The sequence below is a fragment of the Actinomycetospora aeridis genome (assembly GCF_037400275.1).
Lineage (GTDB): Bacteria > Actinomycetota > Actinomycetes > Mycobacteriales > Pseudonocardiaceae > Actinomycetospora > Actinomycetospora aeridis.
This window is the reverse complement of record NZ_JBBEGL010000002.1, coordinates 1-115343: the sequence shown is the minus strand read 5'-3', so window position 1 is coordinate 115343 and position 115343 is coordinate 1. Positions and strand designations below refer to the sequence as shown.

General features: G+C 74.7%; 104 protein-coding genes and 1 pseudogene (1 of these 105 running past the window's edge). 70 read left to right on the top strand and 35 right to left on the bottom strand.

Annotation, left to right across the window (positions count from 1 at the left end; genetic code table 11):
• Positions 1-1284: the 5' portion of an ATP-dependent Clp protease ATP-binding subunit gene (locus tag WCD41_RS05790; RefSeq protein WP_337712445.1), read on the bottom strand. Its footprint begins 1281 nt before the window's first position; only the first 1284 of its 2565 coding nucleotides appear in the window; it begins with the start codon at positions 1282-1284; its stop codon lies off the left edge, out of view.
• Positions 1285-1470: 186 nt separating this feature from the next.
• On the opposite strand from WCD41_RS05790, the gene WCD41_RS05785 reads away from it, so the two are divergent.
• Positions 1471-2487 carry an NADP-dependent oxidoreductase gene (locus WCD41_RS05785; protein ID WP_337712444.1) on the top strand — a complete coding sequence of 339 codons (1017 nt, stop codon included), beginning with the start codon at positions 1471-1473 and terminating at the stop codon, positions 2485-2487.
• A gap of 55 nt (positions 2488-2542) precedes the next feature.
• Here the strand turns inward: WCD41_RS05785 and WCD41_RS05780 are convergent, their stop codons facing one another.
• Complete coding sequence (locus WCD41_RS05780) at positions 2543-4573, bottom strand: PhoX family protein (protein ID WP_337712443.1); 2031 nt, start codon at positions 4571-4573, stop codon at positions 2543-2545.
• Between the two features lie 162 nt (positions 4574-4735).
• Here WCD41_RS05780 and WCD41_RS05775 point away from each other — a divergent pair, with 162 nt between their 5' ends.
• Together WCD41_RS05775 and WCD41_RS05770 are read left to right on the top strand one after the other, a co-directional pair.
• Complete coding sequence (locus WCD41_RS05775; protein WP_337712442.1) at positions 4736-5917, top strand: zinc-dependent alcohol dehydrogenase; 1182 nt, start codon at positions 4736-4738, stop codon at positions 5915-5917.
• Positions 5914-6708 carry an MBL fold metallo-hydrolase gene (locus WCD41_RS05770; protein ID WP_337712441.1) on the top strand — a complete coding sequence of 265 codons (795 nt, stop codon included), beginning with the start codon at positions 5914-5916 and terminating at the stop codon, positions 6706-6708. Before WCD41_RS05775 ends, WCD41_RS05770 begins: the two co-directional genes overlap by 4 nt.
• Positions 6709-6841: 133 nt before the next feature.
• Here the strand turns inward: WCD41_RS05770 and WCD41_RS05765 are convergent, their stop codons facing one another.
• The 3 genes from WCD41_RS05765 to WCD41_RS05755 are packed head-to-tail and all read right to left on the bottom strand — an operon-like array spanning position 6842 to position 10420.
• A complete protein-coding gene (locus WCD41_RS05765; protein WP_337712440.1) occupies positions 6842-7705 on the bottom strand; it encodes a MaoC family dehydratase in 864 nt (287 codons plus the stop codon).
• 34 nt (positions 7706-7739) lie between these two features.
• Entirely contained in the window at positions 7740-9113 is a 1374-nt protein-coding gene (locus WCD41_RS05760) for a 3-oxoacyl-ACP reductase (protein WP_337712439.1), read from the bottom strand.
• Between the two features lie 5 nt (positions 9114-9118).
• Positions 9119-10420: an acetyl-CoA C-acetyltransferase gene (locus WCD41_RS05755; RefSeq protein WP_337712438.1), complete on the bottom strand. Its 1302-nt coding sequence runs from the start codon at positions 10418-10420 to the stop codon at positions 9119-9121.
• A gap of 120 nt (positions 10421-10540) precedes the next feature.
• On the opposite strand from WCD41_RS05755, the gene WCD41_RS05750 reads away from it, so the two are divergent.
• The 3 genes from WCD41_RS05750 (at position 10541) to WCD41_RS05740 (ending at position 14038) form a co-directional block, all read left to right on the top strand.
• Complete coding sequence (locus WCD41_RS05750; protein ID WP_337712437.1) at positions 10541-11257, top strand: TetR family transcriptional regulator; 717 nt, start codon at positions 10541-10543, stop codon at positions 11255-11257.
• Positions 11258-11299: 42 nt separating this feature from the next.
• A complete protein-coding gene (locus WCD41_RS05745; RefSeq protein ID WP_373695081.1) occupies positions 11300-13312 on the top strand; it encodes an acyl-CoA dehydrogenase family protein in 2013 nt (670 codons plus the stop codon).
• A 171-nt stretch (positions 13313-13483) separates the two neighbouring features.
• A complete protein-coding gene (locus WCD41_RS05740) occupies positions 13484-14038 on the top strand; it encodes a DUF4190 domain-containing protein (protein WP_337712436.1) in 555 nt (184 codons plus the stop codon).
• 337 nt (positions 14039-14375) lie between these two features.
• Here WCD41_RS05740 and WCD41_RS05735 read toward each other — a convergent pair whose 3' ends face one another.
• Positions 14376-15590: a phosphodiester glycosidase family protein gene (locus WCD41_RS05735; RefSeq protein ID WP_337712435.1), complete on the bottom strand. Its 1215-nt coding sequence runs from the start codon at positions 15588-15590 to the stop codon at positions 14376-14378.
• Between the two features lie 237 nt (positions 15591-15827).
• Between WCD41_RS05735 and WCD41_RS05730 the strand changes: the two genes are divergently transcribed.
• The 6 genes from WCD41_RS05730 (at position 15828) to WCD41_RS05705 (ending at position 20522) form a co-directional block, all read left to right on the top strand.
• Positions 15828-16928 (top strand): TerC family protein, encoded by a 1101-nt coding sequence (locus WCD41_RS05730; RefSeq protein ID WP_337712434.1) that lies wholly within the window; start codon positions 15828-15830, stop codon positions 16926-16928.
• 22 nt (positions 16929-16950) lie between these two features.
• Positions 16951-17415, top strand: a complete 465-nt coding sequence (locus tag WCD41_RS05725; RefSeq protein ID WP_337712433.1) for a DUF309 domain-containing protein — start codon at positions 16951-16953, stop codon at positions 17413-17415.
• Between the two features lie 70 nt (positions 17416-17485).
• Entirely contained in the window at positions 17486-18070 is a 585-nt protein-coding gene (locus WCD41_RS05720) for a type 1 glutamine amidotransferase domain-containing protein (RefSeq protein WP_337712432.1), read from the top strand.
• Positions 18071-18077: 7 nt separating this feature from the next.
• Positions 18078-19397, top strand: a complete 1320-nt coding sequence (locus WCD41_RS05715; protein ID WP_337712431.1) for a lyase family protein — start codon at positions 18078-18080, stop codon at positions 19395-19397.
• Positions 19394-19804 (top strand): 4-carboxymuconolactone decarboxylase, encoded by a 411-nt coding sequence (gene pcaC, locus WCD41_RS05710; RefSeq protein WP_337712430.1) that lies wholly within the window; start codon positions 19394-19396, stop codon positions 19802-19804. Before WCD41_RS05715 ends, pcaC begins: the two co-directional genes overlap by 4 nt.
• Before the next feature lie 55 nt (positions 19805-19859).
• Complete coding sequence (locus WCD41_RS05705; RefSeq protein ID WP_337712429.1) at positions 19860-20522, top strand: hypothetical protein; 663 nt, start codon at positions 19860-19862, stop codon at positions 20520-20522.
• A gap of 5 nt (positions 20523-20527) precedes the next feature.
• Here WCD41_RS05705 and WCD41_RS05700 read toward each other — a convergent pair whose 3' ends face one another.
• Entirely contained in the window at positions 20528-20905 is a 378-nt protein-coding gene (locus WCD41_RS05700) for an FBP domain-containing protein (protein WP_337712428.1), read from the bottom strand.
• Between the two features lie 100 nt (positions 20906-21005).
• Here WCD41_RS05700 and WCD41_RS05695 point away from each other — a divergent pair, with 100 nt between their 5' ends.
• Positions 21006-23078, top strand: a complete 2073-nt coding sequence (locus WCD41_RS05695) for an MFS transporter (protein WP_337712427.1) — start codon at positions 21006-21008, stop codon at positions 23076-23078.
• A gap of 129 nt (positions 23079-23207) precedes the next feature.
• Positions 23208-24251: a DUF1275 family protein gene (locus tag WCD41_RS05690; protein ID WP_337712426.1), complete on the top strand. Its 1044-nt coding sequence runs from the start codon at positions 23208-23210 to the stop codon at positions 24249-24251.
• Between the two features lie 30 nt (positions 24252-24281).
• Here the strand turns inward: WCD41_RS05690 and WCD41_RS05685 are convergent, their stop codons facing one another.
• Positions 24282-25121, bottom strand: a complete 840-nt coding sequence (locus WCD41_RS05685; RefSeq protein WP_337712425.1) for a YceI family protein — start codon at positions 25119-25121, stop codon at positions 24282-24284.
• Positions 25118-26080 (bottom strand): MSCRAMM family protein, encoded by a 963-nt coding sequence (locus WCD41_RS05680; protein ID WP_337712424.1) that lies wholly within the window; start codon positions 26078-26080, stop codon positions 25118-25120. Before WCD41_RS05680 ends, WCD41_RS05685 begins: the two co-directional genes overlap by 4 nt.
• Before the next feature lie 185 nt (positions 26081-26265).
• Between WCD41_RS05680 and WCD41_RS05675 the strand changes: the two genes are divergently transcribed.
• Together WCD41_RS05675 and WCD41_RS05670 are read left to right on the top strand one after the other, a co-directional pair.
• A complete protein-coding gene (locus WCD41_RS05675) occupies positions 26266-27510 on the top strand; it encodes an acyl-CoA dehydrogenase family protein (RefSeq protein ID WP_337712423.1) in 1245 nt (414 codons plus the stop codon).
• A 34-nt stretch (positions 27511-27544) separates the two neighbouring features.
• Positions 27545-28453 carry a DMT family transporter gene (locus WCD41_RS05670; protein ID WP_337712422.1) on the top strand — a complete coding sequence of 303 codons (909 nt, stop codon included), beginning with the start codon at positions 27545-27547 and terminating at the stop codon, positions 28451-28453.
• Here the strand turns inward: WCD41_RS05670 and WCD41_RS05665 are convergent.
• The 4 genes from WCD41_RS05665 to WCD41_RS05650 all read right to left on the bottom strand — a co-directional run bounded on the left by WCD41_RS05665 (position 28425) and on the right by WCD41_RS05650 (position 30494).
• Positions 28425-28748 carry a DUF202 domain-containing protein gene (locus WCD41_RS05665; RefSeq protein ID WP_337712421.1) on the bottom strand — a complete coding sequence of 108 codons (324 nt, stop codon included), beginning with the start codon at positions 28746-28748 and terminating at the stop codon, positions 28425-28427. The two genes, WCD41_RS05670 and WCD41_RS05665, sit on opposite strands and share 29 nt — an antisense overlap.
• Positions 28745-29104 (bottom strand): YidH family protein, encoded by a 360-nt coding sequence (locus WCD41_RS05660; RefSeq protein ID WP_337712420.1) that lies wholly within the window; start codon positions 29102-29104, stop codon positions 28745-28747. The genes WCD41_RS05665 and WCD41_RS05660 overlap by 4 nt, the downstream gene beginning before the upstream one ends.
• A gap of 66 nt (positions 29105-29170) precedes the next feature.
• Complete coding sequence (locus WCD41_RS05655) at positions 29171-29332, bottom strand: hypothetical protein (protein ID WP_337712419.1); 162 nt, start codon at positions 29330-29332, stop codon at positions 29171-29173.
• Positions 29333-29408: 76 nt separating this feature from the next.
• Positions 29409-30494: a sulfite oxidase gene (locus WCD41_RS05650; RefSeq protein WP_337712418.1), complete on the bottom strand. Its 1086-nt coding sequence runs from the start codon at positions 30492-30494 to the stop codon at positions 29409-29411.
• 239 nt (positions 30495-30733) lie between these two features.
• Between WCD41_RS05650 and WCD41_RS05645 the strand changes: the two genes are divergently transcribed.
• The 3 genes from WCD41_RS05645 to WCD41_RS05635 all read left to right on the top strand — a co-directional run bounded on the left by WCD41_RS05645 (position 30734) and on the right by WCD41_RS05635 (position 33143).
• Entirely contained in the window at positions 30734-30904 is a 171-nt protein-coding gene (locus WCD41_RS05645; RefSeq protein ID WP_337712417.1) for a hypothetical protein, read from the top strand.
• 131 nt (positions 30905-31035) lie between these two features.
• Positions 31036-32514, top strand: coding sequence for a hypothetical protein (locus WCD41_RS05640; protein ID WP_337712416.1), 1479 nt, complete (start codon positions 31036-31038; stop codon positions 32512-32514).
• Positions 32514-33143 (top strand): flavin reductase family protein, encoded by a 630-nt coding sequence (locus tag WCD41_RS05635; protein ID WP_337712415.1) that lies wholly within the window; start codon positions 32514-32516, stop codon positions 33141-33143. The genes WCD41_RS05640 and WCD41_RS05635 overlap by 1 nt, the downstream gene beginning before the upstream one ends.
• Here WCD41_RS05635 and WCD41_RS05630 read toward each other — a convergent pair.
• Positions 33116-33541, bottom strand: a complete 426-nt coding sequence (locus WCD41_RS05630) for an acyl-CoA thioesterase (protein WP_337712414.1) — start codon at positions 33539-33541, stop codon at positions 33116-33118. The genes WCD41_RS05635 and WCD41_RS05630 overlap by 28 nt on opposite strands.
• Positions 33542-33597: 56 nt before the next feature.
• Here WCD41_RS05630 and WCD41_RS05625 point away from each other — a divergent pair, with 56 nt between their 5' ends.
• From WCD41_RS05625 to WCD41_RS05615, 3 genes are read left to right on the top strand one after another with little or no spacing between them, the layout of a single operon-like run.
• Positions 33598-34653: an LLM class F420-dependent oxidoreductase gene (locus WCD41_RS05625; RefSeq protein ID WP_337712413.1), complete on the top strand. Its 1056-nt coding sequence runs from the start codon at positions 33598-33600 to the stop codon at positions 34651-34653.
• A gap of 30 nt (positions 34654-34683) precedes the next feature.
• Complete coding sequence (locus WCD41_RS05620) at positions 34684-35136, top strand: MaoC family dehydratase (protein WP_337712412.1); 453 nt, start codon at positions 34684-34686, stop codon at positions 35134-35136.
• 14 nt (positions 35137-35150) lie between these two features.
• Positions 35151-36362, top strand: coding sequence for an acetyl-CoA C-acetyltransferase (locus WCD41_RS05615; RefSeq protein ID WP_337712411.1), 1212 nt, complete (start codon positions 35151-35153; stop codon positions 36360-36362).
• Between the two features lie 43 nt (positions 36363-36405).
• Here WCD41_RS05615 and WCD41_RS05610 read toward each other — a convergent pair whose 3' ends face one another.
• The gene (locus WCD41_RS05610) at positions 36406-37353 is read right to left on the bottom strand and encodes a hypothetical protein (RefSeq protein ID WP_337712410.1); all 948 of its coding nucleotides are present in this window, start codon (positions 37351-37353) and stop codon (positions 36406-36408) included.
• 108 nt (positions 37354-37461) lie between these two features.
• The gene (locus tag WCD41_RS05605; RefSeq protein WP_337712409.1) at positions 37462-38241 is read right to left on the bottom strand and encodes an enoyl-CoA hydratase/isomerase family protein; all 780 of its coding nucleotides are present in this window, start codon (positions 38239-38241) and stop codon (positions 37462-37464) included.
• Positions 38242-38534: 293 nt separating this feature from the next.
• On the opposite strand from WCD41_RS05605, the gene WCD41_RS05600 reads away from it, so the two are divergent.
• Positions 38535-39056 (top strand): MarR family winged helix-turn-helix transcriptional regulator, encoded by a 522-nt coding sequence (locus WCD41_RS05600; RefSeq protein ID WP_337712408.1) that lies wholly within the window; start codon positions 38535-38537, stop codon positions 39054-39056.
• Positions 39053-41710, top strand: a complete 2658-nt coding sequence (locus WCD41_RS05595) for a DHA2 family efflux MFS transporter permease subunit (RefSeq protein ID WP_337712407.1) — start codon at positions 39053-39055, stop codon at positions 41708-41710. The genes WCD41_RS05600 and WCD41_RS05595 overlap by 4 nt, the downstream gene beginning before the upstream one ends.
• Positions 41711-41776: 66 nt before the next feature.
• Here the strand turns inward: WCD41_RS05595 and WCD41_RS05590 are convergent, their stop codons facing one another.
• A complete protein-coding gene (locus WCD41_RS05590; protein WP_337713328.1) occupies positions 41777-42274 on the bottom strand; it encodes an inorganic diphosphatase in 498 nt (165 codons plus the stop codon).
• A 188-nt stretch (positions 42275-42462) separates the two neighbouring features.
• Here WCD41_RS05590 and dacB point away from each other — a divergent pair, with 188 nt between their 5' ends.
• The 22 genes and pseudogenes from dacB to WCD41_RS05480 all read left to right on the top strand — a co-directional run bounded on the left by dacB (position 42463) and on the right by WCD41_RS05480 (position 66080).
• Entirely contained in the window at positions 42463-43929 is a 1467-nt protein-coding gene (dacB, locus tag WCD41_RS05585) for a D-alanyl-D-alanine carboxypeptidase/D-alanyl-D-alanine endopeptidase (RefSeq protein WP_337712406.1), read from the top strand.
• A gap of 36 nt (positions 43930-43965) precedes the next feature.
• On the top strand, positions 43966-45042 hold the full coding sequence (locus WCD41_RS05580; protein ID WP_337712405.1) for an Rv3626c family coenzyme F420 biosynthesis-associated protein: 1077 nt from the start codon (positions 43966-43968) through the stop codon (positions 45040-45042).
• Between the two features lie 102 nt (positions 45043-45144).
• Positions 45145-46173, top strand: a complete 1029-nt coding sequence (tilS, locus tag WCD41_RS05575; protein WP_373695102.1) for a tRNA lysidine(34) synthetase TilS — start codon at positions 45145-45147, stop codon at positions 46171-46173.
• Positions 46174-46187: 14 nt separating this feature from the next.
• On the top strand, positions 46188-46733 hold the full coding sequence (gene hpt / locus WCD41_RS05570) for a hypoxanthine phosphoribosyltransferase (RefSeq protein WP_337712404.1): 546 nt from the start codon (positions 46188-46190) through the stop codon (positions 46731-46733).
• A 74-nt stretch (positions 46734-46807) separates the two neighbouring features.
• Complete coding sequence (locus WCD41_RS05565; RefSeq protein ID WP_337712403.1) at positions 46808-48541, top strand: efflux RND transporter periplasmic adaptor subunit; 1734 nt, start codon at positions 46808-46810, stop codon at positions 48539-48541.
• On the top strand, positions 48538-49251 hold the full coding sequence (locus tag WCD41_RS05560) for an ABC transporter ATP-binding protein (protein ID WP_337712402.1): 714 nt from the start codon (positions 48538-48540) through the stop codon (positions 49249-49251). Before WCD41_RS05565 ends, WCD41_RS05560 begins: the two co-directional genes overlap by 4 nt.
• 7 nt (positions 49252-49258) lie before the next feature.
• A complete protein-coding gene (locus WCD41_RS05555; protein ID WP_337712401.1) occupies positions 49259-50467 on the top strand; it encodes an ABC transporter permease in 1209 nt (402 codons plus the stop codon).
• Between the two features lie 22 nt (positions 50468-50489).
• Positions 50490-51098, top strand: a complete 609-nt coding sequence (locus tag WCD41_RS05550; protein WP_337712400.1) for a hypothetical protein — start codon at positions 50490-50492, stop codon at positions 51096-51098.
• A gap of 193 nt (positions 51099-51291) precedes the next feature.
• Positions 51292-52866 (top strand): helicase HerA-like domain-containing protein, encoded by a 1575-nt coding sequence (locus WCD41_RS05545; RefSeq protein ID WP_337712399.1) that lies wholly within the window; start codon positions 51292-51294, stop codon positions 52864-52866.
• 164 nt (positions 52867-53030) lie between these two features.
• Positions 53031-55652, top strand: a complete 2622-nt coding sequence (ftsH, locus tag WCD41_RS05540) for an ATP-dependent zinc metalloprotease FtsH (RefSeq protein ID WP_337712398.1) — start codon at positions 53031-53033, stop codon at positions 55650-55652.
• Positions 55653-55803: 151 nt separating this feature from the next.
• The gene (gene folE / locus WCD41_RS05535; RefSeq protein WP_337713326.1) at positions 55804-56388 is read left to right on the top strand and encodes a GTP cyclohydrolase I FolE; all 585 of its coding nucleotides are present in this window, start codon (positions 55804-55806) and stop codon (positions 56386-56388) included.
• A 79-nt stretch (positions 56389-56467) separates the two neighbouring features.
• Complete coding sequence (gene folP, locus WCD41_RS05530) at positions 56468-57286, top strand: dihydropteroate synthase (protein WP_337713325.1); 819 nt, start codon at positions 56468-56470, stop codon at positions 57284-57286.
• Positions 57283-57657, top strand: coding sequence for a dihydroneopterin aldolase (gene folB, locus WCD41_RS05525; protein ID WP_337712397.1), 375 nt, complete (start codon positions 57283-57285; stop codon positions 57655-57657). Before folP ends, folB begins: the two co-directional genes overlap by 4 nt.
• Entirely contained in the window at positions 57654-58163 is a 510-nt protein-coding gene (folK, locus tag WCD41_RS05520) for a 2-amino-4-hydroxy-6-hydroxymethyldihydropteridine diphosphokinase (protein WP_337712396.1), read from the top strand. Before folB ends, folK begins: the two co-directional genes overlap by 4 nt.
• Positions 58160-58669: a DUF3180 domain-containing protein gene (locus WCD41_RS05515; RefSeq protein WP_337712395.1), complete on the top strand. Its 510-nt coding sequence runs from the start codon at positions 58160-58162 to the stop codon at positions 58667-58669. The genes folK and WCD41_RS05515 overlap by 4 nt, the downstream gene beginning before the upstream one ends.
• A gap of 86 nt (positions 58670-58755) precedes the next feature.
• Entirely contained in the window at positions 58756-59637 is an 882-nt protein-coding gene (locus WCD41_RS05510; RefSeq protein WP_337712394.1) for a hypothetical protein, read from the top strand.
• A 146-nt stretch (positions 59638-59783) separates the two neighbouring features.
• Complete coding sequence (locus WCD41_RS05505) at positions 59784-61028, top strand: PrsW family intramembrane metalloprotease (RefSeq protein ID WP_337712393.1); 1245 nt, start codon at positions 59784-59786, stop codon at positions 61026-61028.
• 170 nt (positions 61029-61198) lie between these two features.
• Positions 61199-62338 carry a helix-turn-helix domain-containing protein gene (locus WCD41_RS05500; protein WP_337712392.1) on the top strand — a complete coding sequence of 380 codons (1140 nt, stop codon included), beginning with the start codon at positions 61199-61201 and terminating at the stop codon, positions 62336-62338.
• A 471-nt stretch (positions 62339-62809) separates the two neighbouring features.
• Positions 62810-63724, top strand: a complete 915-nt coding sequence (locus WCD41_RS05495; RefSeq protein WP_337713324.1) for a Rossmann-like and DUF2520 domain-containing protein — start codon at positions 62810-62812, stop codon at positions 63722-63724.
• Positions 63725-63738: 14 nt separating this feature from the next.
• Positions 63739-64638, top strand: a complete 900-nt coding sequence (gene panC / locus WCD41_RS05490; protein ID WP_337713323.1) for a pantoate--beta-alanine ligase — start codon at positions 63739-63741, stop codon at positions 64636-64638.
• A 1-nt stretch (position 64639) separates the two neighbouring features.
• Positions 64640-65014: pseudogene (gene panD, locus WCD41_RS05485) on the top strand (aspartate 1-decarboxylase); the annotation flags it as partial.
• Positions 65015-65255: 241 nt separating this feature from the next.
• Complete coding sequence (locus WCD41_RS05480) at positions 65256-66080, top strand: type III pantothenate kinase (RefSeq protein ID WP_337712391.1); 825 nt, start codon at positions 65256-65258, stop codon at positions 66078-66080.
• Positions 66081-66098: 18 nt separating this feature from the next.
• Here the strand turns inward: WCD41_RS05480 and WCD41_RS05475 are convergent, their stop codons facing one another.
• Together WCD41_RS05475 and WCD41_RS05470 are read right to left on the bottom strand one after the other, a co-directional pair.
• Entirely contained in the window at positions 66099-70031 is a 3933-nt protein-coding gene (locus WCD41_RS05475; RefSeq protein WP_337712390.1) for a Pls/PosA family non-ribosomal peptide synthetase, read from the bottom strand.
• Positions 70032-70415: 384 nt separating this feature from the next.
• Positions 70416-71927 (bottom strand): GAF domain-containing protein, encoded by a 1512-nt coding sequence (locus tag WCD41_RS05470; protein ID WP_337712389.1) that lies wholly within the window; start codon positions 71925-71927, stop codon positions 70416-70418.
• Positions 71928-72190: 263 nt separating this feature from the next.
• Here WCD41_RS05470 and exaC point away from each other — a divergent pair, with 263 nt between their 5' ends.
• The 4 genes from exaC (at position 72191) to WCD41_RS05450 (ending at position 75378) form a co-directional block, all read left to right on the top strand.
• A complete protein-coding gene (gene exaC / locus WCD41_RS05465) occupies positions 72191-73714 on the top strand; it encodes an acetaldehyde dehydrogenase ExaC (protein ID WP_337712388.1) in 1524 nt (507 codons plus the stop codon).
• The gene (locus WCD41_RS05460) at positions 73714-74151 is read left to right on the top strand and encodes a DUF779 domain-containing protein (protein ID WP_337712387.1); all 438 of its coding nucleotides are present in this window, start codon (positions 73714-73716) and stop codon (positions 74149-74151) included. Before exaC ends, WCD41_RS05460 begins: the two co-directional genes overlap by 1 nt.
• 133 nt (positions 74152-74284) lie before the next feature.
• Complete coding sequence (locus WCD41_RS05455) at positions 74285-74896, top strand: cysteine hydrolase family protein (RefSeq protein ID WP_337712386.1); 612 nt, start codon at positions 74285-74287, stop codon at positions 74894-74896.
• Positions 74897-75009: 113 nt separating this feature from the next.
• Positions 75010-75378 carry a histone-like nucleoid-structuring protein Lsr2 gene (locus tag WCD41_RS05450; protein WP_337712385.1) on the top strand — a complete coding sequence of 123 codons (369 nt, stop codon included), beginning with the start codon at positions 75010-75012 and terminating at the stop codon, positions 75376-75378.
• A gap of 30 nt (positions 75379-75408) precedes the next feature.
• On the opposite strand, the gene WCD41_RS05445 is transcribed toward WCD41_RS05450, so the two are convergent.
• Positions 75409-76035: a Crp/Fnr family transcriptional regulator gene (locus WCD41_RS05445; RefSeq protein ID WP_337712384.1), complete on the bottom strand. Its 627-nt coding sequence runs from the start codon at positions 76033-76035 to the stop codon at positions 75409-75411.
• A 243-nt stretch (positions 76036-76278) separates the two neighbouring features.
• Here WCD41_RS05445 and WCD41_RS05440 point away from each other — a divergent pair, with 243 nt between their 5' ends.
• Together WCD41_RS05440 and WCD41_RS05435 are read left to right on the top strand one after the other, a co-directional pair.
• Complete coding sequence (locus WCD41_RS05440; protein WP_337712383.1) at positions 76279-77577, top strand: M23 family metallopeptidase; 1299 nt, start codon at positions 76279-76281, stop codon at positions 77575-77577.
• Between the two features lie 307 nt (positions 77578-77884).
• Positions 77885-80422 carry an ATP-dependent Clp protease ATP-binding subunit gene (locus WCD41_RS05435; protein WP_337712382.1) on the top strand — a complete coding sequence of 846 codons (2538 nt, stop codon included), beginning with the start codon at positions 77885-77887 and terminating at the stop codon, positions 80420-80422.
• Between the two features lie 149 nt (positions 80423-80571).
• Here WCD41_RS05435 and WCD41_RS05430 read toward each other — a convergent pair whose 3' ends face one another.
• A complete protein-coding gene (locus WCD41_RS05430) occupies positions 80572-81519 on the bottom strand; it encodes a hypothetical protein (protein ID WP_337712381.1) in 948 nt (315 codons plus the stop codon).
• Positions 81520-81732: 213 nt separating this feature from the next.
• Between WCD41_RS05430 and WCD41_RS05425 the strand changes: the two genes are divergently transcribed.
• From WCD41_RS05425 to WCD41_RS05395, 7 genes are all read left to right on the top strand, one after another.
• Positions 81733-82536, top strand: coding sequence for a PIG-L deacetylase family protein (locus WCD41_RS05425; RefSeq protein WP_337712380.1), 804 nt, complete (start codon positions 81733-81735; stop codon positions 82534-82536).
• On the top strand, positions 82533-83615 hold the full coding sequence (locus WCD41_RS05420; RefSeq protein WP_337712379.1) for a GNAT family N-acetyltransferase: 1083 nt from the start codon (positions 82533-82535) through the stop codon (positions 83613-83615). Before WCD41_RS05425 ends, WCD41_RS05420 begins: the two co-directional genes overlap by 4 nt.
• Before the next feature lie 329 nt (positions 83616-83944).
• The gene (locus WCD41_RS05415; RefSeq protein WP_337712378.1) at positions 83945-84676 is read left to right on the top strand and encodes a glycosyltransferase; all 732 of its coding nucleotides are present in this window, start codon (positions 83945-83947) and stop codon (positions 84674-84676) included.
• Positions 84677-84795: 119 nt separating this feature from the next.
• Positions 84796-86262: a glycosyltransferase gene (locus WCD41_RS05410; RefSeq protein WP_337712377.1), complete on the top strand. Its 1467-nt coding sequence runs from the start codon at positions 84796-84798 to the stop codon at positions 86260-86262.
• Between the two features lie 107 nt (positions 86263-86369).
• A complete protein-coding gene (locus WCD41_RS05405; protein WP_337712376.1) occupies positions 86370-87653 on the top strand; it encodes a glycosyltransferase family 4 protein in 1284 nt (427 codons plus the stop codon).
• On the top strand, positions 87653-89101 hold the full coding sequence (locus WCD41_RS05400; RefSeq protein ID WP_337712375.1) for an oligosaccharide flippase family protein: 1449 nt from the start codon (positions 87653-87655) through the stop codon (positions 89099-89101). Before WCD41_RS05405 ends, WCD41_RS05400 begins: the two co-directional genes overlap by 1 nt.
• Positions 89098-90180 (top strand): GNAT family N-acetyltransferase, encoded by a 1083-nt coding sequence (locus tag WCD41_RS05395; protein ID WP_337712374.1) that lies wholly within the window; start codon positions 89098-89100, stop codon positions 90178-90180. The genes WCD41_RS05400 and WCD41_RS05395 overlap by 4 nt, the downstream gene beginning before the upstream one ends.
• Here the strand turns inward: WCD41_RS05395 and WCD41_RS05390 are convergent.
• Together WCD41_RS05390 and WCD41_RS05385 are read right to left on the bottom strand one after the other, a co-directional pair.
• A complete protein-coding gene (locus WCD41_RS05390) occupies positions 90168-91163 on the bottom strand; it encodes a helix-turn-helix transcriptional regulator (RefSeq protein WP_337712373.1) in 996 nt (331 codons plus the stop codon). The genes WCD41_RS05395 and WCD41_RS05390 overlap by 13 nt on opposite strands.
• 33 nt (positions 91164-91196) lie before the next feature.
• Complete coding sequence (locus tag WCD41_RS05385; RefSeq protein ID WP_337712372.1) at positions 91197-92282, bottom strand: YihY/virulence factor BrkB family protein; 1086 nt, start codon at positions 92280-92282, stop codon at positions 91197-91199.
• 63 nt (positions 92283-92345) lie between these two features.
• On the opposite strand from WCD41_RS05385, the gene WCD41_RS05380 reads away from it, so the two are divergent.
• Positions 92346-93461, top strand: coding sequence for a DNA glycosylase AlkZ-like family protein (locus tag WCD41_RS05380; protein WP_337712371.1), 1116 nt, complete (start codon positions 92346-92348; stop codon positions 93459-93461).
• Positions 93462-93547: 86 nt separating this feature from the next.
• On the opposite strand, the gene WCD41_RS05375 is transcribed toward WCD41_RS05380, so the two are convergent.
• From WCD41_RS05375 to WCD41_RS05365, 3 genes are all read right to left on the bottom strand, one after another.
• Positions 93548-94297: an SIR2 family NAD-dependent protein deacylase gene (locus tag WCD41_RS05375; RefSeq protein ID WP_337712370.1), complete on the bottom strand. Its 750-nt coding sequence runs from the start codon at positions 94295-94297 to the stop codon at positions 93548-93550.
• Between the two features lie 101 nt (positions 94298-94398).
• Complete coding sequence (locus tag WCD41_RS05370) at positions 94399-94713, bottom strand: antibiotic biosynthesis monooxygenase family protein (protein ID WP_337712369.1); 315 nt, start codon at positions 94711-94713, stop codon at positions 94399-94401.
• Between the two features lie 5 nt (positions 94714-94718).
• On the bottom strand, positions 94719-95648 hold the full coding sequence (locus WCD41_RS05365) for an HhH-GPD family protein (protein ID WP_337712368.1): 930 nt from the start codon (positions 95646-95648) through the stop codon (positions 94719-94721).
• Positions 95649-95759: 111 nt separating this feature from the next.
• Between WCD41_RS05365 and WCD41_RS05360 the strand changes: the two genes are divergently transcribed.
• Positions 95760-96692 carry a DUF4232 domain-containing protein gene (locus tag WCD41_RS05360; protein WP_337712367.1) on the top strand — a complete coding sequence of 311 codons (933 nt, stop codon included), beginning with the start codon at positions 95760-95762 and terminating at the stop codon, positions 96690-96692.
• Here WCD41_RS05360 and radA read toward each other — a convergent pair.
• Positions 96676-98091, bottom strand: a complete 1416-nt coding sequence (gene radA / locus WCD41_RS05355; protein ID WP_337712366.1) for a DNA repair protein RadA — start codon at positions 98089-98091, stop codon at positions 96676-96678. The two genes, WCD41_RS05360 and radA, sit on opposite strands and share 17 nt — an antisense overlap.
• A 49-nt stretch (positions 98092-98140) precedes the next feature.
• Positions 98141-98686, bottom strand: coding sequence for a copper chaperone PCu(A)C domain-containing protein (locus WCD41_RS05350; protein WP_337712365.1), 546 nt, complete (start codon positions 98684-98686; stop codon positions 98141-98143).
• Between the two features lie 216 nt (positions 98687-98902).
• Here WCD41_RS05350 and WCD41_RS05345 point away from each other — a divergent pair, with 216 nt between their 5' ends.
• The 5 genes from WCD41_RS05345 (at position 98903) to WCD41_RS05325 (ending at position 103093) form a co-directional block, all read left to right on the top strand.
• Positions 98903-99385, top strand: a complete 483-nt coding sequence (locus tag WCD41_RS05345) for a CarD family transcriptional regulator (RefSeq protein ID WP_116707106.1) — start codon at positions 98903-98905, stop codon at positions 99383-99385.
• Between the two features lie 39 nt (positions 99386-99424).
• Positions 99425-100117 carry a 2-C-methyl-D-erythritol 4-phosphate cytidylyltransferase gene (gene ispD, locus WCD41_RS05340; RefSeq protein WP_337712364.1) on the top strand — a complete coding sequence of 231 codons (693 nt, stop codon included), beginning with the start codon at positions 99425-99427 and terminating at the stop codon, positions 100115-100117.
• The gene (ispF, locus tag WCD41_RS05335; RefSeq protein WP_337712363.1) at positions 100114-100584 is read left to right on the top strand and encodes a 2-C-methyl-D-erythritol 2,4-cyclodiphosphate synthase; all 471 of its coding nucleotides are present in this window, start codon (positions 100114-100116) and stop codon (positions 100582-100584) included. Before ispD ends, ispF begins: the two co-directional genes overlap by 4 nt.
• 65 nt (positions 100585-100649) lie before the next feature.
• The gene (locus WCD41_RS05330) at positions 100650-102275 is read left to right on the top strand and encodes a hypothetical protein (RefSeq protein WP_337712362.1); all 1626 of its coding nucleotides are present in this window, start codon (positions 100650-100652) and stop codon (positions 102273-102275) included.
• A 14-nt stretch (positions 102276-102289) separates the two neighbouring features.
• On the top strand, positions 102290-103093 hold the full coding sequence (locus WCD41_RS05325) for an ESX secretion-associated protein EspG (protein ID WP_337712361.1): 804 nt from the start codon (positions 102290-102292) through the stop codon (positions 103091-103093).
• Between the two features lie 244 nt (positions 103094-103337).
• Here WCD41_RS05325 and WCD41_RS05320 read toward each other — a convergent pair whose 3' ends face one another.
• From WCD41_RS05320 to WCD41_RS05310, 3 genes are all read right to left on the bottom strand, one after another.
• Positions 103338-104264 carry a VWA domain-containing protein gene (locus WCD41_RS05320; RefSeq protein WP_337712360.1) on the bottom strand — a complete coding sequence of 309 codons (927 nt, stop codon included), beginning with the start codon at positions 104262-104264 and terminating at the stop codon, positions 103338-103340.
• A 59-nt stretch (positions 104265-104323) separates the two neighbouring features.
• Positions 104324-105223, bottom strand: coding sequence for an AAA family ATPase (locus WCD41_RS05315; RefSeq protein ID WP_337712359.1), 900 nt, complete (start codon positions 105221-105223; stop codon positions 104324-104326).
• A gap of 116 nt (positions 105224-105339) precedes the next feature.
• A complete protein-coding gene (locus WCD41_RS05310) occupies positions 105340-106464 on the bottom strand; it encodes an NDMA-dependent alcohol dehydrogenase (protein WP_337712358.1) in 1125 nt (374 codons plus the stop codon).
• Positions 106465-106627: 163 nt separating this feature from the next.
• On the opposite strand from WCD41_RS05310, the gene cysS reads away from it, so the two are divergent.
• The 3 genes from cysS (at position 106628) to WCD41_RS05295 (ending at position 109663) form a co-directional block, all read left to right on the top strand.
• Positions 106628-108028 (top strand): cysteine--tRNA ligase, encoded by a 1401-nt coding sequence (gene cysS / locus WCD41_RS05305; RefSeq protein WP_337712357.1) that lies wholly within the window; start codon positions 106628-106630, stop codon positions 108026-108028.
• 5 nt (positions 108029-108033) lie between these two features.
• Positions 108034-109053 (top strand): 23S rRNA (guanosine(2251)-2'-O)-methyltransferase RlmB, encoded by a 1020-nt coding sequence (rlmB, locus tag WCD41_RS05300; protein ID WP_337712356.1) that lies wholly within the window; start codon positions 108034-108036, stop codon positions 109051-109053.
• Between the two features lie 118 nt (positions 109054-109171).
• A complete protein-coding gene (locus WCD41_RS05295; RefSeq protein WP_337712355.1) occupies positions 109172-109663 on the top strand; it encodes a hypothetical protein in 492 nt (163 codons plus the stop codon).
• A 66-nt stretch (positions 109664-109729) separates the two neighbouring features.
• On the opposite strand, the gene WCD41_RS05290 is transcribed toward WCD41_RS05295, so the two are convergent.
• The 4 genes from WCD41_RS05290 to WCD41_RS05275 are packed head-to-tail and all read right to left on the bottom strand — an operon-like array spanning position 109730 to position 114050.
• Positions 109730-111382 (bottom strand): adenylate/guanylate cyclase domain-containing protein, encoded by a 1653-nt coding sequence (locus WCD41_RS05290; protein WP_337712354.1) that lies wholly within the window; start codon positions 111380-111382, stop codon positions 109730-109732.
• Between the two features lie 42 nt (positions 111383-111424).
• A complete protein-coding gene (locus WCD41_RS05285) occupies positions 111425-112279 on the bottom strand; it encodes a metal ABC transporter permease (RefSeq protein ID WP_337712353.1) in 855 nt (284 codons plus the stop codon).
• Entirely contained in the window at positions 112276-113091 is an 816-nt protein-coding gene (locus WCD41_RS05280) for a metal ABC transporter ATP-binding protein (protein ID WP_337712352.1), read from the bottom strand. The genes WCD41_RS05285 and WCD41_RS05280 overlap by 4 nt, the downstream gene beginning before the upstream one ends.
• A 2-nt stretch (positions 113092-113093) precedes the next feature.
• On the bottom strand, positions 113094-114050 hold the full coding sequence (locus WCD41_RS05275; protein WP_337712351.1) for a metal ABC transporter solute-binding protein, Zn/Mn family: 957 nt from the start codon (positions 114048-114050) through the stop codon (positions 113094-113096).
• A gap of 208 nt (positions 114051-114258) precedes the next feature.
• Between WCD41_RS05275 and WCD41_RS05270 the strand changes: the two genes are divergently transcribed.
• Positions 114259-115343: LacI family DNA-binding transcriptional regulator (locus WCD41_RS05270; protein WP_337712350.1), on the top strand; the 1085-nt coding region annotated here is incomplete at its 3' end.

The following is a 115343-nucleotide window of genomic DNA, read 5'->3' as shown; positions in this document are numbered from 1 at the left end:
GGCCTTGTCGGGCAGGAACCGGTCGGTGACGTAGCGCTCGGACAGCTCGGCGGCCGCCGTGAGCGCCTCGTCGGTGAACCGCACCTGGTGGTGCGCCTCGTACCGGTCGCGCAGCCCGTGCAGGATCGCGACCGTGTCGGCGACCGACGGCTCCGGCACCATGACCGGCTGGAACCGGCGCTCGAGCGCGGCGTCCTTCTCGATCGACTGCCGGTACTCGTCGAGAGTCGTCGCGCCGACGATGTGCAGCTCGCCGCGGGCCAGGGCCGGCTTGAGGATGTTGCCGGCGTCCATGCCGCCCTCGGACGACCCGCCCGCGCCGACCATGGTGTGCAGCTCGTCGATGAAGACAATGAGCTCGTCGGAGTGCTCGCGGACCTCGGCGACCAGCTTGGTCATCCGCTCCTCGAAGTCACCCCGGTAGCGCGTGCCCGCGACCATGCCCGACAGGTCGAGCTGGACGATGCGCTTGCCCTCGAGCTGCTCGGGGACGTCGCCGGAGACGATGCGCTGGGCGATGCCCTCGACCACCGCGGTCTTGCCGACGCCCGCCTCGCCGATGAGCACGGGGTTGTTCTTCGTGCGCCGCGAGAGGACCTCGATGGTCTGGTCGACCTCGTCCTCACGGCCCACCACGGGGTCCAGCTCGCCGGCCCGCGCCTTGGAGGTCAGGTCGACGCCGAACTGGTCGACGGTGGGCGTGTCGGACTCGCCGCCCTGACCCCCGGCGCCGCCCTGGCCGCCACCCGCGCTGGGGCGCTGGCCACCGGACGCGGCGGAGCGCTGGAGGGACTGCGGCGTGACGCCCTGCTGGCCGAGCGCGCGGCCGACGGGGCTGTCGTTGTTCGCGGCCAGCGCGAGCACGATGTGCTCGGGGCCGATGTAGCTCGAGCCGAGGGCTCGGGAGATCTGGTGCGCGTCGAGCAGGGTGCGCTTGGCCGTCGGGGTCAGCGACGGGGCCTGGTCGGTGGCCTCGCCCCGGGGCAGCTGCTCGTCGGCGGTGCGCGCGAGCGCGTCGACGTCGGCGCCCGCCCCGGACAGGAGCTGGCGCAGCGGCGGCACCTGCGTGACGACGAGCAGCAGGTGCCACGCGTCGAGGTCGGTGTTGCCGCGCTCGGCGGCCTGCTGGGCCGCGGCACCGACGAGCTGGCGGGCCGGCTCGGTCATGAGCTGGGTGATGTCGATGCGCTGGACACCTCGCGGGGACGCTCCGCCCAGGAAGCTCGCGAGGAAGTCGTCGAACGGGCCGGACCCGGGACCACCGGGCCCGAAGGCGCTGGTCATGTAGCTCCTCAGGGGGTCCACGCCGGCGGTGATGCCGGCACTGACCTGGTCAGCAACGAGGGCGGATCATTCATTCCTGAGTGGCACGGACTCAAGTCGTGACGCGGGCCATGAGTCGACCTCGCTCAGGAACTGGGCTACCCGCGTCACGGCATGCCCACGCGCCCGCGCGGGCACGCGGAGGACATGACCACCGTGACCGCCCGAGAGGTCCACCTCGTCCGCCGCCCGCACGGCATGCCGGACCCCGACGACTTCGCCCTCGTCGACCGCGACCTCCCCGAGCCCGGCGACGGCGAGGTGCTCGTCGCCAACCAGTCCTTCTCGGTCGACCCCTACATGCGCGGGCGCATGAACGACGTCCCGTCCTATGTGCCGCCGTTCGCGCTGGACGAGGCGATGGACGGGCGCTCGGTCGGCGAGGTCGTCGCCAGCAACAGCGCCGACCTGGCGGTGGGCGACGTCGTCGTCGGCAACCTCGCGTGGCGCACGCACGGCGTCGCGAAGGCCAAGCACCTGCAGAAGGTCGCCCCGCCCGACGGCGTGTCCCCGTCGGCGTACCTCGGCGTGCTCGGCGTCCCGGGCCTGACCGCGTGGGTGGGCCTGCTCGACAAGGCCGCGTTCCGCGAGGGCGACGCGGTGTTCGTCTCCGGCGCCGCCGGCGCGGTGGGCAGCCTCGTCGGCCAGCTCGCGAAGCTCAAGGGCGCCTCCCGCGTGGTCGGCAGCGCCGGCAGCGCCGAGAAGGTGAAGTGGCTGACCGGTGAGCTCGGCTACGACGCGGCGTTCAACTACAAGGACGGGCCCGTCGCCGACCAGCTCCGCGACGCCATGCCCGACGGCGTGGACGTCTACTTCGACAACGTGGGAGCGGACCACCTCGAGGCCGCCATCGCCTGCGCCAACGACTTCGCCCGCGTCGCCGCCTGCGGGGCCATCGCGCACTACAACGACACGGACGACAACCCGACCCCGGGGCCGTCGAACCTCTTCCAGATCGTCAAGAAGCGCCTGGCGATCCAGGGCTTCATCGTCACCGACTCGCTGGACCGGATGCGCCCGTTCCTCGAGGAGGTCACGCCGTGGGTGGCCGAGGGCAGGGTCACGTTCCGCGAGACGACGGCCGAGGGCATCGACAACGCCGTCGAGGCCTTCCGCGGCATGCTCCGCGGCGAGAACACCGGCAAGCAGGTCGTCACGATCTGACCCGGTACGTGCGCACTTTCCGGGCCGATGGCCCCGGAAAGTGCGCACATGGACGTCAGCGCACCTCGGGAGCGACCAGCGGCCCGCCGTCGGCACGCCAGACCGACACCACGGCGGGGCGGGCGATGCTCGTCCCGCCGTCGGGCCAGTGCGAGACCGGGTTCGCGAGGCTCGCGTCGTCCGCCTCGCCCGGGTGCTGCACCGACACGAGCGCCAGCCGCTCCTCGACCACCGGCCCGCACGTCTCCGCGCCGCGCGGCACGGTGAGGAACTGCTGCACCCGGCCCCGCTGCGGGCCGTCGAGCGGCACCGCGAACAGCCCGTCGTTGCTGCCCAGCGCGTTGCCGTCCGTCGCGATCCAGAGGTTCCCGACGGCGTCGAACGCCACGTTGTCGGGGCACGAGATCGGCGAGACCTGGTCCTTGGGGAAGCCGCCGAAGTAGGTGTCGGCGGCCGCCGGGTCGCCGCAGACCAGCAGCAGCGACCAGGCGAACGTCCGCGCACCCGGGTCGTCGGCGCCCTCGGTGAGCTCGAGGACCTGGCCGTTGGTGTTGCCGTTGCGCGGGTTGACGCCGTCGGCGCCCGGCTTGCCCGGGGTGCCGCGCTCGTCGTTGTTGGTCAGCGCGGCGTAGACGCGGCCGGTGGTCGGGTGTGGCTGCACGTCCTCGGGACGGTCCATCGGCGTCGGGGCGACGGTGTCGGCCGCGATCCGGGTGTGGACGAGCACCTGCGCGGCCGTCATGCCCGGGACGAAGGAGCGCCCCGTGCCGTCGGCGAGCGACTCCACGAGCGGCAGCCACTCGCCGCTGCCGTCGGGGCCACCGCCGGGGGCGTCGGGGGAGAAGCGAGCGACGAACAGCGTGCCCTCGTCGAGCAGCCGCGCGTTCGACTCCCGGTCGGCGGGGGTGTCCCCGGCGCGGTGGGTGCGCGACGAGACGAACTTGTAGAGGTACTCGAACCGCTCGTCGTCACCCATGTACACCGCGACGGTGCCGGTCGGGCCGACGCGCACGTTGGCGCCCTCGTGCTTGAAGCGGCCGAGCGCCGTGTGCTTCCGCGGCGTCGAGGTGGGGTCGAACGGGTCGAGCTCGACGATCCACCCGAAGCGGTTGGCCTCGTTCGGCTCGCGGGTGAGGTCGAAGCGCGGGTCGACGCCCTCCCACTTCCGCTCGGTGGCGCCGCCGTCCATGCCGTAGCGGGCGAGCTTCGGGTCACCCACCGTCTCGCCGTTCGCGAAGTACTGGTCGATGTTCTCCTCGCCCGTGAGCACCGTGCGCCAGGGCGTGACGCCGCCGGCGCAGTTGTTCAGGGTGCCGAGGACGGTGCGCCCCTCGGGGTCGGCGGTGGTGCGCACGAGCGCGTCGCCCGCGACCGGGCCGACCAGCGTCATCGGGGTGCTCGCGGTGATCCGGCGGTTGACGGCGTCCATCACGGGGGTGAGGCGCCCCGAGGCGCCGTCGCGCTGGACCATGACGACCGACATCCCGTGCGCCGCCATGCCGATCGCGACCTGCTCGGGGGTCGGCGCGTCCGGGTTGTAGCCCGGGATCATGAACGGCTCGGTCGTGTACTCGTGGTTGGCGACGAGCAGGGCGCGGCCCGGGCTGCCCGGCACGTCGAGCAGGGCGAGGAAGTCGTTGTTGAACCCGAACTGCTGGGCCTGCGCGGCGGCGCTCTGGGCGTTCGCGTCGAACGCGGGTGCGCCGGGCAGCACCGGGTCGCCCCAGCGGATGACGACCTGCTGGGCGAACCCCTCGGGGATGCGGACGACGTCCTCGGTGTTCGGGGCGACGGCGGTGAAGCCGAACGGCGAGGGCATCGGGGCGCCGGACTGCGCGGCCGGGGTCGCGTCGCCCGCGGCGCCGCCCCCCGTGCCGCACGCGGCGGCGAGCGTGCCGGAGATGCCCGCGACCAGGCCCGCCTGCAGCACGCGCCGCCGGCTCAGGGCGGCGGCCGCGACCTCGCGGAACGGGGTGTGCCCGGTGGGGTTGGGTGCCTCGCGTGAGCAGGCGTCGGCGCACCGGTAGCGGCACGAGACGGCCGGGCGTCCGTGGGGGCGGCGGACGGCGAGCGGCAGCAGGCGCACGGAATCTCCCGTGTGTCCGAAGTGGTGGTCGCCGCGACGCTAGGTCGGCCGGGCGTCGCGGCGGCGTGAGGCGGGTGAACACCAGCCGAACACGCCCAGCTCCGGGGCGTGACCGAACCGACGGTTCGTTTCGGGCCGCGGAGGCGTCGGGCAGCCGGAACGATGCGAGCACTCACGTGGCAGGGCCAGGGCGACGTCCGCGTCGAGACCGTCCCGGACCCCACGATCCAGGCACCCACCGACGCGATCATCAAGGTCACCAGCACCGCGATCTGCGGTTCCGACCTGCACCTCTACGAGGTGCTCGGACCGTTCCTCGACGCGGGCGACATCCTCGGCCACGAGCCGATGGGCATCGTCGAGGAGGTCGGCTCCGAGACCGGTGACCTGGAGGTCGGCGACCGGGTCGTCGTCCCGTTCAACATCTCCTGCGGCCACTGCTGGATGTGCGAGCGGCAGTGGTTCGCGGCCTGTGAGACCACCCAGAACCGCGACCAGGGCATGGGTGCCTCGCTCTTCGGCTTCACGAAGCTCTACGGGCAGGTCGCGGGCGGCCAGGCCGAGTACCTGCGCGTCCCGCAGGCCCAGTTCGGCCCGATCAAGGTCCCCGACGGTCCGGCCGACGAGCGGTTCCTGTACCTCTCCGACGTGCTGCCCACCGCGTGGCAGGCCGTCGAGTACGCCCGCGTCCCCGACGGCGGCAGCGTCGCGGTGTTCGGCCTCGGCCCGATCGGGCAGATGGCGGCGCGGATCGCCCGGTACCGGGGCTACCGGGTCATCGCCGTCGACAGCGTGCCGGAGCGCAACGCGATGGCACGCCGGCACGGGATCGAGATCGTCGACTCCTCCACCGTCGACGACGTCACGACCGCGATCCGCGACCTCACCGACGGCCGCGGCACCGACTCCGCGATCGACGCCGTCGGCATGGAGGCCCACGGCGGCTCGGCGATCCCCGAGCTCGCGCAGAAGGTCGTCAACAAGCTCCCGGACGCGATCTCCGCGCCGATCATGCAGGTGGCCGGCGTCGACCGGACCGCAGCACTCGTCGGGGCCGTCGACGCGGTGCGCCGCGCGGGTGTCGTGTCGCTCTCGGGCGTCTACGGCGGCACCGCCGACCCGATCAACATGCTCAAGATCTTCGACAAGGGCATCTCGCTGCAGATGGGCCAGGCGCACGTGAAGCGCTGGACCCCGGAGATCCTGCCGCTGCTCACCGACGACGACCCGCTCGGCGTGCACGACCTGGAGACCCACCGCCTGCCGCTCGAGTCCGCGGCGCACGGCTACGAGATCTTCCAGAAGAAGCAGGACGAGTGCATCAAGGTCGTCCTCGCGCCGTGACCTCCTCGCTCTACTTCATCGGGACGGCGACGACGCTGCTGCGGTGCGGGGGGTTCACGGTCCTCACCGACCCGAACTTCCTGCACCGCGGGCAGCGGGCCTACCTCGGCAAGGGACTGGTGTCGAAGCGGCTCACCGAGCCCGCGCTGACCCCGGACCAGCTCCCGGCGCTCGACGCCGTCGTCCTCTCGCACCTGCACGGCGACCACTGGGACCGGGTGGCGCGCCGGGGCCTCGACCGCTCCCTGCCGGTGATCACGACGCCGGAGGCCGCGCGGACCCTGCAGTCCCGCCAGCGCTTCCGGCGGGCGCTGGGGCTGCGCACGTGGGAGTCGCACACGCTCGTGCGCGACGACGGCGCGACGCTGCGGGTCACCGCGCTGCCCGGGCGCCACGCGCCCCGTCCGGTGACCCGGCTGCTGCCGCCGGTGATGGGCAGCCTGCTCGAGTTCGCCGACCCGTCCGGCGAGGTGCTGCGCCGGATCTACCTCTCCGGCGACACCCTGCCGTTCGAGGGCATCGCGCAGATCCGCGAGTACGTCGGCGAGGTCGATCGCGCCGTCCTGCACCTCGGCGGCACGACCCTGCCCGGCGGGCTCGTCGTCACCATGGACGGGCAGATGGGCGCCGACGTGCTGGAGACCATCTCCCCCCGCCGCGCGACGCCGATCCACTACGACGACTACGGCGTCTTCCGCTCGCCGCTCTCGGAGTTCCTGGGCGAGGTGCAGCGTCGCGGCTGGGACGACCGCGTCGACGTCGTCCGGCGCGGCGAGACGATCGCCCTGTAGGCGCCCGCCCGCCCGCCCCGAGACCCCGAGACGAACGAACGGCGCTTTCGCTGCTACCGATGCAACGAAAGCGCCGTTCGTTCACGTGGGGTCGGAGCACACGGCGCAGCGCCGTGGTGCCGACGGGCGAGGCTCAGGCCTCGCGCAACGTCAGCAGCAGGTGGTCGCGGCCCTTGGGGCTCACGAGCTTCGCGTCCCAGCCGCCGTCGGCGGCCGCGGTGTGGAAGTAGACCTTCGACGGGGCGCGCACCGGCGCCTTGAACACGACGTCCACGGTGAACGCCGGCCCGTGGCGCCCGGCGAGCGCCGCGAGTGCGCGGGCCTTGGTCCACATCCCGTGCGCGATGATGCCCGGCATCCCGAACGCCCTGGCGGCGAGGCCGTTGACGTGGATGGGGTTCACGTCGCCGGACACCGCGGCGTAGCGCCGGCCGATGTCGCCGGGGACCTTCCAGATCGCGTGCGGCAGCCGTCCGACCTGCGGGTCGGGCTCGGGCGGGGCGGGGGGCAGGTCCTCGGCGCCGGGGGGCGCCGGGGCGCCGCGCACGAAGTAGGTGCTGCGCGAGCCCCAGATCTCGGCGCCGTCGGCGTCGGTCACCGCGGTGACGAGGTCGACCTGGGCGCCCTTGGGGTGCGCAGCCAGCCGGTCGGCGTGCACGGCGACCCGCAGCGGCTCGCCCACCGACGGCGGGCGCACCTGGGTGATGACGTTGCGCAGGTGCACCATGCCCGGCGCGGGCAGGGGGAACTCGCGGTCGGTCATCAGCCGCATCTGCAGCGGGAACGCCAGCATGTGCGGGTAGGTCGGGGGGACGTCGCCGCCGACGGAGAACCCGCAGACGTGGTCGTAGTCGGCGACGAGGGAGTCCTCGATCCGCACCCCGGCGAGCTCGAGGCGGCGGTCGGGCAGCGTCGTGCCGCCCGAGCGGGCCGTGAGCAGCGCCCGCCCGTAGAGCACGCCGAGAGTGGGTGGGGCGTCGAGCGTCTCGATGTTCATGGTCCAGCTCCGCTTCGCTGCGTGTCCCGAACCATCAGGCCCCCAGGTAGTTCTGGCCGTCGACGCGCAGCACCTGCCCGTTGACGGCGTACGACGCGCCCTGGGCGAACCAGGCGATCGTCTCCGCGACGTCGACCGGCAGCCCGCCCTGCGTCATCGACGACAGTCGCCGGCCGGCCTCGCGGGTGCCGACGGGCATCGCCGCGGTCATCGCGGTCTCGATGAAGCCGGGCGCGACGGCGTTGATCGTCGCGTCCTTCTCGACGAGCAGCGGGGCGGTGGCGTCGACCATCCCGATCACGCCCGCCTTCGACGCGCCGTAGGCCGTCTGCCCGCGGTTGCCGGCGATCCCCGCCATCGACGACACGGTGACGATGCGCCCGCCGCGGTGGAACACCTCCGACGCCAGCAGCGCGTCGTTGATCGCGAGCTGGGCGTTGAGGTTCACGTCGATGACCGAGTTCCAGCGGTCGCGGTCCTGGTTGGCCAGCAGCTTGTCGCGCGTGATGCCGGCGTTGTGCACGACGACGTCGAGCCCGCCGTGGCGCTGGGCGTGCTCGAGCAGCGTCGACGGGGCGTGGTCGGCGGTGATGTCGAGCTGCAGCGCGCTGCCCCCGACGTCGTTGGCCGTGCGGGCCAGCGCGTCGCCGGCGGCGGGCACGTCGACGCAGATCACCGTGGCGCCGTCGCGGCGCAGCGTCTTCGCGACCGTCGCCCCGATCCCGCGGGCGGCGCCGGTGACGACGGCGGTGCGCCCGGCCAGCGGCTTGTCCCAGTCGACACCCTGGCTGGAGCCGGAGAACCCCGGCACGGTGCCGACCTCGAGGCGCTGCCCGTCGACGAACGCCGAGCGCGACGACAGGAAGAAGCGCAGCGTCGACTCGAGGTCGTTCTCGGCCCCGTCGGCGACGTGGATCAGGTTGACCGTCGCGCCGTAGCGGGCCTCCTTGGCCGCCGAGCGCACCAGGCCCTCGAGCGAGCGGCGCGCGGCGCGCACGGCCGGAGAGGTGGCCTGGGCGGGGACGTCGCCGATCACGAGGATGCGCCCCGACGGCCCGACGCGGCGCATCACGGGGGTGAGGAAGCCCTGGATCGCCGCGAGGTCGGCGGGCGACGACAGGCCGGTCGCGTCGACGATCCCGGCGGCGACCTTGGACGTCGAGCTGCCGCCGCCGATGGGCGCCTGCGGGTCCTCGTGGACCTCGACGCCGACGTCGCTCAGCAGCGAGCGCACGACCTTGGCGACGCGGCCGTCCGCGGTCGCCGTGCCCAGCAGCGCGGCACCCGACAGCAGCGGCTGGCCGGGCTCGTACCGGCGCAGCCGCGGCACCGGCGGCAGGCCCACCTGGCCGGCGATCGTCTTGCCGACGCCGGAGTTGACGAAGTCGGAGTACCAGTCGTTGCTCATCTGTCTCAGGCCTCCAGGATCGCGACGACGCCCTGGCCGCCGGCCGCGCAGATCGAGATCAGGCCCCTCCCGGAGCCCTTCTCGTGCAGCAGCTTCGCCAGGGTGGGGACGATGCGGGCGCCGGTGGCGGCGAAGGGGTGGCCCGTGGCCAGCGATGACCCGACGACGTTGAGCCTGGACTTGTCGAACGAGCCCAGCGGCCCGTCGAGGCCCAGGCGCTCCTTGCAGAACTTCGGGTCCTCCCACGCGGCGAACGTGGCGAGGATCGTCGAGGCGAACGCCTCGTGGAACTCGTAGAAGTCGAAGTCCTGCAGCGTCAGGCCGTTGCGCTCGAGCAGGCGCGGGACGGCGTAGGTCGGGGCCATGAGCAGGCCCTCGTCGCCGTGCACGTAGTCGACCGCGGCCGTCTCGGCGTCGACGAAGTGGGCGAGCACGGGCAGGTTGCGCTCGGCGGCCCACTCGTCGCTGGCCAGCAGCACCGTGGCGGCGCCGTCGGTGAGCGGCGTGGAGTTGGCGGCCGTCATCGTGGCCTCGGTGTCCGGGTAGCCGGCCGGCTTGAACACCGGCTTGAGCTTCGCCAGGCCCTCGAGGGTCGAGTCGGCGCGCAGGTTGTTGTCCTTGGTGAGCCCCAGGTAGGGGGTCATGAGGTCGTCGAAGAACCCGCGGTCGTAGGCGGCGGCCAGGTGACGGTGGCTCGCGACCGTGATCTCGTCCTGCGCCGTGCGGCTGATGTTCCAGGCGGCGGCGGTCTGCGCGGCGTGCTCGCCCATGGCCATGCCCGTGCGCGGCTCGCGGTTGGCGGGGATCTCCGGGACGACCTGGCCGGGGCGCAGCCCGGCGAGCGCCTTGAGGATCCCGGCGGTCGACTTGGCGCGGTTCGCGGCGAGCAGCACGCGGCGCAGGTCGTCGTTGACCTCGATCGGCGCGTCGCTGGTGGTGTCGACGCCGGAGGCGACGCCGCTCTCGATCTGGCCGAGGGCGATCTTGTTCGCGACCTGCAGCGTCGTCTGCAGGCTGGTGCCGCAGGCCTGCTGGAGGTCGTAGGTCGGGGTGGCGGCCGACAGGCGGCTGCCGAGCACGGCCTCGCGGGTGAGGTTGAAGTCGCGGCTGTGCTTGAGCACGGCACCCGAGACGACCTCGCCGAGGCGTTCGCCGGCGAGCCCGAAGCGGGCGACGAGGCCGTCGAGCGCGGCGGTGAGCATGTCCTGGTTCGAGGCCCGCGCGTACGCGCCGTTGGACCGGGCGAAGGGGATGCGGTTGGCGCCGACGATCGCCGCGCGGCGCGGGGATGATGGAGCGGAGGGCACGATTCCTCCCAGAGTTGCAGGGTCTGCCGCAGGCTGCGGGGGTTCCGCAGGACGGTCTCGGCGGCGTGACGCACGCCGTTCGGCCGTAGTTACCCGAAAGTATCAGGTACCGTCGGTAACGTGAGCCGTCGTTCCCCGCATCACTCCGACACCGGTCCCGGTGGCGAGCGCGACGGTTCGTCGAGCACCACGCGGCCACGGCGCGACCGGCGGTCCAGTCGCTGGGACGAGCATCGCCGGGCCCGGCGCCAGGAGCTCACCGCGGCCACGATCGTGGCCATCCGCGCCCACGGCGCCGAGGTCGGCATGAGCCAGGTCGCGGCCCAGGCCCGCACGAGCAAGACCGTGGTCTACCGGCACTTCGCCGACAAGAACGACCTCTACCTCGCCGTGTGCGACTGGGTGGCCGCCGTCCTCGTCGGCCAGCTCCAGAGCGCGATGCGCGACGCCGTCGAGAACCCCCGCCAGACGCTGGTGTCCGGCATCGACGCCTACCTCGGGCTCATCGAGGCCGATCCCGAGGTCTACCGCTACGTCATGCGCCCGCCCAAGCTCGACCGCCCCGAGGGCGAGGACCCCGTCAGCGATCTCTGCACGGTCATCGGCGACCACATCGCGGAGATCATCTCCACCGAGCTGCGCCGCCAGGACCGCGACCCCGCGCCGGCCCAGACGTGGGGCCACGCCCTCGTCGGCATGGTCCGCGCCGCGGGCGACCAGTGGCTCGCCGCCCGACCGGATCTCGAGCGCGAGGCCCTCGCCGGGCAGCTCGCGGACCTCGCCTGGTCGGGTCTTTCGCGCACCGTCACACCGACGGCCGCGTCGTCGGCCTCCTGACCGGGCACTCGGTGATCACGTACCGCCATCCGGAGGACCCCCGTGAGCACCCGACCCTCGACCGACGACGTCACCGCCGTCACGCCGGCCACGATCGCCGCCGTCCAGAAGACCCTCGACGGGCGCTGGCACGCGCTGCGTGACGAGGTCCGCGCGCGTGACGACTTCGCGCACCTGCGCGTCGACCCCGGCACCGACGTCGAGTCCTACCGCGCAACGATCTGGGAGATGCTCGCGCGGCTCGCCGCCGAGGGCCACGCCGTGCACGGTTTCCCCACCGCCGTCGGCGGGCGCGGCGACATCGGCGGCTCGGTGGTCAGCTTCGAGATGCTGGCCTACGCCGACCTGTCGCTGCAGGTGAAGAGCGGGGTGCAGTGGGGCCTGTTCGGCGGCGCGATCCAGGCGCTGGGCAACGCCGAGCAGCACGCGCGCTGGTTGCCCGGAGTCATGGACCTCTCGGTGCCGGGCTGCTTCGCGATGACCGAGACCGGCCACGGTTCCGACGTGCAGTCGGTGCACACGACGGCGACCTACGACGCCGACACCGGCGAGTTCGTCATCGACACCCCGACCGAGTCCGCGAAGAAGGACTACATCGGCAACGCCGCGCGCGACGGGCGGATGGCGGCGGTGTTCGTGCAGCTCTACAGCCGCGACGAGCGACACGGGGTGCACGCCGTGCTGGTGCCGCTGCGGGGTGACGACGGCGAGGTGCTGCCCGGCGTCGAGATCACCGACGACGGGCACAAGGAGGGCCTCAACGGCGTCGACAACGGACGCCTCGCCTTCCACGGCGTCCGCGTGCCGCGGGAGAACCTGCTCGACCGCTACGGCACGGTCGCCGAGGACGGGACGTACTCGAGCTCCATCGAGAGCGAGAACCGGCGCTTCTTCACGATGCTCGGTGCGCTCGTGCGCGGGCGGGTCAGCGTCTCGGGCAGCGCGGTCGGGGCGGCGGCGCTGGCCCAGACGATCGCGGTGCGCTACGGCGAGGCGCGGCGCCAGTTCGCGGCGCCGGGCAGCGACGAGGAGATCACCGTCCTCGACTACCTCGCCCACCAGCGCAAGCTGCTGCCCGGGCTCGCCCGCACCTACGCGATGCGGTTCGCGCAGAACGAGCTCGTCGAGATGCTCCACGACGTCCAGACCACCCGCGAGGCCGGCGGCGACGTCGACGAGAAGCGCCAGCGCGAGCTCGAGTCGCGCACGGCGGGCACCAAGGCGCTCTCGACGTGGCACGCGACGGCGACGATCCAGGCGTGCCGCGAGGCGTGCGGCGGCCAGGGCTACCTCTCGGAGAACCGGCTGGGTCAGCTGCGCGCCGACACCGACGTCTTCACGACCTTCGAGGGCGACAACACCGTCCTGCTCCAGCTCGTCGCCAAGGGCCTGATCTCCGGGTACGCCGACGACTTCGGCCACCTCGACACCCTGGGCACCGTGCGCTTCGTCGCCGACCAGGTGCTCGACACCGTCGCCGAGCGCACCTCGCTGCGCCAGCTCGCCGAGCGCCTGCGGGCCGTGGCTCCCGGGCGCGACGAGGAGGACGTGCGCGACCGGTCGTGGCAGGTCAAGCTCCTCGACGACCGCGAGGAGCACACCCTCGACGGGCTCGTGCGGCGCCTGCGCCCGGCGCGCGACAAGGGCATCTCGCCCGAGCGCCAGTTCGAGATCTTCAACGGTGCCCAGGACCACCTCCTGCGCGCGGCCCGCAGCCACCTCGACGGCCTCGTGCTCGACGCGTTCGTGCGCGGTATCGACGCGTGCGTCGACCCGTCGGCGCGCGCCCTGCTCGGCAAGGTCTGCGACCTCTACGCGCTGTCGCTGATCGAGGAGGACAAGGGCTGGTTCCTCGAGCACGGCCGCATCTCCGCCGCCCGGTCCAAGGCGATCACGGCGGAGGTCAACCGGCTCTGCCTGGAACTGCGCCCCCACGCCCGGGCCCTCGTCGACGCGTTCGGGATCCCGGAGTCGTGGATCGGGGCGCCGATCGCCACCGGCGCCGAGCAGCGCCGCCAGGACGAGGCCCGCGCCCACGCCACCGCCCTGGCCTGAGCCCGTTCGGCTGCTCGGCGTGTTTCAGCCTGGCGGCCACGCTGACGTTGGACGTCAGGAAATCCACCCGCTCGGTTCGCCCGGTTCGGTGCGGTCCCGACGGGAACGGGTACCGGTGGCACGATGGCCGCCCCGACCGCGGGTCGGACTCCAGGGCGAGAGGACGTCGATGTGAGCACTCCAGGCGACGGCTACGGCCAGCAGGGGCAGCAGGGTGGCTACGGGCAGCAGCCCTACGGCGAGCCGAGCTACGCAGGGCCGGGGGGCCAGACGCCGGGCTGGGGCCAGCCGGCCGTGCCGACCAAGCCGCGCAACGGCATGGGTGTCGCCGCGCTGATCTTCGGCATCCTGGCGCTGCTGACGTGCTGGTGGCTCCCGGTCGTCGGCGGCATCCTCGGCATCGTCGCGATCATCCTCGGCGTCGTCGGCCGGGGCCGGGCCAAGCGGCTCGAGGCGAACAACAAGGGCATGGCGACGACGGGCCTGGTGCTCGGCATCCTGAGCCTGATCGTCAACATCGTCCTGAGCATCGCCCTGTTCTTCCTGGGCTTCGCGTTCCTCAACTTCGGTGGCGGCCAGTCGGTGCAGCAGTTCCAGGACTGCCTCTCGCAGGCCTCCAACCAGCCGAACCCGGCGGCCGTCCAGCAGGCCGCCGAGCAGTGCGGTCAGCAGTTCGGCCAGCAGCTGCCCGGCAGCCAGCCCGAGGGCGCCGAGGACGGCGGCTGAGCCGCTCGGCACGACGAACGGCCCCGCACCCTGGTGGGTGCCGGGGCCGTTCTGCGTCAGGTGTCCGAACCGGGCGATGAGCCGCCTCGCGGCGCGTGGCACACCAGGGCTTCAGCCGAACGATCGTCCCTGGCGGCTCTTATATATGAGACCCGGGGGCACATGGCGCCCGGTCCGGACAGCCCATTGAACCCCATGGCGGCGCCGCGTGTTCCCGGGGATCCGGATGGATTCGTCCGGGCTGTCCGCCACGCGGGGTGACCGTGCCGGGAACGGCGTGCGGCGAGCTGGGGGCTTTCCTGACGTTCAACGCGAGCGTGGCCGCCAGGCTGGCAGGTCAGCGGGGCAGCACGGCGAGGGCGTCGGTCACGGCGCGCAGTGGGTCGGCGGAGGGCGCGTTCACGATCGTGAGGTCCTCGTCACGGCCCCGGCGCACCATCGTCGTCGATCCGCCGCCGTCGAGGCTCGCCGCGATCGGCGCCCCGAGGTCGGTCAGCAGCCGCGCCAGCTCGGCCAGCGTGACGCCGATGCTCGCGTCCTGCCGGCCGTCGACCGTCACCAGCCACAGGCGCCGGCCGTCGGCGGAGAGGCCCACCGCGGTCCGCGGCGCGCGCTCGGTGTCCTGGAGCCCGGCCAGGGCCGCCCCGTCGCGGGCGAGCGGCAGCGCCCCGAGCGCCACGCGCAGCGGCGGGGCGCCGACCGCCTCCAGGGCGGCCTCCACCGTCACGGCCGTCCCGATCGGCAGCCCCCGCAACGCCGCCGCCCCCGTCTCGCGCCCGACGAGCGCGACCGTCCCGCCCGGCAGCCGCCCGGCGCCGGGCGGGCCCGCCCCGACGACCCGCCCGCCGCGGACCCGCAGCTCGTGGACGTCCGCGCTGCACGGGGCGTCGGGGTCGGTGTCCGATCCGCACGTCGCGGGCGCCCGCGGCGCGTCGCCCCAGGCCGGGTCGAACACCCCGATCCCGTCGACGGGCACCGCGTAGCCGTCGAGGCCCGCGAGCGGGACGACCCGGGCGCCGGCCCGCAGCGCGCCCCGGAACCGCGCCCGAGCGAGGTGCGCCCGCCCGTCGGCGTCGAGCCCGACGACGGCGTCCGGCCCCTCGCCGGGTGGTGCCGGCGGCGCGGGGCGGCGCCCCACCGGCACCCCGGACGTGCGCGCCGCACCGTCGACGATCTCGACCCCGACCGGCGCCCCGGTCCCGCCCTCGTCGAAGAAGCCGCCGTTGACGGCGACGACCGCGCCGGCGCGGGCGGCGAGCTCGGGCACGGTGGCGACGGCGGGCACGACCGGCGGGGTCAGGAGGTCGACGCGCACCGCGGGGGAGGTGAGGTCGACCTCGACGACGTCGCCGCGCAGCGGGCCGCCGCGCGGGTCGGGCAGCGTCGTCGTGAACTCCCGGTAGGTGGTCCCGGGGAGGTCCGGCGCGACCCGGGGGACGACGAGCTCGGCGAGCACGCGGCCGGGTGGCGGAGGCGGGGCGGGTGCGGCGCCCGTGACGAGGAGACCGGCGGCGGCGAGGACGACCGCGGCCCGCCACCGTCTCGGGCCCACGCGTTCCTCCGCCGTCCGTCACCCCGCCGTCGGCGACGACACTGGTGGCCCGGCGCCGGCGTCACCGGAGGACACACGGGACCGACGCCCGGTCGGGTGACAGGACTACCGAATACGACATCGGGGAAGGATCCACGCGGCGTCGGTATCGTCACACCGGGGAACCCTCGCCGTGGCAGACACGTTGGCCCCGCGAGCAGTTCGGTAAAGCGACGGCAAAATGGTGGAGGAGCAGGCGTGACGGTCCCCTTCTGGGTCTGGGCGGCCACGGTCGGTGGCATCGCCGTGCTCGTGGCCATCGACATCTGGCACGCGCGGTCGCCCCACGAGGTCAGCTTCCGCGAGGCGACCCTCTGGTCGGTCATCTACATCGTCGTCGCCGTGATCTTCGGCGTGATCCTGCTGTTCGCGATGGGCACGCAGGCCGGCACGGAGTACTTCGCCGGCTACCTGGTCGAGAAGAGTCTCTCGGTCGACAACCTGTTCATCTTCGCGGTGATCCTCGGGCAGTTCGCGGTGCCCAAGCGCCACCAGCAGAAGGTGCTGCTCTGGGGCGTCATCGGCGCGCTCGTCATGCGCGCGATCTTCATCGCCATCGGTGCCGCGGTGATCTCCGCGTTCGCGTTCGTCTTCGTCATCTTCGGTGCTTTCCTGCTGTACACGGCGTACACGCTGATCAAGCAGCACGGCGAGGAACCGAAGGACATGCACGACAACCGCGCGGTCAAGCTGGTCCGTCGGTTCGTGACGGTGCACGAGGACGCCGGCGACCACGAGGGCTACAAGGACGACGGCAAGCTCACCGCCCGCGTGAACGGCAAGTGGGGGGTCACCCCGCTGTTCATCGTCGTCGCCGTGATCCTGTCGGTGGACCTGGTGTTCGCCCTCGACTCGATCCCCGCGATCTTCGGCATCACGCAGAACGCCTACATCGTGTTCACGGCCAACGCGTTCGCGCTGCTCGGCCTGCGGGCGCTGTACTTCCTGCTGGTCGGCCTGCTCGACCGGCTCGTGCACCTCTCCTACGGCCTGGCCTTCATCCTCGCCTTCATCGGCGTCAAGCTGATCCTGCTCTACCTGCACGAGGACGTCTCGCCGGCGTTCCCCGAGGTGCCGACCTGGCTCTCGCTCGTCGTCATCGTCGCCACCCTGGCGATCGTGACGGTCACCAGCCTGATGTCGACACGCAACGGCGGGGCGCAGGCCGAGGCGTCCGAGGCCTCCGAGGAGTCGCCCGAGCTCGAGGCCCGCGAGACGGGCGGCGAGGCGGGCGGCAAGGGGACGGAGGGCCCGGGCGGCACGGCCGGCACCGAGCAGGAGTCCCGCTCCTCGTCCTGACAACTGTCCTAGGGTCGGGGTCATGGCCGGGGACCGTGACCGGGACACCGAGGGCCGCGCCCGCAACGCGCGACCCCGCGACGCCAGCGGGCGCCCGCTGCCCTACGGGGCGGCGGGCGTGCCCCGCGCGGACGACGAGGACGAGGACCTCCCACCCGGCGAGGTGCTCGCCAGGGCCCAGGAGCTCCTCGACGCCGACCGCCCGTTCGACGCCCACGACGTCCTCGAGGGTGCCTGGAAGGCGGCGCCGGACGACGAGCGGCTGCTGTGGAAGGGCCTGGCGCAGCTCGCCGTCGGCCTGACCCACGAGCAGCGCGGCAACCCGCGCGGCGCGTCGTCGCTGCTGCGCCGCGGCGCCGAGACCGCCTCCCAGGCCCCGGCCGCGGCCGCCCGCCACGGCATCGACCTGGCCGCGCTCACCGGCTGGGCCGCGGCGCGGGAGACCTCCGGCCCCCTCGCCCCGGGCCTGGTGCTGCGACGGCGCTGACCGTTTCGGGCCGGGCGGTCGTCGGCAACCCGATGCGGACCGTCACCGACGCATCGAGGAGGAACCCGGTATGGCCGGCGCACTGGACGGACTGCGGGTCGCGATCATCGCCACCAACGGCGTCGAGCAGGCGGAGCTCGAGCAGCCCCGCCGGGCCGTCGACGAGGCAGGCGCACGATCCACGCTGATCTCGCTGTCGACCGACGCGCTCCAGGCGATGAACTCGGACATCGACAAGGGCGACACGTTCACGCCGGACGCCGCGGTCGCCGACGTCTCGGCCGACGACTTCGACGCGCTGATCCTGCCCGGCGGCACGATCAACGCCGACCAGCTGCGCCAGAGCGGCGACGTGCTGTCGTTCGTGACGGCGATCTTCGCGGCCGGCAAGCCGGTCGGCGCCATCTGCCACGCGCCGTGGACGCTCGTCGAGGCGGACCTCGTCCGTGGCCGCACGCTCACGTCCTACCCGAGCCTGCGCACCGACATCCGCAACGCCGGCGGCACCGCCGTCGACGAGCAGGTCGTCGTCGACCGGGGGCTGGTGACCAGCCGCAACCCGAACGACCTCGACGCGTTCTGCGCCAAGATCGTCGAGGAGTTCGGCGAGGGCGCGCACCCGGTCCACGACGAGGGTGCGACGGCGCAGGCATGATGCCCCGGTGACCGACCGCCCCGGCCTGTTCGACCCCGTGCTCGCGCGCGGGGAGGCCCGGACGGCGGTCGCCGACGACGCGTGGGTCGCCGCGCTGCTCGAGGTCGAGTCCGCCCTCGCGCAGGCGGCCGCGGACGTCGGCACCCTCGCGCGTGCCGATGCCGACGCGATCACGGACGCCTGCGCCCGCCCCGTGGACGCGCACGCGCTCGGCGAGGAGGCGGCCGCGTCGGGGAACCCCGTCGTGCCCCTCGTCGCCGCGCTGCGGCAGCGGCTCGACGGGGCCGCGGCCTCCGGTGTCCACCGCGGGGCCACCAGCCAGGACGTCATGGACACCGCCGCGATGCTGGTGTCCCGACGGGCCGTCGCGGCGATCGCTGCCGACCTGTGCACGGCGGCCGATGCCACGGCCGGCCTCGCCGCGACCCACCGCGACCGTCCCGCGGCCGGGCGCACCCTGCTCCAGCAGGCCGCCCCGATCACCGCCGGGCTGCGGTTCGCCGGCTGGTGCAGCGGGCTCGACGCCGCCGTCGCCGCCCTCGACGCCTGGCGTCCCGCGGTCCAGCTCGGCGGGGCCGTCGGGACGCTGGCGGCGTTCGACGGCCACGGGCGGGCGCTCCGCGCCGCCCTGGCCCGCCGCCTCGACCTCGCCGAGCCGGTGCTGGCCTGGCACACCGAGCGGGGACGCGTGGCCGAGCTCGCCGGGCTGCTCGGCCGGGCGGGCGCCGCGGTCGGGTCGGTGGCCACCGACCTCGTGCTGCTCGCCCAGACCGAGGTCGGCGAGGTCCGCGAGGACGTCCCCGGCCGCGGTGGCTCGTCGACCCTGCCCCACAAGCGCAACCCCGTCGCCGCCGTCTCGGCCCGCGCCGCCGCGATCGCCGCGCCCGGCCTCGTGGCCTCGGTGCTCACCGGTGCGTCGCTGCACGAGCACGAGCGCGCCGCCGGCCCGTGGCACGCCGAGTGGCGGCCGCTCACCGAGCTGCTGCGCGCCGTCGGGTCCGGCGCGTCGTGGCTGGCCGACGCGCTGGGCCACCTCGCCGTCGACCCCGACCGGGTCGCCGCCTCCCTCGACGCCACCGGCGGCCTGCTGCTCGCCGAGCAGGCCACCACCGGTCTGCGCGCGCGGCTCGGGCACGCCGCGGCGAAGGACCTCGTCACGACGGCCGCGGCCACCGCCCAGGACGAGGGTCGCCCGTTCGCCGACGTCCTGGCCGAGGCGCTCGGCGACGCCGACGAGGTCGGCGCGCTGCTCGACCCGGCGGGAGCCCTGGGCGAGGCGGCCGCGCTCGTCGACGACCTGTTGCAGACGAGGAAGGACCGCCCGTGAGCCCGCACCCCTCCACGCAGGACTGGGACCCCGCCGGCGAGGAGGTGCGACGCGCGGTGCTCGGCGACGAGCACGTCGACCGGGCCGTCGCGACGACCGACGAGGTCACCGCCGACTTCCAGGACTTCATCACCCGCTACGCGTGGGGCGGCATCTGGACCCGGCCCGGGCTCGAGCGGCGCGAGCGCAGCATCGTGACGCTCTCGGTGCTCGCGGCCCTGCACCACGACGGCGAGCTGGGCCTGCACGTGCGCGCCGCGCGCCGCAACGGCCTGACCCGGGAGGAGATCGTCGAGGTGCTGCTCCAGGTCGGCGTCTACGCCGGGGTGCCGGCGGCGAACCGGGCGTTCGCGGTGGCGCAGCGGGTGCTGGCGGAGCTGGAGGGATCGGACCGGACGACCGACTGACCCCGCCGGCCGAGTACGGTGCAGCGAGTCACGACGGGCGGGGGCGATGAGGCGAGTGGGACCGGGAGCGACCCGTCGGTACCGGGCCCGGTGCGCTCTGCTGCTCGGCGCGCTCGCCGTCCTCCTCGGGGCCTGCTCCTCCGGCCTGCCCTCGGGCACGCCGCCGATCCCGGAGTTCCCCGGTCCGGGCGCCGCGCCGCTCACCAGCGCGCCACCGCCCCGCAACAGCATCCTGCCCACCGACTGCGACCAGGTGCTGCCGTCGGACCAGCTGCCCAACTACCTCGGGCTCCCGCTGGGCAGCGTGCGGGTCACCGCGCTGCGGGACGTGCCCTCCCCGCAGGTCGGGCGGCTCGAGCGCGTCACGTGCAACTACAACTCGCTCGGCGGCCCCGGCGCCCCGCCGTCGAACACCCTGGTGCTCAAGGTGCTCACCAGCGGTTACACCGACCCCCAGGCCGCGTCGGCGCAGTCGCGGGTCAACCGTGACGCGCAGGCGAGCTCCGGGGTCCCCGCGCAGCCGGTGCCGTTCGGTGCGGCCGAGGCCGTCTACTACCCGGACCCCGACGGCCCGGTGCTCGTCGTGGTCTACGGCCGGGTGACGGCCAGCTTCACCCTCACCCCGGACCGCCCGGTGCCGGTGGACCAGGCCCAGCCCGTGCTCGTCGACCTGGCGCTGCGGGCGCTGCCGGTGCTGGTGCCGCAGACCGGCTCGTAGCGCGCCTACGCCGGCGTCCGCGCCGCGTCCTCCCGGCCGCGGATCGCGGCCAGGAAGCCGTCGACGCGCACCCGCAGCCCGGCCACCCGCTCCTCGACGGGCAGGTTCAGCTCGGGCGTGACGCCGGCGCTCGGCTTGCGCTCGAGGCGGGTGGTGGCGGGGCAGGCGAGGTCGTCGCAGATGTAGGTGCCCATGGTGTTGCCCTCGCGCAGGGTCACGAGGTAGGCGCGCTGCGGCATCCGCGGGTCGTGCCAGCCGACGAACTCGACCTGCTCCAGGTCGGCGCCGACGGCGGCGTCGACGACCGTCATGCGCTTCGCGTCGCCCTTCGAGCAGTTGAGCATCGCGCGGCGCACGACGTCGGCCGTGAGCGTGGTGGGCACGGGACCGCACGCTACCGACGACGTCACATCCCCACCCGCGAACGGGCATGCTTAGGATAGTTGCCCGAACCTAATAATCTTGGCGTGAGCCGGAGGCGACGTGGCGAGCAGTAGTGCGGTGGCGCCGGCGGTGGCGCACCTGGGCCCGCGGTACAAGTGGGTCGCGCTGACCAACACCACGCTCGGCGTGCTGATCGTGACGATCAACATGTCGATCCTGCTGATCGCGCTGCCGGACATCTTCCGCGGGATCGCGCTGGACCCGCTGCGTCCGGAGAACATCAGCTACCTGCTGTGGCTGATCATGGGCTACCTGGTGGTGACGGCGGTCCTGGTCGTCACCTTCGGCCGGGTCGGCGACATGTACGGCCGGACGCGGATGTACACGCTCGGGTTCGCGGTGTTCACCGTGTTCTCGATCCTGCTCGCCGTCACGTGGCTGCAGGGCGACGCCGGGGCGATCTGGCTGATCTCCATGCGCGTGCTGCAGGGCATCGGCGGGGCGCTGCTGCTGGCCAACTCGACGGCGATCCTCACCGACGCCTTCCCGGCCCGGCAGCGCGGCCTCGCGCTCGGCATCAACTCGATCGCCGCGATCGCCGGCTCGTTCCTCGGCCTGATCATCGGCGGGGTGCTCGCGCCGGTGGCGTGGCACCTCGTGTTCATCGTGTCCGTGCCCATCGGCGTCGGCGGCACGATCTGGGCCTGGGCGAAGCTCAAGGAGACCAGCGAGCGCCACGAGGGCCGCATCGACTGGTGGGGCAACGTCACCTTCGCCGTCGGGCTGATCGCGGTGCTCATGGGCATCACCTACGGCATCCAGCCCTACGGCGGGCACGTCATGGGCTGGACCAGCCCGACCGTGCTGGTGTGCCTCATCGGCGGCGTCGTGGTGCTCGCGGTCTTCGTCGCGATCGAGCGGCGCGTCGCGCACCCGATGTTCCACCTGTCGCTCTTCGGGATCCGCTCCTTCACCGCCGGCAACGTCGCCAACCTGCTCTCGGCGCTCGGGCGCGGTGGCCTGCAGTTCATCCTCATCATCTGGCTGCAGGGCATCTGGCTGCCCCGCCACGGCTACGACTACGAGTCGACGCCGCTGTGGGCCGGCATCTACATGGTGCCGCTGACCATCGGGTTCCTCGTCGCCGGACCCGTCTCGGGCTACCTCTCCGACCGCCACGGCGCCCGCTGGTACGCCGCCGGCGGCATGATCGTGGCCGCCGCGAGCTTCCTCGCGATGGGCTTCCTGCCCGTCGACTTCCCGTACCCGCTGTTCGCGCTCCTGCTCGCGGTCAACGGCCTCGCGATGGGCCTGTTCTCCTCGCCGAACCGCGCCTCGATCATGAACAGCGTCCCGCCCCGCCAGCGCGGCGCGGCGGCGGGCATGACGGCGACGTTCATGAACGGCGCCACCGTGCTCTCGATCGGCATCTTCTTCTCGATGCTGATCCTCGGGCTCGCCTCGACGCTGCCCGCGGCGCTCTTCGGGGGCCTGACCGGCCAGGGCGTGCCCGCCGACGTCGCCGGCCGCATCGCCGAGCTCCCGCCGGTGAGCACGCTGTTCGCCGCGCTCCTGGGCTACAACCCGATCGAGACCCTGCTGGGCCCCGACGTCCTCGCCCAGGTCGGGCCCCAGCAGGCCGGGTTCCTGACGGGCCGCAGCTTCTTCCCGGAGCTGATCTCCGGCCCCTTCGCCGACGGCCTGTTCCTCGCCCTCGGCTTCGCCGCGGCCTGCTGCTTCGTCGCGGCGATCGCGTCCCTGTTCGACACCGCCAAGCCCTCGCTCGCCGAGGCCGAGGCGCCGGGCGAGTCCCTGGGGGAGGAGTCGGGGCAGGAGCCCGACGACGCGGGCTGGGGGCCGGCGCCCGGCCCGTCGACCGACCTCGCGGCCCGCCCGGTCGCCGTCGCGGGCCGGATCGTGGCGCACGACGACGGGCCCGCGACGGCGGTGCTCACGCTCGTCGACGCCGGCGGGCGGGAGGCCGACCGGACCACCACCGACGACGAGGGCCGCTTCACGCTCAGCTCCGACGGGCGATCCGGCGACTACCTCGTGATCGCGAGCCCCCGGGGCCCGGGCGCCGCGGCCCCGGCCGTCACGCGGGTGACGGTGAACGGCTCGCCGGTGCACATCGACGTCGTCCTGCGGGAGCGGGCCGCCCTGCCGCGCTGAGCCGTTCAGCGTTGTGGGCTGACCCACTCGCGCACCGCTCGGTAATCTGTTCGTAAAGCACCTTTGCGAACGTCGGGCGGGATGACCGGATTCGACGAACCGGAACGGCGCCCCCGCACCCTCAGCGCCGTGACCGTCCTGCTCACCGCCGCGGCGGGGGCGATCGACGTCGTCACCTACTTCGCCTTCAACCAGGTCTTCGCGAGCACGATGACCGGCAACCTGGTGCTGCTCGGCCTCGGGCTGGGGCAGGGCGACGTCACGCAGGTCGTCGACAACGTCTGCGCGATGCTCGGCTACTGCGGCGGCCTCGTGGCCGGCACCGTGTTCTGCGGGCTGGCCATGCGCCGGTGGCCGTGGCGCAACGCCGTCGGGGCGACGCTGACGTTCGAGCTCGCGCTGCTGCTCGTGCTCGGGGCGTTCTGGTACGGCGTGGACGACGACAGCCCGATTGCGCCGTGGAAGGTCGTCGTCCTCGTGGTCGGCGCCGGGCTGGCGATGGGTGTCCAGGCCGCGGCGCTGCGCTACGTGGGCCCGGCCGGCACGCCGACGAGCTTCCTGTCGGGCACGGTGACGAACTGGGTCTCGAGCCTCGTCGAGCTGCACAAGCCGTTCTCGTGGAACTGGAACTCCCCGCTGCGCCTGCTCGCCGTGGTGGCCGCGGCCGGGGGCAACGCCGTGGTCCAGCGCTTCGCCCCGGACTGGTCGTTCGTGGCGCCGGTGGTGCTCGTGGCGGCCGCGATCGTGCTCATGGCGGTGGTGACGCGCGCGAACAGCGGCGGCCTGACCGCCGGCGAGCCGCAGTTCGCCCCGGACCCGCGCGAGGAGGTGCCCCACGCCGGGGAGGACGAGGCGGGCGTCGGCGGCGTCGGGCCGGTGCACGGCCGCGTCCTGGGCGAGGACGGGGACGCCCGGCCGGCGGTGCTGACGCTCGTCTCGAGCGGCGGCGAGCAGGTGGCCCGCGAGCACACCGATCCCGACGGGGCCTACCGCCTCGAGCCGCCGGAGTCGGGCGAGTTCATGCTCATCTGCACGCCGCACCGGATGGGCGGGCGTGCGGCGCGGCCCCGCGCCGCACTGATCGCGGTCGACGGCCACCCGGTCGTGCACGACGTGGTCCTCGGCGCCGCCGCGGGCGAGGCCGGCCACCACCACGAGCCCGCTCCGACGTGATCATCGGGCAGCGCCCGGCCCCGTCGACCGTCAGGCGGTGCGGACGGCCTCGATGTCGATCTCGATCCGCAGCGTCCGGCCGACCGCGAAGATCCCCGCGATCACCGACTGGTTCCAGCGGATGTCGAAGTCGTCGCGCGAGAGCTGCGTCGTCGCCGAGAACCCCGCGCGCTCGCCGCCCCAGAGGTCGGGACCCGCGCCGTGGTAGACGACGTCGAGGTCGACGGTGTTGCGCACGCCCTTGAGGACGAGGTCGCCGGTCATCGTCCAGTGGTCGGGGGTGTGGCCCGTGACCGCGGTCGAGGTGAACTCGATGCGCGGGAACGCGACGACGTCGAGGAAGTCGCCGGCGCGCAGGTGCTGGTCGCGGGTGTCGTCGTCGGTGTCGACGCTGGCAGGGTCGATGGCCGCGTGCACGCGCGTGGACGCGAGGTCGCCGCCCATCTCGATCGCGCCCGAGAACCGGCGCAGCCGCCCGTGCACCTTCGTGATTCCCAGGTGGAACGCCGACGCCGCGATCCGCGAGTGCACGGGGTCGATCTCCCAGCGCCCCGGGGCGGGCAGGCTCAGCGCGCCCGAGCGGGTCAGCACGACCCGGCCGAGGTCGCCCGAGCCGGCCAGGGGGCGCGCGGCCGGGGTGTGCCCGACCGCCGAGGTGATGACGGTCGCCGGTCCCTCGGGCAGGCCCTCGACGAGGAACGCCCCGTCGCCGCCGACCGTGGTGCCGCCGATCTGGGTGCCGGCCGCGTCGATCACCGTCACCACCGCGAACGGCACCGGCCAGCCGTCGCTGGTGACGGCGGCGCCGCGCACCCAGCCGCGGCCGCGCGACGTGTCGGTCAGGGACGGGCCGGCCGCGCCCGCACTCACCAGCGCTCGCCGCCGGACGGGGTGGTGTCGGCGCCGTAGGGGGCCGCGGCCGGGTGCACGTGCCGGCCGAAGCCGTTGCCCGCGGCCGCGCCGTCGTCCCCGCGCGGGGCGTCCGGGCGCGGCGGGTGCTCGGTGTCGGACGGCGGGTCGACCGCCGGCGGGACCAGGCTCAGCACCACGTCCGACGGGTGTCCCGGGCCGATCTCGATCTCGGACGCGACGGGGGCGTAGCCGCTGGCGGTGATCGTGTAGACGCCGTGGGCGACGTCGTCGAAGCGGAACGAGCCGTCCTCGCCGGTGACGCGCGAGCCCACGACGTGGCCGTCCTCGCTGACGAGCGTCGCCAGCGCCTCGGCGACGGGACGCCCGGCGCCGGCGGAGCGCACCGTGCCCGAGAGCCGGGTGCGCGTGGCGAGGGCGATGTGGTGGGCCACGTGGCCCTCGCTCGGGACACGGACCGTCTCCGCCACCGGCGCGAGGCGCGGGGCGGCAGCGGTGAGGGTGTAGGTGCCCTCGGTGAGGTCGGCGAAGCGGTAGCTGCCGTCGGCGCCCGAGCGTGTCACGGCGACGACGGTGCCGCGCACGTCGGTGAGGGTGAGCACGACGTCGCCCCACCCGCTGCTGACGCCCGTGCCGGCGCCGTTGGTGCCGGACCCGTGGCGCACGCCCACCGTGCCGCCGAGCGACGCGCCGCCACCGGCGAGGCCGACGTCGTGGCGCAGCGGCCGGTCGGCGACGGCCACGAGCGAGGCCTGGGGCTGGTGGGTCGACGAGGCGCAGATGACCAGGTACGTCCCGCCCGTCGGTGGCACCAGCTGGTAGTGGCCGCCCTCGTCGGCGGCGGCACGGTCGAGCTGGTCACCGGAGAGGTCGCACAGCGTCAGCGCCGCGCCGGGGACCGGCGCACCGTCGCTCCGCGTCACCCGACCGAAGATCATGATCGGTTCCTGTCCGTCCACCGACGTCCACCTTTCTCGAACGCGCCACCGCTTCGCGTCCCATCGTCCACCGACTGCGCGCCCCGCGCCCGGACGATCCCTCGACGGAGGAGCATTTGCTTGGATAGTACAAGCATCATCTCCGGCGGGCTCGCCGGCGACCCGCCCGTGGTGCGCGTCCGGGGAGGGCGGTCCAGGCTGGACCCATGCCCGATCTCCCGGCGGACTTCCCGGCGCTGCCCCGGCCCGCGCTCGACCTCGACCCGGACCGCGACGCCGCCGCCGACTTCTACGACTACGCCGCGCTCCTCACCGACGCCGAGACCGCCATCCTGCGGCGACTGCGCTCGTACCTCGCCGAGGACGTCGCCCCGCTCGTGGAGGGCGCGTGGGAGCGGGCCGAGTTCCCGATGCAGCTGGTCAAGGGGTTCGCCGACCTCGACCTCGCCGGGCTGCCCTACGGCCTCGGCGCGAGCGCCGACGAGCCCGCCCGGCGGTTGTTCCTCGGCTTCGTCGCCGCCGAGATCGCCCGCGTCGACCCGTCGGTGAACAGCTTCTTCGGTGTCCACTCCGGCCTCGCGATGGGCTCGATCTGGGCCGGGGGCACCGAGGAGCAGCGGCAGCGCTGGCTGCCGTCGATGGCCCGGATGGAGACGATCGGCGCGTTCGGGCTCACCGAGCCGCACGGCGGCTCCGACGTCGCGGGCGGCATGGAGACCACCGCGCGTCGCGACGGCGACGGCTGGGTGCTCGACGGCGACAAGCGCTGGATCGGCAACGCGACGTTCGCCGACATCATCGTGATCTGGGCGAAGGACCTCGAGACGAACGAGGTGCGCGGCTTCGTCGTCCCGCGCGAGACCGAGGGCATGACGATCGCCAAGATCGAGGGCAAGACGGCCCTGCGGATCGTCCAGAACGCCGACATCGCCCTGCGCGGCGTGCGGGTGCCCGACGAGCACCGCCTCGCCGGCGGCACCGGGACGTTCGCCGACGCGGGCGGGGTCCTGCGGGTCACGCGCGCCAACGCGTCGTGGGGCGCGACCGGCACGCAGATGGGCGCCTACGAGATGGCGCTGTCCTACGCGCAGCAGCGCGAGCAGTTCGGGCGCCCCATCGCGGGGTTCCAGCTCATGCAGGAGCTCCTCGTGCAGATGCTGGGCAACGTGACGGCGTCGCTGGGCATGGCGGTGCGCAACGCCCAGCTCCTCGACGCCGGGGGCGGCTCGGACGCGCACTCGTCGCTGGCCAAGGAGTTCTGCGCCACCCGCATGCGCGAGACCGTCGGCTGGGCCCGCCAGCTCGTCGGCGGGAACGGCGTGCTGCTCGCGAACGGGGTCGCGCGCTACTTCGCCGACGCCGAGGCGCTGTACTCCTTCGAGGGCACCCGCGAGATGAACACGCTGATCGTCGGCAAGGCGGTCACGGGTCACAGCGCGTTCGTCCGCTGAGGGCGGGCGGGTAGGAACTCCCCGTGGTGCTCCGGTGACGAGTCAGCCGACGGTGGCGGTCGCGCTCGCGCTGTGCTCGGTCGTCGCCTACGCCTTCTCGGCGGCCCTGCAGCGCCGCGAGACGGCGCGGGCCGCCGAGCCCGACGACGCCGCGGGCGGGTGGGGCTTCTTCCGCGCGCTGCTGCGTCGCCGCTGGTGGTGGGGCGGCGTCGCGTGCATGGTCGCCGGCGCGATCATCCACGTCGGGGCCCTCGGGTTCGGCTCGATCACGCTGGTCCAGCCGATCGGCGTGACGACGCTGATCCTCGCGCTGCCGCTGGACTCCTGGCTGGAGAAGCGGCGCATCCGCACCGGCGAGTGGGTCGGCGCGATCGTGCTCGTCGCGGGCCTCGTCGGCCTGCTCACCCTCGCCGCGCACGGGCCGCCGTCCCGGACGCCCGCCGCGCCCGTCGTCCTCGGGGCGGTGGGTGTCGTGATGGCCGTCGCCGTGGTGCTGGCGGCCGCCGGGGCGCGCGGGCGGCCGATCGTGCGCGCCGTGATCCGGGCGGCCGCCTCGGGCCTGTGTGCCGGGGCGACGTCCGGGCTGGTGCGCCTGATCATCCGGCTCATCGCCGACGGACGCTCGCCCGCGCTCATCGCCGTGGTCGTCGTGGCGGCGCTGATCCTGCCGGTCGCGTCGATCCTGCTGGTGCAGACGGCGTTCCGTGACGGCGGGCTCGACGCCGGCCTGTCGACGCAGATCACCGCCGACCAGATCGCGGCCGCGGCCATCGGGATCGTCGTGCTGGGGGAGCGCTACACCCTCGGGGCGGCCGGGGCCGTGCTCGCGACCGTCTGCGCGGTGGTGGCGCTCGCCGGGCTGGTGACGCTCATCCGGGCGGGGCCGACGCCCGAGGAACGCCGACCGGAGCCGGCTACCGCAGCGCCAGCACCACCCCGGTGATCAGCGCCAGCGCCGTCACCGCGGCCCCGAGCAGGGGGACGGCGCGGCCGGCGGCCAGCGGGACCGGGAGCGGGCTGCGGTTGATGCGCGCGGAACGCCGCCGGCCGTAGACCGCGACGACGACGGCCAGGGCGGCCGCCGACCCGGCGAGCACGAGCGACGGGCCGGGGCCGTCGTGGGTGAGCTCGCGGACCGCGAGGAGCACCGCGTTGGCCGCGACGCCGAGCGAGGTGCGGCTCCAGGCCAGCCCGGTGCGCTCGGCCTGCAGGCCGGCGTCGGACGGCGAGGTGCTCACGCCGCCGCCCGCAGCGCCACGAGCACGAGCCCGAACAGGGCGAGCACGACGAGCCCGCCGGCGAGCACCCACGGCAGCCGCTGGCGGGGCAGGGGCCGCCCCCGCCGGATGGCGAACTCCACGCCGCGCCAGCGCAGGACACCGCCGGCGGCGGTCACCACGGCCAGCGCCGCGAGCAGGGCGCCGACGACCCCGCGGGTGCCGGGCACGGCGAACTCGGGCAGCAGCTGCACCACCGCGACCCCCGCCGCGAGCAGCGAGAGCGACGTCCGCAGCCAGGCGAGGAACGTCCGCTCGTTGGCCAGGGTGAAGCGGTAGTCGGGCTCGTGCTCCTGCTGGTCGGGCGCCTCAGCCACGAACCGCTCCCCAGATGTCCGGACATTTGCTCGCCCGTCATCGTGCCCGACCGCGGCGTGGGGTGCTCAGGGCCCTCCGGGGAAGAGCAGCACGACCATCCCGTTCGTCTGCGGGCTGGTGGGCGGGGCGCTGCCCTGGGCGGTGAGGAACAGGACCACCGCCAGCGCGACCAGCACGGCCAGCAGGACGGCGATCAGGACCCCGATCGACGGGCGGCGGCCCGTCACACCACGATCGTTCGAGCTCACAGCGACCTCCTCGGTCCTCGTCCGTGACCCCGGCGGGTGCCCGCTGCGCGTCGGCTCACCCGCCGCCGGATGCGACCGCGTGCAGCGTCACCCGCGCCCAGGAGTTGTTGACGTAGCCCTTGGGGTTCCACAGCTCCGCGGGATCGGCCGGCTGTACCCCGGCGGCGGAGTCCCAGGCGCGGGCGACGACGCGCGTCGTCCCGGCGGGCAGGTCCAGCGTGGTGTGCCAGTGGCGCCAGCTCCACCGGCTCGCCTGCGGCTCGAGGTCCGCCTCGTGCCAGGTCGCGCCGTCGTCGGTGGAGACGTCGACGCGCACGACCGTGCGGTCGCCGCCGGCGAGCGCGTCGCCGGTGACGCGGACGGGTCCGGCGGGCACCTCGGCGCCGTCGGCCGGGGAGAGCACGTCGGCGTTGACCGCGATCGGTCCCAGCGCGACACCCCGGCCCGGCGCGGGCGCGTCGTCCGCGGGCAGCAGCCGGTACGCGACCGCCTGGAAGTGGCCGCGGGAGGGCTCGTCGGCGACGGTGACGCGCTCGAGCCACTTGACGCTGCGCGCCCCGATCCACCCCGGGACGACGACGCGCACCGGGGCGCCGTGCGCGGACGGCAGCGGCGCGTCGTTCATCGACCAGGCGAGGAGCACCTCGTCCGCCAGCGCCTTCTCGAGCGGGACCGACACGGCGTACGGCTCGTCCGCCTCCTCGGCGACGTCGGCGCCGGTGAACGCGACGTCCGTGGCTCCGGGCGCGACTCCGGCCTCGCGGAGCACGTCGGCGAGCCGCACCCCCGCCCAGCGTGCGGTGCCCGTGGCGCCCGGTCCCCACGGCGTCTCGCCCGGCGGGTCGGCCACCTCCATCAGCCCCGCCCGGCGGTTGCCCGCGCACTGCAGCGTCACGACCTCGCTGTGCTCGCGGAACCGCTCGCGCAGGGCGTCGAGCGAGAACGTCGCCGGCCGCTCGACCATCCCGTCCACCCGCAGCGCCCACGTCGCCGGATCGAGGCGAGGCCGTTCCGCGGCGTGGTTGCGGTGGTAGAAGGCGTCGACCGGGGTCAGGTCGCGGTCCGCCAGCGCCGTGCGCGGGGGCTCGGCGTTGTACGGCTGGGACGAATGGACGGTCGTACCGGCCGGCTGGGTGGTCATGGTGCTCCGGGGGACAGCGGGGTTCGGCGACTGCGGGTGAGGGCGGTCGGCGGCGGATTGATCCGACCGGGTGGACCTCGGATCCGGGTACGTGATCGAGCCTTCCGAACTCCCTCGTCAAGATCGTCCCGCGGGGGCCCGCGGCCGGGTGTTCCCAGCTCAGGGGCCGAATCACACGCGTGGCATCGCGCACCGATGTGCCCGCCGGTACCCCCGGACGGAGTCGTAGGGTGCCGCACATGTCGCAGACGCCGATCTACGAGGAAGTCCGCCGGGCGTTCGGCCGTGCCGACCGCGGCCTCGAACGGCGTGCCTTCCGCGAGGACGTCGCGAGCGGGTCCGAGGACCGTCCCTCGCGCCCCGTGATGCTCCGCGGCAACGGGGGCCGGCACCGGCGCTCCGGGGACTGACGACCCGCTCCCGCCGTTCCCGTCCCGGTGGCTTCCCGGGCCCCGACCGCAGGCCGTCGGGGGCGTGGGGCAGGGTTGGGGGAGGTCCGCCGCGTGTCGGCGGGCCGGTCGTCGAGGTCAGCGAGGGCAGGATGAGCGAGCAGTCCGGACCCCCGGGCCCGCCCGGGCCCGGTCGCGGTCGGCACGCCGCGCCCGGCGCCGACCCCGACGCCGCCGACAGCCCGTCGGCCGGTGGCGGGCGCCACGGCGCCGAACCGGACGGCCCGGGCCGTCCCCCGATGCCGCCGCCTCCGGGGCCCCTGCCACCCCGCGCGCCCGGACCCCCGCAGGGTCCCGGGCCGCAGGGTCCCGGGCCGCAGGGCGTCGGACCGCAGGGTCCAGGGCCGCAGGGTCCGCCGCCGAACGCCGGACCTCCGGGACCGTACGGGCCTCCCGGTCCCGGACGGCCCGGTCCGCCGGGCGGCCCGGGAGGACCCGGCGCAGCGCCCGGTCCGTACGCCGGCCAGTACGCGGGCCCACCCGGGTCGTACGGCCCACCCGGTGCCGGCGGTCCCGGAGCCGGGCCGGGCGGGCCCACCTCGGCGTTCCCGGGCGGCGCCGCCGGACGGCCCCCGGTCGAGACGCCGACCAGCCACGAGGCGGCTCCCCGACCGCCCGCGGACGCCCCGACCACCCACGCCGGGACCTCCGCGGCGCCGGTGTCCGGGCTGTCGGTCGTCAAGCTCACCGGCGGGGCCGCGGCGGCGGTCACGACGGCCGGCGTCGGATCGTTCATCGGCGGCGCCATGGGCACGGTGGCCGGGGCCGGCATCGCCGCCGTCATCACCACGGTCGGCGACGCCGTGTACCAGCGCTCGATCGAGCGCACGCGCGACCACGTCCGGAGCCGCCTGCGCCCGCGGGACCGTGCAGACCGCTCCGAGCCGGTCGAGGAGCGGACCGTCGTGGCGAGCACCGCAGGGACCGGCGCCGCCGGCGACCGGACGCGGGTGACCGGCATGCCCCCGGTCGACGACGCGACCCGGGTGACCGGACCCGCCGGCGGGCCCGGCCGCGGGGCGGACGACACCCCGACCGTCGTGATCGGCTCCGACGGGGCCACCCGGGCGCTCGGCGGGCCCGGCGAGGACGCGACCCGGGTCGTCGGGCCGGGCACGCGCGTCATGGACGCGGGCGAGGAGCGCGACGACGACGCGACCGCGCTCGTCGCCACCCCGGCTGGTGACGACGGCGACAGCGGGGACAGCGGGGAGGACGGGGCCCGCCGCCCGCCGTGGCGGCGCTACGCCCTGCTCGCGGCCACGGCGCTGCTGATCTTCCTGATCGCGATGCTCGCCATCACGGGCATCGAGCGGGTCAAGGGCTCACCGCTCTCGGGCGGGGAGTCGGGCACCAGTGTCGGCTCGGTGCTCGGGACGGCCCCGACCACGTCGACCGAGCCCTCGGCGCCGGAGACGACCTCGAGTGCCCCGGGGGGCGGTGCGGAGCCGACCGGCTCGTCCGAGGCGCCCACCAGCGGGGCCGACGAGACCAGCGAGCCGGAGTCGACGACCACCACGTCCCAGCGGCCGCCACTGGTACCGACGGGGCTGCTGCCGGGTAACAACTGATGGTGCGCACCGACTTCGACCCCGACGCCGTGGGCGCCCGCGGCGTCTACAAGCTCCTCACCGCGGTGATCGTGCCGCGGGCGATCGCGTGGGTCGTGACCCGCTCGGCGGACGGCGTCGACAACCTCGCGCCGCACTCGTTCTTCACCGTCGCGAGCACCGACCCGCCGGTCGTGCAGTTCACGTCGGTGGGCGAGAAGGACTCGCTGCGCAACGCGCAGGCCACCGAGGAGTTCACGGTCTGCCTGACGCCCGAGCCGCTGCTCGAGCACATCAACGCCACGGCCACCGACTTCCCGCCTGACGAGAGCGAGATCGACGCCACCGGGCTGACCCGCGAGCCGCCGCTGCACGTGAAGACCCCGCGGATCGCCGAGTCACCGGTGGCGATGGAGTGCCGTCTCGAGCGGACGCTCGACGTCGGCAACTCCACGCTCGTGCTCGGACGGGTCGTGCACATCGCGGTGTCCGACGGGGTGCTCGTCGACGGACGCCCCGACGCTCGCCTGCTCGCGCCGCTGGCGCGCCTCGGCGGCAACGAGTGGTCCCGGCTCGGCGAGGTGGTCTCGACCCCGCGCATCCGCTACGGCGACTGGCCCGGTCACTTCACCGAGTCGTCGAGCACCTGAGCCCCCTCCGGGTCGGCCAGGGCCCGCAGGCGGCCGCGGGGGTCGGCGACGAGGCGCCGGGTGGCGTGGTCGAGGAGACCCATCGTCCCGGTGATCGTCGCGGCCACCACGTCCCGGCGGCGCAGCTCCATGTCCATCCGGAACGTCTTGCCCTCGCCGAAGCGCAGGTCGAGCACGATGTCGACCTCGTCGCCCGCGCGCAGCTCGGCGAGGAAGCGCACCGTCGTCTCGAGGATCACCGGGCCGAGGCCCGCCGCCGTGAGGTCGACGATCTCCACGCCGAGGGACCGGAGGGTCTCGGTGCGCCCGTGCTCGCCGTACTGGTGGTAGACGGCGTGGTTGACGTGGCCGTTGGCGTCGCACTCGTAGCCGCGCACCGTCACCGTCGTCGTGAACACGTCGCCTCCTCGCCTCGCACTCCCCATGATCAGGGCGATCGTGGCAGGGTGCCCGGGTGCGCATCGGGATGGGGCTGAACTACAGCGGCGGCTTCGAGGAGACGGTGGCCGAGCTCGCCGAGCACGAGGCGGCGGGGCTCGACATCGCGTTCGTGCCCGAGGCCTACAGCTTCGACGCGGTGAGCCAGCTCGGGTTCATCGCCGCGCGGACCACCCGGCTCGAGATCGCCTCGGGGATCCTGCAGATCTACACCCGCACGCCGTCGCTGACGGCCATGACCGCGGCCGGCCTCGACTACGTCTCGGGCGGGCGGTTCACGCTGGGCATCGGGGCGTCCGGCCCGCAGGTCATCGAGGGCTTCCACGGCGTGCGCTACGACGCCCCGCTGGGCCGCACCCGCGAGATCGTCGACATCTGCCGGCAGGTGTGGCGCCGCGAGAAGGTGCAGCACTCCGGGCGGTACTACGACATCCCCCTGCCGGCGGACCAGGGCACGGGCCTCGGCAAGCCGCTGAAGATCATCAACCACCCGGTGCGCGACCGGATCCCGATCGTCCTCGCCGCGATCGGGCCGAAGAACGTGGCGCTGACCGCGGAGATCGCCGAGGGCTGGCTGCCGATCCTCTTCGTGCCCGAGCGGGCGCACGAGGTGTGGGGCGAGTCGCTGGAGGCCGGCAGGGCGAAGCGCGACCCGTCGCTGGGGCCGTTGCAGACCTACCTGCAGGCGTCGCTGTGCATCACCGAGGACGCCGACGTCGCGCAGCAGATGCTCGACGGCATGCGCCCGTTCGTCGCGCTCTACGTCGGCGGCATGGGGGCGAAGGGCAAGAACTTCTACAACGAGCTCGCCCAGCGCTACGGCTACGAGGAAGAGGCCGCGAAGGTCCAGGACCTCTACCTCGACGGCAAGAAGGACGAGGCCGCCGCCGCGGTGCCCGAGGACCTGGTGCGCTCGATGTCGCTGATCGGCCCGCGCTCGTACGTCGCCGAGCGGCTGCAGGCCTTCGCGGGCGCGGGCGTCACCACGATCAACGTCACGCCGCTCGCGGGGACACCGGCGGAACGCGTGTCGTTGGTGGGGCAGGTCAAGGAACTCGCCGCTGATCTCTAGCCGATCTCCAGTCGATCTCTAGGAGCCCCGATGCGTGTGTTCGCCGACGTCGACGAGCTGCGTGGTGCGGTGGGGGAGGACCTCGGCACGAGCGAGTGGGTCACCGTCGACCAGCACCGCGTCGACATCTTCGCCGACGCCACCGACGACCATCAGTGGATCCACGTCGACCCCGCGGCGGCCGCGGACGGACCGTTCGGGCGCACCGTCGCCCACGGCTTCCTCACCGTCGCCCTCATGCCCAAGTTCGGCTGGGACACCTTCCAGGTGAAGGGGGTGTCGATGACCGTCAACTACGGGCTCAACAAGGTGCGGTTCCCGGCGCCCGTCCCCGTACCCAGCCGTGTGCGAGGTCACTGCCGCCTGGTGGACGTCACCGACGTGCCGAACGGTGTGCAGGCCACCATCGGGGGGACGGTGGAGATCGAGGGGTGGCCCAAGCCGGCGTGCGTCGCCGAGGTCATCCTCCGGTACGCGCTCTAGAGGAGGTCCTTGCCGTGGTCGATGCGGTGATCTGTGAGCCCCTGCGGACGCCGGTGGGCGGGTTCGGCGGTGCCCTGCGGGACGTGGCGCCCCAGACGCTCGCGTCGACCGTGATCCGGGAGCTGGTGTCGCGCACGGGGATCACCGCCGACCAGATCGACGACGTCGCGTTCGGGCACTGCTACCCGACGATGGACGCGCCGGCGATCGGCCGGGTGGCGGCGCTGGACGCGGGCCTCGAGGTGTCGGTGCCGGGCATCCAGGTCGACCGGCGCTGCGGGTCGGGGCTGCAGGCGGTGCTGTACGCGGCGATGGCGGTGCAGACCGGCGGGGCGTCCCTGGTGCTCGCCGGTGGTGCGGAGTCGATGTCGGGGGCGTCGTACTACTCGGCGGCGCCGCGGTGGGGCACCAAGGCCGGTGGCTTCCAGATGAAGGACGCCCTGGCCGAGGGCCGCGTGCACGCCGGCGGCGTGAACCACCCGGTGTGGGGCGGGATGATCGAGACCGCCGAGAACGTCCGCAAGCAGTACTCGATCCCGCGCGAGGAGCAGGACCGTCTCGCGGTGCGCAGCCACGAGAAGGCGACCGCGGCGGTCAAGGACGGGCGGTTCGCCGACGAGCTGGTGCCGGTGACGGTGCCCGGGCGCAAGTCGGACACGGTCGTCGACGCCGACGAGCACATCCGGCCGGACGCGTCGCTGGCGTCGCTGGAGAAGCTGCGCCCGATCATGGGCAAGCAGGACCCGGACGCGACGGTCACCGCGGGCAACGCGTCGGGGCAGAACGACGGTGCGGCGGTGTGCATCGTGACGACGCCGGATCGTGCGGAGCAGCTGGGGCTGCGGCCGCTGGCGCGGCTGGTGTCCTGGGGCCTGGCCGGCGTGGGACCCGAGGTGATGGGGATCGGGCCGGTGCCGGCTTCCTCCGCTGCCCTTGACCGGGCGGGCCTGTCGCTCTCGGACATCGACGTGATCGAGCTGAACGAGGCCTTCGCGGCCCAGGCCCTGGGCGTCGGGCGCGAGTGGGGCATCGACCTGGTCACCGACGAGCGCGTGAACCCCAACGGCTCGGGCATCTCGCTGGGCCACCCCGTGGGCGCCACCGGCGTGCGCATCCTCGCCACGATGCTGCGCGAGATGGAGCGCCGCGAGGCCCGCTACGGCCTCGAGACCATGTGCATCGGCGGCGGCCAGGGCCTCGCGGCGGTCTTCGAGCGGGTGCGCTGACGCGCATGTGAGCACTTTGGAGTGCTGGGGCACTCCAAAGTGCTCACATGCACGACGTGCACCTCTGCAGCTCGTCTTCCCACCCGAGCTCGCGCAGCCGCCGACCGACGAGAACCGCGGTGGGACACGGTTCCTCGTGCACCTCGTCCCACCCGAACGTCATGCGGGCACGGTGGGCGAGCTCGGCGGCGTTGTCACGTGCGCGGTCGATCTGCGCCGTTCGCTTGTCCGCGTGGTATCGCCAGCCATCGAGGCGCACGATCAGGTCGCCGAGCGGCATCTCGAAGAGCAGATCCTCGGCGCGCCACTGACCGTCGACGACGACGCGGAACTGCCGTCGTGGTGCGGGTAGAGCGTGAGGACGCTCCACGTTGAGCACCCAGTCGGTCTCGAGGATCGAGCCGACCCCGTCCCGCAGCAGGCTGACGGCGTCCTGCAGCGGTTTGAGGTACCGGCGGGGGCGACGCAGCTCGAGCGCTTCCTGGAGGCGTTGCGCCGGGATCCGAGCGGCGGCGGCGAGCGATGTGAGGGTCCGCAGCGCGCTCCGCGCATCGGGCTCGTCGACGGCGAGGTCGATGATGGTGTGCACCTTCCCCACCCGCGGAGGATCATCGTCGACCGTGATGTGCGCGAACGCGCGGGAGCGATGGACGCACACCCCCTCGCAGCCTCGCGCGGACGACCCGTAGGGGACCGCGACGTGGACAGGAGCCGACTCGTCCTCACGGCGCAGACCGAGCACCGCGGCGGCCGACGCGTGACTCAGGGCCGCCGGCCCGCGCACGAACAGCAACGCTGCGCGACGGCGCGCGGCCGGGGTCAGCGGGCCGGTGAAGGTCGAGAGGACGCCGGGCTTCCGCAGCAGCCACCGTTCGCCGTCGATGTGCGCGGCAATCTTGTCGTTCGTCAGGCCGTGAGCGAGCGCTTGCTGTCGCGTCACCAGGCCGTCCTGCGCCTTCACGAGACGCATCCAGTCTTCGGGATTCTCCATGCAGAGTTCGACGCAGCACCGAACTCATCGGCTCCATGTGCGCTGCGCGCACGTGAGCACTATGGAGTGCTGGGGCACTCCAAAGTGCTCACATGCACGAAGTGCACCTCACCGCCCCTGCCAGCGGGGCGCGCGCTTCTCGCGGGCGGCGGCCATGCCCTCGGCGGCGTCCTCGGTCGCCCCGGCGACGCGGCGCATGGTCTCGCCGAAGCGGATGGCCTCGGTCTCGGGCAGGTCGGGCGCGCGCCGGGCCATCTCCTTGATCGCGCGCTGGGCCAGGGGTGCGCCGGCGAGCAGGCGGTCGGCCAGCGCCCGTGCCTCACCCATGAGGTCCTCGTGCGGCACGACCCGCGACACCAGCCCCATCTCGCGCGCCCGCTCGGCGTCCACGCGCTCGCCGGTGAGCAGCAGCTCCATCGCCGGTTGCCACCCGATGCGCTGGGGCAGCCGCAGCGCGCCGACGATCGTCGGGATGCCCAGGCGCACCTCGGGGAAGCCGAACGTCGCCCGCTCGCTGGCGATGACGAGGTCGCACCAGGTGACGAGCGTCAGCCCGTAGCCCAGGCAGTGCCCGTTCACCGCCGCGATCACGGGCTTGTAGATCTCCCAGCCGCTCTCGAAGGAGTTCACGGTCGGGCGCTCCCAGAACGAGCCGGGGAAGTCGCCGGCCGGGTTGCCCTCGCCGCGCGCGTCCGCGCCGACGCAGAAGGCGCGCCCCTCGCCCGTCACGATCCCGACCCACGCCTCGTCGTCGGCGCGGAAGCGGTCGAACGCCTCGTTGAGCCCGGCGCGCATCGCCCCGTCGATCGCGTTGAGCTTCTCCGGGCGGGAGTAGGTGATCGTCGCGACGTGGCCGTCCCGCTCGTAGGTGACGCGCTCGCTGTCCACGGTCCGACACCGTAGGGCTCGCGGGGCGGAGATCTGTGTTCGTGGAGCGATCGTTCCGCTCAGCGGAGCGCACGCTCCACGCATCCGGATCTTGCGCCTGGCGTCCGGCGAGGGGCGCCCGCCGCCCGTCTCTGCGAGCCAAGGTGCCCTTCGCTCGGAACAGGCGACGGACAGGCGAGGACCCCGGACGGGGGACCGGCGAGTGTGACGTGCTCGTCGGGGGGACCCGGCTGGCGCGGCAGGACCCGGCAGGCGCATGCTTGTACGCAGCAACCGATTGTACGGAGCATGCAATGGAATCCTCGCGGCTCCCGGCCCCGCCGGGGGTGGACGACCGCTGGCTCGTCTCGGACCGCCTCGGTCACCAGCTCATCCGCGTCATGCGCGCGGTCGAGCGGGCGAAGGCCGGCAAGTCCGTCGGCCCCGACGGGGTCGAGCGCGCCGCCTACGTCCTGCTCGCCCGGCTCGTGCTCGAGGGCCCCCGCCGGTCGAACGCCCTGGCCGAGTCGGTGCACTCCGACCCGTCGACGGTCAGCCGGCAGGTCGCCGGGCTGGTCCGTGCCGGGCTGGTCGAGCGCCGCCCCGACCCCGAGGACGGCCGCGCGACCCTGCTGGCGCCCACCGACGAGGGCCTGCGCGTGTTCCAGGCCAACCGCGACCGCCGCAACCGCGAGATCGGCGCCCTGACCGGGCGCTGGGACGAGGCCGACCGGGTCCGCCTCGCCGAGCTGCTCGAGCAGCTGGCCGCCGATCTCGAGGACCACCACACCCCCACCACGCCGTCGGCCGCCCTGCGCGGCCAGGAGGCCTCATGAGCACGCCCGCCACCGCGGCGCCCCCCACCACCAGCAGCAGCGGGTTCACCCACCGCCAGATCGTCGTGATCCTGAGCGGCCTGATGCTGGGCATGTTCCTGGCCGCGCTCGACCAGAACATCGTCTCGACGTCGATCCGCACCATCGCCGACGACCTGCAGGGCCTGAACCTCCAGGCGTGGGCGACCACCGCGTACCTGATCACGGCGACGATCACGACGCCGCTCTACGGCAAGCTCTCCGACCTCTACGGGCGCCGGCCGTTCTTCCTCATCGCCATCGCGCTGTTCGTCCTCGGCTCGGTGCTGTGCACGATCTCGACGTCGATGTACGAGCTGGCGGCCTTCCGCGCCGTGCAGGGCCTCGGCGCCGGCGGTCTCATGTCGCTGGCGCTAACGATCATCGGCGACATCGTCCCGCCGCGGGAACGTGCCCGCTACCAGGGCTTCTTCCTCGCGGTGTTCGGCACGTCGAGCGTCATCGGCCCGGTGGTCGGCGGGTTCCTCGCCGGCCAGGACACGATCCTCGGCATCACCGGCTGGCGCTGGGTCTTCCTCGTCAACGTCCCGATCGGCGCGATCGCGTTCCTCGTCGTGTGGAACGTGCTGCGCCTGCCCCACACCCGCCGCGAGCACCGGCTCGACTTCCCCGGCGCGGCTGCGCTGGCCGTCGCGCTCGTGCCGCTGCTGATCGTCGCCGAGCAGGGCCGCGAGTGGGGCTGGGACTCCACCTCGGCGATCGTCTGCTACGTCGTCGGCGCCGTCGGGCTCGTCGCGTTCTACCTCGCCGAGCGGGCCTACGGCGACGACGCCCTGCTGCCGCTGCGGCTGTTCCGCAACGGCGTGTTCAGCCTGACCTCGATCATCGCGATCATCACCGGCGTCGGGATGTTCGGCGGCATCGCGATCGTCCCGCAGTACCTGCAGATCGTCACCGGCGCCGACCCCACGCAGGCCGGGCTCCAGATGATCCCGCTGGTCGGCGGCATCATGGTCGCCTCGATCGTCTCCGGTCAGCTCACCAGCCGCACCGGCCGCTACAAGATCTTCCCGGTGATCGGCCTCGCGCTGATGACCGCGGGCATGCTGCTGTTCCACTTCCGGCTGCACGCGGACACCCCGTACTGGGAGATCGCGCTGCTCATGGTCGTGTTCGGCCTCGGGCTCGGGAACTGCATGCAGACCCTCGTGCTCGCGGTGCAGAACGCCGTCCCCGCCAAGGACATGGGCGTCGCGACGGCGTCGGCGACCTTCTTCCGCCAGATGGGCGGCACGCTCGGCGTCGCCGTCTTCCTCTCGGTGCTGTTCTCCACGGTCGGCGACCGCATCCGTGACGCCTTCGCCACGATCGCCCCGACCCCGGGCTTCCGCGCGGCCCTCACCGACCCCGCGGCGCTCGCGAACCCGGCCAACCAGGTCGCGTTCGACCCCGTCACGGGGGCGGCGCAGGTCGCGCAGGACTCCTCGGTCCTGCAGCGGATGGACCCGCGGCTCGCCGAGCCGTACCTCGTCGGGTTCTCGAACGCGATGGACCTGGTCTTCCTCATCGCCGCGTGCGTGATCGCCGTCGGCTTCGTGCTCGTGCTGTTCCTGCGGGAGGTCCCGCTGCGCACGCAGTCCGGCATCCAGGCCCGCGACGCCGAGGCCGCCCCGAGCGCGCCGGCCCTCGACACGCCCACGTCGGCGCCGCCCGCCCCGGCCGCCACGTCCACGGCCGACTGGGGTCCCCCGAGCACGGCGGACGCCGGCCGGCACGCCCAGCGCCCCGCGGTGCGCAACGGCCACCACCCCGGCCCGACCGTGCACGGCCGGATCACCGGGACGGGCGGGCGCCCGGTCACCGCGCAGGACGAGGTCACGGTCTCCCTGCACGGTCTCGACGGCGCCCCGGTGGAGCGGGTGGGTCTCGACGACCAGGGCGGCTACACCCTCGTCGCCCCGGCCGCCGGCACCTACGTGCTGATCGCCGCCTCGCCGCGCCGGCGCCCGTTCGCCGAGCTCGTCACGGTCGACGGGACGCCGGTGCGCCGTGACGTCGCGCTGGCCCGGGTCGCCACCCTCGGTGGCCGGGTCACCGAGGACGACGGGACGCCGGTCGCCGGCGCCGCGGTGACGATCACCGACGCGTCCGGCGGCGTGGTCGGCGTGCGGCGCAGCGACGCCGACGGCCTCTGGGAAGCCGGGGAGACCGTGCCCGGCAGCTACACGCTGACCGTGCTCGCGCCCGGGCGCGCGCCGCAGGCCTCACGGGTGGAGGTCGGCGACGAGGGCGCCCGCCGGGACGTCACGGTGGCCGCCGCCCGCCACACGCTCGCCGGTGCGGTGCGCGCCGCGGGCGGGGCGCCCGTGCCCGAGTCGCTGGTGGTGCTCGTGGGTCGCGACGGCGGCGTCGTGGCCTCGGCCGTCACGGGCGCCGACGGCCGGTTCCGCTTCGACGACCTCGCGCCGGGACGCCACATGCTCACCGCGAGCGGGTTCGCGCCGGTGAGCAGGCAGGTCGTGCTGGACGGAGGGGTGGACGGGAGCAGCGGGCCGGCCGACGTCGACCTGCTGGTCACGCCGCCGCAGCCGGCCACCGGGGACCGCCGGGAGGACGCCCCGGACGCCCCGGACGGCCCGCGGCCGCCCGCGGACCTCACGCGCACCGGGCGCTGACCCGCGGGCCGACACGACACCGCCCACGGCCGCCGGGACCACGCGTCCCGGCGGCCGGTGGTGTCGTCAGGAAGTCGGGGCCGGGACGTCCTGGGCGCGCTTCAGCGAGGCCTGGATCTCCTGCTCGGCCTCCGCGCGGCCGACCCACGAGGCGCCCTCGACGCTCTTGCCGGGCTCGAGGTCCTTGTAGACCTCGAAGAAGTGCTGGATCTCGAGGCGGTCGTACTCGGAGAGGTGGTGGATGTCGCGCAGGTGCTCCTGGCGGGGGTCGCCCGCCGGCACGCACAGCACCTTGTCGTCGCCGCCGGCCTCGTCGGTCATCCGGAACATGCCGATCGCGCGGGCGGACACCAGGCACCCCGGGAACGTCGGCTCCTGGATGAGGACGAGCGCGTCGAGCGGGTCCCCGTCCTGGCCGAGGGTCTCCTCGATGTAGCCGTAGTCGGCCGGGTACTGCGTGGCCGTGAAGAGGGTGCGGTCGAGCCGCAGCCGGTTGGTCGCCTTGTCCATCTCGTACTTGTTGCGGACCCCCTTGGGGATCTCGATCAGTACGTCGAACTCCACGGTGTCGTTCACCGCTTCCTGTGCTCGGTCGTCGGTCTTCCAGCTGCCCCGGGCGGTCCCGGTGGGTCGGCCGCAGCCCCCGCTGTTCTCTAGTGTGGGGCACCGGCCGAGGTGACCCGGCACACCGTGGGGTGACCTCGGCCTCGTCCGGGTGAGCGTGAACAGCAGGTGAGGAGGGGTGCGGGGTCGTGAGCGGCGAGGGTCACCGCGCGGTCCCCGCGGCGTCGTCCGCCGTTCACCGATGGGCGCCCCGGCTGCTGGCCGCCGCCGTCGCCCTGGTGCTGCTCGCCGGCGTCGTCGTCGGTCTCACGCTCTCCGCCCCGTCGTTCGCCCGGGCGGCGGGGCTGCCGGTGTCGCTCGTCGGCGGCGAGGCCGCCGACCCGCCGGAGCCCACGACGCCGCGGCTGCAGCTGGCCGCCGTCGGTGCCGACGCCCCGGCACCGACCGGGGCCGGTCTCGCGACGGCCCTCGACGCGCGCGCCGCCGCCCTGGGCGACCTCACCGGCGCCGTCCTCGACCCCGCCACCGGGCAGGCGCTCTGGAGCCGCCGCCCCACCGAGGCCCAGGTCCCGGCGTCGGTGACGAAGCTGCTCACGAGCTCGGCGGCCCTGCTGCGGCTCGACCCGACGATGCGCTGGACGACGTCGGTGGTCGCCGGGCCGACCCCGGACACCGTCGTGCTCGTCGGCGGCGGCGACCCGACGCTGTCCTCGCTGCCCGCCGGGCGCCGGACCGTCTACCCCGACGCCGCCCGCCTCGACGACCTGGTCAGCGCCGTGAACGCCGCCCGCGCCGGGCAGCCGCCGGTGACGCGCGTGCTCGTCGACGTCTCGTACTACGAGAACGGCGGGGGCAACGGCGTCGCTCCCGGCTGGGACCCCACCGACGTGGCCGGCGGGTTCGTCGCCCCGATCGTTCCGGTGATGCTCGACGGCGGGCGCAGCGATCCCACCGTCCTCGACATCCCCCGCACGGCCACCCCGGCCTCCGACGCCGCCCGGGAGCTGGGCGCGCGGCTCAACCGGGGCGCGGCGGCCCCGGCCGTCGCCGTCGGCACGGCGCCGCCGGGCGCGGCCGTGCTCGGGCAGGTGCAGTCGCCCCCGCTCACCGAGCTCGTCCGGACCGCGCTGCAGAACTCCGACAACGTCCTCGCCGAGGCCCTCGGCCGCGAGGTCGCCCGTGCCGTCGGCGAGCCGACGACGTTCGAGGGCGCCGCGAGGGCGGTGACGCGGGTGCTGGACGAGGCCGACATCGACACCTCGGGCGTCCGGCTCTCCGACACCAGCGGGCTCTCGGTCGACGACCGGGTCCCCGCGAACGCGCTGTCCGGGGTGCTCGCTCCCGCGGCCGCCCCGCCGGGCAGCGACCCGCGCAGCGCCGCCCTGCGCCCCCTGCTCGACGGGCTGCCCGTCGCGGGCGGGGGCGGGACCCTCGCCGACCGTTACGGGCCGGGCACCCCGAGCGCGGACGGGCGCGGCTGGGTGCGGGCGAAGACCGGGACGCTGACGGCCGCCAACGCGCTCGCGGGCGTCGTCGACACCGCCGACGGTCGGGTGCTCGTGTTCTCGTTCATGAGCAACGGCGTCGACCCGGGCACCGCGCGGCCGCGCCTCGACGCCCTGGCCGCGGCGCTGCACGAGTGCGGCTGCCGCTGAGCGAGCTCCGTCTCCCGCGCGACGTACGGTGGGGACGTGTCCGTCGACCTGACCTCCGCGCCCCGCGGCACGGGCCTGCCCGTCGACCGGGACCTCGCGATCGCCACCGGCACGCGCCTGGTGCCCGCGGGGCCCGCGGTCTCGCCCGCGGAGGCCGCCGCCGAGGTGGCCCGGCTGCGTGACGGCGCCCGCGTCTCCGAGCAGCACGTCCGCTCGCTCACCGGGCTGGGCGCCGGCCTGCCGGTGCCCGAGGCCGACGTCGTCGACCGTCCCGGCTGGATCCGGTCCGCCGTCGACGGCATCGACGCGCTCCTCGCCGACGCGCCGCTGCCCGGCCCGCCCGACGGCATCGTCGGGAGCACCGTCGGGCGGGTGACGCGCTCGGCGGCCGGCCTCCAGATGGGCACGCTGCTGGCGTTCCTCGGCAGCCGGGTCCTCGGGCAGTACGACCCCTTCGGCGGCCCGGAGCAGGCCGGGCGCCTGCTGCTCGTGGCGCCGAACGTCGTCGCCGCCCGCCGGGCCCTCGACGTCGACGGCGACGACTTCGCGCTGTGGGTGTGCCTGCACGAGGCCACCCACCGGCTGCAGTTCACCGCCGTCGACTGGCTGCGCGACCACTTCCAGGGCGAGGTCGCGACCTTCGCCGGCGGCTTCGACAGCAGCGCCTCGGGTGCGGTCGACCGGCTGCCCGAGATCCTCAAGGCGATCCGGCGGGAGCCGCCGCGCGACGGGATGGCGCTGGTCGAGATGTTCCAGGGTCCCGAGCAGCGCGCGGTGCTCGACCGGCTGCTGGCCCTGACCACCCTGCTCGAGGGCCACGCCGAGCACGTCATGGACGCCGTCGGGCCGGGTGTCGTGCCGTCGGTGGCGACGATCCGGGCGCGGTTCACCACGCGCCGGCGCGGCGGCAGCCTCGTCGACCGGATCCTGCGCACGCTCCTGGGCGTCGACGCGAAGATCCGGCAGTACGAGCAGGGGCGCGTGTTCGTCGACCGCGTCGTCGAGCGGGTCGGGATCGACGGCCTCAACGCGGTGTGGACCTCGCCCGACACCCTGCCCCGCCGCGCCGAGATCACCGACCCGGACGCCTGGGTCACCCGCGTCCACGGCTGACGACCCGTGGTGCGCGCGCCGGAGCCGGTCGCCGAGGTCCGGCGCGCGGTGCGCGAGGCCTTGGCCGCCGCCCTGGCCGAGCGCGCCCTGCCCGCGCGCGCCCTGCCTGAGCGAACGAACGGCGCTCTCGCTGCTCCCGAAGCAGCGAAAGCGCCGTTCGTTCGTCAGGGCGAGGCGCAACCGGGCGAGCGCCTACCCCTGATCGTCGCGTGCTCCGGCGGGGCGGACTCCCTCGCGCTCGCCGCCGCGGCGGTGCACGTCGCGCCCGGCGCGGTGCACGGCGTCGTCGTCGACCACGGCCTGCAGGACGGTTCCGGCGACCGCGCCGCGGTGGCCGCGGACCAGCTGCGCGGGCTCGGGGCGGCGAGCGCCGAGGTCGTCGCGGTCGAGGTCGGCACCGCCGGCGGGCCCGAGGCGGCCGCGCGGACGGCCCGCCACGCCGCGCTCCGGGCGGTGTCGCGGGACCGGGGCGACGCGCCGGTGCTGCTCGGGCACACGCTCGACGACCAGGCGGAGACGGTGCTGCTCGGTCTCGGCCGCGGGTCGGGGGCGCGCTCGCTCGCGGGGATGGCGCCGTGGGATCCGCCGTGGTGCCGCCCGCTGCTCGGCATCCGGCGCGCGACCACCCGGGCGGCGTGCGCGGCGCTCGGACTCGCGGTGTGGGACGACCCTCACAACACCGATCCGCGCTACACCCGTGCGCGGCTGCGCCACGAGGTCCTGCCGTTGCTCGACGAGGTCCTCGGCGGCGGTGTCGCGCCGGCCCTCGCCCGCACCGCGGCCCAGCTCGCCGACGACGACGCCGCCCTCTCCACGCTGGCCGCCGGCCGTCTGGAGCTGCTCGTCGACGCCGACGGGTCCCTCGATGCGGTGGTGCTCGCCGGGGATCCGCCCGCCGTGCGCCGGCGCGTCCTGCGGGCGTGGCTGGCGGCCGCCGGCGCCCGCGAGCTCTCCGACGCCCATGTTCGTGCCGTGGACAGCGTCGTCGCCCAGTGGCGCGGCCAGGGGGTCCCACCCCTCCCGGGCGAGTTGGAGGTGGTCCGGGCGCGTGGCAGGCTGCGGGTGCTCGAGGGCCCCCGCCACGTCTCGGGAGCCCCGGCCCGTTCCGCCGGGCCGCCCCCGACCCGGTGAGGAGCTCGACAACGGTGTACGACGGCGACATCGCGTCCGTACTGATCACCGAGGAGCAGATCCAGGGACGGATCGCCGAGCTCGCCGAGCAGATCGGGGCGGAGCACGGCGAGGGTGACCAGGACCTCGTCCTCGTCGGCGTCCTCAAGGGCGCCGTGATGTTCATGACGGACCTCGCCCGCCGGCTGCCGATGCCGACCCAGCTCGAGTTCATGGCGGTGAGCTCGTACGGGTCGTCGACCTCGTCGTCGGGCGTCGTGCGCATCCTCAAGGACCTCGACCGCGACATCTCCGGTCGGCGGGTGCTCATCGTCGAGGACATCATCGACTCGGGGCTCACGCTCTCCTGGCTGCGGAAGAACCTCGAGTCGCGGGGCCCGGCTTCGCTCGACGTCGTGACCCTGCTCCGCAAGCCGGAGGCGGCGAAGCTCGACGTCGACGTCGCCTACGTGGGTTTCGACATCCCCAACGAGTTCGTCGTGGGCTTCGGGCTCGACTACGCCGAGCGCTACCGGGACCTGCCCTACATCGGCACGCTCGACCCGCACGTCTACGCCTGAGGTCGCTGAATCCTCACTCAGTGGGCCCGACCCCGCCGGTGGGTCGCCGGTGACCGATGGATACCGTCCGCCACATGGCGGGCTCGCGTCGCTCTCTGTGGCTCGTCAACGGGCTGATTGCTCTCGTGGTGCTGCTCGCCGCCGGGGGGACGGTCGTCGCGCTCACGGCGAGCGGCGGCAGTGACGACGCCGGGCTGCGCACCACCCCGGTCGGCCGCGGCACCGTCGCCGAGACGGTCACCGCCTCCGGCGCGGTCACCAGCGCCCGCAGCTCCACGCTGAACTTCGCCGGCGGCGGGCGCGTCGAGGACGTGCGCGTGGCGGTCGGCGACCGCGTCGAGGCCGGCCAGGTCGTCGCCACCCTCGACGCCGAGTACGCCGACGCCAACCTCGACGCCGCCCGGGCCCAGCGCGACGCCGCCCGGCAGCAGCTGCGCGACGCCCGCGAGGCGCGCGACAACCCGCAGACCAGCGCCGCGGCGCCGGCCCAGGCGCAGCAGCCGGCGGCCGGCGCGGGTGCGGGTGCGGGTGCGGCCGGAGCGGCGGCGCCGATGGCGCCCGCGGCCCCAGCACCCGCCGCCCCCGCACCCGCGGCCCCGGGAGGACCCGGCGGCCCAGGAGGACCGGGAGGACCGGGAGGACCGGGCGGTCCGGGCGGTCCGGGCCTGATCGGGGGCAACGGCGGCCACGGCGGTCAGGGTGGTCAGGGCGGGCCCGGCGGCCCGCAGGCGCCCGCGAACGCCCAGCCGCAGCCACTCATCGGCGTCAACGGCCTGCGCAGCATGCCCTCCGCCGACCCCAAGGCCGCCCCGGCGCCCACGCCCACCCCGACCCCGGGCGCCTCGTCCGGTGCCGCCGGTGGGTCGTCGGCAGGGGCGGGCGGCGCGTCGGGCGGGGCCGGAGCCGCCGGCGCCTCGACCCCCGAGGGCCAGGTCGCGTCGGCCGAGGCGTCGCTGGCCCAGGCCGAGGCGTCGGTCATCCAGGCCGAGCAGGCCACCGAGGACCTCGAGCTCTCGTCGCCGCAGGACGGCACGGTCGTCAGCCTCGACATCGGGCCCGGTCAGCTGGTGCCCGCCGGGGGCACGACGACGAGCTCGACGTCGTCGGGGAACCCCACGGGCGGCACGCTGCCCGACGGCACCGCCGGGGGCACGGGCGCCGGCGCGGCGGCCGCGTCGGGGGCCGCGGGCGGCGGCGCCACGGGCGGCGGGGGCGCGTCGAGCGGCGGCTCGCAGGTCACCGGCTCGCCGTCGACGCCGGCGGCCCTCACCGTCCTCGACCTCACGTCCCTGCAGATCCGCGCCGACGTTCCCGAGCTCGACGTGGGCCGGCTCGCGGTCGGCCAGCCCGTCGAGGTGTCGGTGAACGCGCTGCCCGGCCAGCCGCTGCCGGGCATCGTGAGCACGATCGACCTCCTGCCCGGCGCCGGCACGTCGGTGCAGTACGGCACGGTCGTCACGCTCACCGGGCCGCCGCCGAACCTGCGGCCCGGGATGTCGGCGAGCGTCGCCGTCACCGTCGCGCAGTCGCCGAACGTCGCGTTCCTGCCGTCGGTGGCGGTCACGCCGATCGGCGGCGACTCCGCGACGGCCGGGACGGTGCAGGTGCTCGGGCCCGACGGGGTCCCGCAGCCGCGCACGGTCGGCCTGGGCCTGAGCTCCGACACGCTCACCGAGGTCCGTACCGGTCTCGCGCCGGGCGAGCTCGTCGTGCTGCCCGATCCCGACACCAGCAACCCGTTCGGTCCCGGGCAGGGGCCGCCGCCGAACACGCAGGGCGGCGGCCAGGGCGGTGGCGGCGGGGGATGACCGGGGTCGCGCACGTCGAGCACGTCGAGCACGTTCTGGACGTCCGGAAGCTCTCCAAGGTCTACGGCGCGGGCGAGACCGCGGTCCACGCGCTGCGCGACGTCGACCTGACGGTGCGCCGCGGGGAGTACGTGGCGGTCATCGGCCAGTCGGGCTCCGGGAAGTCGACGCTGCTCAACATGCTCGGCTGCCTCGACGCCCCGACCTCGGGGCGTTACCTGCTCGAGGGCCTCGACGTCGCCGACCTCGACGAGCGCCAGCAGGCCGTGCTGCGCAACCGGCAGATCGGCTTCGTGTTCCAGGCGTTCAACCTCATCCCGCGCACGACCGCGCTCGCGAACGTCGAGCTGCCGCTCGTCTACGCCGGGGTCGGCCGCCGGGTGCGGCGTGAGCGGGCGCAGGCGGCGCTCGCGCTCGTCGGCCTCGAGGGACGCGAGGACCACCGGCCGAACCAGCTCTCCGGCGGTCAGCAGCAGCGCGTCGCCGTCGCCCGCGCCCTCGTCACGAGCCCGGCCCTGCTGCTCGCCGACGAGCCCACCGGCAACCTCGACTCCCGCAGCACGGCCGACGCCCTCGCCCTGTTCGACCGCCTGCACGCCGCGGGCCGGACGATCGTGCTGATCACCCACGACGACGAGGTCGCCGAGCGCGCGGAGCGGGTCGTGGTGGTCACCGACGGCCGTCTCACGGAAGCGGGCGCGCGGCGGTGAGCCCACGATGAGCGTCGTCGAGATCGTCCGCTTCGCGGTCCGCGGGCTGGTCGCGAACCGGCTGCGCTCGCTGCTGACGATGCTCGGGATCATCATCGGCATCGCGGCGGTCATCCTGCTCACGGCGCTGGGCAACGGGGCGTCGCAGTACATCCAGGGCCAGATCGCGGGCCTCGGGGCCAACAGCATCACGATCCTGCCGCGGCAGCCGCCGGACACCACCGGCACCAGCGGGCGCCCGCTGACCACCGGCGACGTCCGGGCGCTCGACGACCGGCAGGGCGCCCCGGACGTCGCGTCGGTCTCGCCGGTGGTGCAGCTGTCGACGTCGGTGGACGCCGGGCGGGCGACCAGCGACGCCACCGTCGTCGGCAGCACCCCGTCCTACTTCCCCGGCGCCAACGTCCAGATGGGCACCGGCCGCGCGTACACCGACGCCGACGTCGACGCCGGCCGCAAGGTGGTCCTGCTCGGGCGCACCGTCGCCGACGACCTCTTCGGTGCGGGTTCCGACCCCGTCGGGGCGGACGTGCTCGTGCGGGGGGTGCCGTTCGACGTCATCGGGGTCCTCGCCCCCGCCGGCCAGGGGCAGGGCCTGGCGAACCCCGACGAGAACGTCCTCGCGCCGATCACCGCGGTGCAGGGCTCGCTGACCGGCTTCGGCGACCTCAGCCAGATCGTCGTGCAGGCCCGCTCGACCGAGGCCCAGGCCGCCGCCGAGAGCGAGATCAACTCGATCCTCGACCGCCGGCACGGCATCGACGTCCCCGACGACCGCGACTACCAGGTGCTCAGCGCCCGCCAGCTCGCCGACGTCCTCGACGACACCCTCGGCGCGTTCACGCTGCTGCTCGCCGCCATCGCGGCGATCTCGCTGGTGGTCGGCGGGATCGGGATCACCAACATCATGCTCGTGTCGGTGACCGAGCGGACGCGCGAGATCGGCATCCGCAAGGCCCTCGGCGCGCCGCCGTCGGCGATCCTCGGCCAGTTCCTCGTCGAGTCGATCATCCTGAGCGTGGTCGGCGGCGTGCTCGGGGTGGCGGTCGGCTACGCCGGCACCCTCGTGCCGCTCGGCGACTTCCGGCCGGTGGTGCTGCCGTCGGCCGTCGTCGCCGCGGTGGGTGTCTCGGCCGCCATCGGCATCTTCTTCGGCGCCTACCCCGCCCGTCGGGCCGCCCGCCTGCGCCCCATCGAAGCCCTGCGCCGCGAGTGAGGCGCACCTCCGGGAGGACCTCGTGACCCAGCCACCCGAGCCCGAGACGGAGCGGTCGACCGACGCGGCCGCCACCGAGCAGATCCCCCTGCCCCCGCCCGCGGCGCGCCGGTCCGACCCGCCGCCGCGCAGCGTCCGCACGGCCGAGCAGGAGCGCCAGGACACGCGCGCCGAGACCGACGACGACGAGGCGCGGACCCAGCAGGACCACGCGGCGGAGGTGCTCGACCGTCCCGTCGACAACGTGGACCTCGCGACCCGCCTCCGCCGTCCGGGGTTGGCGCGCTCGACGCGGATCCTCCTGCTCGTGCTGGGCGGGATCGTGTGCGTGGCGCTCGGCGCCCTGATCGGGCGCGCGACCGCGCCCGACACGGGGCCCGGCTCGGTGCCCGACCTCCTCGGCGTCGTCGAGTCGGTCCAGCCCACGGGCGGCGGCTTCCCGATCGTCACCGTCCGCGGGGGCGACGGCACCCAGACCGCGCTGCGCACGACGGCCGGCACGAGCGTCGCCGTCCCCCGCCCCGACGGCCCGGCCGGCCTGCGCATCGGGCAGCAGGTGACCGTGCACGCCGAGCGCGGCGCCGACGGCGCGATCACCGCGGTGCGCGTCGACGTCCCCGCGGGGCCCTGACCCCGCACCCGCCGGTGAGGTGAGCGAGGGACTCCCTGAGTGCGTCCAGCGCAGCGAGGGACGCCCTCGCTCCACCCCACGGCGGCCGCGACGTGCCGACCGCACCGAGCCGGCGGATTTCCTGACGTCCGACGTCAGCGTGGCCGCCACGCTGATCCACCCACGCCCGACCGGTCACCGCTAGCCTGCCCCCGTGGCCGACCAGGGTGCTGCTGCAGAGATCGCCGCCGGATACGCGACCGAGGGCGCGGCCCTCGAGGTGGGGACGGTCGTCGTCGACGGCACCGTCGACCCCGGCGCCCGGGTCCGGATCCCGTTCGCGACGTTGAACAGGCACGGCCTGGTGGCGGGCGCGACGGGCACCGGCAAGACGAAGACGCTGCAGAACCTCGCTGAGCAGTGCTCGGGGGCCGGGGTGCCGGTGCTGCTCGCGGACATCAAGGGCGACCTGTCCGGTCTCGCCCGCGCCGGGGAGCAGAACGACCGCGTCACCCAGCGCGCCACCGACACCGGCGACGACTGGACGCCGACCGCCTACCCCGTGCAGTTCCTCTCGCTGGGCGAGGGGATCGGCGTGCCGGTGCGGGCGACGATCACAGGGTTCGGCCCGATCCTGCTGTCCAAGGTGCTCGGGCTCAACGACACCCAGGAATCGACGCTCGGCCTGATCTTCCACTGGGCCGACCAGCAGGGCCTCGCGCTGCTCGACACCAAGGACCTGCGCTCGGTCATCACGCACCTCCTCTCCGACGAGGGCAAGGAGGCGCTCAAGGGCATCGGCGGGGTGTCGACGTCGACGGCGGGCGTCATCCTGCGGGCCCTGGTCAACCTGGAGGCGCGGGGCGGGGACAAGTTCTTCGGGGAGCCCGAGTTCGATCCCGCCGACCTGCTCGTCGTCGAGGGCGACGGCCCCGATGCCAAGGGTCGCGTCACCCTGCTGGAGCTCGCTGACCAGCAGGCCGACCCGATGCTGTACTCGACGTTCCTCATGTGGCTGCTCGCCGAGCTCTTCGAGGACCTCCCCGAGGCCGGCGACATCGACAAGCCCAAGCTCGTCTTCTTCTTCGACGAGGCCCACCTGCTGTTCTCCGACGCGTCGAAGGCGTTCCTCGACCGGATCGAGCAGACGGTCAAGCTGATCCGCTCCAAGGGCGTCGGCGTCTTCTTCTGCACCCAGCAGCCCACCGACATCCCCAACGACGTGCTCTCGCAGCTCGGCGCCCGCGTCCAGCACGCGCTGCGCGCCTTCACCCCCGACGACCAGAAGGCGCTCTCGCGCACGGCGCGGACCTACCCGAAGAGCACCGTCTACGACATCGAGACCTCGCTGACCTCCCTCGGCACCGGCGAGGCGATCGTCACCGTGCTCTCCGAGCGCGGCGCCCCGACGCCGGTGGCCTGGACGCGGGTGCGCGCGCCGCGCTCCCTGATGGCCGCGATCGGCGAGCCGGCCGTCACCGAGGCCGCGAAGGCGTCGCCGCTGTGGGGGAAGTACGGCACGCCCCTGGACCGCGAGTCGGCCTACGAGAAGCTCTCCGCGGCGACCGGGGCCACCGGCGCGCCCGCCCCCGCCGAGCCGATCCCGGCCGACCAGGCCCCGCAGCCCGCGCCGCCGCAGGCCCCGCCGCCGGCGGAGGACGACGAGCCCGGGCTGGTCGAGAAGGCGATGGCCAACCCGGCGGTGAAGTCGTTCGTGCGCTCGTTCGCGAGCCAGCTCGGCCGCGAGATCACCCGGGGCCTGTTCGGGACGTCCCGCCGGCGGCGCTGAGCCGGCACGGTCGCGCCCGGACCGGTGTCGTGACCGGGGGGTACATTGAGCAGATCAGGGCCCCACGGACGTCCGTGCGTGCGCGGACCCGGAGCCGAGACGACTGACACCGACCGCAGGGTCCACCCGGGGAGGGTCGAGGGCCGCCTGGAGGCCGCAACCGCATGGACCGCAAGCGCCTTCTCCGCAATCCACTCATCTGGATCGTGGTGTTCTTCCTGGTCTACCTCGGGATCTCGTCGCTGCTCAGCGACACCCGCGGCTACACCGAGGCCCCGACGTCGCTCGCGCTGCAGCAGGTGGAGGCGCGCAACGCGTCCGAGATCACGATCGAGGACAAGGAGCAGCGCCTCCGGCTGACCCTCACCAACCCGGTGCAGGTGCCGGGCGTCGAGGGCGCCCAGCCGACGACGACCAACCAGATCTACGCGCAGTACCCGGCCGCCGCGACCGACCAGGTGTTCGCCCTGGTCCGCGACAACCCCGCGCCCTCGGGCTTCGACACCCGGGTCACCCAGGACTCGTTCCTGACCCAGATGTTGATCTACCTGATCCCGCTGGGCCTGGTCCTCCTGCTGCTGTTCTGGATGATGAACTCCCAGGGCGGGGGCAACCGCGTCCTGTCCTTCGGCAAGTCCAAGGCCAAGCAGCTCAACAAGGACATGCCGAAGACCACCTTCGCCGACGTCGCGGGCGCGAACGAGGCGGTGGAGGAGCTCTACGAGATCAAGGACTTCCTGCAGAACCCGTCCCGCTACCAGCAGCTCGGCGCGAAGATCCCCAAGGGCGTCCTGCTCTACGGCCCGCCCGGCACCGGCAAGACGCTGCTCGCGCGCGCCGTCGCCGGCGAGGCGGGCGTGCCCTTCTACACGATCTCCGGGTCGGACTTCGTCGAGATGTTCGTCGGCGTCGGCGCGTCCCGCGTGCGCGACCTGTTCGAGCAGGCCAAGCAGAACTCCCCGTGCATCGTGTTCGTCGACGAGATCGACGCCGTCGGTCGCCACCGCGGCGCCGGCATGGGCGGCGGTCACGACGAGCGCGAGCAGACGCTCAACCAGCTGCTGGTCGAGATGGACGGGTTCGACTCCCGTGGCGGCATCATCCTCATCGCGGCCACCAACCGGCCCGACATCCTCGACCCCGCGCTGCTGCGCCCCGGCCGGTTCGACCGCCAGATCCCGGTGGCGGCGCCCGACCTCGCGGGCCGGCGCCAGATCCTCCAGGTGCACTCCGCGGGCAAGCCGCTGGCGCCCGACGCCGACCTCGACGGGCTGGCCAAGCGCACCGTCGGGTTCTCCGGCGCCGACCTCGCCAACGTCATCAACGAGGCCGCGCTGCTCACCGCGCGCCTCGGGCAGACCCAGATCACGGGCACCGCGCTCGAGGAGTCGGTCGACCGCGTGATCGGCGGCCCGGCACGCAAGAGCCGCATCATCTCCGAGCAGGAGAAGAAGGTCGCGGCCTACCACGAGGCCGGCCACGCGCTGGCCGCGTGGGCGATGCCGGACATCGAGCCGGTCTACAAGGTCACGATCCTGCCGCGCGGGCGCACCGGCGGGCACGCCCTCGTCGTCCCCGAGGACGACAAGGAGCTCATGACGCGCTCCGAGATGATCGCGCGCCTGGTGTTCGCCATGGGCGGGCGCTCGGCCGAGGAGCTCGTCTTCCACGAGCCGACCACCGGCGCGTCGTCCGACATCGAGCAGGCCACCAAGATCGCCCGCGCGATGGTCACCGAGTACGGCATGAGCGCGAAGCTCGGCGCGGTCAAGTACGGCCAGGAGCAGGGCGAGCCGTTCCTCGGCCGCACGGCGGGCCGGCAGGCCGACTACTCGCTCGAGGTCGCCCATGAGATCGACGAGGAGGTGCGCAAGCTCATCGAGGCGGCGCACACCGAGGCGTGGGACATCCTCAACACCCACCGCGACGCGCTCGACGCCCTCACCGGCGAGCTGATCGAGCACGAGACGCTGCAGCGCCGCGACCTCGAGCGGGTCTTCGCGTCGGTCACCAAGCGCCCGCGCATCACCGCGTTCAACGACTTCGGCGAGCGCGTCCCGTCCGACCGTCCCCCGATCAAGACGCGGCGCGAGCTCGCCACCGAGCGCGGCGAGCCGTGGCCCCCGCCCGGCGAGGCCGCCGACACCGAGCGCACCGAGCGCACGGCGGTCGGCTCGGTCGCGGGCACTGGCATCGGCACCGGGAACGGCAACGGGCACGCCCCGGCCAACGGCTACGCCGGCTCCCACGCCGCGGGCAACGGGCACGACGGGGGCTACGAGACGAGCCGCGAGACCGGCTACGGCACCGCCCGGCCGGGCGCGGACGGCGGGTCGTCCCCGACGCCCCCGGCCGGCATGCCGGCGACGGGCATCCCCGACGTCTACCGCACGGGCGCCAACGGACGTCGCGGCGGCGAGGCCGGCGACAAGCCCTCCTCGGTCGCGCCGAACTACGGCGCCCCGCCCGGGTGGACCCCGGCGACGGTCCCGCACGGCACGACCTGGAACCCGGGCGGCGCCGGTCGCTCCGGCAGTTCGAGCCCCTACGGCGACGGCGGTGCCGGAGGAACCGGCGGGGCCGGCCCGTACGGCACGTCACGCTCGCCTGGCGAAGCCGGCGCGAACCCGTACGGTGACCCGGATGGCCGAACCCGCGAGGGCTGGTCGGACGGCTGGTCGGACGGGCGGCACTCGGGGTCCCCGAGCTGGGGCCACGACGGCACCACCGGCGGCGAGGGCGGCACGGCCTCGGGCCCGGAGGGTCGGGACACCCCGCGCGGCTGACACGGCCAGGGCGCAGGGGGCCGGTTCGTCCTGACGGGCGGCCGGTCGGGTCGAGGAAGACCGTGAGGGAGACGTGACCACCAGTCAGGAGCTGGACGAGTCCAGGACGCGTCCCACCGACGACGGCGACGGCGGGCCGGTCGGGACCGAGGTGGCGCCGGAGTGGCCGGGATTCGACGCCTCGCGCGCCGAGGCGGCCGTGCGCGAGCTGCTCCTCGCCATCGGCGAGGACCCGGACCGCGAGGGCCTGCGCGACACCCCGGCACGGGTGGCGCGCTCGTACCAGGAGCTGTTCGCCGGCCTCCGGGCCGACCCGGCGCAGGTCCTCGAGCGGGTGTTCGACGAGGACCACGAGGAGCTCGTGCTCGTCCGGGACATCCCGATGTTCTCGATGTGCGAGCACCACCTGCTGCCCTTCCACGGGGTGGCGCACGTCGCCTACATCCCGGGTCCGCAGGGGCACGTCACCGGGCTGAGCAAGCTCGCCCGGCTCGTCGACCTCTACGCCCGCCGCCCGCAGGTCCAGGAGCGCCTGACCAGCCAGGTCGCCGACGCGCTGGACAAGAAGCTCGACACCAGGGGCGCGCTCGTGGTGATCGACGCCGAGCACCAGTGCATGTCGGCGCGCGGCGTCCGCAAGCCCGGCGCGCGCACCACGACGTCCGCGGTCCGCGGGATCTTCAAGACCTCGGCCAGCACCCGGGCGGAGGCCCTCAACCTCATCCGGAGCGGCTGACGTGGGCGGTCCGTCCGACGCCACCCCCGACCCGGCCCGCCGCGGGCACGCCCTCCCGGAGCCGGGGCGCTGCGTCGTGATGGGCGTGCTCAACGTGACGCCCGACTCGTTCTCCGACGGCGGGCGCTGGCTCGACCGCGACCACGCCGTCGGGCACGGCATCGAGCTGCACCGCCGCGGCGCCGACCTCGTCGACGTCGGCGGGGAGTCCACGCGCCCCGGGGCCGAGCGGATCGACGCCGCGACCGAGACCGAGCGCGTCGTGCCGGTGATCCGTGACCTCGTTGCGGACGGGGTGCGGGTCAGCGTCGACACCACGCGGGCGGCCGTCGCGGTCGCGGCGGTCGAGGCGGGCGCCACGATGATCAACGACGTGTCCGGGGGTCTGGCCGACCCGCACATGGCCCGCGCGGTCGCCGAGACCGGCGTGCCGTGGGTGATCATGCACTGGCGCGGGCCGAGCAACCGGATGTCCGCGCTCGCCTCCTACGAGGACGTGGTCGGCGAGGTCCGCGCCGAGATGGTCGAGCAGGTCGACCGGGCGGTGCTGGCGGGCGTCGACCCGTCGTTGCTGGTCCTCGACCCGGGGCTCGGCTTCGCCAAGACCGCCGCCCACAACTGGCAGCTCCTGCGCAAGCTGTCGGTGTTCACGGGCCTCGGCTTCCCGGTGCTGATCGGCGCCTCCCGCAAGCGGTTCCTCGGCGCGCTGCTCGCCGACGACGACGGCACTCCCCGCCCGCCGGACGGCCGCGAGATCGCCACCGCGGCGGTGTCCGCGCTGGCGGCGGCCGGCGGCGCGTGGGGTGTGCGGGTGCACGAGGTCGGGCCGTCGCTGGACGCGGTGGCCGTCGCCGCGGCGTGGTCGTGGGGGACGTCGCCGGCGGAGATCGAGCCGTGAGTCCGACCGGGAGGATCCTGCTGAGCGGGCTGCGCGTCCGCGGGCACCACGGGGTGTTCGACCACGAGCGCCGCGACGGCCAGGACTTCGTGCTCGACCTGGCCCTCGAGGTCGACCTCACCGCCGCGGCCGCCTCCGACGACCTCGTCGACACCGTCGACTACGGCGCGCTCGCCGAGGGCGCGGCCGCGATCGTCGGGGGACCGCCGCGACGGCTGATCGAGACGGTGGCCGGCGAGGTGGCCGACCGGGTCCTCGAGGACGAGCGGGTCGCGGCCGTCGAGGTCACGCTGCACAAGCCGCAGGCGCCGATCACGGTGCCGTTCGACGACGTCGCGGTGGTGCTGCGCCGGGAGCGGGGCGTCCCGTGAGCCGGGCCGTCCTCTCCCTCGGGTCCAACATCGGCGACCGTGCCGCGAACCTGCGCGGGGCGCTCGCGACGCTGCGCGCCGCCGGGGCGCGGGTCGTGGCGGTCTCGCCGGTGTACGTCACCGCGCCGTGGGGCGGGGTCGAGCAGGACGACTTCCTCAACGCCGTGGTCGTCGTCGACGACCCGGCGTCACGCCCGCGCGACTGGCTGGCCCGCGCCCGCGCCGCCGAGAGCCGCGCCGGGCGCACGCGCGACGTGCGGTGGGGCCCCCGGACGCTCGACGTCGACGTGCTCGACGTGGACGGCACGACCGACGACGACCCCGAGCTGACCCTCCCGCACCCGCGCGCCCACGAGCGGGCGTTCGTGCTGGTGCCGTGGCTCGCCGTCGACCCGAACGCCACGATCGTCGGTCACGGGCGGGTCGCCGACCTGCTCACCGCGCTGCCGGCCGACGAGCGCGACGGGGTGCGCCGCGACGAGGCGGTGCTGGAGCCGGGCCCATGAGGACGAGTACGAGCCCGTCGCTGCTGGTCGTGGCCGCCGTCGCGGCGGGCCTCGCGGTCAACGTGCTGCTGCAGGCGGCGTACGGCGAGCTGCCGCCGCTGCCGTTGCTCGCCGGGCTGACGCCGCTCGTGCTGGGGGTCGCCGAGCTGGTGCTCGCCGCGGTCCTGCGCGCCCGGATCCGCCGCCGGCCCGGGGCGCGCCCGGTCGACGCGCTGGCGACGGCCCGGGCCGTGGCGCTCGCGAAGGCGTCGTCGCTGGGCGGCGCGCTGGTGGGCGGCGCGTGGCTGGGGGTGCTGGCCTACGTGCTCCCGCTGCGCGACCAGGTCGACGCGGCCGGCGCGGACACCGCGAGCGCGGTGGTCGGCGTCGTCGGGGCGGCGGTGCTCGTCGGGGCCGGACTCTGGCTCGAGCACAGCCTGCGCACGCCCGACGACCCGCGGAGTGACGACCCGCAGGACGGGTCGCGGGGTGACCCGCGGGGCGAGGGCTGGGGACGACGGTCGTGACGGCCGGTGCTGCGTCACCCGTCGGGGCCGGGTGGCGTGCCCGGCGGGGGGACGGGGCGCGGGTCGGGGCTCGGTACCCTGCAGCGATGAGCACCCCGGACGGGGAGCTGCGCGCAGGCGCCGGCCCCGACCGCCGTCGCGCCGCGCTGATGGTCACCGCGGCCGTGCTCGCCGTGCTCGCCGGCGCGGCCGTGGTCTTCGCCGACGACGCCCGCTGGCTGCGGCTCGCCGTGGTCGCGGCGCTGTGGGCGTCGCTGCTCGCGGCCGTGGTGCTCGCCCGCCGGTCCCGCACCGAGCAGGAGCTGGCCGCGCAGGCCCGCGAGGCCGCGGACGAGCTCGCCGCCGCGGAGGAGGACGCCCAGGGGCGGATCGCGGCGCTCGAGGACGACCGCGACCGGATGCTCGCCCAGGAGGTCGCCGCCCGCGAGGAGGCCGAGCAGAGCGCCGAGCGCGCCCGCGAGGACGCCGCCTCGCTGCGCGAGGAGCTCGAGCGCGCCCGCAGCGAGGAGGCGGTGACCCTGCAGGGGGTCGGCCTGCCGGTCGCCCCGGGCCCGCCGCAGGGCGCGCGCCTGCGGGTCGTCGGCGAATCCGGACCGCAGCCGGGGTTCCCGCCCGTCCCGCCGCCCGCCCAGCGTCGCCCGTCGATGCCCGGGGCGCCCACGCAGCGGGTGCCCGGCCCGGCCGCGGCCGCGCCCGTCCGCCCCGCGCACCCGGCGCCGCTGCCGCCTCCCGATGTGCCCCAGGCCGACCCGTCGGTGCTGGCCGCGACGTCGTTCGTCGACCAGTACGTCCGTTCCGCCGGCTACCAGGCCCCGCCCGCGCCGCCGGCCGTCGCGGAGGAGGCCGACGAGCGCCGCTCCCGGCGCGCCCCGGCCGAGTCGGCGACCACGGGCCGCACGGTCGCCGAGCTCCTCGCCGCCCACGCGGCCTCGGGCGGCACGGTCGGCCGCCGCCGCCGCGACCCCTGAGCCCGCTCGTGGTCGGCCCCCGGTAGCAGCGAACGCGCTGTTCGCTGCTTCTATGCGCGCAAACTCCGCGTTCGCAGGCTCGCCCGGACACCCCGAGGCCCCCTGGGAGAGGCCGAGTGGGGGAGGAGTCGTTACCCTCCGGCAGGGTGATCGCCCCTCCGGTCCGCCTGGCGCCGCAGCAGCGCCGGACGCTCGTGTGGCCGGTCGTCGGCCTGATCCTCCTGGGGATCTGCGCGCTCATCACCGTCGGGCTCGCGAGCTCCGAGATCGGCGCCGTCGGCGTCGTCATCGGCGTGGTCCTCGCGCTGCTGCCGGTCGCGCCGGTGGTGGCGGCGTTCCTGTGGATCGACCGCTTCGAGCCCGAGCCCCCGCGCCTGCTGCTGGGGGCGTTCCTGTGGGGCGCCGGCCTGTCGGCGCTGGTCGCGGTCGTCATCAACTCCAGCGCGATCATCGCCGCCGAGCTGCTCCTCGGGCGGGGCCAGGGCGACGTGGTCGGCGCGGTGATCTCGGCGCCGCTGGTCGAGGAGTTCGTCAAGGGCGCGTTCGTGGTCGGCCTGCTGCTGATCCGGCGCCGCGAGTTCGACGGGATCGTCGACGGTGTCGTCTACGCGGGGATCACGGCGGCCGGGTTCGCGTTCACCGAGAACATCATCTACTTCGGCCGCGCGTTCGCCGAGGCCGACGGCGCCGTCGGGCCCGCGGTGCTCGCGACGTTCGTGCTGCGGGGGGTGCTCTCCCCGTTCGCCCACCCGCTGTTCACGGCGATGATCGGGATCGGCGTCGGGATCGCGTCGCAGGCGCGGTCGCGGGTGGTCGGCACGCTGGCGGTGCTCGGCGGCTACGTGCTCGCGGTCGTGCTGCACGCGCTGTGGAACTCGTCGACCCAGCTCGGCGCGGGCTTCTTCGGCGTCTACGTGCTGATCATGCTGCCGCTGTTCGCCGGGATGATCGGGCTCGTCGTGTGGCAACGACGCCGGGAAGCCGACGTCCTCGCGCGCCAGATGCCGGGGTTCGCCGCCGCCGGGTGGATCGCGCCGAGCGAGGTGCCGCTGCTCTCGAGCCTCGCCGGGCGGCGCCGCTGGCGCACCGCCGTGCACCGGCGCGCCGGCGCCCCCGCCGCCCGCGCCGTCGAGGACTACCAGCACGCCGTCACCGAGCTCGCCTTCCTGCGCGCCCGGGCCGAGCGCGGCGCGCTGCCCCCGCGGGCGGACTGGCACGCCGAGCTGCTCGACAGCGTCGTGCGCACCCGGCTCGCGGCCGTCAACGCGCCCGGTGTGCAGGGCCCCGCCGGCCCCGCCCCCGGCCCCGGCGGGCAGCCGCCGCAGCAGTGGCCGGGCGCACCGCACGGACCGGGCGCGCCGGGCGGCGCCCACCGCCCGCCGGGGCCCTGACCCCTGCCCCGACGATCACGAGCGGGTGATCAGGAGCGCGGCATGCACGTCCACGGCGCGTTCCGGGTGTGTCGTGACCGGCGACATCCTTGACACGCCGTGCCGGGGAGATGCCTGACAGCCCGGTACTTCTGGTGCGCTGGTGGATGCCGCTGAGGGTGATGGATGTCGTGGAGCAGCGTCTGGCCGTGTTGATGGAGCCGGGCTGGTCGGGCCGGTCGGTCAGTGAGGTGTGTCGCCGCCACGGGATCAGCCGCGAGACGTTCTACGACTGGCAGCGTCGCCACGACGCTGAGGGCCTCGAGGGTCTGGCACCGAGGTCTCGTCGCCCGCATCGCTCGCCGGGTCTGGTCGGCGAGATGCTCACCGACCGGATCCTGGAGCTGCGCAAGGAGCAGGGCTGGGGCCCACGCAAGATCCGGGACCGGCTGGTCCTCGACGGGATGTCCCCGGTGCCGGCGACATCGACGGTGCAGCAGGTGCTGGCCCGCCACGGCGACGGGGCGCTGCGGCGGCGCCGCGGCGCCGGGCCCGGTGGGCGGGATGAGGGGCAGCGGTTCACCTACGCGCACGGCAACGAGCTCTGGCAGATCGACGGGGCGATGCACCACCTCGCCGACGGGCACGGGTACTGGGCGGTCGACATCATCGATGACCACTCCCGGTTCTGTGTGGGGATCGAGCTCGGCCAGGCGCTGACCTCCAGCCTGGCCTGGACCGCGATGCGCACCGCGGTCGCCGGGCACGGGCTGCCCGCCGGGTTGCTCTCGGACAACGGGCTGTGCTTCACCGGGCGGCTGCGCGCGGTCACGGTCAGCTTCGAACGACAGGTCACCGCCGCGGGGGTCCGCCTGACCCACTCCAGGCCCTACAACCCCCGCTGCTGCGGCAAGATCGAACGACTGCACCAGACCGCGCGGGGCTGGCTGGCCCGCCGCCCGGCCCCAGCGACGATGGCCCAGGCCCGCGCACTGTTCGCCGAGTTCGCCGAGCACTACAACACCTACCGGCCCCACCAGGGCCTCGACGGCGCCCTCCCCGCCCAGCGATACCGGCCCGGCGCGCCCACCGTGCTGCCCGTGCTCGAGGTCGAACCCGCCGACGCCCACCTGCCCGCCGGCGCGCTGCTGCGCGAGGTCAACCGCGGCGGGCGGATCGGCTACGCCGGGCGCAAGCTCTACCTCGACGCCCGATTCGCCGGCCTGACCGTCGGGCTGCTGCGCGACAAGGGACGCCTGCACGTCTACTACGGCTCCAGCCGCATCGAGACCTTCTCCATCGGCGCCACCCACCCCCACCCCCGCCGATGACCCACCTGTCAGGCATCTCCCCGGCACGCCCTGTCAGGCATGTCCCGGGTATTGACACACGTCCACGGCGCGTTCCGGGTGCACCACGCGCTCGTGACCACCCGCGTGGGCTGCTCCGGCTTGGCTCCATGCCGCGAGGGGCGCCCTCGCTGCCACCCACGCAGCCGCTGGCGCCCTCGCTCCCGTGCCCGGCGTGTCGTGCCGGCGAGCGTGTGGCGATCCTGGTGTCACACGCCAGGAAAGCCGCATTGCTCGCACCTCCTCGAGCCCCGCGACACCCCGATCACCGGCGGCCAGAGCCGGGCGTGAACCCGCTCACCGCGGCGGCCGCGGGACGCGGGGACGGCTACCGTGGGCACCAGTGATCGTCCGGTACCCGCGCGAGCGGGACGGGAACGAGCCGAACGAGTGAGGTGGCGCGTGGGCACCGACGGCGAGGGCGCCGGGCGGTGGGAGGAGGCCGGTCGCGGCCTGCCACCCACCCCGCGCGAAGGCTCACGGCTCGCGGTCGGCGTGGTCTCCGCCGGCCGGGTCGGCGCGGTGCTGGGCGCTGCGCTCGCGAACGCCGGGCACACGGTCGTCGCCGCCTCCGCGGTCTCCCGCGCCTCGCGGGCCCGCGCCGAGGAGCTCCTGCCGGGTGCCGAGATCCTCCCGCCCGACGAGGTCGTGCGCCGCGCCGACCTCGCGCTGCTGGCGGTCCCCGACGACGTCCTGCCCGGCCTGGTGCGGGGGCTCGCCGCGTCGGAGTGCCTGCGGCCCGGGCAGATCGTCGTGCACACCTGCGGTGCCGCCGGGGTCGGCGTGCTGGCCCCCGCCGCCGAGCACGCGGTGCTGCCGATCGCGCTGCACCCGGCCATGACGATCACCGGGCGCGCCGAGGACGTCACGCGCCTGACCGGTGCCTGCGTCGGCGTCACCGGACCGGAGGGGCCGGGCGAGGACGCCGACGCCGCCTGGCTGGTCGGCGAGGCCCTGGTCGTCGAGATGGGCGCCGAGCCGGTCCGCATCCCCGAGTCGGTCCGCCCCCTCTACCACGCGGCGCTCGCCCACGGCGCGAACCACCTGGTCACGCTGGTGCGCGAGGCCGCCGACCTGCTGACGAACGCCGGCATCGAGCCCTCCGAGCGTGTGCTCGCCCCGCTGCTCTCGGCCGCCCTGGACAACGCGCTGCGCCACGGCGACCGCGCGCTGACCGGCCCCGTGGTGCGCGGCGACGCCGGCACGGTGGCCACCCACCTGCGCCACCTCGACGACCGCGCCCCCGACGCGGCCCCGCTCTACCGGGCCCTGGCCCGGCGCACCGCCGAGCGCGCCCGCGCCGGCGGACTCATGGACCCGGCCGCCGCGGACGACGTGGTGGCCGCCCTCGAGAGGCCCCGCTCGTGACCAAGCCGTCCAGCCTGCGCACGCACGACCTCGTCGGTCGCGCGCGTCCGCAGTACTCCGCCGACAAGCTCACCGTGCACCGCGACCCGAGCGCGCTGCGCCGCGTCACCCGCGCCCTGCGCACCGCCGGGCGCCGCGTGACGCTGGTGCCGACCATGGGTGCCCTGCACGACGGGCACCGCGAGCTGATGCGTCGCGCCCGCGGTGTCCCGGGCGCGACGACCGTCGTGTCGATCTTCGTGAACCCGCGCCAGTTCGGGCCGGACGAGGACTTCGACCGCTACCCGCGCGCCTTCGAGGCCGACCTCGAGGTCTGCCGCGAGGAGGGCGTCGAGCTGGTCTTCGCGCCGTCGGTCGAGGACATGTACCCGCACGGCTTCTCGACGTCGATCGACCCGGGCCCGCTCGGCGGCGACCTCGAGGGCGCGATCCGCCCCGGCCACTTCGCCGGGATGCTCACCGTCGTCAACAAGCTCTTCGCGATCACGGTGGCCGACGCCGCGTTCTTCGGCGAGAAAGACTACCAGCAGCTCACGCTGATCCGCCGCATGGCGCGCGACCTCGACATCGACATCCACGTCGTCGGCGTCCCGACCGTGCGCGAGGCCGACGGCATGGCGCTCTCGAGCCGCAACGCCTACCTCTCCGCCGAGCACCGCCACGCCGCCGTCGCCCTGTCCGCGGCGCTCTCGGCCGGCCAGCACGCCGGCGAGCAGGGGGCGCAGGCCGTCCTCGACGCCGCCCGCGCGGTCCTCGCCACCGAGCCGTCGCTCGAGGTCGACTACCTCGAGCTGCGCGACGAGGACCTCGGCCCGACCCCCGACATCGGCCCCGCGCGACTGCTCGTCGCCGCCCGGGCCGGCACCACCCGCCTGATCGACAACGCCGCGGTGTCCCTCGTGAGGAGAGTCTGACGTGCAGCGCACGATGCTGAAGTCCAAGATCCACCGCGCGACGGTGACGGACGCGAACCTGCACTACGTGGGGTCGGTGACCGTCGACGAGGACCTGATGCGGGCCGCGGATCTGCTGCCCGGCGAGCAGGTCGCGATCGTCGACGTCACCAACGGCGCCCGCCTCGAGACCTACGTGATCACCGGGCCCGCGGGCTCCGGCGTCATCGGGATCAACGGCGCGGCCGCGCACCTCGTCTCGCCCGGCGACCTCGTCATCCTCATCTCCTACGGGGTGATGGACGACGCCGAGGCGCGCACCTACCAGCCGCGCGTGGTCTTCGTCGACGACGCCAACCGCGTGCTCGACCGCGGCACCGACCCGACCCACGTGCCGGACGCCGCCCCCACCACCTCGCTGCTGCGGCCCGGCACCGAGGCGCGCCCGGCCCGGCGTCACGGCGCCCCCGGCCCGGCCGTCACGACCATCAGCGGCGGCTGGGACACCGAGCCCCAGCGCGAGGACCGCCCGGGTCGGCGGCGCAAGGACTCCAGGGACAGCCGGGACGTCTCGGAGACCACCGACGCCCGGCGCCTCGACGCGCTGCTCTCCACCGACCACTGAGGGGGACGACGTCATGCTGCTGTGCATCGACGTCGGCAACACCCAGACCGCCCTCGCCCTCTACCCCGAGGACGGCCCCGCCTGCTGGGACGCCCGGCTGCGCACGGAGCCCCGCGCCACCGGCGACGAGATGGCGCTGCTGGTGCGGGGCCTGCTCGGCACGCGGGTCGGTGACGTGACGGCCGTGGCCGCGCTGTCGACGGTGCCGGCGCTGCTGCGTGAGCTGCGCGGGATGGTCACGCGGCACTTCGCGGGGCTCGACCACCTGCTCGTCGAGCCCGGCGTGCGCACCGGGGTGCCGCTGCTGGTCGACAACCCCAAGGAGGTCGGCGCCGACCGCGTCGTCCAGGTCCTCGCCGCCTTCGAGCGGCACGGCGGGCCCTGCGTCGTCGTCACCTTCGGGACGTCGACGACGGTGGACGGGGTGTCGGCGCGCGGCGAGTTCCTGGGCGGGGCGATCGCCGCGGGCGTCGCCGTGTCCGCCGAGGCCCTCGCCGTCCGCGCGGCGGCCCTGCGCCCGGTGGAGCTGGTGGTGCCGCGCTCGGTGCTCGGGCGCAACACCGTCGAGAGCATGCAGGCCGGTCTCGTGCTCGGGGCGGCGGCCCAGGTCGACGGCCTCGTCGCCCGGGTCAGCCGCGAGATCACCGCCCGCGACCCCGACGGGCGCGCGCCGGTCGCCGTCGTCGCCTCCGGCGGGCTCGCGCCGGTGGTGGTCGACGAGTGCGCGACCGTCACCGAGCACGTCCCGGACCTCACGCTGCTGGGCCTGCGCTCGGTGCACCGGCGCTGGCTCGAGCGGCGCGACGAGCGTGCCGCCCGCCGCGCCGCCCGCCCCTGACCCGCGCCGGCCGGACCCTCACACCTGTGCCGGCACCCCCTGCCAGCGGGTGCGGTCGGCGAGGCGCTCGCCCTTCATGACGAGCGAGAGCCCGCCGAGCTCGGTGCCGTCGCCGACGACGGTGTCGTAGAGGACCACCGACCGGTCGCCGACGGTCGCGCCGTGCCCGATCCGCAGGTGCGACATCTTCATCACGCGGTCCTCGAACAGGTGCGTCTGCAGGGAGACACCCCGCCCGATCGCGGCGTCGTCGCCGACGTGCACGAGGTCGAACTCGGTGAGGTGCGTCGTGCCGATCCAGGTGCGGCGACCGAGGTCCGCGCCGAGCAGGCGCAGGACCCACGGCAGCATCGGCGTGCCGACGAGCGCGCCGGCCGCCACCGGTACGGCGGCGCCCTCCCAGACCCCGGTGACGAACTCCGTGCGCCGCACGAACAGGTCCCACAGCGGCTCGGTGCGCGGGCGGTAGCGCCCGACCACCAGCCACTTCAGCGCGACCACGGCGAGCACGACCGCGAGAGCGGAGGCGGCGAGCACCACGGGGGCGAGGAGCACCGCGGCGAGCACGCCCAGCGTCGTGGCGGCGAGGAACAGCGCGAAGGTCCCCGCCGTCGCCGCGACCCCGAGCAGGGAGGCGGGCAGCACGGCGCGCACGAACTCGATCGCGAGCCGTCCCGCGACCCGGCCGCGCGAGGGCCGGAACGTGCGGGACGCGTCGTGCTCACCGGAGTCCTGGCGGCGCGGCAGGTGGATCGCGGGCGACCCGAGCCAGGAGCTGCCGGCCGGGACCTCGCGCGGCGGCACCGTGTGCACGCCGACGAGCGACCCCTCCCCGGTTCGTGTCCCGGCCGGCGCCACCGCGGCGTTGCCGACGAAGGCGCGGTCGCCGACGACCGTCGGCCGCATCCGGATGCGGCCCCGGACGACCGACGCGCTGCCGACCGTGGCCATGTCGGCGACGAAGGCCTCCTCGCCGATCGCCAGCAGGTCCGGGTCGAGGTTCGAGACCGTCGAGACCTCCGAGCGGCGCCCGACGTCCGCGCCGAGCAGGCGCAGCCACGCCGGCGTGTAGAGCGTGGCGTAGAGGGTGTTGGTGGTGGTGAGACTGCGGGCGAACAGGCGGTCGGCGATCCACTTGCGCAGGCCGAAGCCCGAGCGCAGCGGGTGGACGCCCGCCGGGGTGCGGGGCAGGACCGCGCGGCGCCCGAGGGCGACGACCGCGCAGGTCGCGAGCACGAACACCGGCCCGGCGGCGACCGCGGCGAGCAGCGCGAGGCCGATCCCGCCCGCGGCGTAGCCCGCGAGGACGAGGGCCAGCGTCGGCAGCGTCGGCAGCAGTGCCGTCAGCTCGAGGCCCACGGCACCGGCGACCGCGGCGAGGTGGTGCACGGGACGCCAGCCGGGCAGCGCCGGTGCCGTGCGGAGCTCGTCGACGTGACCGGGGGCGTCCTCGGCCTGGGCGGGGGAGCCCGCACGGCTCGCGCCCGCGGCCACCGCGTCCCCGGCGGCGAGGACGGACTGCTCGGCGAGGTAGCCGTCGGCCCCGAGCGAGGCGCCGGCCTCCAGCACGGCGGCGGTCCCCACGGCGGCACGGTCGCCGACCGTGATCGGGGCGACGACGACCCGCCCGCCGCGGACGTGCCACGGGTGCAGGTGCACGCCGTAGCCGAGGGCCGCCTCGTCGCCGAGGGCGAGCAGCCGGGGCAGGCCGACGTCCGCGGTGGCGAGGTGGACGTCGCGGCCCACGCGGGCGCCGAGCAGACGCAGGTAGGGGCCGGCCAACGGCGATCCGGCGAGCGTCTCGAGCAGCGAGAGCCGCAGCAGGCCGTCGGCGGCCCAGAGCCGCAGGTGGGTGACGCCCCACAGCGGGTACCGCCCGGCCGCGATCCCGGTCGTCAGCAGGCGTGCGCCCAGCGGGAGCAGGCCGCGCAGCAGCACCCAGCCGCCGAGGGCCGCACCCACGACCCCGCCGACGTACCCGGCGGTGAGGGTGCCGTCCCACCGGCTCCAGGCCAGCGCGAGCGGTGCCGCGACGACCAGGAGCAGCACCCCGAGCAGGGCGGCCTGGGCGGCGCCGCCCGCGACGACGCGGCGGGTCGGGTGGCGCAGCGGCTCCTCGGCCGCCGGAGCCGGTGGCGTGGTCGTCAGCCGGGCGAGGCCCCGCACCGTCGGCTGCGCGTAGAGGTCCCGGACGGCGACGGCCATGCCGGCCTCGCGCAGGCCGCTCACGACGCGGGCGGCGGCGAGCGAGTGCCCGCCGAGCTCGTCGAAGAAGTCGGCCGTCACCGACACCTCGTCGAGGCCCATCGCCGCGGCGACGACCTCCGCGACGCGCTCCTCCGCGGGGCCCTCGGGCGCCACGGCCGGACCGTCGGTGGAGACGAGCCGCCGCCCCGTGGGCTCCGGGAGCCTCCCGCGGTCGACCTTGCCGCTGGGCTGGGTCGGCAGCTCGTCGATCACGTCGATCGTCGCGGGGACCATGTAGCCGGGCAGCGTCTCGCGCAGCGCGCCGTGCGCCCGCTCGACGGGCGGCGCGCCGGCGTCCGCCACGATCACGTAGGCGGCCAGCTCGCCGGTCGCGCCGTGCAGGTCGACCGCGGCGGCCGCGATGCCGTCGTCGGCGAGCAGGACGCTCTCGATCTCGCCGAGGTCGACACGGTGCCCGCGGACCTTGACCTCCGCGTCCGCGCGGCCGAGGTAGACGATCTCGCCGTCCTCGTCGAACCGGCCGAGATCCCCGGTGCGGTACACCCGCTCGCCGGTCTCGGGGTGGGCGACGAACCTCTCCGCCGTCCTCTCCGGCATGCCGACGTAGCCGCGGGCGACGCCGGGCCCGCCGAGGGTGATCTCGCCGACCGCGCCGTCCCCCACCGGGTGGTGGTCCGGGTCCTCGGGGTCGGTGAGCTCGGCGGTGTAGGTGGGCAGCGGGGTCCCGATGGTCACCGGCCGCCCGGGCTCCAGCTCGCACCACGTCGCCGTGACCGTGGCCTCGGTGGGGCCGTAGGTGTTGAGCATGCGCCTTCCCGGACGCGCCCAGCGCTCGACGAGCTCGGCCGGGCAGGCCTCGCCGCCCACCATGAGCGCGCGGACCTGCGGCAGGTCGCGCGGGATCGTCGCGAGCAGCGTCGGGACGGCGTAGAGGACGGTGACGGCGCGCTCGTCGAGGAAGTCGGCGAGGTCGCCGCCGACCCGGCCGGCCCCGGTGGGGGCGGCGACGACGGTGGCGCCGGCCGCCCACGTCGGCCAGATCTCCTCGATGGAGAAGTCGAACGAGATCGTCATGCCCTGCAGCACCCGGTCGTCGGGGCGCACGTCGTAGACGTCGGTGACGACCTCGACGAAGTTGACGATGCTCGACTGCCCGACCTCGACGCCCTTGGGGCGCCCGGACGAGCCCGAGGTGTAGATGACGTAGGCGGGGGCGTCGGCCGCGGTGTCCCGCTCGGGTCGGTGGTCGGGCACGAGCGCCGCGCGGGCGGCGGTCTCGCCGTCGTCGAGGGCGAGGACGGGGGCGGTCAGACCCGCGGCGGCACCGGCGAGGAAGTCCTCGGTGGTCAGCACCAGGTCGACGCCGGCGTCGGCGACGACGTACTCGACGCGGTCGGCGGGCGAGCCGGGGTCGATCGGGACGAACGCGGCGCCGGCCTTCCCGACCGCGAGCAGTGCGACGTAGGTGGCTATCGAGCGCTCCAGCAGGATCGCGACCCGCCCGCCTCCGTCACGACGGCCCGCGCCGACGTCGTGCTCGGCGATCAGGTGCGCGAGCCGGTTCGCGTCGCTGTCGAGCTGGGCGTAGGTGCGGACGTCGTCGCCGTGCTCGACGGCGATCGCGTCGGGGGTCCGGTCCGCGCTGCGCTCGAAGAACTGTTCGAGCCGTCGGACCCGCGTCTCCGGGTCGGCTCCGGTGGTGGGGCGGGCGGTCGGGGTGGCCGCGGGCAGGAGCCCGGTCATCGGGTCGCGCCTCCTCACGACGTCGTCGTCGACGCCTGCGGGGTGACCCCGACGGTGACGAAGCGTGACCGTGGTCGCCGGACGCGTCGGGGCCGGTGGACGGGTGAACCGCTACCGACGATGCCCGCCACGGGACCCGGAAAACGTCCGTGAAGTGCGCGTTCGGTGGCTCCCGGTGTCCGGCCGAACCGTCCCGGACCCGGGCGCGTAGCGGCCCGGAGGACGGGTTTCCGCTGGCGAGAGGCGCGCACCCGATCGGGTCCACCCGCCGGCCCCGGCTACGGAATGAAGCAATCGTTAAGGAGCGTTGTGATCAGCGCGACGCTGCTGCTGTGAGGGCGCTCATGCGCCGAGGAGGTGGCAGCGGGTGACGGCGCGGACGCGTCAGACCGGGCCGTCGACGAGCTCGTCGCGCCGGGGATCGCCGTCGGGCAGCAGCATCCGCAGCCGTTCGGCGAGCTCCTCGTCGCCGGCCCCGGTGTCGGTGTGGGCGAGGGCCCACAACGCCTCGATGTCGCCGCGCCGCAGGACGGCACTGCGCACCGCCACCTCGAGGTGGTCGCGCTCCTCGCGCACGCCGGGGGCGTCGGAGGCCGGCAGCAGCGCGCCGCGGCGCAGCACCGCGGGCGGGGGCAGGCGACGGTCGCGCAGGGCCGTGCGGACGTCGAGGAAGTCGGCGTCGACGCGGGCGCGCAGCTTGTAGGGCTGGGTGGACAGGAGCGAGGTGCCGAGTGCGTTGCGCAGGCGGTGCACCTCGGCGCGCACCGTCACGGGGTTGCCGGCGTCGCCGTAGAGCGCCCGGGCGAGCCCGTCGGCCGTGAGTCCTTCGGGGTGCAGCGCGAGCACGACGAGCATCTCGGCGTGCCGCTGGGACAGGCGCACGGGGCGACCGTCGAGGCGTGCCACCGGGCGCTCGGCACCGAGGAACGGCAGGGACAGGGTGGGGTGCGAGGGCGCGCGCGGGGCCACGCGCAGCAGCCACCCCTCCGCGAGCGGCTCGACGACGCCCTCGCCGCGCTCGCCGAGGTCGATGCGCCCGCCGCCGTCGGGGACGGCGACGCGTTCGGGCAGCCAGTCCGCCGACTGGGCGGTGATCACGCGCCCGCCGGGGGCGAGCAGCGCGCCGGGGGCGCCGTGCAGGCCTTCGAGGTGGGGCCGGTTGCGGGCGCGCAGGCGCTCGTCGCGCTCGACCAGGCGCGCCTGCAGGTGCACCTCGGCGAGCTCGGCCGCCGCCTTGACCAGCGCGAGCGTGCTGGGGTGGAACGTCTGCAGCGGGCCTGTGAGGTCGATGGCCGCGACGACCTCGCCGGACTCGGGGTCGTGGATCGGCGCCGCCGCGCAGGTCCACGCGTGGTAGAGCTTCACCAGGTGCTCGGCGGAGTGGATCTGCACGGCCCTGCCGGAGGCCAGCGCCGTGCCCATCGCGTTCGTGCCGACCGAGTCCTCGCTCCAGCGCGTGCCCTCGACGAGCTCGACGCTGTCGGCACGGCGCAGGACATTGCTGTTGCCCTCGCGCCACAGGATGTGGCCGCGGACGTCGGTCACGATCATCATGTGCACGGCGTCGTCGGCCACGTCGAGCAGCGTGCGGCGCAGCAGCGGCAGGACCGGCGCGAGCAGGTGGCCCCCGCGGACGTCGCGGAGCTCGTCGTCCTCGTAGACGTGCTGGGGCCGGCCCCGCTCGGGGTCGATGTGCGCGTCGAGCGAGCGCTGCCACGACGCCGAGACGACGTCACGGGGCGAGGCGGGGCTCGCGCTGCCGGAGAGCACGGCGTCGCGGATGCGTTCGAGCAGGTGGGCCCGCTCGAGCGGGTCGGACGGCACGAGAGGCGTCGACAGCGTGCCGGGGACGGTCAGGCGGGTGGTCCCGCGCGCGCCGCGCTGGCTCTCCGGCATCGGCGCCCCCTGCTGTGGACCGTGACGGGCGGGACGGTGCCGCCACGACACCGATGTTCCACGCCCGGGAACGGGGAATCCCCCTCCCGGAGGATGGTCCTGCATCCCCTCCGGTAAGGCAACCCTTCATCAAACCCTCGTGCGCGGCTCGCGGGCATGGACAACGCCGCAGATGCGTTGCAACGCCGGTGCAACCCTCCCCTACCTAGTGTCCGCGGTCACGTAGTCGCACTGCGTATCCCACGATGTGGAGGGAAACACCGATGGCCATCTACGCGGCACCGGGCTCGGCGGACAGCGTCGTCACGTTCAAGCCCCGCTACGACCACTACATCGGCGGCGAGTACGTCGCGCCGGTGAAGGGTCAGTACTTCGAGAACCCGACCCCGCAGACGGGGCAGACGTTCACCGAGGTGGCCCGCGGCACGGCCGAGGACATCGAGAAGGCGCTCGACGCCGCTCACGCCGCCGCTCCCGCCTGGGGCAAGACCTCGACGACCGAGCGCGCCAACATCCTGAACAAGATGGCGGACCGCATCGAGGCGAACCTCGAGAAGATCGCGGTCGCCGAGAGCTGGGAGAACGGCAAGGCGGTCCGCGAGACCCTCGTCGCCGACATCCCGCTCGCGATCGACCACCTGCGCTACTTCGCCGGGTCGATCCGCGCGCAGGAGGGCCACCTCTCGCAGATCGACGAGGACACGGTCGCCTACCACTTCCAGGAGCCCCTGGGCGTGGTCGGCCAGATCATCCCCTGGAACTTCCCGATCCTCATGGCGATCTGGAAGCTGGCCCCGGCCCTCGCCGCCGGCAACGCCGTCGTCCTCAAGCCGGCCGAGCAGACCCCCGCCTCGATCCACGTCCTCATGGACGTCGTCGGCGACCTGCTGCCCCCGGGCGTGCTGAACATCGTCAACGGCTTCGGCGTCGAGGCGGGCAAGCCGCTCGCGTCGTCCCCGCGCATCCGCAAGATCGCCTTCACCGGCGAGACCACGACCGGGCGCCTGATCTCCCAGTACGCCTCGGAGAACCTCATCCCGGTCACGCTCGAGCTCGGCGGCAAGAGCCCGAACATCTTCTTCGACGACGTCGCCGCGCAGCAGGACGCCTTCTACGACAAGGCGCTCGAGGGCTTCGCGATGTTCGCCCTCAACCAGGGCGAGGTCTGCACCTGCCCGTCGCGTGCCCTCGTCCAGGGCGGCATCTTCGACGAGTTCGTCGCGCAGGGCGTCAAGCGCGCCGAGCAGGTCAAGATGGGCAACCCGCTCGACACCGACACGATGATGGGCGCGCAGGCCTCGAACGACCAGCTCGAGAAGATCCTGTCCTACATCGACATCGGCCGCCAGGAGGGCGCGAAGGTCCTCACCGGCGGCGAGCGCGCCGACCTCGGAGGCGACCTCTCGGGCGGCTACTACGTGCAGCCGACCGTCTTCGAGGGCCAGAACTCGATGCGGATCTTCCAGGAGGAGATCTTCGGCCCGGTGCTGTCGGTGGCGCGCTTCTCCGACTACGCCGACGCGATCTCGCAGGCCAACGACACGCTCTACGGGCTGGGCGCCGGCGTCTGGTCGCGCGACACGAACACGGCCTACCGTGCCGGCCGCGACATCCAGGCCGGTCGTGTCTGGGTGAACAACTACCACGCCTACCCGGCCCACGCGGCCTTCGGCGGGTACAAGCAGTCCGGCATCGGCCGTGAGAACCACAAGATGATGCTCGACCACTACCAGCAGACCAAGAACATCCTGCAGAGCTACTCGGACAACGCGCTCGGATTCTTCTGATGGACGCCGTCAGCACCAGCACCGACGTCACCGACCAGGTGCCGGAGGTGCCGGGCTCGGGCACGGGGCGCGTCGCCCTGTCGCCGCAGGCCTCCGAGCTCCTGGTGACGCTCACCGACATCCACGGCCCCCTGATGTTCCACCAGTCCGGCGGGTGCTGCGACGGCAGCGCCCCGATGTGCTACCCGGACGGGGACTTCAAGATCGGGGGCCAGGACGTGCACCTCGGTGACCTCACCGTGGAGGGCCTGGAGAAGCCGATCGGCTTCTACATGTCCGCCTCGCAGTTCGAGTACTGGAAGCACACGCACCTCACCGTCGACGTGGTGAAGGGCCGCGGCAGCGGATTCTCGGTGGAGGCGCCCGAAGGGGTGCGCTTCATCATCCGCTCGCGGCTGTTCACCGACGACGAGATGCGGGAGCTGGGCGACCTGTAGCCGGTCGGTTGTCCGACCCGAGCACGACCCAGTAGGACCGAGGGGCGCCTCGGCTGCGCACGACGCAGCCGGGGCGCCCCTCGCACGTCCGCCCCCGTCTGCCCACTGACCCCACCGACGAAGGAGTTCGACGATGAGCACTCCGTCTCCCACGCCCTCGACGACGCTGCGCGAGATCACCGGGATGCCGGCCTCGCCCGCCTCCCTGCGCGAGTCCGCGCTCGTGATGATCGACCTGCAGAACACCTACACCCGCGGCGTGATGGCGCTCGAGAACGTCGAGCCGGCCATCGACGAGGCCGCCGCCCTGCTCGACCGTGCGCGCAGCGCCGGCATCCCGATCGTCCACGTCCAGCACGACGCCGGGGAGGGCTCGCCCTACGACGTCCGCGCCGAGATCGGGGCGATCGTCGACCGCGTGGCTCCCCGCGACGGCGAGCACGTCGTCGTCAAGAACTTCCCGAACTCGTTCGTCGGCACCGACCTCGAGTCCTACCTGCGGGGGAAGTCGGCCTCGAACCTCGTGCTCGCGGGCTTCATGACCCACATGTGCGTGAACTCGACCGCCCGCGGTGCGTTCAACGCCGGGTTCGCGCCGTCGGTCGTCGCCGGGGCGACCGCCACCCGCGCCCTGCCCGGGCCCGACGGCACGGTCCCCGCGGCGTCGCTGCAGAGCGCGAGCCTCGCCGCGCTCTCCGACATGTTCGCCGTCGTGGTTCCCGACACGTCCGCGATCCCCGACTGACGCACAATTCCGCGATCGGGGAGAAATCGCGGCGTGGATCACTCGACAACGTCCCGATCCCGGAAATAAGGTCCGGCCGTATTCATTCCGAGGATCGGTGCGGAGGTCGCGTGATGGCGCAGAAAGTCGTGGTGTCCCTCGTCGACGATCTGGACCAGTCGGAGGCGGACGAGACCGTCGAGTTCGGGCTCGACGGCGCCACGTACGAGATCGACCTCTCGGACGCGAACGCGTCCGCGCTGCGCGACACGCTCGCCGACTACGTCGCCCACGCGCGGCGCAGCGGGGGCCGGCGGAAGTCGTCGACGGGGGCGTCCTCGGCGTCCTCGGCCCCTGCGGCGCGTCGTGGCGGGGGCCGGGCCGCGGTCGACCGCGAGCAGAACCAGGCGATCCGCGAGTGGGCGCGCAAGCAGGGCATGACCGTGTCCGAGCGCGGGCGGATCCCGAGCGAGGTCAGCGAGGCCTACCACAAGGCGCACTGACCCCTGGGGCGTCAGCGGGTGTGGGGGGCGTCAGCGGGTGTAGGCGAGCAGCGCCGGGCGGTCGAGCGTCACCCCGCGCCCGCCCGGGTGCACCGTGATGAACCCGCGCTCGGCCAGCGTCCGCAGCGCGGCGTTGAGCGTCTGCCGGGCGACGCCCAGGCGCTGGGCGAGCAGGGTCTGCGGTCCGTCGAAGCGGACCTGGTCGCCGTGGTGCTCCAGCTCGAGGAGCAGGGCGGCGAGCCGGCGCGGCACCGGGTGGAACGTCGAGCCGGCCCGGGCGCGGTTCGACTGGCGCACGATCCGCACCAGGTCGCCGGCGAGGGCGAGGAGCGTCTCGGGGCTGGAGCGCAGCGCCCGCAGCGCCGCGGCCGCGGGCAGCACGAGGATCCGGGACTCGCGCAGCGCGACCGCGTCCTCGGTGCGCGGCCCGGGATCGATCAGCTCGAAGTAGCCGAAGGCCTGCCCCGCGGACGCGACGCCCAGGTCGACGACGTCGCCGGCCGGCGAGCTCAGGCGGGACACGACCGCGCCGCGCAGGAGGACGAACATCGCGTCGCCGGGGTCGCCCGTCCGGAAGACCGTGTCGCCCGGGGCGTAGCGGCGCGGGACGGCGGCGCCGGCGAGGTCGTCGAGGGCGTGGGGGGCGAGCCCGCGCAACTGGGGACAGGCCTGGAGAGCGGACCGCGCACCGCGGCCGGCCGTTATGGGTCGTGCCACCACCGTCATGTCGCCCTCCGTCGTCCGGGGCCCTGACGCTCACCTGTCCGGCCCAGTCGGTCTGTCGTCGCCGTGACAGCGCGTCGATCTTCGGTGAGCTTGGCTTCGACGTCGACGCTCCCGTCGGATCCCCGACACCGGAGGTCGTGGAAGCGCCCCGACGGGGGCGCGGGGGAGGCCGACGTGCGGACGTGGAGAGATCGGCTGCCGGCGCGGGTGGGCGCCCTGGTCGGGGCCCTGGCCCTCGTGGCCGTGGCGGGCTGCGGGGCGTCCTCGACGACGACGGCGGCGGCCGCGGCACCACCCGCGCCGACGGACCCGTCCGCACCGGCGGGGCCGTCGGGACCCTTCGGTGGCCCCTCGGCCGCGGACGCGCCGGCCGGCGGTGTCTCGGTGTTCACCCCGCTCACGGCCTCCGTGCTGCGGGCCCCGATCCCGGTGCCCGCCACCGACGGCCGGGTGCACCTGGCCTACGAGATCCAGGTGAACAACATCCTGGCGTCGCCGGCGACGATCAACGCGGTCGAGGTCGTCGGCGACGGCCGGTCGCTGCTGCGCCTGGAGGGCGACGCCCTCGCCCCGTGGATCAAGCCGTTCGGCGGGGACCTGGGCGTCCGCGACCTCGGGCCGGGCCAGGGCGGGATGGTCTGGCTTGACGTGACCCTCGCACCGTCCGACCCCGTCCCCGCGCGCCTCGAGCACCGGCTCGACCTGGCGTTCGCGCAGGCGGCCCCGCCGCTCGTCCCCGCGACCCTGACCGAGACGGTGGCCCCGGTGGCGGTGGACCGGACGCCGCCGGTGCGCATCGCGCCGCCGCTGCGCGGGCCCGGGTGGCTCGACGGCGACAGCTGCTGCCGACTGGGTGCGCACCGGGGCGCGGTCAGCCCGATCGACGGGCAGCTGTACGCGCCCGAACGCTTCGCCATCGACTACGTGCAGGTCGACCCGGCCGGCCGGATGATGGGCGGGCCGCCCACGGACATCGCGAGCTACGCCTACGTCGGCGCCGACATCCTGGCCGTCGCGGACGGGCCGGTCGTCGGGCTCGTCAGCGACCTCCCGCAGCAGCCGCCCGGCGGGAACCCGAGCGGTCTGACGCTGCAGCAGTACGGCGGCAACCACGTGGTGCAGGATCTCGGTGGCGGGCGCTACGCCTTCTATGCGCACCTGCAGACGGGGAACCCGTTGAACCTCGCCGTGGGGCAGCAGCTGCGCCGCGGCCAGGTGATCGGCAAGCTGGGCAACTCCGGCAACACCGATGCGCCCCACCTGCACTTCCACGTGATGGACCGCCCTGACCCGCTCGCGTCGAACGGCGTGCCGTTCGAGTTCGACTCCTTCACCCTCGACGGCCGGGTGGTCTCCGAGGAGTCGCTGCAGCAGGGCACCGTGGGGCCGGTGCCGTTCCAGATCGACCGGGCGGGGGCGGGTCCGCGGGCCGGTGTCTCGCCGCTGGGTCTCGACATCATGGGCTACCCGTGATCCGGGAGAGTGGTTCGCTCGCCGCGAACGGCTCCGGGGGATGACACGGACGTCCGGGACGGTTGGACAGGACGGAGCGGGACGGAGACCACGTCCGGGTACGCCGGACGTAGTACCCGTCACGGTCGTGCAACCGTCACCCTCCTGTGACGTCACGCGCGACGACTAGGATGGCCTTACGGTGCAGTGGCAGTTCAGGCACCGTGGGGGTCCCGATCCGTCATCGGGCACCAGCCAAGGGGCCACCGGGGCGTTCCTTCGGGGACACTCGGTGGAGGACCGCCGGCGCAGCAGTCAGGAGTGACAGATGTTCGAGAGGTTCACCGACCGCGCGAGGCGGGTGGTCGTCCTGGCCCAAGAAGAGGCCCGGATGCTCAACCACAACTACATCGGCACCGAGCACATCCTGCTCGGGCTGATCCACGAGGGCGAAGGCGTCGCCGCCAAGGCCCTCGAGTCGCTGGGCATCGCCCTCGAGGGCGTGCGCCAGCAGGTCGAGGAGATCATCGGCCAGGGCCAGCAGGCGCCCTCCGGCCACATCCCCTTCACCCCCCGCGCCAAGAAGGTGCTGGAGCTGTCGCTGCGCGAGGCGCTGCAGCTCGGGCACAACTACATCGGCACCGAGCACATCCTGCTCGGGCTCATCCGTGAGGGCGAGGGCGTCGCCGCCCAGGTGCTCGTCAAGCTCGGGGCCGACCTCAACCGCGTGCGCCAGCAGGTGCTGCAGCTGCTCTCGGGCTACCAGGGCAAGGAGCCCGCGGAGTCCGGCAGCCAGCGTGGCGAGGGCACCCCGTCGTCCTCCCTGGTGCTCGACCAGTTCGGTCGCAACCTCACCCAGTCGGCCCGCGAGGGCAAGCTGGACCCGGTCATCGGCCGGGAGAAGGAGATCGAGCGGGTCATGCAGGTCCTGTCCCGCAGGACCAAGAACAACCCGGTGCTCATCGGCGAGCCCGGCGTCGGCAAGACGGCCGTCGTCGAGGGTCTCGGCCAGGCCATCGTCAAGGGCGAGGTGCCCGAGACGCTGAAGGACAAGCAGCTCTACACCCTCGACCTCGGGTCGCTGGTGGCGGGCTCGCGCTACCGCGGTGACTTCGAGGAGCGCCTCAAGAAGGTCCTCAAGGAGATCCGCACCCGCGGCGACATCATCCTGTTCATCGACGAGCTCCACACGCTCGTCGGCGCGGGTGCCGCCGAGGGCGCGATCGACGCCGCGTCGATCCTCAAGCCGATGCTGGCCCGCGGCGAGCTGCAGACCATCGGCGCCACCACGCTCGACGAGTACCGCAAGCACGTCGAGAAGGACGCCGCCCTCGAGCGCCGCTTCCAGCCGATCCAGGTGGGGGAGCCCTCGGTGGCCCACTCCATCGAGATCCTCAAGGGCCTGCGCGACCGCTACGAGGCCCACCACCGCGTCTCGATCACGGACCCGGCACTGGTCGCGGCGGCCACCCTGGCCGACCGCTACATCAACGACCGCTTCCTGCCGGACAAGGCCATCGACCTCATCGACGAGGCCGGCGCCCGCATGCGCATCCGCCGCATGACCGCGCCGCCGGACCTGCGCGAGTTCGACGAGAAGATCGCCGACGTCCGTCGCGAGAAGGAGTCCGCGATCGACGCGCAGGACTTCGAGAAGGCGGCGCGCCTGCGCGACGAGGAGAAGACCCTCATCGGGCAGAAGTCCGAGCGCGAGAAGCAGTGGAAGTCCGGTGACCTCGACGTCGTCGCGGAGGTCGACGACGAGCAGATCGCCGAGGTGCTGGCCAACTGGACCGGCATCCCGGTGTTCAAGCTCACCGAGGAGGAGACCACCCGTCTCCTGCGCATGGAGGACGAGCTCCACAAGCGCATCATCGGGCAGGAGGACGCGGTCAAGGCCGTGTCGCAGTCCATGCGGCGCACCCGCGCCGGCCTCAAGGACCCGAAGCGTCCCTCGGGCTCGTTCATCTTCGCCGGCCCCTCGGGTGTCGGGAAGACCGAGCTCACCAAGGCGCTCGCGGAGTTCCTCTTCGGCGACGACGACGCGCTCGTCCAGATCGACATGGGCGAGTTCCACGACCGCTACACCGCCTCGCGGCTCTTCGGCGCGCCCCCCGGGTACGTCGGCTACGAGGAGGGCGGCCAGCTCACCGAGAAGGTGCGCCGCAAGCCGTTCTCGGTGGTCCTCTTCGACGAGATCGAGAAGGCCCACTCCGAGGTCTACAACACGCTGCTCCAGGTGCTCGAGGACGGCCGCCTGACCGACGGTCAGGGCCGCATCGTCGACTTCAAGAACACGGTCATCGTGTTCACGTCGAACCTCGGCACCCAGGACATCTCGAAGGCGGTCGGCCTCGGGTTCCAGTCCGGGCAGGACTCGGGCTCGAACTACGAGCGCATGAAGAACAAGGTCACGGACGAGCTCAAGAAGCACTTCCGTCCCGAGTTCCTCAACCGCATCGACGACATCATCGTGTTCCACCAGCTGCGCGAGGACGAGATCGTGCAGATGGTCGACCTGATGATCGGTCGCACCGAGAAGCAGCTGCAGAACAAGGACATGTCGATCGAGCTCACCGACGCCGCGAAGAAGCTGCTCGCGCAGCGCGGCTTCGACCCGGTGCTCGGCGCCCGTCCGCTGCGCCGCACGATCCAGCGCGAGATCGAGGACCAGCTCTCCGAGAAGATCCTCTTCGGCGAGGTCGAGTCCGGTCAGATCGTGCTCGTCGACGTCGACGGCTGGTCGCCCGAGCCCGACGAGAACGGGGTCACCAAGCCGGCCCCGGAGTCGGCGACCTTCACCTTCCGCGGTGAGGCCAAGCCGACCCCGGTCCCGGACACCCCGGAGGTCGCGGCGGCGGAGTGATCCGCAGCTAGCCAGCACCACCCCGGAGCCCCGGTCCCTCCTCGCGAGGGCCCGGGGCTCCGGCGTGTCCGGGGTCGGCGTGTCGTGTCAGCGGCGTGGCGTCGCAGACACTGAGTGTCCGTAACGCCACGCACTCGCTTCGATCATGGTCAGACCGTCGCGGTCGGCGACCCGTAGCTCACGCGGGGCGCCGGCAGCAGCGCGGCCGCGGCGAGGGCGTCGAGCACGTCGATGTGCAGGCCGTCGGGATCGCCGCTGACCTGTGCAGGCCGGGTGCTCAGTACGTGGAGGCCGACCGCGCGGAGTCGACGCTGGTACGCGAGCGTCTCCTCCACCTGCTCAGGGGTGGCGAAGTGGTACTCGACGGAGTCGATCTGCCAGACGAAGCCGAGGTCGCGGACCAACCCGTCAGCGATCGCGAGGAAGCGACCGTGCTCGTCGTAGATGCGGACGTTCCACTCGATCTCCGGGAGGTCTGGGCGCGATCTCCAGAACTCCCGCGCCTCGTACTCGGCCGCAGACCACACGCCGTCCTCCACAGCTTGGAGCACACGGCGTGGAGCGGCTGTGCCTTTGCGGCTTCCAGTCTCCAACTCGAAGCGCAGCGCCGCGATCAGCACCATTCGGCGACGCACGGCTTCCGACAGGACAGCAGCGATCACCGTCAGGTTCTTGATCCGACGCGTTCCGTCGCTGAGACAGCGCACCAGAGGGGCGACAGCGAGCCCGTTGCGGGTCGTGGGCTTCGGTAGCCGCCGTGTGCGCTCGATGATGATCTTCGGAGTGCTCAGCATCCTCCGTGGCTCGTCGATGAGAACGTGCACCGTGGTGGGGTCGTCGCCCGTCTTGATCCCGTAGTGCCTGGCCCCTCCGATACCCGTGAGCACCGCGCCCTCGCCGGCGTAGACGAGTGCGGCGATCTCCCACTGCCGATACGTGGGCTCGCCGTTGGACAGGAGGAAGGTGGCGGGCGCGAGGAGTGTCCACGGCCCGTCCTCCTGCGTCCGTCGGTAGGCCGTGCGCTCGGGGACTCCCATCGCTACGAGCTCGTCGATCGAGATGACGCCTTCCCAGCTCGCAGTGCGAAGCCGCTCCATCTCCTGGGCCCACCTACCTCGCCGCACCGGATCAGGGTCGCGGTCCCAGCTCGGACGCGTGTGCGCTTTCGAGGTGGATGTGGACAACTCCGTCGGCGAGGCTCTCCTCGGCCGGATTCCTGTGGATGGGCGCCCGCCCCGGAATCGAGTGCGTGGCGTTACGGACGTTCAGTGTCTGCGACGCCACGCCGCTGACAGCTACGATCCGCGAGCGTGACGGGTGGGACGCCGAGGAGTGCGCCGACGTTCCTCGCCGACGTCCCGCCCGGCGAGGCTCTGCTCTTCCTCTCCGCCCACCTCGACGACGCCGTGCTCTCCTGCGGTGGGCTCATGGCCGCGGTGGTCGACCAGCACCCCCTGCTCGTCGTCACCATCTTCAGCGAAGCGAGCCCGCCGCCCCACACCCGCGCCGCGCGGACGTTCCTGCGCCAGTGCGGCGCCCCCAACGCCGCGACGCTGTTCGCCGAGCGCCGGGCCGAGGACCGGGCCGTGCTCGACGGCCTCGGCGCGCGCGTCGAGCACCTCGGCGAGGTCGACGCCCTGTTCCGCCGGCGCGGCGTCCCCGGCCCCCTGCACGCCGCGGAACGCCTCCCCGAGCTCGTCCACCGCTACCCGACCTACCGCTTCGACATCGCCCTCGGGCGCGTGTCCCGCGGCGACCGGAAGATCGTCGACGACGTGACGCCGCGCGTCCGTGCCCTCGCCGACGAGGTCGGGGCGCGCACCGTGTTCTGCCCGGTCGGCGTGGGGCGGCACGTCGACCACCTGCTCACCCGGCGCATCGGCGAGGCACTCGGTCTGCGGGTGATCCACTACTCGGACTTCCCCTACGACCTCACACACCCCACCGACCCGGCCTTCCTCGCCGGCCACGGCGCCGCGCGACGGGCCTTCGCCGACGGCACCGCCGACCGGGAGCGTCTCGTGCGCGGTTACACCACGCAGGTCGACGCCCTCTTCGGCGACGGCACGATCCCGGCGACGCCCGAGGTCTACTACCCGGAGGGCGTCTCGTGATCCGGACCCTCGACGCCGACCTCCTCGAGGCCTGGGACGCGCTCGCCCTGGCGACGGGCGCCCCGGTGTTCGCGCGCCCCGGGTGGCTGCGGGCCTGGGCGACGGCGTTCGGCAGGCTCGACGACCTCCGCGCGCTCACCGTCCACCGCGGGGGCGAGCTGGTGGCGGTGCTGCCGGTCGTCGGCGGCCGGGCCGCCGTGCGCACCCCGGTGAACTCCGAGACCGCCATGATCGTGCCGGTGGTCGCCGACGGTGACGCCGCGGCCGAACTGGCGCAGCTCCTCCTCGCGCGACGGGCCGGGGTCGTCGACCTCGACGCCGTCCTCGCCGACGACCCCCTCACGACGCAGGTCCGCCGGACGCGGAACCCCGTCCACGCGACCGTGCGGTGCCGCTCGCCCTACGTCGACACCTCCGGCGAGGTCGACGCCTACCTCGCGACGCTGTCCAAGAGCCGGCGCAAGGAGGTCCGCCGGCGTGAGCGGCGGCTCGAGGAGATGGGTGAGCTCACCTTCGAGATGGACCACGGGACGGGGGACGACCTCGGCGCGCGGCTGGAGGAGGGGTTCCGCCTCGAGGCCAGGGAGTGGAAGCTCGCCGCCGGCTCGGCCATCGTGTCCAGCCCAGCGCGGGTCGCGTTCTACACCGCGGGCGCCCGGTGGGCCGCCGAGCAGGGCGTGCTGCGGCTCGCGGCCCTGCGCGTCGACGGGCACGCGTTCGCGTCGGGCTACTGCCTCGAGCAGAGCGGCACGCTGCACTTCCTCAAGCTCGGCATGGACGACGCCTACGCCAAGTACGGGCCGGGCCTGATGATCAACCTGCGGATGATCGAGCACGCCTTCGCGCGGAGCGACCTCGACACCTTCGACATGCTCGGCGAGTTCGAGCCGTACAAGGCCGACCTGACGGGCACGGTGCGCGAGCAGCACCGCCTGCGGGTCTACCCGACGCCCGTCGTCGGCGGCGTCCAGCGCGCGGCCACCGCAGCCGCCGGGGACCTGCGCCGGGCCGTCGTCGCCCGCCTGTCCGCTCCCACCCGCGAGCGTCTCCTGGCGATCAAGAACCGCCTGCAGCGCTGACCTCGGCCACCTGGCCCCCCTCGCTCACCCGTCCGCGGCGGCTGCGGAAGAACGAACGGAGCTTTCGCTGCTTCCGATGCAGCGAGAGCGCCGTTCGTTCGCGCGGCCCCGCGCGGCGCGACGCCGCTCGCGCGACCCCGCCGGCACGCCCTACCGGCAACCTCCCGCAACCCCACGCCGGCACCGGGGGAGGACCCCACCCCACGAGGCGGGTCCCCACCGCCGGTCGGCGGGTCCGCTCCACCGACCCGGCGACGATCTCCGACGACTCTGGCTCCTGCCAGCGAGAACCGCCGCCCGACCGGGCGGCACACCCCCAGGAGCCCGCCGTGAACGCCTCGACCGCCACCCGCCGGGCCGCCGACCTCGAGATCGTCATCCCCGCGTACAACGAGGCCGAGCGGCTCCCCCGCACCCTCGAGGCGACCGCCGCCTTCCTCGCGCGGCAGCCCTGGGACGTGCGGATCGTCGTCGTCGACAACGGCAGCGTGGACGACACGGCCGAGGTCGCCCGCCGGGTGGCCGCGCGCTGGGCCGACGTCGTCGAGATCGACGTCATCGGGTGCTCGACCAAGGGCAAGGGCGCCGCCGTCGCCCGCGGCCTGTCGACCAGCACGTCGCGCTTCGTGGGGTTCATGGACGCCGATCTGAGCACGCCGGTCGAGACGCTGACCGCCGCGATGTACCACCTCCAGACCGGGGCCGGCGCCGTCATCGCCTCCCGCCATGCGCCCGGCGCGGCGTTCGCCGAGCCGCAGCCGCTGGGCCGCCGGGTCGGCGGCGCCGCCTTCCGCGCGCTGAGCCGCTCGCTGGTCCCCGGGGTGCGCGACTCCCAGTGCGGGTTCAAGTTCTTCTCCCGCGAGCTGGTCGCCCGGGCGCTCGAGGAGTGCCGGGTCACCAACTTCGCCTTCGACGTCGAGCTCCTCCGCCGCGTGCGCCAGGCCGGCGGCGACATCGTCGAGGTCCCCGTGACCTGGACCGACGACGCCCGCTCGACCTTCCACCCGGTCCGTGACGGCATCCCGAGCTTCCTCGCCGTCCTGCAGCTGCACGCCGCCTGAGCCGGTCGGGGCCATCCGTAGGGCAAACCCCACCACCCCGGCGGGTCCACACCATTCGATCACCGGGCCGCGCCGACCAGAGTCGTCACCAGCACCAGGAGCCGCCCGAGGAGCACACCATGAGCGCCACGCAGATCATCGACCTCGCCGCCGAGCGTCGCGCCCGTCGCGAGTCCTCCGTCCGGCACGACCACCAGATCGCCCGCCTCGCCGGCCGCCACGTGCTGGTGCTCAACTGGCGCGACGTCCGCCACCCGCAGGCCGGCGGCGCCGAGCAGTACATGCACGAGATCGCGCGCCGCTGGGTGGCCGCGGGCGTCCGGGTCACCTGGTACGCCGCCCGCCCCGAAGGGCTGTCCCGTCGCGAGGTCGTCGACGGCATCGAGATCGTCCGCTGCGGCGGCGAGCTCACCCTCTACCCGCGGGTGCTCGCCCGCCTGGCCCGCACCCGCGGCCGCTTCGACGCGATCGTCGACTGCCAGAACGGCATCCCCTTCTTCTCGCCGCTGGTCGCGGGCGACCTGCCCGTCCTGCAGGTCCTGCACCACGTCCACCAGGACCAGTTCGCCACCCGCTTCCCGGCCCCGATCGCCGCCGTCGGCCGCTTCCTCGAGGGCCGCGCCGCCCGCCGCGTCTACGGCGAGCGCACCGTCGCCGCGGTCTCCCCGTCGACGCGCCGCGAGCTGCGCCGCCGGCTCGGCTTCCGCGGCCCGGTCGCGATCGTCCCCAACGGCAGCGCGCCCCTGCCGGCCCCGCGCACCCACCGCGCCGCGGCCCCCACCGTCGCCGTCGTCAGCCGCCTGGTGCCCCACAAGCGCGTCGACGTGCTGCTGGGCCAGCTCGCCGAGGTCGCTCGCGCCGTCCCCGGCCTGCAGGTCGACATCGTCGGCGACGGCCCGGAGCGCCCCCGCCTCGAGGCCCTCGTCGCCGAGCTCGGCCTGACCGGCACGGTCACCCTGCACGGCTACGTGTCCGACGAGGTCCGCGACGCGATCATCGGCCGCGCCTGGGTCACCACCTCCACCAGCGACGCCGAGGGCTGGGGCTGCACCGTCATCGAGGCCGCCGCGTCCGGCGTGCCCTGCGTCGCCGTCGACGTCCCCGGCATCCGCGACTCGGTCGTCGACGGCCACACCGGCCGCCTCGTCGCGGACGTCACCGCCATGGGCGCGGGGATCACCGAGGTGCTCCGCGAGCTCGCCGACGACGCCCGCGCCGCGGCGTGGGAGACGGCCTGCCGCGAGTGGGCCGGTGCCTTCACCTGGGAGCGCAGCGCCGACCTGCTCGCCGGGGCGCTACTGGCCGACGCTCGCCCCGCCCGCTCCGACCTCGCCACCGTCGCGCGCTTCCGCCGTCCCGCGGGCCTCGACGCCCGCGCCCTCGCCGACGCGCTGCGCAGCACCGACCAGGTCCACGTCGAGGGCGACGAGGTCGCGGTCCTGCTCACCGGGTGCGACGAGACGGACGCCGCCGCCGTAATCGCCCGGTTCGGCGTCACGGGGGCGGAGCTCCGCCTCGCCGAGAAGCGCGACCTGCTCGCCGGCCCCACCGTGGGCCGCGCCACGACCGCGGTGGTCGGGGCGTGAGCAGCGGGACTGTCCGTGACCGTGGATCAGCCCTTAGAGTGACGACGAACACCACCCAGGCGGATCCGTCACGGTCCGTGCTGCCACGGCGAGGGGAGGCGGAGGCGTTGCGGATCCTCCACCTCGCCTTCGAGCACCCCCGGATGCCGGGCGCGGGCGGCGGGTCGCGGCGCACCCACGAGATCGACCGGCGGATCGCGGCGGCCGGCCACGAGGTCACCGTCCTCACGACCCGCTATCCGGGCGCGGTCGAGGACGTCGTCGACGGCGTGCGCTACGTCCCGGTCGGGCCGGGCACCGGAGGCAACCGATTGAGCCGCCTCGCGGGCTACGTCCTCGGCCTGCCCGCCGCCGTGCGACGCCACCGCGCCGGCGTCGACGTGGTCGTCGAGGACTTCTTCGCGCCGTTCTCCACCATGGCCGCCCCCCGCTGGACGGGGCGGCCGACGGTCGGCGTCGTGCAGTGGCTGCACGCCCGGGACAAGGCGCGCCAGTACAAGCTGCCGCTGCACCTCGTGGAGCGCGCCGGCGTCCGGCGCCACCACCGCCTCGTCGCGGTGTCCGAGGGCACGGCCGAGAAGCTGCGGGGGCTGAACCCCGACGCCCGGGTCGACGTCGTCGGCAACGGCGTCGACCGCGCCCTGCTCGAGGCGCCGACCACGGTCGGCCGCGATGTGGTGTTCGTCGGGCGCCTCGAGCTCGAGGGCAAGGGTCTGGACCTGCTGCTGCGCGCGTGGCAGCGGGTCGGCGCGCAGGTCGGCGGCGAGCTCCTCATCGCCGGCGGCGGTCCCGAGGAGGCCCGCGTGCGCCGCTTCGCCGACGAGCTCGGCGTGACCGGGGTGCGCTTCCTGGGCTGGTGCGACGGCCCGGAGAAGACGGCCCTGCTCGCGGGCGCGCGCCTCGTCGTCGTCCCGTCCCGGCACGAGACCTTCGGGATGGTGGCGGTCGAGGCACTCGCCACCGCCACCCCGGTGATCGCGTTCGACATCCCGTGCCTGCGGGAGGTGGTCCCGCCCGGGGTCGGGTGGACGGTGCCGCCGTTCGACGTCGACGCCCTCGCCGCGCGCCTGCTCGACGCCGCGGGGGACGCCGGGCGACTGGCGGCGATGGGCGCCCGGGGCCGGGAGTTCGCCCGCGCCTACGACTGGGACGCGCTCGCGCAGGCCCAGCTCGCCGTGTTCCGGGAGGTCGCCTCCGGTGTGCCCGAGGTGACCGACCGGATCCCCGCCCCCCGGGCAGATGTAGGGACTGCCCCCCTGGCCGGGGGGTCGGCTCCCTCCTCCGCCGATCTCTCCGGGACGACGCTGGTCCCACCAGCGAACGGGGAGGGCGAACCACGATGCGAACGCTCCGAGGACACCAGTCCGCAGCCACCGGCACCGCCGTCCTGATGATCGGGATCGTGCTGACGGCGCCACTGAACTACGGCTTCGGACTCGCGCTCGCGTGGCTGCTGCCCACCACCGAGTTCGGTGTCGTCAGCGTGCTGCTGACCGTGCTGCTCCTGGCCACCTCGGTGCTCGCCGCCGGCTTCCCGTGGGCGCTGGCCCGCACCGTGGCCCGCGCCGACGAGCACAGCGAGGGGGCCGCGGAGGCCTTCCGCGGCGCGCTCGTCGGCAACGTCGCGATGGGCACCGCCCTCGCCGGCGGCTTCGCCGCGGTCCAGCTGACGACGGGCGCGATCCTGCCCGGCGTCGGGCCCGGCCTGACGCTGCTGGTCGCCGCGACGATCGTGGTGCTCGCGCTCGGCCAGGTCCTCGTCGGCGGACTGCAGGGCGCCCAGCGGTTCACCGCGGTCGGCGCCGCCCGCGTGGTCGAGGTGATCGTCAAGGTCGCGCTCGGGGTCGGCGTCGTGGCCCTGCTCGGCGCCGGCGCCGTGGGGGTCGGCTGGGCCCTGCTGCTCGGCGCCGCCGGTGCCGCCTGCTGGGCCTGGTGGACGCTGCGCGACCGCCTCCCGAGCCTGCGCGGCGCGATCGCCGGCTGGCGCTCCTTCGCCGCCGCCGCCCCCATGGCCGCGGGCACCACCGGCTTCGGGCTCATCGGCACCCTCGACGTGCTGCTGCTCGGCGCGATCGGCCACGGGCACGGCGTCACCTTCGCCGCCGTCGGCGTCTACCAGGTGGCCGCGATCCTGGCCAAGGCGCCGTTCCTCGCCGGCAGTGCGCTCTCCGAGGCCGTCTTCCCCTTCATCGCCCGCTCCCGCGGTGCCGCCGAGGCACACGGCTGGTTCGTCACCGCGTTCCGCTGGGTCCCGCTGGCGCTGACCCCCGTGGTGCTCGTGCTCGTCGTGACCCCCGAGACCCTCGTCGGCCGCCTCTTCCCCGCCGAGTACGCCGCCGCGGTCGGCCCGACGCGCGTCGTCGCGATCGGTGCGCTCGGCCTCATCGTCGGCGACATGCTGCTCAAGGCCCTGTTCGCCCGCGGCTTCGCCGGGTCCGCCGCCGCACGCATCCCGCTCGCCGCGGTCGCCGAGATCGTGACGATGGTGCTGCTCGTGCCGGGCCACGGCGCGATGGGCGCGGCGGCCGGGTTCGCCGTCGGCGCCTGGGTCGGCGTGCTCGCCCTCGCGTCGGTGTACGTCCGCCACCACCGCCTCGGCCGCGTCCCCGCCCGCGTCGTCACCGCCTGGACCGCCGCGATCGCGGTGCTCGGCGCCCTCCTCACGGCCGCCGCACTCGCCGGCGCCGTCCTCGACCTGCCCCTGATCCTGCTGGGCCTGACCGGCTACGTCGTGCTCGCCGTCCGCGGGGGCGCCGTGCCCGCCGCGGACGTCGCCCGCGTCCGCGACCTGCTCGCCCGCGTCACCCGCCGTGCTCCCGCCGAGGAGGCCACCGCATGACCACCGGCATGACCGTCACCAGCCCCGCACCCCGCGAGGAGTGGCGCCGCCTCCTGGCCGCCGACCCGCAGGCCGTCGCCACCCAGACCCCCGAGTGGCTCGACGTCCTGTGCGCCCGCGCCGGGCGGACCGACGCGAGCCGGCTCTACGAGCTCCCGGGCGGTCGCCGGGGCGTTCTGCCGCTGGTCGCGAGGACCGTCGCCGGGATGCGGGTGGCCGAGGAGTCGTTCCCGTACGGCTGGGGCTACGGCGGCCTGATCGCCGAGGGCGGGGTCACCGCGGACGACTGCCGCGTCGTGCTCGACGACCTCGCCCGCCGCCCGGTGGTCCGGACCTCGGTGGTGCCGACGTCGCTGTCCGGGCAGGCCTGGGCGGACGCCGCGCCGTACGGGGCGATCCGCGTGCCCTACACCGCCCAGGTCGTCGACCTCTCGCCCGGCTACGACCACCTGTGGGAGAAGGTCTTCAAGCGCCAGGTCCGCAACTCCGTCCGCAAGGCCGAACGCTTCTCACTCGACGTGCGGCGCGAGCGCGGGGACGACCCCGACGGCGTCGGCGTGCGCGCGTTCGCCGAGCTCTACGGCCAGCAGGTGCAGCGCTGGGCCGCCCAGCGCGGGCAGCCGCTGTGGCTCGCGCACCGCGTCGCCGCCGCCCAGGACCGCCCCGGCCAGGTCGCGGCCGTCGCGGCCGGCCTGGGGGAGCGGTGCATCGTGTGGTCGGCGTTCCACGAGGGCCGGCCGGTGGCGGTCAACGTCGTCCTCCAGCACGGGCGGCACGCGCTGGGCTGGCTCTCGGCGATGGACGACGCCCTGTCCCGCGAGACGCTCGCGACCTACGTCCTGCACACCCGCTCGTTCGCCGACGCCGCGGCCGAGGGCGTGCAGTGGTTCCACATGGGTGAGTCCGACCCCGGCTCGGCACCGGAGCGGTACAAGGCCTACTTCGGCGCCGCGTCGGTGCCCTACGAGGCGCTGCGCTTCGAGCGGCTCCCGCTCACCCGCGCCGACAAGGGCCTGCGTCACGTCGTGGCCGAGGCGTCGGCGTGGCGGGCGCGCCGGAAGGACCGTCAGGCCGGGTAGAGCGACGCCATCGTGCGCGCGGTCTCGGCCATCTGCTCGCGCAGCGCCGGCGGGCCGAGCACCTCGACCTCCGCGCCGAGCGCCAGGAGCTCGGAGCGGGCGTGCGCGAGCGACTCGATCGGGATGACCGCCCGGACCCAGCCGTCCTCGTCGGCCGGCCAGCTGCCCTCGGCGAGCGCGCGGGCGGTGTGCGGCCGCAGGAGCACCGGGGCGAGCTCGAGCGCGCGCGGGGAGAACCGGACGTCGGCCTCGGCCTGGTACAGCGCGTCGGTGAGCTCCTGGGTGCGCTGGTGCCAGTACTTCCAGAGGTCGAAGCCCTCGGGGCGGTCGAAGCGCACGTCGAGGGTCTCGAGGTCGAGGATGCGGGCGATGCGGTAGGTGCGCGGCTCGGCCGCGCTGTCGCCGTTCGGCACGGCGACCAGGTACCAGGTGCCCGCCTTGAGGACGAGCCCGAGCGGCTCGAGCTCGCGCTCCACCTCCGGCTCGCGCCCGCCGGTGGCCCAGCGCCGGTAGCGCACGCGCAGGACGCGCTGGTTCCACACGGCGTCGGCGACCCCCGTCAGCGTCGGGACATGGTCGGCCTCGCGGAACCAGCCGGGGGCGTCGAGGTGGAAGCGCTCGGCGATCCGGCCGGCCCGGTCCGAGAGCTCGGTGGGCAGCGCCGCCTGGACCTTGAGCTGCGCGGCCGCGAGCACCCGGCCGAGCCCGAGCTCCGCGGCGGCGTCGGGCATCCCCGAGAGCGCGAGGGCGTCCGCCTCCTCGGCGGTCATGCCCGTGAGGTGCGTGCGGTAGCCCTCGAGCAGCGAGTAGCCGCCGTCCGGGCCGCGGTCGGCGTAGACGGGCACGCCGGACGCCGAGAGCGCGTCCATGTCGCGGTAGATCGTGCGGATCGACACCTCGAGCTCGTCGGCGAGCTCGCGCGCGGTCAACCGGCCGCGGTTCTGCAGCAGGAGGAGCACGGAGAGCAGGCGGCTGGCGCGCACACGTCAGTGGTACCCCATGCCTGACAGGTCCTGTCAGGCACGTCCCCCGTCCGGGCTCACGGGTTCAGCCACCTGCTGCTCCGCGGGCTGTTCCTCGGGCTGGAGCTCGTCCGGGATCCCGTCCGCGTCGTCGTCGCGCAGCAGCGGATCGCCCTGCCCGGCGCGCGCGGCCTCGAGCTGCGCGGCCACGGCCACCCCCAGCAGCAGCGCCACGCCGGTCACCGTCGCCCACAGCAGCAGCGCCATGATCCCCGCGAGCGGGCCGTAGGTGTCGCTGAAGTCGCCGGAGACCGCGACGTAGAGGGCCACGCAGCCGGACGCCGCGAGCCAGAGGACCACGGTGAGCCCGGCGCCGAGCGCGAGCCACGACAGGCCGGGCTGGTGCCGGCGCGGCGAGAACCGGAAGAGCACGGTCACGGCGAGGACGAGCGCGGCGAGCCCGACGGGCCAGCGCAGCACGTCGAAGATCGTCTCGGCGACGTCGCCCCAGCGGTAGACGTCCTCGACGGCGTCGCCGAGGGGGCCGCCGGCGATGATCAGCACCAGACCGACGCCGAGCGACGTGCCCGCCGTCAGCGTGAGGAGGGCCGCGCGGGAGTACTTGCGCAGGAACGGACGGTCGCGCTCGGTGCCGTAGATGCGGTTGGTGCCGCGCTCGAGCTGGGCGATGGCGCTCGTCATCGCCAGGAACGCGGTGGTCAGCCCGAGGGCGACGGCGAGCTCGCCGACGTTCTCGCTGCGGGAGTCCTCGGGTTCGGCCCCCTCGCCGTCCTCCTCGGGCAGCTCCGCGGGGCCGCGGGCGACGACGTCGGCGAGGAGCTGGTCGCCCGCGCCCGGGGAGACCGCGACGACCGTGCGCGCGACGACCTGCGCGACCGACTCCGCGCCCACCGCCGTCGCGAGCCCGCTGCCCGCGATGACGAGCGGGACGATCGCGAGCGCGAGCTGCAGCGCGAACCCCCGGGCGTGGCTGAACCCGTCGCCGTAGCGGAAGCGCGCCAGGGCGTGCCGCAGCAGGCTGACCAGCCCGACCCGGCGCGCCGTGTGCCAGGCGTCGTCGGCCGACAGCGCCTCGCCGTCCATGTCCGTGGTGACGGGCACCGCGCGCACCGAGCTCACGGAGCCATCATTGCCCAGGATCCTGACCGAAGATGTCAGCGTCGGTGCGAGAAGCTGTCGCCCATGGTCGAGACGCTGACCCGCGAGCAGGTCATGGCCCACCGCATCGCCGCGCAGGGCCTGCACCGCGATCGCGCCCTGGACCCCCTGTCCTCCCTGGGCCTGCAGGACTCCGGGCCGACGGCCCGGCTCGCGCTCGCGGCGCGCACCGACGGCGAGGTCGATCCGGTCGCCCGCGGGCTCGTCGACGGCTGGACCCACCGCGGTGCGCCGCACCACCACCCGCCCGCCGAGCGCAACGAGATCGCCGTCGCGGCCCGGCCCTTCGACGACGCCGACGCCGGCGCCCGCCTCAACTGGAGCGGGCCGGAGCAGCGGCGCGTCGGCATCCCCGCCCGCGAGGCCGTCGACCGCGCGGCCGACGCGCTCGTCGAGGTCGTCACCGAGCCGATGACCAAGGGCGCGGCGAGCGGCGGCGTCACGAAGCTGTTGCCGGACGCCCTGCTGCGCGACTGCCGTCCCTGCGGGTGCGTCCACGTCAACGAGCAGCTCTTCCGGCTCTCGGCGTTCCCGGTCGGTGTCGGGCTCGACCCGACGCAGAAGACGCTGCTGCTCACGCCCCCGCCGGCGGACTGGGAGCGCCCGGTCGAGGGCGACCCGGCGCGCGCGGCCCGCCTGGTGCTCGACTACCTGCGGGTGCTCGGCCCGGCCGGTCCGCGCGAGGTGGCCGACTTCGTCGGGACCTCTCCCACGGCCTTCGCGCCGGCGTGGGAGCAGGCGCTGCCCGGCCTGGTCGAGGTCTCGGTCGAGGGCCGCCGGGCGTGGCTGCCCGCCGGCGACCTCGACGCCGCCCTGGGCGCTCCCGACCCCGACGTCGTGCGCCTCCTGCCGCCGCTGGACCCGATGCTCCAGGCCCGCGACCGGCCGCTGCTCGTGCCCGACGAGGCGTTGCGCAAGGACCTGTACAAGATCATCGGCAACCCGGGCGCCCTGCTGGTCGACGGCGAGATCGTCGGCACCTGGCGGCCCCGGGCGTCGGGGAAGAAGCTGACGCTCGAGCTCGCGCCGCTGCTGCCGCTCGCCCCGGACGCGCGGTCACGCCTCGACGACGAGGCCGAGCGCGTCGCCGCCGCCCGCGACCTGAAGCTGGCGGGTCTCACGGGACAGGCGGGCGTGTAGCCGGCCTGTTGGTGCAGCGAACGGGTATCTCGCTGCCTCTAGGCGTCGGAAGTCCCCGTTGATCACCGCAAACGGAGCCCTGGTGATCAGTCGCCGAGGGCCGCGTCGATCGCTTCCAGCGTCGCCCGCGCCCCCGACGCGAGCCCGACGCCCCGGCCGTGGCGGATCTCCGGCTCGCGCACGTTGATCCGGACGAGCGCCCCGGACGCCGCCGCGGCGAGCTCGGCGTGACGGCGGACGGTCGGCACCGCCGTCCCGGCGCCGAGCTCCACGACGACGAGCCGGCGGGCGTCCTGGTCGCGCAGCCAGGCCCGGTGCTCGGCCATCTTCTCGCCGTGGCGGCCGGGCACCCAGGAGGCGTCGCCGAACATCAGGATGTTGGGGCGCGCCACCCGCCCGCAGCGCGGGCACGACGGCAGCGGCGGGCGGGCGCGCATCGTGTCCTCGTCGACGAGGACGTCGACGCCGTCGGCCGGCCAGGTCCCGTCGTGGCACGGCCCGGTGCACTGCAGGGTGCCGATCGCGCCGTGGCACTCGGTGACGTGCTCGTCGGCGAAGCCCGCGACCTGGAACGCGCCGTCGACGTTGGACGTGAACACCCGCGCCGGCCACCGCTCGGCCCACCGGCGCAGCACGGCGTACCCCGCGTGGGGCTCGGTGCGGCGGTAGAGCCCCAGCCGGTGACCGTAGAAGCCCCATGCGAGCTCGGGATCGTCGTCGAAGTGCTCGGGGTCGGCGATCTCCTCGAACCGCAGCCCGAGACGCCGGTACGGCGGGTAGGCGCGCCAGAAGCCCTCGGGCCCCCGGAAGTCGGGCAGCCCCGAGTCGACGCCCATCCCCGCACCGGCGCAGATCAGGAGCGCCGACGCGCCGCCGAGGACCTCGGCCGCCGCGGCGACGCGGTCGGGGTCGGGGTCGGGGTCGGGGTCGAGTGAGGTCAGGAGTCGGAGCCCTCGACGCGCAGCACGACCTCGAACTCCAGCAGGTCGGCCCCGGAGGAGACGGGCTGCTTGCGCTCGCCGGCGTGCGCGGCGGCCGCGGCGCCCCCGTCGCGCCAGGCGGCGAAGGCCTCCTCGGACTCCCACTTCGTGTAGACGAAGTAGCGGGTGTCGCCGGCGGTGGGGCGCAGCAGCTCGTAGCCCAGGAAGCCCGGCGTGTCCTTGATCGACTCGCCGCGGGCGGCGAAGCGCTTCTCGAGCTCGGGGCCGCTGCCCTCGGGGATGTGGATGGCGTTGATCTTCACGACGGCCATGGGGGTCAGCCTACGTCGCCCGCCTCGCCCGGCAGCGCGAAGCGGCCGTCCGCGAGCGGCTCGACGAGACCGTCGACGAGCAGCGAGTCGAGGCACCTCGCCCGCTGGCCGGGGTCGGTGAGCCACGCGGCCTCGAGCGCGGCCGCGGTGACCGGTCCCGGCGCGCCGCGGAGCACGTCGAGCAGGCGCCCGCGCACCTGGCGGTCGGTCCCGGCCCAGGTCTGGGCCTTGCGGACGGGCCCGTCCCACGCCGGGCGGCCGCGGTGCTGCCACGCGCAGCGGTCGAGGATCGGGCAGTCGGCGCAGCGCGGGCCGCGGGCGACGCAGACCGTCGCACCGAGCTCCATGAGCGCCGCCGACATCGTGGCGGCGTCGGTCGTCTCCCGCGGCAGCAGCACCTCGACGTCGGCGAGATCCCGGGCCGCGGCCGCGCCGGCCTCGGCGTCCCCGTGGACGGCGCGGGCCACGACGCGCCGGACGTTGGTGTCGACGACCGGCACCCGCTGCCCGTGCGCGAAGGCCGCGACCGCCCGCGCGGTGTAGGTGCCGATCCCGGGCAGTGACTCGAGGGTCTCGACGTCCGCCGGGACGACGTCGTCGTGGTCGGCCGCGATGGCCTGCGCCGCGGCGTGCAGGCGCAGCGCCCGCCGCGGGTAGCCGAGCTTGCCCCAGGCGCGCAGCACGTCCGACGCCGGCGCGGCGGCCATCGCCGACGGCCGGGGCCAGCGCTCGAGCCAGGCGCGCCACGGTTCCTCGACCCGCGCCACCGGGGTCTGCTGCAGCATGATCTCCGAGACGAGCACGCCCCAGGCCGTGGTCTCCGGCCGGCGCCAGGGGAGGTCGCGGGCGTGCGCGCGGAACCAGGGGACGAGGACGTCGGCGAGCGTGGTCGCGCCGTCGGTGGCGGCTGTCGTGGCGGACGTGGTGGTGCCCATCGACCGCCGATCCTGCCTCGCAGGCCCGCCGTCGCCACCGTCGGGTGAAACGGGCGGGTCACCGCGTGGTGAACGGTCGCGGCGAGCGAGCCCGAACCTACTTTCCGTGACGTGTGGGAGCCGGTCGGACCGCTCGCGCCGTCGGTCTACTGGCGGCGCCGTTCCGTCGCGCTCGGCGTCGCCGTCCTGCTGCTCGCCGGGTTCGTCTGGGCGCTGGCCGGCCTGTCCGCGGCTGAGCCCGATGCGGCGACGGTCGAGGCGCGCGCCCGCGCGGCGGCGATGCAGGGTCCGGCGGAGACCTCCGGGTCCGAGGGGTCCGGCCCCTCGGACGTCCCGCCGGACGTGGCCCCGGGGGGTTCCGGCAACGGCGGCGCGCCCGGCCCGATCGCGGCCGCGCTGCCCTCGGTGATCCCGCCCGGCGACGCGCCGGGGCTCGCCCCGACACCGGCCGCCGGCGGCGCGCTGCTGGTGCCGCCGGGCGGTGAGGACTTCCGGGGCTTCCTGCCGCCGGGGGTGCCGGCGGGCTCGTCCGGTCCGCTCCTCGACGCGCCCACCACACCGGCGGCGACGCCGCAGCAGCCGGCCGCCGCGGCACCGGAGACGTCCCCCTCGGAGACGCCGGCCCCGGCCGCCCGGTCGGCACCGGCTCCGGGCCCCTGCGCCGACGGGGACATCCGCGTGACCGCGCGGACCGACGCCACCAGCTACCCCGCCGGCCGCAAGCCGGCGCTGAGCCTCGTCGTGACGAACACCGGTTCCGCGCCGTGCGTGCGCGACCTGGACGCCGCCAAGCAGGCCGTCGCCGTCGTGCGCACGCCAGGCGACGGGCTCTGGGGCAGCAACGACTGCTCGCCGGGCGACACCGATGACGTCCGCACGCTCGCGCCGGGCGAGGAGGCGGTGTTCACCGTGCGCTGGTCGGGGCGGACGTCGACGCCGGGCTGCGCCGGCGAGCGGACGACCGTGCCGCCCGGCACCTACCAGCTGCTCGCCCGCCTCGACGAGATCGTCAGCGACCCGGTGTCGTTCACTCTCGCGGGCTGAAGTCGGCGTTCACGCCGTTCAGGCTGGTGCGCATCAGCGCGCCGCGGAGATCCTCGACCGGCGCGGCCGTCAGCCCTTTCGGGGTGCGCACCTCACCCGGCGGCACGATCGCCCGGCTGATGCCCAGCCTGCCGGCCTCGGCGAGGCGGCGCTCGAGCGCGACGACCCGCCGGATCTCGCCTCCGAGACCGACCTCGCCGATCGCGACGAGCCCGGACCGGACCGCCTCGTTGTGGAAGGCGGAGGCGACGGCGACGGCCACCGCGAGATCGGCGGACGGCTCGCGCAGCTTCATGCCCCCGACGGTGGCGACGAAGATGTCCCTGTCGTGCAGCGGCAGCCGGCACCGCTCCTGCAGGACCGCGAGGACCTTCGCCACGCGGCCGCTGTCGAGGTCTGACACCACGCGGCGGGGCGGGGTGTCGGCGGGACGCCTCGCGACGAGCGCCTGGACCTCGGCCATCATCGGCCGCTTGCCCTCCATCGCCACCGTGACCGCCTGCCCCGCGACCGTGCGCTCGAGCCCGGCGGTGAACAGGCCCGAGGGATCGGACACCTCGGCGATCCCGCCGTCGTTCATCTCGAAGCAGCCGACCTCGTCGGTGGCGCCGAACCGGTTCTTGAGCCCGCGCACCAGCCGCAGCGGGGAGTGCCGGTCGCCCTCGAACGACAGCACGACGTCCACGAGGTGCTCGAGCGTGCGCGGCCCGGCGACGGCGCCGTCCTTGGTGACGTGGCCGATGAGCACCACGGGCAGGTCGCGCTGCTTGGCCAGGGCGACCAGCGCGGTCGTCACCGTGCGGACCTGGGACACACCGCCCGGCGTGCCCTCGGCGGTGGCGCTGCCGACCGTCTGCACCGAGTCGACCACGAGCAGCTCGGGATCGACCGCCTCGACGTGGGCCGCGACCTCCTCGAGATCACCGGTGGTGGACAGGAACAGGTGCGGCGCGATGGCCCCGGTGCGCTCGGCACGCAGACGGACCTGGCCCGCCGACTCCTCACCGGTGACGTACAGCACGGTGGCCCCGCTGCGGGCGCGTCGGGCGGCCACCTCGAGCAGCAGTGTGGACTTGCCCACCCCCGGCTCGCCCGCGAGCAGCACGACGACGCCGGGAACGAGACCGCCGCCGAGCACCCGGTCGAGCTCGGACACGCCCGTCGGCCTGGCCGTGGCCGTCTCGAGGTCGACCGAGCCGATCTGCCGGACGGGGCTGGACGGGCGGGCCGCCGGGGTCGGGGCCACGCCGGGGCGCCCGCTCGGCCCGGCGACCGGCATGTCCGGGGCCTCCTCGACGGTGCCCCAGCCCCCGCAGTCGGGGCAGCGGCCGACCCACTTGGCGGCGTGGTGGCCGCAGGCGGTGCATTCGAAGCGGCTGGCGCGGGACCGAGGAGGCACGAGCGCAATGTAGGACCGACCCCCGACAGCGCGGGGCCGGACGCCGGGATCAGCCCTCGGCGGCGAGCCCGCCCCCGCTGACGATCACGGGGACCGTGACGGCGCCGGCGCGCTCGAAGGTGAAGGTGACCTCGTACGTCGGGCCGGGTCGCAACTGCTGCGTGGTGCCGGTCAGCACCAGGCGCATCGTGGCGCCGACGCCCAGCGCGGCGTCCGCGGGACCGACCGGGCCGGGGTCGTCGCCGACGATGCGCACGGCGTTGGCCTGCGGGATCACCGCGGCGCCCTCCTGGCGCACGTTCAGCGCGTACGGCGTCGTCACCGACACCAGGCGGTCGGTGGTGGCGCCGTCGTTGACGATCGTCCCGCGCAGCGCGACCTCGCCGCCGGACGGCGTCGTGGCCTGCGCTCCGGGCTCGAGCGAGACGTCCTCGAGGGCGACCGGGCCGGCCTGGCCGCGGGCGCCGTCGGCCTGCGAGACGATCGTGTCGGTCTGCGTCACGGCTCCGGCGCTGCAGCCCGCGAGGGCGAGAGCCGCGGTCAGCAGGGTCGCGGCGACGATCCCGGGGCGGGTCCCGCGCGGGCGGCGGCTCATGATCCGAGGGTCCTCTCGGGTCGGGGGTGGGGGTCCAGCGGCAGCGACACCCTAGTACCAGTGGGCCGCAACGGCCGTCCGGGCGCGCCCCGTACCTGGGGGAGCACGCCGCACGGCGAGTTGTCAAGTCCCTGACCTGCGAAGACGGCGCAATCCCCTGCAATGCCCGTGCGTCGGACGTGTTAATCTGGGGGAAGCGAAAGGGGCTCGGGACACATGGTTTTCAAGGTCGGCGAGACCGTCGTCTACCCGCACCACGGTGCCGCTCTCATCGAGGCCATCGAGACCAGGACGATCAAGGGCGAGGAGAAGAAGTACCTCGTCCTCAAGGTTGCCCAGGGCGACCTGACCGTCCGGGTCCCCGCGGACAACGCCGAGATCGTCGGCGTCCGCGACGTGGTGGGCCAGGAGGGTCTGGATCGGGTGTTCGAGGTGCTGCGTGCGCCGCACACCGAGGAGCCGACCAACTGGTCGCGCCGGTACAAGGCGAACCTCGAGAAGCTCGCGTCCGGCGACGTGAACAAGGTGGCCGAGGTCGTGCGCGACCTCTGGCGCCGGGAGAAGGACCGTGGCCTGTCCGCGGGTGAGAAGCGCATGTTGGCGAAGGCGCGCCAGATACTGGTCAGTGAGCTCGCGCTCGCGGAGGGCACCGACGAGGTGGCCGCCGAGTCCCTGCTCGACCAGGTCCTGGCGTCCTGACCCGCAGGATCCCGAGGCGATGTCGGCCTCGGTGACCTTGTGACCGTCGCGGCGATCGTGCCCGCGGCGGGACGGGGTGAGCGGCTCGGCCTCGGCCGGCCGAAGGCGTTGGCGGTCGTCGGCGGTCTCGCGCTGGTCGCGCGGGCCGTCGACGCACTCGTCGCCGGTGGGGTCGAGGCCGTCGTGGTCGTCGCCCCGCCGGGCGACGAGGACACCGTGCGCGCGGCGCTCGGCTCCCGCCGCGTCGTGGTCGTGCCGGGTGACGACGACCGTGTCGGCTCGGTCGCGGCGGCGCTCGACGCCCTGCCCGCGGACGCCGACGTGGTGCTCGTCCACGACGCCGCGCGGTGCCTGTGCCCGCCGGAGGTGGTGTCGGCGGTGATCGACGCGGTGCGCGCGGGTCATCCCGCGGTCGTCCCGGTGACCGCCGTCGCGGACACCCTCAAGCGCACCGGCGCGGCGGGCGAGGTCCTCGCCACCGTCGACCGCAGCGGTCTCGCCGCCGTCCAGACGCCCCAAGGGTTCGACCCGCCGACGCTGCGGGCCGCCCATCAGCGGGCGCGGGAGCGGCGCGCGGCCGGCGGGCCCGTGCTCGCCACCGACGACGCCGGGCTGGCCGAGGACCTCGGCGTCACCGTCGTGACGGTCCCGGGCGACCCGCGGGCGTTCAAGGTCACCACTGCGCTGGACCTGGCGATGGCCGAGGCGCTGGTGTCGGCAGGGCCGGCGTGAGTTCTCGGGTCGGCATCGGCACCGACGTGCACCCGGTGCGCGCCGGGGTGCCGTGCTGGGTCGCGGGGCTGCTCTGGGAGGGCGTCGACGGCTGCGCCGGGCACTCCGACGGCGACGTCGCGGCCCACGCCCTGTGCGACGCGGTGCTCTCCGCCGCCGGGCTGGGGGATCTCGGGGCGGTGTTCGGGACCGGGCGCCCGGAGTGGGCCGGGGCCTCGGGCGCCCGCCTGCTGGGCGAGGTCCGGCGGCTCGTCGGGGCCGAGGGCTGGGTGCTCGGCAACGCCGCGGTCCAGGTGATCGGCAACGCCCCGAAGATCGGCACCCGGCGCGCGGAGGCGCAGGCGGCGCTCTCCGAGGCCCTCGGCGGGCCGGTCGCGGTGTCGGGCACGACGTCCGACGGGTTGGGGCTGACCGGTCGCGGTGAGGGCCTCGCCGCCGTGGCCACCGCGCTGCTGCTCGCGGGCTGACTTCCGCGAAACCGCACCCACCGCCCGCGCGGAGTTCTTACGATCCGCGCGAGGGGAGGTGGCCGGTGCCCGAGCAGCCGTTCCGTCACAACTGGTTCGCGGAGCCCCACGTGGCGATCTGGGACGCCATGAACACCGTGGCCGGCGACAAGGAGGGTTTCGGCGACGCCGGCGCCCGCTGGCGGGGTCTCGCCGACCGGATGCTCGCGGTGACCGACGCGGTCGGCCGCGCCAACGGCACCCTGGGCGTCGCGTGGAGCGGTGACGCCGCGACCGCCGCCCAGGACCGGATCGAGCCGCTGCGCCCGTGGGTCGACCAGGCGCGCGACACGGCCACGCGCGTGCAGTCGGCGGGCGTCGACCAGGGCGGCCGCCTGTCCGAGGTGCACGGCTTCGTCACGAGCAGGCCGCGCCCCACCGAGAGCGCGATGGCGGCCGGTGTCGGCGGCTTCATCGACGGGGCGTCGTTCCTCGGCACGGTCCCGCCCGGCGTGCTGGGGCCGCTCACGGCACCGATCGCGGTGCCCCTCGGTGGCATCGACGCGGTGATGCAGTACCGGCAGCACCAGCAGGAGGAGCGCGAGGCCCAGCAGGCGATGACGAACTACCAGGACGCCAGCGGTCAGAGCCTGACCACGCTGCCGCAGTTCGCGGGGCCGCAGGGCACCGAGGTCCAGGGCCCGGGTGCCGGCGGGACGGGAGGCGGGGGCGGTTCCGGCGGCGGGGGGCCGGCGCTCGGCGGCGGTGGCGTTCCCGTCAGCGGCGTCCCGGGCGGGGGCGGTGTGGGTGGCGTTCCCGGCGGCGCCCCGGCCGGGGTGCCGGGAGGTGTCCCAGGCGGCGTTCCGGCTGGTGTCCCGGGTGCTGCCGTCCCCGGTGCTGCGGGAACGGGCGCGGGAGGCGGTGCCGGCGGGGCTCCCGGTGGGGCGGGCGGAGCCGGTGGTGCCGGGCTGCCGGGCGGGGTGCCGTCGTCGACGACGGCCACGGGGGTGCCGGGGAGCCCGGGCGGACCCGGCGCGGCGGGCGGGGTCGCTCCCGGTGGTGTCGTGCCCGGTGCGGCTGGTGTGCCGGGTGCCGGTGGCGCCGGGGGAGCGGGTGCCGGCGGCGGTGTGGTCCCGCCGGTCGGGGCGGTGCCGGGGGGTGCGGGCACCGGGTCCGGTGGCGTCGGGCGGCTGCCCCCCGGTGCGACGACCGGTGCACCCGGATCGACCGCGGTGCCGCGCGTGCCCGGCGCGACGGGGCTGCCCGGCGAGGCCGGCGCGGCCGGCCGCGGCGGCGGGGGCCTCGGGGGTGGCGGTACCGGTGCGCGGCTGCCCGGTGCCGCCGTCGGTACCGGGGAGGTCGCTGGGGGTTCCTCCGGGCGCGGCGGTGGCGGGCTCGGTGGTGGGCTCGGTGGCGGTGCCGGGGGTGGTGCCGGGGGTGGTGCCGAGGGTGCTGCCGGCGAGCTGGGGTCCGGGGCGAGGTCGGGCGTCGGTGGCGGCGCCGCCGCGGCGGAGGCCGCGGCCGCGCGCGCCGCCGGGACGGCCGCGGCGGAGGGCCGCGGCGGGGCGGTGCCGATGATCCCTCCGGCGGGCATGGGCGGCGGCCAGGGTGCCGACGGTCAGCGACGGCGCCCCGACTACCTCGCCGAGGACGACCCCGACGCGATCGCCGGTGTGCTGCCCGCGACGGCGCCGCCGGTGATCGGCGAGTGAGGGGCGTCCTGCCGATGACGCTCGGCGCACAGTTCGCGGGCGCGCGGCTCGACGTCGGCCAGTACCTCGCCCTCTGGCGCCACCTCGGGCTCGACGTGCGCCCGACGGTGCTGCACGTCCTCGACCACGGGCGCACCTACGACGAGCGCGACGCCCTCGACGCCGCGGCGTGGCGGCGGCTCGCCGCGCAAGACCTGCTCGACGAGCGCGGCGCTCCCGACCCCGGACTGGTCGACGCGTTCGGGGTGCTCGCCCGCCCGGCGCGCGAGCTGGACGTCGTCGAGCAGGTCGAGGGACGGACACCGCGGGCGACGCTGGCGGCGGCGCGCGGGACGCTCGGGGTCGTCGCGCGTCTCGGCGACGAGGGACTGCTGGTCGAGCCGGCCGACCCTCACGACCTGCCCGGCGCCCTGCTCGCCCGGCTCCCCGACGTCCGCCCGGCGCCCGGGGTCCCGCTGTCGCTGCCCGCGGACGCGTTGTTCGGGCCGGGGCTGACGCTCGACGAGCGCTCGCGGCGGTTGCGACGGGCGGGGGTGCCGGCGCACCACGTCGACCGGCTGCGCGCGCTGTGGGCGACGGCACCGGAGCGCGCCCTCACGTTCGGGGTCGCCGCCCGCGACGCCGACGGCGTGCCCCGGCGCGGGTCGCGCACCCTCACCGTCCTCGACACCGCCGCCGGCCGGGTCGCGTGGGGCCTCGACGCCACCGGCCGCCGCGTCCTCGCCCACCCTCTTGACCGGACACGGCTGCGCCACGAGCTCGCCGTGCTCCTCGACGCGCACGCGGACGCCGTCGCCGGGCGCCGCGGCCCGGCGTAGGAGGCGCTGCTCCGTTCGAGCGTGTGGCGTTGCGGACGTCCAGTGTCTGCGGTGGCCCCCCGCTGACATCGCGAGGGGCGCGAGCGGCACGTTCCGCAGCCCGAATGCCATGTTGATCATGTCGAACGTGCCGCTCGCGGGCCGGTGACATTCCGGCGAAGGGCGCCCCCCGCCCGTCTATGCGAGCGAAGGTGCCCTTCGCTCAGAAAGGTTCAGGAGGGCACGGCGCGGCCGGGGCGCCCCCTCAGCGCAGGATCGCCCGCACCGCCGCCGGGGCGTCCGAGGGCTTGTGCAGCGCCACCGAGCGCCCGCCGCCGGCCGCGGCGAGGCGGGCGCAGGACGTGCGGGCGTCGTCGTCGTCGACCGTCACCAGCGTGTGCACCCGCGCCGCCCCCGACCCACCCGCGATGGGCGCCGGGTCCTCGCCCTCGTTCCACGCCCCGTCGGTGAGGACGAGGACGTCGGCGTGCGGGACACGCGCCGCCGTCGCCTGGGCGAGCGCCACCCGCAGGCCCAGCCCGAGGTCCGTCGTCGACCCCCCGCGCAGGTCGAGCAGCGCGCCGAGCACCGCGGACGCGGGCGCGGGCGAGTGCAGGTGGCGCAGCACCACCGCGCGCGACCAGAACGCCACGACGGCGAGCTCGTCGTCACCCCGCAGCCCCGCCGCGAGCGCCCCGGCCGTCGTGACGGCCGTGGTCAGCGGCTTACCGGCCACCGAGCCCGACGCGTCGACCAGCAGGATCAGTGCCCGCGCCGGGGAGCGCCAGCCGCGCCAGCGCAGATCCTCGGCGCGGATCGGGCGGTGCTCCAGCGAGCGCTCGAGGGTCGCGTCGAGATCGAGGTCCAGGCCGTCCCCGGTGACGGTGGTGAGCCGGCTCGAGCCGCGCCGCTCGGTCTCGCCCGCCCGCGCCGGCGGGACCAGCAGCCGCACCGCGAGCCGTCGGGCGGCCGCCCGCAGCGTCGGGTCGGTGGCCCGGGCGAGGTCGGCGAGCAGCTCGATCGACCCGTCGGGGTCCTCGTTGTAGGCACCGGTGAGCGCGGCCTCGTCGAGCACGCCGACCGATGGGCTGACCTGCTGGAGGTCGTCGTGGCGGCGCTGCAGGTCGGCGCGGGTCTCGGTGCGTCGGGCCTGGTCGCGCAGCAGCTGCTCGACCTCCTTCGGGTCGGACACCACGCGCGGCGGCGCCCCGGGCGAGCGCCCCGACTCGGGGGGCGGCGACCCGCCGGGGCTCAGGCTTTTCCCGGGTCCCCGCCCTCGCCCGACGGGTCCTCGGCGGGTGCCGTCGACGCCCACAGCTCCGCGACGACCTCCTCCACCGTGCGCGTCGAGCCCTCGAGCAGCTGGACGCGACCGGACAGGGCGGCCAGGGCGGCGTCGGTGCCCGTCGACTCGGCCGACGGGGCCAGCCGGCCCGCCAGCGCGACCGAGCGCAGCTCGGCCAGCGAGGCCGCGACGGCGACGAGGTCCAGCGCCCCCCGCACCGACGACCCGAGCCGCAGGTCGGGGTGATCGCGGGTCGCGCGGGTGGCGCGGACGGCCCGGTCGACGAACGCCGCGTCGACGACGCCGTGGTCGCGCCGGACGATGCGGACCTCCTCGTCGGCGTTCTGGTGGACGAACCCGACGCGGCACGAGCGGTCGTAGAGCGCCGGGGTGATCCGCCCGGTGCCGACGGCATCGGACGGGTTCATCGCCGCGACCAGCCGGAAGCTCGGCGCGGCGTCGACGACGCCGAGGCGCGGCACGTGCAGGCGGCGCTCGGAGAGCACGCCGAGCAGCACGTTCAGCGTCTCCTCGGGGACGCGGTTGAGCTCCTCGACGTAGAGCAGGGCGCCCGAGGTCAGGGCACGGACCAGCGGGCCCGGCACGAAGTTCTCGGGCGTGTAGTCCTCGGTGAGCACGCGCGAGGGGTCGTGGTGGCCGACGAGGCGCGCCGGGGACAGCTCGGCGTTGCCCTCGACGAGCTCGAGGCCGACGCCGGCGCCCTCGGCGAGCGCGCGCAGCAGGGTCGTCTTGCCGGTGCCGGGCGGGCCCTCGAGCAGGACGCTGCGCCCGGCGGCGAGCGCGGCGGCGATGACCTCGGACTCGCGCTCGCGTCCGACGACCCGCGCGTGGGAGGCGTCGATCATGGACCGGACCGGGAGCGGTCCGGCGGTGGGCAGACGGGGGGCGGCCCCGGCACCCACGAGGGATGCCGGGGCCGCGGAGCCGTTGGTCACGGGTGTCGGTTACCTCGGTCGGGAGATCAGTCGAAGATCAGGACGCCGCGGATGTTCTTGCCGGCGTGCATGTCCTCGTAGCCCTGGGCGACCTCGTCGAGCTTGTAGTTCTTGGTGACGAGCTCGTCGAGCTTGACCTTGCCGTGGTTGTAGAGGTCGAGCATCTTCGGGATGTCGGCCTTCGGGTTCGACGACCCGAACAGCGAGCCCTTGATCTTCTTCTCGAAGAGGGTGAGCTCGCCGATCGGGATCGGCACGCCGACCTCGGTGATGTCGCCGAGACCGGTGACGATGACCGTGCCCTGCTTGCGGATCGAGGCGAAGGCGTTGCCGACGTGCTCGGGCTTCGTGATGCCGATGGTGACGATCGAGACGTCGGCGCCCTGACCGTTGGTGTAGCCCTTGGCGACCTCGGTCGCCTCCTCGATCGACTCGAACGCCTCGGTGGCGCCGAGCTCGAGGGCCTTCTCGCGCTTGAACGCGACCGGGTCGACGGCGAGGATGTTCGCGGCGCCCGCGTGGGCCGCCCCCTGGACCGCGTTGGCGCCGATGCCGCCGATGCCCTGGATGATCACGGTGTCGCCCGGCTTGACCTCACCGGTGTTCACCGCGGTGCCCCAGCCGGTGCCGACCGAGCAGCCGAGCAGGCAGGCGACCTCGAGCTTGGTGTCCTGCGGGACCTTGATCGCCGAGTCGACGGCGACGGTCGAGTACTCGGAGAACGTCGAGATGCCGCACATCTGGCCGACGTTGGTGCCGTCCTCGAGGTGCAGGCGGGTGGAGTCCTCGGTCCAGCGCGTGCCGGCGAGCAGGCCCGCGCCGAGGTCGCAGAGGTTCGAGTGGCCCGTGGCGCACCAGCGGCACTTGCCGCAGGCGGGGAGGAACGAGAAGAGGACCTTGTCGCCGACCTCGAAGCCCGAGGTGTTCGGGCCCACGGACTCGACGATGCCGCCGCCCTCGTGGCCGCCCGCGAAGGGGTAGGTGCCGACGGGGATGTCACCGGTGGCGATGTGGTCGTCGGAGTGGCAGAGGCCCGAGGCGACCATCTTCACCCGGATCTCGTCCTGACGCGGGTCGTCGACCTCGACCGTCGCCGTCTCGTACTTGCCCGGGGCCTGACGGACGAGAGACGTCCGGCACGTGATGGACAACGCTGACCACTCCTCGCGTAGCGAAACCGTCGAATGACGAGCGTGACTCTATGGCCCCCCTCACAGGTTGGGAAGAGGCGAACCGAACGATCGATCGGTTGGGTTCGGCCCGGAGCCCGACGGGCCGACGGGCCGACGACCGCCGTTCCGTAGGATCCGGGCGGTGAGCCTGCACCTGTACGACACCGCACGTCGCGCGCTGCGGGAGTTCCGCCCGCAGCACGCCGGCACGGCGTCGATCTACGTGTGTGGGGCGACCGTGCAGGGCGTGCCCCACGTCGGCCACGTGCGGTCGGGTCTGGACTTCGACGTGCTGCGCCGCTGGCTCGCGCACTCGGGCTACGACGTGCTGCTGGTCCGCAACGTCACCGACATCGACGACAAGATTCTCACCAAGGCCGACGCCGCGGGCCGCCCGTGGTGGGAGTGGGCCGCGACCCACGAGCGCGCGTTCGCCGCCGCCTACGACGCGCTGGGGTGCCTCCCGCCGTCGGTCGAGCCGCGCGCCACCGGTCACGTCACGGAGATGGTCGAGCTCATCGAGCGCCTGATCGAGCGCGGGCACGCCTACGCCGTCGACGGCGACGTCTACTTCGCGGTCGGCACCTGGCCGTCGTACGGCGAGCTCTCCGGCCAGCGCGTCGAGGAGATGGAGCAGGGCGAGGGCGCCGACCCGCGCGGCAAGCGCGACCCGCGCGACTTCACGCTGTGGAAGGCGGCCAAGCCCGGCGAGCCGGACTGGCCGACCCCGTGGGGTCGCGGGCGTCCGGGCTGGCACCTGGAGTGCTCGGCGATGGCCACCCACTACCTGGGCCCGCGCTTCGACATCCACGGCGGCGGGCTCGACCTCGTCTTCCCGCACCACGAGAACGAGCTCGCGCAGTCCCGGGCCGCCGGCGACGGGTTCGCCGAGTACTGGCTGCACAACGCCTGGGTGACGATGTCCGGCGCGAAGATGTCGAAGTCGCTGGGCAACACGCTGACGATCCCGGCGGTGCTCGAGCGGGTGCGCCCGGTGGAGCTGCGCTACTACCTCGTCGCGCCGCACTACCGCTCGACCCTCGAGTACTCCGAGGAGGCGCTCGCCGAGGGCGCCGCGGCGTACCACCGGATCGAGACGTTCGTGCACCGCGTGCACGACCGCGTCGGTGCCGTCGAGGTCGGGCGCATCAGCGACGCGTTCGCGGCCGCGATGGACGACGACGTGGCGACGCCGGCCGCGCTCGCCGAGGTGCACGAGACGATTCGCCGGGGCAACGCCGCCCTCGACGCGGGGTCCCGCGACGAGGCGCTGACGCTCGCGGGCTCCGTGCGCGCCATGACCGGCGTCCTCGGGCTCGACCCCGTGGTGTGGGCGGAGGCCCGCGGCACCGGCGGCTCGGGCGACGCCGCCCGCCAGGCCCTCGGGTCGCTGGTGGAGGCGCTGCTCGAACAACGCACCCGCGCGCGGGCCGAGCGCGACTTCGCGCGGGCCGACGCCCTGCGCGACGAGCTGACCGCCGCCGGCGTCGTCGTCGAGGACAACGCCGACGGGCCCACCTGGACGCTCAAGGACGGTGCGTAGCGCGCATGGCCGGCAACTCGCGACGCCCCGGGGCCCGTCGCAACCCGGGCTCCAAGAAGGGGCCGACGAAGGGCTCGGGCGGCAAGAACCGCCGGAGCCTCGAGGGCAAGGGCCCGACCCCGCCCGCCGAGAAGCGCCCGAACCACAAGTCCTACCGCTCCGGCGGGGCGTCGCCCTCGGCGCCGCGCAAGCCTGCCGCCGACGACCGGGCTGCCGGGCGCCGCGCGCCGTTGCGTCGCGAGGACCCGGACGGCCCCCAGACCGTGCTCGGGCGCAACGCGGTCGTCGAGAGCCTGCGGGCGCACAGCCCGGCGACCGCGCTGTACGTCGCGCAGAACATCGACGTCGACGACCGCGTCCGCGAGGCGATCAAGATGGCCTCCGAGCGCGGTGTCTCGGTGCTCGAGGTGCCGCGCGGGGACGTCGACAAGATGGCCGACGGCGCCGTGCACCAGGGGCTCGCGCTCGCCGTGCCGGCGTTCGAGTACCTGCACCCCGACGACCTGCTCGAGGAGGCCCGCCAGCGCGCCCACCTCGACAGGGTCGAGCCGCTGCTGGTGGCGCTGGACGGGGTGCAGGACCCCCGCAACCTCGGTGCGGTGCTGCGCTCGGCCGCGGCGTTCGGCGCGCACGGGGTGCTGCTGCCGCTGCGCCGCTCGGTCGGCGTCACACCGGTGGCCTGGCGGACCTCGGCCGGCGCCGCCGCGCGCATCCCCGTCGGGCGCGCGACCAACCTCAGCCGCACGCTCTCGGCGTGGCTCGACGAGAGCCTGGTGACGCTCGGGCTCGACGGCGAGGCCGACACCGACATCGACCACCTCGACGACGTCGCCCCGGACGCCGCGCGCGGGCCGCTCGTGCTCGTCGTGGGGTCCGAGGGCAAGGGCCTGTCCCGCCTGGTGCGCGAGACCTGCACCGGCGTGGTGTCGATCCCCATGGCGGGCGACGTGGAGTCGCTGAACGCCTCCGTGGCGGCGGGCGTGGCCCTCGCCGAGGTGGCGCGTCGCCGGCGGGCGCCTCGGTGAGCAGCGAACGCGCTGTTCGCTGCTTCTAGGCGTCTGAAGTCCCCGTTCGCTCGGCCGACCCGTCACACGATCGGGGTGGCGTTGTTAGCGGCTCGATGTGTCGGGCGACACCGTTGTCGTGGACGCCGTCCGAGCGTGTCTCTCCGCCGTCATCGGTGCCGTGCTCATCGGCGCGGTCCTGGTGCTGACGGGGCAGGCCGACTCCGCGGTGACGGCGGTGGTCCCGCTCGCGGACCCCGTACCGCAGGCGCCTCTCGTCGCTGGTCCGCCCCCCGAGGTGCGGGTCAGCGCAGCACCCGCCCCGACCTCGTCGACCACGGCGAGGCCGACGACCACGCGGCGGACGACGACGACGACCACCACGACGTCGGCGGACGCCGCGACGGACGAGCCCGACGACCGCTGCACCAACCAGATCGACTACGCCTCCGATCCCAGGAGCAACGCGGAGATCAATTCGATCGGGGAGCAGACCGGGCGCTGCCCGCGGCCCCTCACGGCGTCGGAGCTGGCGAATCCGGGCGAGTTGGCGCTCGAGGCGTGCGTCGAGCAGACCGGGATGACGCGCGAGGAATGCATCGCCGACGCCGCCGCGGGCAACGCCAACTGAGTCCCCGGTTCGCTGATCTCGACGAGGATGCCGCGGGAATTCCGGCGAGGGGCGCCCCTCGCCGGTCTATCCGAGCGAAGGTGCCCTTCGGTCAGAAACCTGGGAGGCTTCGGAGCCCTCGGAAACCTCGGAATCCTGGCGCGCCCCCGACTCCTCGGACGCGCCCGAGTCCACGCACGCCCCGGCGTGCTCGCGCGGCACGGCCAGGTCGGTCTCGGCATCGCGGCCCCGCAGGACACGGGACTCGATGACCTGCCAGCGCTCGGCCTCGCCGCCCGCGCGCTCGAGTGCCGCGCCGGAGGCGACGACGCAGCCGTCGATCTCCTTCGCCGCCTCGGTGAGCCGCGCGGCCTCGTTCACCGGGTCGCCGATGACGGTGTACTCGTAGCGCCGGGTGTCGCCGATGTTCCCCGCGACCGCCTCGCCCGCCGAGACGCCGATGCCCGCGGAGATGTCGTCGAGCTCCGTGGCGATCCGGCGCGACAGTTCCCGCCCGGCGCGCAGGGCGCAGCCGGCGGCGTCGTCGAGCGCGGTCGGGGCGCCGAAGACGGCGAGCGCGGCGTCGCCCTCGAACTTGTTGATCCAGCCGTCGTGCTGCTCGACGACGTCGATGACGACGGCGAAGAACGCGTTGAGGGCCTCGACGACCTCCTGCGGCGGGCGGGTGGCGGCGAGGCGGGTGGAGCCGACGAGGTCGACGAACAGCACGGCGACCTCGCGGACCTCGCCGCCGAGCTCGACGTCGTTCTCGAGCGCGGTGCGGGCGACGTCCTCGCCGACGTGCCGTCCGAACAGGTCGCGGACCCGCTCGCGCTCGCGGAGCCCGGCGACCATGGTGTTGAAGCCGGCCTGCAGGACGCCGAGCTCGGTGGTGTCGAAGACGGCGACCTCGGCGTCGTAGTCGCCCTCCTCGACGCGGCGTTGCGCGCGGCGCAGCGCGAGCACCGGGGCGGCCGTGGAGTTCGCCGTCAGCACGGTGACGAGCAGGCCGACGACGAGCGCGACCCCGCCGAGGACGAGCACCACGATGGCCAGCCGGTCGGTGGAGTACCCGCCGAACGCGAGCGCCGCCGCGGCGGCGAGCAGCACCCCGACCAGCGGGACCGCGGTGCCGAGCGCCCACGACCCGATCGCGCGCAGCACGACGCCGGGCAGGAGGCGTCCCCGCGGGGGGCGGTCGTTGAGCACCCGCGCGACCTCGTGGCGCAGGACCCGCTCGACGAGCCGGTAGGTCACGGCGACCGTCGCGATCCCGCCGAGCGCGACCGTCACCCCCACCGAGATCCCCAGCCGCGGGCTCGAGAACACGTTGATCAGCACGAACAGGACCAGCGCCGCGATCCACAGGACGGCCTGCACCGTCGCCAGCCGCAGCGGCCCGCGCAGCACCACGCGCCGGACGCGCCTGCGGTGCCGTCGCACGGCGTCGTCGCCGGCACCCGGCCCGGGCGCCCGCGGGACCCGCACCCGGAAGTGCCCCCAGATCGAGCCGACGAGGATCGCGCCGAGGAGATAGGCGCCGAACGCGATGAGGTTGCGCACCAGGGCGGCGGGGTCGAACGCGACCAGCTCGCCGAGCGGGAGCACCCAGGCCGCCACGACCAGCACGACCCCGGCGCCGACGATGTTGGGCGTGACGACCACCAGGCCCAGCGCGACGCGCGTGACCAGCCGGAGACCGTGGTCCTCGGCGGTCACGCCGCGGGTGGCTCTGGACATGGGGCGGACTCTAGTGCCGCGCCGTCGACCGAACGGAGCAGCTCACCCGGTGGCGAGCGCGGCGTCGGTCGCGGAGGCGCGCCGGCGGGTGCGCAACGCCCCCAGCGCCCGGCACACCAGGTAGATCACGAACGCGATCGAGGCGACGAACGGGCTGATCGGCAGCCCGGCGTCGAGCGACGCCACGATCCCGCCGACGACGGCGACCTCGGCGAACACCACGGCGAGCACCGACGCGAGCGTCGGCGACGCCGTGACCTGCGCGGCGGCCGCGGCCGGCGTGATCAGCAGGCACAGCACGAGCAGGGCGCCGACGATCTGGACGCCGAGGGCGACGGTGACGCCGAGCAGCACGGCGAAGAGGATCGACAGCGCGCGCACCGGCACCCCGCGGGCGGCGGCCATGTCGGGGTCGAGGCTCGCGAACAGCAGCGGCCGGCGCACGAGCGCGAGCACGACCAGCACGACGACGCCGACGGCGGTCAGGGTGAGCACGTCGCCGACGTCGACCCCGACGATCTGCCCGACGAGCAGGCCGAACTTGTTCGCCGAGCGCCCCGTGTAGAGCGACTGGAACAGCACACCGAGCCCGAGCCCGAACGAGAGCAGCACGCCGATCACCGAGTCGCGCTCGCGCTGCGCCCGCCCGAGCGCCCCGAACAGCAGCGCCACGAAGACGGCCCCGGCGAGCGCGCCCCAGCCGATCGCGTCGGTGCCGAAGACGAGCAGCGCGCCGGCGCCGCCGGCGAACGCCAGCTCGGCGGTGCCGTGCACCGAGAAGGCCATCCCGCGCCCGACGACGATCGGTCCGAGCAGCCCGGCGAGCAGCGCCAGCACGACGCCCGCGACGAGCGCGTTGCGGACGAAGTCGAGGGAGAGCAGGTCCAGGGTCGTCACCGCGGCCCGCCCCCGGTGTGCACGAGGCGGTCCTCGGCGCCCACGACCACGATCCGGTCGCGGACGCGGACGACGTCGACGTCGGTGCGGTAGAGCTCCGAGAGGGTCTCCGAGGTCATCACCTCGTCCGGCGTCCCGATCCGGAAGCGGCCGTCGACGAGGTAGAGCACACGGTCGGTGACGGGCAGCACGGGGTTGAGCTCGTGGGTCACGAACACCACCGCCGTCCCGTGGTCGCGGCGGCGACGTTCGAGCAGATCGACGACGGTGCGCTGGCGCGCGAGGTCGAGCGAGTGCAGCGGCTCGTCGGCGAGCAGCAGGCCGGGGTCGCCGACGAGGGCCTGAGCGATCCGCAGGCGCTGCTGCTCGCCGCCCGAGAGCGCGCCGACGGGGGCGTCGGCGAGCTCCAGGGCGTCGACCTGCAGCAGCGCCTCGTGGACCCGGCGGGTGCGCTCGGTACGGCCGCGGAACGGCAGGCCGAAGCGGTGCCCGTCGAGGCCGAGCCCGACGAGGTCGCGGCCGCGCAGGGGCGTCAGCGGGTCGACGCTGGCCTGCTGGGGGACGTACCCGACGTCGCTGCTGCCGCGCCGCGGTGCGCTCCCGGAGACCTCGCACGTCCCCGCGGCCAGCGGGAGCAGGCCGAGCAGGACCGTGAGCAGCGTGGTCTTGCCCGACCCGTTGGGCCCGAGCACCGTGACGAACTCGCCGGCCGCGACGTCGAGGTCGAGCCCCGTCCACAGCGTGCGGCCGCCGCGGCGGACCTCCGCGCCGGACAGGCGGATGGACGGGGTCACTGCACCTACCTCGAGCATCTCTAGGCCGGGGCCCCCAGGGCGCGGGCGAGCTCGGCGCGGGTCGCGTCGAGCCAGGTCAGGTAGTCCTGCCCGGCAGGCAGTGTCTCGGTCACGTTCACGACCGGCACACCCGCCCCGGTGGCGGCGTCGCGCAGGGTGGTGGTGATCGGGGTCTCGGTCTGCGGGTTGAAGACGAGCGCGTTCACGCCGCGGCTCGCGACCAGCTGGTTCGCCTCGGCGAGCGTGGCGGCCGCCGGGTCGGTCTCGTTCTCGATCGCCTCGCTGAACGCCGGCGGGGTCGCGTCGGCGACGCCCGCGGTGGTCAGCAGGTACTGCGCGATCGGCTCGGTGGCGAGCACGCGCGCGCCGGGACGGGCCTGACCGATCGCGGCGAGGCGCGCGGCCTGCTCGTCGACGCGGCCCGAGAAGGCGGTCGCGCGCTCGCGCAGCGCCCCGGCCTGGGCGGGCTCGACGGCGGCGAGACGCTCGGCGACCTGGGTGACGACGCCCTTCACGGCGGTCGGGTCGAACCAGACGTGCTCGTTCTCCTGCGCCTGGTCACCGCGCAGGGCGAAGGCCTCGATCGAGCGCTGGCGCAGGGCCGGGTCGCCGTCGATGACCTGCTCGACCCAGTCGTCGTAGTGCCCGCCGTTGAACACGATGAGGTCGGCGTTCGTCAGGGCCGCGGCGTCGGCGGGCGTGCTCTCGTAGGAGTGGGGGTCGGCGCTCGGGTCCTGGATGATCGACCGCACCTCCACGCCCGGCCCGGCGATCGCGCTCGCGACCGATCCCCAGACGTTCGTGGTCGCCACGACCGTCAGCGTGCGCCCCGGCGCGGCCGTGGGCGACCCGGGGGCCGGTGCGGGTGCCGGGGCGGCGGCCTGGGTGCCACCGGAGCCGCCGCCGCAGGCGACCAGCACCAGCAGCGCGCCGAGCAGGGCGGCCACCAGGGACACGGGACGGGCACGGACGGGCACGGAGCGGCTCCTCGGGTGGGACACGGGAGCTGGACCCGTGTGAGGGAGTGGGACCCGGCCACGGTCGTGCCCGGCGACCGCAAACGATAACGGTTATCGATTGCGAATGGGAGGCGCGGTTCGTCCGACCAGGTCACACCCACCGCACCGCGGACGCCGTCGGTCGCGTGGAGTGGCCCTAGATCGAAACAGTCGCTACCGTCGGGTGGTGGCCGAGGCACTCGAGGGGCGCCGATCGCGGCGTACCGCCACGCTGGCCTCGCTGGCGGCGGAACTGGGCGTTTCCCGGACGACGGTGTCGAACGCCTACAACCGCCCCGACCAGCTGTCGCCGGCGCTGCGGCGCCGCGTGTTGGACACCGCACGGCGCCTCGGCTACCCCGGCCCGGACCCGGTGGCGCGCTCCCTGCGCACCCGCAAGGCCGGCGCGGTGGGGCTGCTGCTCACCGAGGCCCTCTCCTACGCGTTCCGCGACCCGGTGGCCGTCCAGTTCCTCGAGGGCCTCGCGCTGGCCTGCGAGGACAACGGCTCGGGCCTGCTGCTCGTGCCGGTGAGCCCCGAGGCCGACGACCCCGGCGCCGTCGCGCGGGCGGGCGTCGACGGGTTCGTCGTGTACTCGATGCCCGACGACGACGACAACTTCCACGCGGTGCTCGAACGCCCCGTCCCGGTCGTCGTGTGCGACCAGCCGACGGCCGTCCCCGACGTCGACAGGGTCGGCATCGACGACCACGCCGCCATGGTCGACATGGCCCGCCACCTCGCCGGGCTCGGCCACCGCAAGGTCGGCGTGCTGTGCATGCGGCTGTCGACCGAGCGCAACGACGGCTTCGCGAGCCCCGAGCGCCAGCAGCGGGCCCGCTACGAGGTCCAGCGCCGGCGCCTGGCGGGGCTGCGCGAGGGCTTCGCGGAGGCGGGCGTCGACTGGACGAAGGTGCCGGTGGTCGAGCGCTACGACCACAGCGAGTCGGCGGGGGCCTCGGCCGCCGAGCAGCTGCTCGCGCAGCACGACGTCACGGCCATCCTGTGCACCTCGGACATCCTCGCGCTCGGCGCACTGCGCCACGCCCGCGAGGCCGGGCGTCTCGTGCCCGACGAGATCACGGTGACCGGCTTCGACGGCGTCCCGGCCGCCGAGCGCGCGGAGCTGACGACGATCCGCCAGCCGACGCTCGACAAGGGCCGGGCCGCCGGTGAGCTGCTGCTCGACCGCGGCGACCGCCAGCGCTCGCGCACACTGCTGCTGCCCACCGAGCTGCTCGCCCGCGCCACCTCGGGCCCGGCCCGCGAGGT

What these genes read in the sequence shown, in the direction of transcription:
- WCD41_RS05785 (WP_337712444.1), top strand. Translation starts at nt 1,471, where the DNA reads ATGACCACCGTGACCGCCCGAGAGGTCCACCTCGTCCGCCGCCCGCAC.
- WCD41_RS05775 (WP_337712442.1), top strand. Translation starts at nt 4,736, where the DNA reads ATGCGAGCACTCACGTGGCAGGGCCAGGGCGACGTCCGCGTCGAGACC.
- WCD41_RS05765 (WP_337712440.1), bottom strand. Translation starts at nt 7,705, where the DNA reads ATGAACATCGAGACGCTCGACGCCCCACCCACTCTCGGCGTGCTCTAC.
- WCD41_RS05760 (WP_337712439.1), bottom strand. Translation starts at nt 9,113, where the DNA reads ATGAGCAACGACTGGTACTCCGACTTCGTCAACTCCGGCGTCGGCAAG.
- WCD41_RS05725 (WP_337712433.1), top strand. Translation starts at nt 16,951, where the DNA reads ATGGCCGGGGACCGTGACCGGGACACCGAGGGCCGCGCCCGCAACGCG.
- WCD41_RS05720 (WP_337712432.1), top strand. Translation starts at nt 17,486, where the DNA reads ATGGCCGGCGCACTGGACGGACTGCGGGTCGCGATCATCGCCACCAAC.
- WCD41_RS05675 (WP_337712423.1), top strand. Translation starts at nt 26,266, where the DNA reads ATGCCCGATCTCCCGGCGGACTTCCCGGCGCTGCCCCGGCCCGCGCTC.
- WCD41_RS05650 (WP_337712418.1), bottom strand. Translation starts at nt 30,494, where the DNA reads ATGACCACCCAGCCGGCCGGTACGACCGTCCATTCGTCCCAGCCGTAC.
- WCD41_RS05645 (WP_337712417.1), top strand. Translation starts at nt 30,734, where the DNA reads ATGTCGCAGACGCCGATCTACGAGGAAGTCCGCCGGGCGTTCGGCCGT.
- WCD41_RS05640 (WP_337712416.1), top strand. Translation starts at nt 31,036, where the DNA reads ATGAGCGAGCAGTCCGGACCCCCGGGCCCGCCCGGGCCCGGTCGCGGT.
- WCD41_RS05635 (WP_337712415.1), top strand. Translation starts at nt 32,514, where the DNA reads ATGGTGCGCACCGACTTCGACCCCGACGCCGTGGGCGCCCGCGGCGTC.
- WCD41_RS05620 (WP_337712412.1), top strand. Translation starts at nt 34,684, where the DNA reads ATGCGTGTGTTCGCCGACGTCGACGAGCTGCGTGGTGCGGTGGGGGAG.
- WCD41_RS05610 (WP_337712410.1), bottom strand. Translation starts at nt 37,353, where the DNA reads ATGGAGAATCCCGAAGACTGGATGCGTCTCGTGAAGGCGCAGGACGGC.
- WCD41_RS05600 (WP_337712408.1), top strand. Translation starts at nt 38,535, where the DNA reads ATGGAATCCTCGCGGCTCCCGGCCCCGCCGGGGGTGGACGACCGCTGG.
- WCD41_RS05595 (WP_337712407.1), top strand. Translation starts at nt 39,053, where the DNA reads ATGAGCACGCCCGCCACCGCGGCGCCCCCCACCACCAGCAGCAGCGGG.
- WCD41_RS05565 (WP_337712403.1), top strand. Translation starts at nt 46,808, where the DNA reads ATGGCGGGCTCGCGTCGCTCTCTGTGGCTCGTCAACGGGCTGATTGCT.
- WCD41_RS05560 (WP_337712402.1), top strand. Translation starts at nt 48,538, where the DNA reads ATGACCGGGGTCGCGCACGTCGAGCACGTCGAGCACGTTCTGGACGTC.
- WCD41_RS05555 (WP_337712401.1), top strand. Translation starts at nt 49,259, where the DNA reads ATGAGCGTCGTCGAGATCGTCCGCTTCGCGGTCCGCGGGCTGGTCGCG.
- ftsH (WP_337712398.1), top strand. Translation starts at nt 53,031, where the DNA reads ATGGACCGCAAGCGCCTTCTCCGCAATCCACTCATCTGGATCGTGGTG.
- folP (WP_337713325.1), top strand. Translation starts at nt 56,468, where the DNA reads ATGGGCGTGCTCAACGTGACGCCCGACTCGTTCTCCGACGGCGGGCGC.
- WCD41_RS05515 (WP_337712395.1), top strand. Translation starts at nt 58,160, where the DNA reads ATGAGGACGAGTACGAGCCCGTCGCTGCTGGTCGTGGCCGCCGTCGCG.
- WCD41_RS05510 (WP_337712394.1), top strand. Translation starts at nt 58,756, where the DNA reads ATGAGCACCCCGGACGGGGAGCTGCGCGCAGGCGCCGGCCCCGACCGC.
- WCD41_RS05480 (WP_337712391.1), top strand. Translation starts at nt 65,256, where the DNA reads ATGCTGCTGTGCATCGACGTCGGCAACACCCAGACCGCCCTCGCCCTC.
- WCD41_RS05475 (WP_337712390.1), bottom strand. Translation starts at nt 70,031, where the DNA reads ATGACCGGGCTCCTGCCCGCGGCCACCCCGACCGCCCGCCCCACCACC.
- WCD41_RS05470 (WP_337712389.1), bottom strand. Translation starts at nt 71,927, where the DNA reads ATGCCGGAGAGCCAGCGCGGCGCGCGCGGGACCACCCGCCTGACCGTC.
- exaC (WP_337712388.1), top strand. Translation starts at nt 72,191, where the DNA reads ATGGCCATCTACGCGGCACCGGGCTCGGCGGACAGCGTCGTCACGTTC.
- WCD41_RS05460 (WP_337712387.1), top strand. Translation starts at nt 73,714, where the DNA reads ATGGACGCCGTCAGCACCAGCACCGACGTCACCGACCAGGTGCCGGAG.
- WCD41_RS05455 (WP_337712386.1), top strand. Translation starts at nt 74,285, where the DNA reads ATGAGCACTCCGTCTCCCACGCCCTCGACGACGCTGCGCGAGATCACC.
- WCD41_RS05450 (WP_337712385.1), top strand. Translation starts at nt 75,010, where the DNA reads ATGGCGCAGAAAGTCGTGGTGTCCCTCGTCGACGATCTGGACCAGTCG.
- WCD41_RS05435 (WP_337712382.1), top strand. Translation starts at nt 77,885, where the DNA reads ATGTTCGAGAGGTTCACCGACCGCGCGAGGCGGGTGGTCGTCCTGGCC.
- WCD41_RS05430 (WP_337712381.1), bottom strand. Translation starts at nt 81,519, where the DNA reads ATGGAGCGGCTTCGCACTGCGAGCTGGGAAGGCGTCATCTCGATCGAC.
- WCD41_RS05410 (WP_337712377.1), top strand. Translation starts at nt 84,796, where the DNA reads ATGAGCGCCACGCAGATCATCGACCTCGCCGCCGAGCGTCGCGCCCGT.
- WCD41_RS05400 (WP_337712375.1), top strand. Translation starts at nt 87,653, where the DNA reads ATGATCGGGATCGTGCTGACGGCGCCACTGAACTACGGCTTCGGACTC.
- WCD41_RS05395 (WP_337712374.1), top strand. Translation starts at nt 89,098, where the DNA reads ATGACCACCGGCATGACCGTCACCAGCCCCGCACCCCGCGAGGAGTGG.
- WCD41_RS05380 (WP_337712371.1), top strand. Translation starts at nt 92,346, where the DNA reads ATGGTCGAGACGCTGACCCGCGAGCAGGTCATGGCCCACCGCATCGCC.
- WCD41_RS05375 (WP_337712370.1), bottom strand. Translation starts at nt 94,297, where the DNA reads ATGGGCGTCGACTCGGGGCTGCCCGACTTCCGGGGGCCCGAGGGCTTC.
- WCD41_RS05370 (WP_337712369.1), bottom strand. Translation starts at nt 94,713, where the DNA reads ATGGCCGTCGTGAAGATCAACGCCATCCACATCCCCGAGGGCAGCGGC.
- WCD41_RS05365 (WP_337712368.1), bottom strand. Translation starts at nt 95,648, where the DNA reads ATGGGCACCACCACGTCCGCCACGACAGCCGCCACCGACGGCGCGACC.
- WCD41_RS05350 (WP_337712365.1), bottom strand. Translation starts at nt 98,686, where the DNA reads ATGAGCCGCCGCCCGCGCGGGACCCGCCCCGGGATCGTCGCCGCGACC.
- WCD41_RS05345 (WP_116707106.1), top strand. Translation starts at nt 98,903, where the DNA reads ATGGTTTTCAAGGTCGGCGAGACCGTCGTCTACCCGCACCACGGTGCC.
- WCD41_RS05325 (WP_337712361.1), top strand. Translation starts at nt 102,290, where the DNA reads ATGACGCTCGGCGCACAGTTCGCGGGCGCGCGGCTCGACGTCGGCCAG.
- WCD41_RS05315 (WP_337712359.1), bottom strand. Translation starts at nt 105,223, where the DNA reads ATGATCGACGCCTCCCACGCGCGGGTCGTCGGACGCGAGCGCGAGTCC.
- rlmB (WP_337712356.1), top strand. Translation starts at nt 108,034, where the DNA reads ATGGCCGGCAACTCGCGACGCCCCGGGGCCCGTCGCAACCCGGGCTCC.
- WCD41_RS05290 (WP_337712354.1), bottom strand. Translation starts at nt 111,382, where the DNA reads ATGTCCAGAGCCACCCGCGGCGTGACCGCCGAGGACCACGGTCTCCGG.
- WCD41_RS05280 (WP_337712352.1), bottom strand. Translation starts at nt 113,091, where the DNA reads ATGCTCGAGGTAGGTGCAGTGACCCCGTCCATCCGCCTGTCCGGCGCG.